The organism is Curtobacterium sp. NPDC089689, assembly GCF_044749145.1.
Classification (GTDB): domain Bacteria; phylum Actinomycetota; class Actinomycetes; order Actinomycetales; family Microbacteriaceae; genus Curtobacterium.
The window spans coordinates 258,783-350,374 of the sequence record NZ_JBIVHJ010000003.1 but is presented as its reverse complement, the minus strand read 5'-3'; the positions used below and the strand labels follow the sequence as shown (position 1 = coordinate 350,374).

The 91,592-nt window shown below is 71.1% G+C and carries 85 protein-coding genes and 1 tRNA gene (1 of these 86 only partly in view); 49 read left to right on the top strand and 37 right to left on the bottom strand.

Going from position 1 to position 91,592, the window contains the following annotated elements:
- Positions 1-155: 155 nt before the first annotated feature.
- The 6 genes from pgl to tkt all read right to left on the bottom strand — a co-directional run bounded on the left by pgl (position 156) and on the right by tkt (position 8,459).
- A complete protein-coding gene (gene pgl, locus ACIPYW_RS13300; protein WP_400414276.1) occupies positions 156-926 on the bottom strand; it encodes a 6-phosphogluconolactonase in 771 nt (256 codons plus the stop codon).
- A 97-nt stretch (positions 927-1,023) separates the two neighbouring features.
- Positions 1,024-1,968: a glucose-6-phosphate dehydrogenase assembly protein OpcA gene (locus ACIPYW_RS13295; RefSeq protein WP_290131667.1), complete on the bottom strand. Its 945-nt coding sequence runs from the start codon at positions 1,966-1,968 to the stop codon at positions 1,024-1,026.
- The gene (zwf, locus tag ACIPYW_RS13290) at positions 1,965-3,503 is read right to left on the bottom strand and encodes a glucose-6-phosphate dehydrogenase (RefSeq protein ID WP_290131668.1); all 1,539 of its coding nucleotides are present in this window, start codon (positions 3,501-3,503) and stop codon (positions 1,965-1,967) included. Before zwf ends, ACIPYW_RS13295 begins: the two co-directional genes overlap by 4 nt.
- A gap of 22 nt (positions 3,504-3,525) precedes the next feature.
- A complete protein-coding gene (locus ACIPYW_RS13285; RefSeq protein WP_400414273.1) occupies positions 3,526-5,124 on the bottom strand; it encodes a glucose-6-phosphate isomerase in 1,599 nt (532 codons plus the stop codon).
- 1 nt (position 5,125) lies between these two features.
- The gene (gene tal, locus ACIPYW_RS13280; RefSeq protein WP_400414270.1) at positions 5,126-6,238 is read right to left on the bottom strand and encodes a transaldolase; all 1,113 of its coding nucleotides are present in this window, start codon (positions 6,236-6,238) and stop codon (positions 5,126-5,128) included.
- A 127-nt stretch (positions 6,239-6,365) separates the two neighbouring features.
- Positions 6,366-8,459, bottom strand: a complete 2,094-nt coding sequence (gene tkt, locus ACIPYW_RS13275; RefSeq protein WP_400414268.1) for a transketolase — start codon at positions 8,457-8,459, stop codon at positions 6,366-6,368.
- Positions 8,460-8,960: 501 nt separating this feature from the next.
- Between tkt and ACIPYW_RS13270 the strand changes: the two genes are divergently transcribed.
- Entirely contained in the window at positions 8,961-9,887 is a 927-nt protein-coding gene (locus ACIPYW_RS13270) for a heme o synthase (RefSeq protein ID WP_400414810.1), read from the top strand.
- 500 nt (positions 9,888-10,387) lie between these two features.
- Here the strand turns inward: ACIPYW_RS13270 and ACIPYW_RS13265 are convergent, their stop codons facing one another.
- Positions 10,388-11,359, bottom strand: a complete 972-nt coding sequence (locus ACIPYW_RS13265) for a heme A synthase (RefSeq protein ID WP_400414266.1) — start codon at positions 11,357-11,359, stop codon at positions 10,388-10,390.
- 251 nt (positions 11,360-11,610) lie between these two features.
- On the opposite strand from ACIPYW_RS13265, the gene sufB reads away from it, so the two are divergent.
- From sufB to ACIPYW_RS13240, 5 genes are all read left to right on the top strand, one after another.
- Complete coding sequence (gene sufB, locus ACIPYW_RS13260; RefSeq protein WP_400414265.1) at positions 11,611-13,029, top strand: Fe-S cluster assembly protein SufB; 1,419 nt, start codon at positions 11,611-11,613, stop codon at positions 13,027-13,029.
- Positions 13,030-14,301, top strand: a complete 1,272-nt coding sequence (gene sufD, locus ACIPYW_RS13255; RefSeq protein ID WP_400414263.1) for a Fe-S cluster assembly protein SufD — start codon at positions 13,030-13,032, stop codon at positions 14,299-14,301.
- Positions 14,301-14,627: a non-heme iron oxygenase ferredoxin subunit gene (locus ACIPYW_RS13250; protein ID WP_400414261.1), complete on the top strand. Its 327-nt coding sequence runs from the start codon at positions 14,301-14,303 to the stop codon at positions 14,625-14,627. Before sufD ends, ACIPYW_RS13250 begins: the two co-directional genes overlap by 1 nt.
- Positions 14,628-14,689: 62 nt before the next feature.
- Positions 14,690-15,463: a Fe-S cluster assembly ATPase SufC gene (sufC, locus tag ACIPYW_RS13245; RefSeq protein ID WP_400414259.1), complete on the top strand. Its 774-nt coding sequence runs from the start codon at positions 14,690-14,692 to the stop codon at positions 15,461-15,463.
- Positions 15,463-15,792 carry a metal-sulfur cluster assembly factor gene (locus ACIPYW_RS13240; protein ID WP_022902786.1) on the top strand — a complete coding sequence of 110 codons (330 nt, stop codon included), beginning with the start codon at positions 15,463-15,465 and terminating at the stop codon, positions 15,790-15,792. Before sufC ends, ACIPYW_RS13240 begins: the two co-directional genes overlap by 1 nt.
- A 330-nt stretch (positions 15,793-16,122) precedes the next feature.
- On the opposite strand, the gene ACIPYW_RS13235 is transcribed toward ACIPYW_RS13240, so the two are convergent.
- On the bottom strand, positions 16,123-16,722 hold the full coding sequence (locus ACIPYW_RS13235; RefSeq protein WP_400414256.1) for a biotin transporter BioY: 600 nt from the start codon (positions 16,720-16,722) through the stop codon (positions 16,123-16,125).
- 116 nt (positions 16,723-16,838) lie between these two features.
- On the opposite strand from ACIPYW_RS13235, the gene ACIPYW_RS13230 reads away from it, so the two are divergent.
- Positions 16,839-18,437: an ABC-F family ATP-binding cassette domain-containing protein gene (locus ACIPYW_RS13230; protein WP_400414254.1), complete on the top strand. Its 1,599-nt coding sequence runs from the start codon at positions 16,839-16,841 to the stop codon at positions 18,435-18,437.
- 91 nt (positions 18,438-18,528) lie between these two features.
- Here ACIPYW_RS13230 and ACIPYW_RS13225 read toward each other — a convergent pair whose 3' ends face one another.
- Genes ACIPYW_RS13225 through ACIPYW_RS13215 form a run of 3 tightly spaced genes read right to left on the bottom strand, consistent with a single transcriptional unit; the run spans position 18,529 to position 20,233 of the window.
- On the bottom strand, positions 18,529-19,494 hold the full coding sequence (locus tag ACIPYW_RS13225) for an SURF1 family protein (protein WP_400414251.1): 966 nt from the start codon (positions 19,492-19,494) through the stop codon (positions 18,529-18,531).
- Complete coding sequence (locus tag ACIPYW_RS13220) at positions 19,491-19,799, bottom strand: hypothetical protein (RefSeq protein ID WP_354670479.1); 309 nt, start codon at positions 19,797-19,799, stop codon at positions 19,491-19,493. Before ACIPYW_RS13220 ends, ACIPYW_RS13225 begins: the two co-directional genes overlap by 4 nt.
- Complete coding sequence (locus ACIPYW_RS13215; protein ID WP_400414249.1) at positions 19,799-20,233, bottom strand: DUF3099 domain-containing protein; 435 nt, start codon at positions 20,231-20,233, stop codon at positions 19,799-19,801. The genes ACIPYW_RS13220 and ACIPYW_RS13215 overlap by 1 nt, the downstream gene beginning before the upstream one ends.
- 150 nt (positions 20,234-20,383) lie before the next feature.
- On the opposite strand from ACIPYW_RS13215, the gene fabG reads away from it, so the two are divergent.
- Entirely contained in the window at positions 20,384-21,097 is a 714-nt protein-coding gene (fabG, locus tag ACIPYW_RS13210; RefSeq protein ID WP_290131681.1) for a 3-oxoacyl-ACP reductase FabG, read from the top strand.
- Positions 21,098-21,121: 24 nt separating this feature from the next.
- Here fabG and serB read toward each other — a convergent pair whose 3' ends face one another.
- Both serB and ACIPYW_RS13200 read right to left on the bottom strand, forming a co-directional pair.
- On the bottom strand, positions 21,122-21,760 hold the full coding sequence (gene serB / locus ACIPYW_RS13205) for a phosphoserine phosphatase SerB (RefSeq protein ID WP_400414247.1): 639 nt from the start codon (positions 21,758-21,760) through the stop codon (positions 21,122-21,124).
- Positions 21,761-21,833: 73 nt separating this feature from the next.
- The gene (locus ACIPYW_RS13200) at positions 21,834-23,075 is read right to left on the bottom strand and encodes a glucose-1-phosphate adenylyltransferase (RefSeq protein WP_400414246.1); all 1,242 of its coding nucleotides are present in this window, start codon (positions 23,073-23,075) and stop codon (positions 21,834-21,836) included.
- Between the two features lie 47 nt (positions 23,076-23,122).
- Between ACIPYW_RS13200 and glgA the strand changes: the two genes are divergently transcribed.
- The 3 genes from glgA (at position 23,123) to ACIPYW_RS13185 (ending at position 25,552) form a co-directional block, all read left to right on the top strand.
- A complete protein-coding gene (gene glgA / locus ACIPYW_RS13195) occupies positions 23,123-24,319 on the top strand; it encodes a glycogen synthase (protein WP_400414243.1) in 1,197 nt (398 codons plus the stop codon).
- A 90-nt stretch (positions 24,320-24,409) separates the two neighbouring features.
- Positions 24,410-25,192, top strand: coding sequence for an ABC transporter ATP-binding protein (locus tag ACIPYW_RS13190; RefSeq protein ID WP_290131685.1), 783 nt, complete (start codon positions 24,410-24,412; stop codon positions 25,190-25,192).
- Between the two features lie 111 nt (positions 25,193-25,303).
- Complete coding sequence (locus ACIPYW_RS13185; RefSeq protein WP_022905175.1) at positions 25,304-25,552, top strand: type B 50S ribosomal protein L31; 249 nt, start codon at positions 25,304-25,306, stop codon at positions 25,550-25,552.
- A 596-nt stretch (positions 25,553-26,148) separates the two neighbouring features.
- Here the strand turns inward: ACIPYW_RS13185 and ACIPYW_RS13180 are convergent.
- On the bottom strand, positions 26,149-26,856 hold the full coding sequence (locus ACIPYW_RS13180; RefSeq protein ID WP_290134239.1) for an exonuclease domain-containing protein: 708 nt from the start codon (positions 26,854-26,856) through the stop codon (positions 26,149-26,151).
- A 310-nt stretch (positions 26,857-27,166) separates the two neighbouring features.
- Positions 27,167-28,921 (bottom strand): maltose alpha-D-glucosyltransferase, encoded by a 1,755-nt coding sequence (gene treS / locus ACIPYW_RS13175; RefSeq protein WP_400414240.1) that lies wholly within the window; start codon positions 28,919-28,921, stop codon positions 27,167-27,169.
- Positions 28,922-29,074: 153 nt separating this feature from the next.
- Between treS and ACIPYW_RS13170 the strand changes: the two genes are divergently transcribed.
- Positions 29,075-30,112 (top strand): alpha/beta fold hydrolase, encoded by a 1,038-nt coding sequence (locus ACIPYW_RS13170; protein WP_400414238.1) that lies wholly within the window; start codon positions 29,075-29,077, stop codon positions 30,110-30,112.
- Positions 30,109-31,191, top strand: a complete 1,083-nt coding sequence (locus ACIPYW_RS13165; protein WP_400414236.1) for a glycosyltransferase family 4 protein — start codon at positions 30,109-30,111, stop codon at positions 31,189-31,191. The genes ACIPYW_RS13170 and ACIPYW_RS13165 overlap by 4 nt, the downstream gene beginning before the upstream one ends.
- Before the next feature lie 41 nt (positions 31,192-31,232).
- Here ACIPYW_RS13165 and ACIPYW_RS13160 read toward each other — a convergent pair whose 3' ends face one another.
- The 3 genes from ACIPYW_RS13160 to ACIPYW_RS13150 form a co-directional block, all read right to left on the bottom strand.
- On the bottom strand, positions 31,233-31,958 hold the full coding sequence (locus ACIPYW_RS13160) for a hypothetical protein (protein ID WP_400414234.1): 726 nt from the start codon (positions 31,956-31,958) through the stop codon (positions 31,233-31,235).
- Between the two features lie 327 nt (positions 31,959-32,285).
- Positions 32,286-32,924, bottom strand: a complete 639-nt coding sequence (locus ACIPYW_RS13155; RefSeq protein WP_290131690.1) for a histidine phosphatase family protein — start codon at positions 32,922-32,924, stop codon at positions 32,286-32,288.
- Complete coding sequence (locus ACIPYW_RS13150) at positions 32,921-33,805, bottom strand: Sir2 family NAD-dependent protein deacetylase (RefSeq protein ID WP_400414231.1); 885 nt, start codon at positions 33,803-33,805, stop codon at positions 32,921-32,923. Before ACIPYW_RS13150 ends, ACIPYW_RS13155 begins: the two co-directional genes overlap by 4 nt.
- A 62-nt stretch (positions 33,806-33,867) precedes the next feature.
- On the opposite strand from ACIPYW_RS13150, the gene ACIPYW_RS13145 reads away from it, so the two are divergent.
- Entirely contained in the window at positions 33,868-34,689 is an 822-nt protein-coding gene (locus tag ACIPYW_RS13145; protein WP_400414228.1) for a TrmH family RNA methyltransferase, read from the top strand.
- Between the two features lie 183 nt (positions 34,690-34,872).
- Positions 34,873-36,060 carry a D-alanyl-D-alanine carboxypeptidase family protein gene (locus ACIPYW_RS13140; RefSeq protein WP_400414225.1) on the top strand — a complete coding sequence of 396 codons (1,188 nt, stop codon included), beginning with the start codon at positions 34,873-34,875 and terminating at the stop codon, positions 36,058-36,060.
- A 39-nt stretch (positions 36,061-36,099) separates the two neighbouring features.
- Here the strand turns inward: ACIPYW_RS13140 and ACIPYW_RS13135 are convergent, their stop codons facing one another.
- Positions 36,100-36,567, bottom strand: a complete 468-nt coding sequence (locus tag ACIPYW_RS13135) for a hypothetical protein (protein WP_400414223.1) — start codon at positions 36,565-36,567, stop codon at positions 36,100-36,102.
- A 23-nt stretch (positions 36,568-36,590) separates the two neighbouring features.
- Between ACIPYW_RS13135 and ACIPYW_RS13130 the strand changes: the two genes are divergently transcribed.
- Positions 36,591-37,934, top strand: coding sequence for a serine hydrolase domain-containing protein (locus ACIPYW_RS13130; protein ID WP_400414221.1), 1,344 nt, complete (start codon positions 36,591-36,593; stop codon positions 37,932-37,934).
- Between the two features lie 29 nt (positions 37,935-37,963).
- On the opposite strand, the gene ACIPYW_RS13125 is transcribed toward ACIPYW_RS13130, so the two are convergent.
- Complete coding sequence (locus ACIPYW_RS13125) at positions 37,964-38,773, bottom strand: SGNH/GDSL hydrolase family protein (RefSeq protein WP_400414218.1); 810 nt, start codon at positions 38,771-38,773, stop codon at positions 37,964-37,966.
- 23 nt (positions 38,774-38,796) lie between these two features.
- Between ACIPYW_RS13125 and ACIPYW_RS13120 the strand changes: the two genes are divergently transcribed.
- From ACIPYW_RS13120 to ACIPYW_RS13105, 4 genes are all read left to right on the top strand, one after another.
- Positions 38,797-39,942 carry an acyl-CoA dehydrogenase family protein gene (locus tag ACIPYW_RS13120; protein ID WP_400414215.1) on the top strand — a complete coding sequence of 382 codons (1,146 nt, stop codon included), beginning with the start codon at positions 38,797-38,799 and terminating at the stop codon, positions 39,940-39,942.
- A 66-nt stretch (positions 39,943-40,008) separates the two neighbouring features.
- Positions 40,009-41,259, top strand: a complete 1,251-nt coding sequence (gene dinB, locus ACIPYW_RS13115) for a DNA polymerase IV (RefSeq protein WP_400414213.1) — start codon at positions 40,009-40,011, stop codon at positions 41,257-41,259.
- Between the two features lie 98 nt (positions 41,260-41,357).
- Complete coding sequence (locus ACIPYW_RS13110) at positions 41,358-43,226, top strand: DEAD/DEAH box helicase (protein WP_400414806.1); 1,869 nt, start codon at positions 41,358-41,360, stop codon at positions 43,224-43,226.
- A gap of 7 nt (positions 43,227-43,233) precedes the next feature.
- Complete coding sequence (locus ACIPYW_RS13105) at positions 43,234-43,452, top strand: hypothetical protein (protein WP_400414210.1); 219 nt, start codon at positions 43,234-43,236, stop codon at positions 43,450-43,452.
- A gap of 59 nt (positions 43,453-43,511) precedes the next feature.
- On the opposite strand, the gene ACIPYW_RS13100 is transcribed toward ACIPYW_RS13105, so the two are convergent.
- Entirely contained in the window at positions 43,512-44,003 is a 492-nt protein-coding gene (locus tag ACIPYW_RS13100) for a GNAT family N-acetyltransferase (protein ID WP_400414208.1), read from the bottom strand.
- A gap of 92 nt (positions 44,004-44,095) precedes the next feature.
- Between ACIPYW_RS13100 and ACIPYW_RS13095 the strand changes: the two genes are divergently transcribed.
- From ACIPYW_RS13095 to ACIPYW_RS13085, 3 genes are all read left to right on the top strand, one after another.
- Entirely contained in the window at positions 44,096-45,424 is a 1,329-nt protein-coding gene (locus tag ACIPYW_RS13095; protein WP_400414205.1) for an NAD(P)/FAD-dependent oxidoreductase, read from the top strand.
- Between the two features lie 226 nt (positions 45,425-45,650).
- Entirely contained in the window at positions 45,651-46,790 is a 1,140-nt protein-coding gene (locus ACIPYW_RS13090; RefSeq protein WP_400414203.1) for a zinc-dependent alcohol dehydrogenase, read from the top strand.
- Positions 46,787-47,389 carry a hypothetical protein gene (locus ACIPYW_RS13085; protein ID WP_400414201.1) on the top strand — a complete coding sequence of 201 codons (603 nt, stop codon included), beginning with the start codon at positions 46,787-46,789 and terminating at the stop codon, positions 47,387-47,389. Before ACIPYW_RS13090 ends, ACIPYW_RS13085 begins: the two co-directional genes overlap by 4 nt.
- 276 nt (positions 47,390-47,665) lie before the next feature.
- Here the strand turns inward: ACIPYW_RS13085 and ACIPYW_RS13080 are convergent.
- Positions 47,666-47,751 (bottom strand) — tRNA-Leu (locus tag ACIPYW_RS13080).
- Between the two features lie 174 nt (positions 47,752-47,925).
- Here ACIPYW_RS13080 and ACIPYW_RS13075 point away from each other — a divergent pair.
- From ACIPYW_RS13075 to mshC, 3 genes are all read left to right on the top strand, one after another.
- Complete coding sequence (locus tag ACIPYW_RS13075; RefSeq protein WP_400414199.1) at positions 47,926-49,251, top strand: M20/M25/M40 family metallo-hydrolase; 1,326 nt, start codon at positions 47,926-47,928, stop codon at positions 49,249-49,251.
- An 87-nt stretch (positions 49,252-49,338) separates the two neighbouring features.
- On the top strand, positions 49,339-50,169 hold the full coding sequence (locus ACIPYW_RS13070) for an undecaprenyl-diphosphate phosphatase (RefSeq protein WP_400414804.1): 831 nt from the start codon (positions 49,339-49,341) through the stop codon (positions 50,167-50,169).
- Positions 50,166-51,407, top strand: coding sequence for a cysteine--1-D-myo-inosityl 2-amino-2-deoxy-alpha-D-glucopyranoside ligase (gene mshC, locus ACIPYW_RS13065; RefSeq protein ID WP_400414196.1), 1,242 nt, complete (start codon positions 50,166-50,168; stop codon positions 51,405-51,407). Before ACIPYW_RS13070 ends, mshC begins: the two co-directional genes overlap by 4 nt.
- Before the next feature lie 374 nt (positions 51,408-51,781).
- On the opposite strand, the gene ACIPYW_RS13060 is transcribed toward mshC, so the two are convergent.
- Positions 51,782-52,711 (bottom strand): proteasome assembly chaperone family protein, encoded by a 930-nt coding sequence (locus ACIPYW_RS13060; protein WP_290131708.1) that lies wholly within the window; start codon positions 52,709-52,711, stop codon positions 51,782-51,784.
- Between the two features lie 228 nt (positions 52,712-52,939).
- On the opposite strand from ACIPYW_RS13060, the gene ACIPYW_RS13055 reads away from it, so the two are divergent.
- The 9 genes from ACIPYW_RS13055 to ACIPYW_RS13015 all read left to right on the top strand — a co-directional run bounded on the left by ACIPYW_RS13055 (position 52,940) and on the right by ACIPYW_RS13015 (position 63,770).
- Entirely contained in the window at positions 52,940-53,770 is an 831-nt protein-coding gene (locus ACIPYW_RS13055; RefSeq protein WP_400414194.1) for an HAD family hydrolase, read from the top strand.
- A 71-nt stretch (positions 53,771-53,841) separates the two neighbouring features.
- The gene (locus ACIPYW_RS13050; protein WP_400414802.1) at positions 53,842-54,963 is read left to right on the top strand and encodes a tRNA (adenine-N1)-methyltransferase; all 1,122 of its coding nucleotides are present in this window, start codon (positions 53,842-53,844) and stop codon (positions 54,961-54,963) included.
- 10 nt (positions 54,964-54,973) lie between these two features.
- Positions 54,974-55,906, top strand: coding sequence for a hypothetical protein (locus ACIPYW_RS13045; RefSeq protein WP_400414192.1), 933 nt, complete (start codon positions 54,974-54,976; stop codon positions 55,904-55,906).
- A 71-nt stretch (positions 55,907-55,977) separates the two neighbouring features.
- A complete protein-coding gene (locus ACIPYW_RS13040; protein ID WP_290131711.1) occupies positions 55,978-57,000 on the top strand; it encodes a YafY family protein in 1,023 nt (340 codons plus the stop codon).
- Positions 56,993-57,964, top strand: coding sequence for a YafY family protein (locus ACIPYW_RS13035; RefSeq protein WP_290131712.1), 972 nt, complete (start codon positions 56,993-56,995; stop codon positions 57,962-57,964). Before ACIPYW_RS13040 ends, ACIPYW_RS13035 begins: the two co-directional genes overlap by 8 nt.
- A 229-nt stretch (positions 57,965-58,193) precedes the next feature.
- Positions 58,194-58,946, top strand: a complete 753-nt coding sequence (tatC, locus tag ACIPYW_RS13030) for a twin-arginine translocase subunit TatC (RefSeq protein WP_290134243.1) — start codon at positions 58,194-58,196, stop codon at positions 58,944-58,946.
- Positions 58,943-61,393, top strand: a complete 2,451-nt coding sequence (locus ACIPYW_RS13025; RefSeq protein ID WP_400414190.1) for a DEAD/DEAH box helicase — start codon at positions 58,943-58,945, stop codon at positions 61,391-61,393. The genes tatC and ACIPYW_RS13025 overlap by 4 nt, the downstream gene beginning before the upstream one ends.
- Positions 61,394-61,404: 11 nt before the next feature.
- Positions 61,405-63,105: an apolipoprotein N-acyltransferase gene (gene lnt, locus ACIPYW_RS13020; protein ID WP_400414187.1), complete on the top strand. Its 1,701-nt coding sequence runs from the start codon at positions 61,405-61,407 to the stop codon at positions 63,103-63,105.
- 314 nt (positions 63,106-63,419) lie between these two features.
- A complete protein-coding gene (locus tag ACIPYW_RS13015; protein ID WP_290131715.1) occupies positions 63,420-63,770 on the top strand; it encodes an RNA polymerase-binding protein RbpA in 351 nt (116 codons plus the stop codon).
- A 78-nt stretch (positions 63,771-63,848) separates the two neighbouring features.
- Here the strand turns inward: ACIPYW_RS13015 and ACIPYW_RS13010 are convergent, their stop codons facing one another.
- A complete protein-coding gene (locus ACIPYW_RS13010) occupies positions 63,849-65,000 on the bottom strand; it encodes an SPFH domain-containing protein (RefSeq protein WP_290131716.1) in 1,152 nt (383 codons plus the stop codon).
- Positions 64,997-65,470, bottom strand: coding sequence for an NfeD family protein (locus ACIPYW_RS13005; protein WP_290131717.1), 474 nt, complete (start codon positions 65,468-65,470; stop codon positions 64,997-64,999). Before ACIPYW_RS13005 ends, ACIPYW_RS13010 begins: the two co-directional genes overlap by 4 nt.
- 151 nt (positions 65,471-65,621) lie before the next feature.
- Between ACIPYW_RS13005 and ACIPYW_RS13000 the strand changes: the two genes are divergently transcribed.
- From ACIPYW_RS13000 to ACIPYW_RS12985, 4 genes are all read left to right on the top strand, one after another.
- Positions 65,622-66,383 carry an SDR family oxidoreductase gene (locus tag ACIPYW_RS13000; protein ID WP_400414183.1) on the top strand — a complete coding sequence of 254 codons (762 nt, stop codon included), beginning with the start codon at positions 65,622-65,624 and terminating at the stop codon, positions 66,381-66,383.
- A 10-nt stretch (positions 66,384-66,393) separates the two neighbouring features.
- Positions 66,394-66,855, top strand: a complete 462-nt coding sequence (locus ACIPYW_RS12995) for an NUDIX hydrolase (RefSeq protein WP_400414181.1) — start codon at positions 66,394-66,396, stop codon at positions 66,853-66,855.
- Positions 66,856-66,954: 99 nt separating this feature from the next.
- Positions 66,955-69,321 (top strand): ATP-binding cassette domain-containing protein, encoded by a 2,367-nt coding sequence (locus tag ACIPYW_RS12990; protein ID WP_400414180.1) that lies wholly within the window; start codon positions 66,955-66,957, stop codon positions 69,319-69,321.
- A 100-nt stretch (positions 69,322-69,421) separates the two neighbouring features.
- A complete protein-coding gene (locus tag ACIPYW_RS12985) occupies positions 69,422-69,601 on the top strand; it encodes a hypothetical protein (protein WP_400414177.1) in 180 nt (59 codons plus the stop codon).
- A 24-nt stretch (positions 69,602-69,625) separates the two neighbouring features.
- Here the strand turns inward: ACIPYW_RS12985 and ACIPYW_RS12980 are convergent, their stop codons facing one another.
- Positions 69,626-70,072 (bottom strand): MarR family winged helix-turn-helix transcriptional regulator, encoded by a 447-nt coding sequence (locus ACIPYW_RS12980; RefSeq protein ID WP_400414174.1) that lies wholly within the window; start codon positions 70,070-70,072, stop codon positions 69,626-69,628.
- A 61-nt stretch (positions 70,073-70,133) separates the two neighbouring features.
- On the opposite strand from ACIPYW_RS12980, the gene ACIPYW_RS12975 reads away from it, so the two are divergent.
- Positions 70,134-70,502: a VOC family protein gene (locus ACIPYW_RS12975; RefSeq protein WP_400414171.1), complete on the top strand. Its 369-nt coding sequence runs from the start codon at positions 70,134-70,136 to the stop codon at positions 70,500-70,502.
- 12 nt (positions 70,503-70,514) lie between these two features.
- Here ACIPYW_RS12975 and ACIPYW_RS12970 read toward each other — a convergent pair whose 3' ends face one another.
- Both ACIPYW_RS12970 and ACIPYW_RS12965 read right to left on the bottom strand, forming a co-directional pair.
- Positions 70,515-71,507: a lipid II:glycine glycyltransferase FemX gene (locus tag ACIPYW_RS12970; RefSeq protein WP_400414168.1), complete on the bottom strand. Its 993-nt coding sequence runs from the start codon at positions 71,505-71,507 to the stop codon at positions 70,515-70,517.
- Between the two features lie 138 nt (positions 71,508-71,645).
- Entirely contained in the window at positions 71,646-72,677 is a 1,032-nt protein-coding gene (locus ACIPYW_RS12965; protein ID WP_400414167.1) for an alcohol dehydrogenase catalytic domain-containing protein, read from the bottom strand.
- Between the two features lie 78 nt (positions 72,678-72,755).
- Between ACIPYW_RS12965 and ACIPYW_RS12960 the strand changes: the two genes are divergently transcribed.
- Positions 72,756-73,388, top strand: a complete 633-nt coding sequence (locus ACIPYW_RS12960; protein ID WP_400414165.1) for a copper resistance protein CopC — start codon at positions 72,756-72,758, stop codon at positions 73,386-73,388.
- A gap of 84 nt (positions 73,389-73,472) precedes the next feature.
- Here ACIPYW_RS12960 and ACIPYW_RS12955 read toward each other — a convergent pair whose 3' ends face one another.
- On the bottom strand, positions 73,473-74,693 hold the full coding sequence (locus ACIPYW_RS12955) for a beta-ketoacyl-[acyl-carrier-protein] synthase family protein (protein ID WP_400414162.1): 1,221 nt from the start codon (positions 74,691-74,693) through the stop codon (positions 73,473-73,475).
- Positions 74,694-74,750: 57 nt separating this feature from the next.
- Between ACIPYW_RS12955 and ACIPYW_RS12950 the strand changes: the two genes are divergently transcribed.
- The gene (locus tag ACIPYW_RS12950; RefSeq protein ID WP_400414159.1) at positions 74,751-75,332 is read left to right on the top strand and encodes a TetR/AcrR family transcriptional regulator C-terminal domain-containing protein; all 582 of its coding nucleotides are present in this window, start codon (positions 74,751-74,753) and stop codon (positions 75,330-75,332) included.
- Between the two features lie 6 nt (positions 75,333-75,338).
- On the opposite strand, the gene dhaM is transcribed toward ACIPYW_RS12950, so the two are convergent.
- From dhaM to dhaK, 3 genes are read right to left on the bottom strand one after another with little or no spacing between them, the layout of a single operon-like run.
- On the bottom strand, positions 75,339-76,061 hold the full coding sequence (gene dhaM / locus ACIPYW_RS12945) for a dihydroxyacetone kinase phosphoryl donor subunit DhaM (protein WP_400414158.1): 723 nt from the start codon (positions 76,059-76,061) through the stop codon (positions 75,339-75,341).
- Complete coding sequence (gene dhaL, locus ACIPYW_RS12940; RefSeq protein WP_400414155.1) at positions 76,058-76,684, bottom strand: dihydroxyacetone kinase subunit DhaL; 627 nt, start codon at positions 76,682-76,684, stop codon at positions 76,058-76,060. Before dhaL ends, dhaM begins: the two co-directional genes overlap by 4 nt.
- A 57-nt stretch (positions 76,685-76,741) precedes the next feature.
- Positions 76,742-77,743, bottom strand: coding sequence for a dihydroxyacetone kinase subunit DhaK (dhaK, locus tag ACIPYW_RS12935; protein WP_400414152.1), 1,002 nt, complete (start codon positions 77,741-77,743; stop codon positions 76,742-76,744).
- Between the two features lie 293 nt (positions 77,744-78,036).
- On the opposite strand from dhaK, the gene ACIPYW_RS12930 reads away from it, so the two are divergent.
- Positions 78,037-78,762 (top strand): MIP/aquaporin family protein, encoded by a 726-nt coding sequence (locus ACIPYW_RS12930; RefSeq protein WP_290131731.1) that lies wholly within the window; start codon positions 78,037-78,039, stop codon positions 78,760-78,762.
- A gap of 235 nt (positions 78,763-78,997) precedes the next feature.
- Positions 78,998-80,509 carry a glycerol kinase GlpK gene (glpK, locus tag ACIPYW_RS12925; protein ID WP_400414148.1) on the top strand — a complete coding sequence of 504 codons (1,512 nt, stop codon included), beginning with the start codon at positions 78,998-79,000 and terminating at the stop codon, positions 80,507-80,509.
- Between the two features lie 191 nt (positions 80,510-80,700).
- On the opposite strand, the gene trpD is transcribed toward glpK, so the two are convergent.
- Positions 80,701-81,756 carry an anthranilate phosphoribosyltransferase gene (gene trpD, locus ACIPYW_RS12920; protein WP_400414146.1) on the bottom strand — a complete coding sequence of 352 codons (1,056 nt, stop codon included), beginning with the start codon at positions 81,754-81,756 and terminating at the stop codon, positions 80,701-80,703.
- A 70-nt stretch (positions 81,757-81,826) separates the two neighbouring features.
- Between trpD and ACIPYW_RS12915 the strand changes: the two genes are divergently transcribed.
- From ACIPYW_RS12915 to ACIPYW_RS12895, 5 genes are all read left to right on the top strand, one after another.
- Positions 81,827-82,465 (top strand): heme-copper oxidase subunit III, encoded by a 639-nt coding sequence (locus ACIPYW_RS12915; RefSeq protein WP_058724425.1) that lies wholly within the window; start codon positions 81,827-81,829, stop codon positions 82,463-82,465.
- Positions 82,466-82,486: 21 nt separating this feature from the next.
- On the top strand, positions 82,487-83,296 hold the full coding sequence (locus ACIPYW_RS12910; RefSeq protein WP_290131734.1) for a cytochrome c: 810 nt from the start codon (positions 82,487-82,489) through the stop codon (positions 83,294-83,296).
- A 33-nt stretch (positions 83,297-83,329) separates the two neighbouring features.
- Positions 83,330-84,406: a ubiquinol-cytochrome c reductase iron-sulfur subunit gene (locus ACIPYW_RS12905; protein ID WP_290131735.1), complete on the top strand. Its 1,077-nt coding sequence runs from the start codon at positions 83,330-83,332 to the stop codon at positions 84,404-84,406.
- Positions 84,406-86,094 carry a ubiquinol-cytochrome c reductase cytochrome b subunit gene (locus ACIPYW_RS12900; protein WP_290131736.1) on the top strand — a complete coding sequence of 563 codons (1,689 nt, stop codon included), beginning with the start codon at positions 84,406-84,408 and terminating at the stop codon, positions 86,092-86,094. The genes ACIPYW_RS12905 and ACIPYW_RS12900 overlap by 1 nt, the downstream gene beginning before the upstream one ends.
- A gap of 169 nt (positions 86,095-86,263) precedes the next feature.
- The gene (locus tag ACIPYW_RS12895; RefSeq protein WP_400414143.1) at positions 86,264-87,223 is read left to right on the top strand and encodes a phosphodiesterase; all 960 of its coding nucleotides are present in this window, start codon (positions 86,264-86,266) and stop codon (positions 87,221-87,223) included.
- Positions 87,224-87,443: 220 nt separating this feature from the next.
- Here ACIPYW_RS12895 and ACIPYW_RS12890 read toward each other — a convergent pair whose 3' ends face one another.
- The 4 genes from ACIPYW_RS12890 to ACIPYW_RS12875 all read right to left on the bottom strand — a co-directional run.
- Positions 87,444-88,997, bottom strand: coding sequence for a stealth conserved region 3 domain-containing protein (locus tag ACIPYW_RS12890; RefSeq protein ID WP_400414140.1), 1,554 nt, complete (start codon positions 88,995-88,997; stop codon positions 87,444-87,446).
- 169 nt (positions 88,998-89,166) lie between these two features.
- Positions 89,167-89,604 (bottom strand): DUF6804 family protein, encoded by a 438-nt coding sequence (locus tag ACIPYW_RS12885; RefSeq protein ID WP_400414138.1) that lies wholly within the window; start codon positions 89,602-89,604, stop codon positions 89,167-89,169.
- Entirely contained in the window at positions 89,604-90,188 is a 585-nt protein-coding gene (locus ACIPYW_RS12880; RefSeq protein WP_400414135.1) for a GDSL-type esterase/lipase family protein, read from the bottom strand. Before ACIPYW_RS12880 ends, ACIPYW_RS12885 begins: the two co-directional genes overlap by 1 nt.
- Positions 90,185-91,592: the 3' portion of an SDR family oxidoreductase gene (locus ACIPYW_RS12875; protein ID WP_400414133.1), read on the bottom strand. Its footprint extends 125 nt past the window's final position; 1,408 of the gene's 1,533 nt are visible here — the last part of the coding sequence; its start codon lies beyond the right edge, outside the window — the gene reads right to left on this strand; the stop codon is at positions 90,185-90,187. The genes ACIPYW_RS12880 and ACIPYW_RS12875 overlap by 4 nt, the downstream gene beginning before the upstream one ends.

Below are 91,592 nucleotides of genomic sequence, written 5' to 3'. Positions count from 1 at the left end.
GGTGGGGGTGGGGGCGCCCCCCGCCCCCCCCGGGGGGGGGGGGCCCCGGGGGGGGGGGGGGGGGGGGGCCGCCCCCCCCCCCCCCCCCCCCCCCCGGGGGGGGGGGGGGGGGGCCCCCCCCCCCCCCCCCCCCCCCGTCCGTCAGGGGGTCGCGTCTAGTACGTCGACGCGATGAGGTTCTCGGGGACGTCACGCGCGGCGTCCTGGTCCACGAAGAACACGGTGCGCTTGCGGCCCTGCACGCCACCCACGGGGACCTCGTCCACGGCGGCGCCGGCCAGGGCGAGCCCGAGCACGGACGCCTTCTCGGCACCCGACAGGATGACCCACACCCGCTGCGACGCGTTGATGACCGGGAAGGTCAGCGTGAGGCGCTGCGACGGCGGCTTGGGGGAGTCGTCGACCGGGAGCACGGCGCGGTCGGTGACGGCGAGCTGCGGGAACTCGGGGAACAGCGACGCAGTGTGACCGTCGGGGCCGACACCGAGCAGCGTGATGTCGAACCGGGGCGCGACGGCACCCTCGGGAGCGGCGTCCTGGAGTTCACGCTCGTACTGGAGCGCGGCGTCGTCGATCGAGAGCCCGGCGTCCGACGTCGCGATCCGGTGGATGTTCGCCTCGGGGATGTCGACGTGGTCGAAGAAGTCTGCCTTCGTGCCGGTGTCGTTGCGGTCTGCGTCACCCGCGGGCACCCAGCGCTCGTCCACCCACCACACGTGCACCTTCGACCAGTCCACGCTCTCGCGCGCCTGCGATTGGCCGATCGCCGCGAGGACGAGCGTGGACACGGAGCCGCCGCTGATGGCGATGTCCGCGCGCTCCTGCTCGTCGAGCACGTCGATGATCTTGGTGATGAAGCGTGCGGCGACCGACGCGCCGAGGGCCTGCTTGTCGGGGTGTACGAGCACCCGTCGTTCGTTGGTCACGTGACTCCCGTGTTCGAGGTCGGCGGCCCGGCGTGCGGACCGCCTTCGGTCCGACCGGTCCGCCCGCGGGTGCGGACGGACCGGTCGAGTGGGTGGCTCAGCCCGCGATCGACTCGCGCAGCTGGGGCACCCCGTGCTTGACGACGTCCCCGAAGAGGACGTCCGGGTCGAGTCTACGGAGTTCCTCGGCCAGGCAGTCGCGCAGGTTGCGGCGCGGCAGCGAGAGGTCGTGCGTCGGCTGCCCGGGCATGGACAGCGTCGCGACGTCGACCAGGGAGCGCTCGAGCTCGATCGCCCCGCTCTCGCGGACGAGCTTCACGCCGTGGATGCCGCTCGACCCCGTAGCACGCGGCGACGTGACGACCGACACCGGCACCTCGAGCTGCAGCTGCAGCCAGGCCGCGAGCAGGATCGTCGACGGACTGTCGAACGCACCGGAGACCTCGACGGCGGTGACCGGCTCGTACGGCGGCTGGTCGAGCGCCGCGGCGAGCTGGTTGCGCCAGAGGGTCAGGCGGGTCCACGCGAAGTCGGTGTCGCCGGGCACGTAGGACTCGCCGAGTGCCGCGATGGCCTCGTTCGGGTCCTTCTGCGCCGCGGCGTCCGTGATCCGACGCTGGGCGATGCGACCCAGGGCGGACTCGGACGGCTGCGACGGCGCGGCGTCGGGCCACCACGCGACGACGGGCGCGTCCGGCAGCAGGAGGCCCGTGACCAGGCTCTCCTCGTCGGTGGCCGTCTCGCCGTAGGCGCGGAGGACGATGACCTCGCTCGCGCCCGCATCGCTCCCGACGCGGATCTGCGCGTCGAGACGACCGGGGGACTTCGTGTCGCCCTCGTTCTTCGACACGATGATGACGCGCATCGGGTGCTCGCGGGACGCCTCGTTCGCGGCGTTGATCGCCTCTTCCTCGTGGCCGAGCGCCGTCGAGATGATCAGCGTGAGGACGCGGCCGAGTGCGACCGCTCCGCCCTCCTCGCGGATGTGGACGAGTTTCTTCTGGATCTTCGAGACCGTGGTGTTCGGCATGTCGATCTTCATGGACGCCTCCAGGTCCGGCCGTCGCGGGCGAGCAGGGCATCGGCGGACGCCGGACCCCACGTGCCGGGACGGTACTGCTCGGGCTGGCCCTGTCCGCGCCAGAACTCCTCGATCGGGTCGAGGATCTTCCAGGAGAGCTCGACCTCCTGGTGCCGCGGGAACAGGGGCGGGTCGCCGAGGAGCACGTCGAGGATGAGTCGTTCGTACGCCTCCGGCGACGCCTCGGTGAACGCGTGGCCGTAGCCGAAGTCCATCGTCACGTCGCGCACCTGGGTGCCGACGCCGGGGACCTTCGAGCCGAACCGGAGCGTCACGCCCTCGTCCGGCTGCACACGGATGACGAGCGCGTTCTGCCCGAGGGGCGACTGCGGGATGCCGAAGACGTCCTCGGGGACGCGCTTGAACACGATCGCGATCTCGGTGACGCGGCGGCCGAGACGCTTGCCGGCGCGCAGGTAGAACGGCACACCCTGCCAACGTCGGGTCGCGATGTCGAGCTTGATGGCCGCGTAGGTCTCGGTCGTGGACTCGGGGTTCATGCCCGCTTCCTCGAGGAACCCGAGGACCTTCTCGCCGCCCTGCCACCCGCCGGCGTACTGTCCCCGGGCCGTCGCCGTCGCGAGGTCCTCGGGGAGCCGCACCGCGGAGAGCACCTTCTCCTTCTCGGCGCGGAGGTCCGCCGCCTTGAACGAGACCGGTTCCTCCATCGCCGTGAGGGCGAGGAGCTGCAGCAGGTGGTTCTGGATGACGTCCCGCGCCGCACCGATGCCGTCGTAGTACGCGGCACGTCCGGCGACGCCGATGTCCTCGGCCATCGTGATCTGCACGTGGTCGACGTAGTTCGAGTTCCAGATGGGTTCGTACATCTGGTTCGCGAACCGGAGCGTCAGGAGGTTCTGGACGGTCTCCTTGCCGAGGTAGTGGTCGATGCGGAACACGTCATCCGGAGCGAACACGCTCTCGACGATCGCGTTGAGTTCGCGCGCGGTCCGGAGGTCCGAACCGAACGGCTTCTCGACCACGACACGGCTCCACGAGCCGTCGCGCTTCTCGGTGAGGCCGGAGACCTTGAGCTGCTCGGTCACGACCGGGAACATCTTCGGCGGGATCGAGAGGTAGAACGCGTGGTTGCCGAGGGTGCCGCGCTGGGCGTCGAGCTCGTCGACGGTGCGCTTCAGCTCGGTGAACGCCTCCGGGTCGTCGAACGAGCCCTGCACGAAGCGGATGCCCTGTTCGAGCTGCTTCCAGACGGCCTCGTCGAAGGGGGTGCGGGAGTGGTCCCGGACCGCGTCGTGCACGAGCTGGGAGAAGTCCTGGTCCTCCCAGTCGCGCCGGGCGAACCCGACGAGCGCGAACCCGGGCGGCAGCAGCCCCCGGTTCGCGAGGTCGTAGACCGCGGGCATCAGCTTCTTGCGCGACAGGTCACCCGTCACGCCGAAGATGATGAGGGTGCTGGGTCCCGCGATCCGGTTCAGACGTCGGTCGGTCGGCAACCGGAGCGGGTTGTGCTCCGGGGTGATCGCCACCGGTGACATGAGTCGGTGAACTCCTTACGAGTCAGAGGGAGACGGCGGCGCGCAACGCTGCGGTGGCAGCGGCGACGTCCGACGTCGTGAGGGTCAGGACCGGCCGGCCGTGCGCCGCGAGCACGCTCGCGTCGCCGGCAGCCTGGGCCTGGATGAGCTGGCCGAACGTGAACGAGCGCCCCGGGATGCCGAGGTCGTCCGTCTCGTCGGCCACGATCTGCAGGAAGACGCCGTTCGCAGGTCCGCCCTTGTGGTACTGCCCGGTGGAGTGCAGGAAGCGGGGACCGTACCCGAGGGTGACGGGGCGACCACTGCGCGCCGCGAGCGCGTCGCGGAGCGGTCGGAGGCCGCGGTCCGCGGTGCGGTCCACGTACGCCTGCACGGCCAGGTAGCCGGTCGCGTCGAGTTCGGCCAGGAGGCTCGCCACGGCTTCCGCGATCGTCGTCCCGACCGACAGACCCGCCGTCGCGCGGACGGCGGTGCCCCCCTCCGTGAACGCGGGCTCGGAGGGGGCAGGGCGGTCGTCGAGCAGCGCACGGGTCGCGACCTTGGCGGCCTCGACGTCGGGCTGGTCGAACGGGTTGATGCCGATCAGGCGGCCGGCGATCGCGACGGCGTACTCCCACACGAGGAACTGCCCACCGAGGGTGCCGTCGATCTCGACCTCGCCCTCGGCGACGTGGCGTTCGTCCTCGCGGGAGCCCACGATGCGGATGACCTGCAGGTCGGCGAGTCGCGCGGAGACCTCGGGGGAGTCGGGGGTGAGGACGACGGGCAGCAGCCCCTTGCCGTCCTTGCCGGTGCTCTCCGCGAGGAGCTGCTCGACCCAGTCGCCGAACCCGACGATGTGCGTGCCGTCGGGCACGATGCCGATCTTCGCGACCGCCGGGTCGAGGGTCGCGAGGGCGGCGCCGAGCACGAGGCCCGGGTTCTCGTCGGTGTCCACGGCGAGGAGCACCGAGATGGCGTCCGCCTCGTCGAGGAGCTCGTCGATGTCGGCTCCGGCGAGCCCGGACGGCACGAGGCCGAACGCGGTCAGCGCCGAGAACCGCCCGCCGACGTTCGGATCGGCGGTGAACACGCGGTACCCGGCGTCGTGTGCGAGCTGCTCGAGCGACGAGCCGGGGTCGGTGACGACGACGATCCGTGACGCGGGGTCGATCCCCGCGTCACGGAACGCCTGCTCGTACACACGACGCTGCGAGTCCGTCTCCAGGGTGGAGCCGGACTTCGACGAGACCACGAGCACGGTGCGCTCGAGGTCGTGTCCCATCGCCGCCCGGACCTGAACCGGGTCGGTCGAGTCGAGCACCGTCAGCGGGACGCCGTACGTCCGCGTGATCACCTCGGGCGCGAGCGAGGAGCCGCCCATGCCGGCGAGGACGACGTGGTCGACCCCGTCGGCGGCGAGCTGCTCGCGCAGCGCCGTGATCTCCGCGACGAGCGGACGGGAGACCGCGACGGCCTCCGTCCACCCGAGACGCTCCGACGCCTCGGACTCGGCGGCGGGACCCCAGAGCCCGGGGTCCTGCGCCGTGATGCCCGACGCGACCAGGTCGGCGACGAGCTGCGGGACCACCGTGTCGATGGCCCGCGCAGCCGCGCCCCTGGCGGCGATGGAGACGGTCACGCTACTTCGCGCCCTCGAGGGCCGTCTTCACGGTGTCGACGAGCTCGCCCCAGGAGACGTTGAACTTGTCCACGCCCTCCTTCTCGAGCAGCGCGACGACCTCGTCGTAGCTGATGCCCTGCGCCGCGATCTGGTCGAGGACCTCCTGCGCGGCGTCGTACGACCCGGCGATCGCGTCGCCGTGGATCTCGGCGTGGTCGAACGTCGCATCGAGCGTCTTGCCCGGCATGGTGTTGACGGTGTTCGGGGCGGCGAGCTCGGTCACGTAGAGCGTGTCGGGCAGCGACGGGTCCTTGACACCGGTCGAGGCCCACAGCGGACGCTGCGTGTTCGCGCCGGCCTCGAGCAGGCCCAGGGCGCGCTCGGTGGCGAACGCCTCGGTCCAGACCTGGTAGGCGAGCTGCGCGTTGGCGATGCCGGCCTTCGACTTGAGGGCCTTCGCCTCGTCGGTGCCGACGGCGTCGAGGCGCTTGTCGATCTCGGAGTCGACGCGCGACACGAAGAACGAGGCGACCGAGTGGATCTTCGAGAGGTCGTGGCCCGCGGCCTTGGCCTTCTCGAGCCCACCGAGGTACGCGTCGATGACGGCGCGGTAGCGCTCGAGCGAGAAGATCAGCGTGACGTTGACCGAGATGCCCGCGGCGATGACCTCGGTGATGGCCTCGAGGCCCTCGAGCGTCGCCGGGATCTTGATCAGGACGTTCTCGCGACCGACCTTGTCGAACAGGAACTCGGCCTGCTCGATGGTCTTCTGGGTCTCGTGCGCGAAGCCCGGCTCGACCTCGATCGAGACGCGGCCGTCGAAGCCCTTGGTCTCGTCGTAGATCGGCTTGAACACGTCGGACGCGTTCGCGACGTCCTGCGTGGTGATCTCGAAGATCGCGCTCGTCACGTCGGTGCCCGCCGCGGCGAGCTCCTTGACCTGGGCGTCGTAGCGCTCACCCTTGGCGAGGGCCGACGCGAAGATCGTCGGGTTCGTGGTGACGCCGACGACGTTCTTCTCGGCGATGAGCTGCTCGAGCTTGCCGGTCTCGAGGAGCTCGCGCGAGAGGTCGTCGAGCCAGATGCTGACGCCGACCTCGGAGAGGGCGGCGGTGGGGGTGGTCTCAGCCATGTGTGTGTCTTCTTCCTTCATCGGCCGTCTGGCCGTGGTCTGTGGGCCGGGAGGCGTGGTGGCGGGGCCGAGCCGCGCCTCCCGGCAGAAGGGCCGGATCCGGGTGACCGGACCCGGCCCCGGTGGGTCAGGAAGCCGCGATCGATTCCTTCGCGGCGGCGACGACGTGCTCCGTCGTGAAGCCGAACTCCTTGAAGAGCGTCTGGTAGTCGGCCGAGGCACCGAAGTGCTCGATCGAGACGCTGCGGCCCTTGTCGCCGACGATGTCGCGCCAGCTCATGGCGATGCCCGCCTCGACGGACACGCGAGCGGTGACGGCCTTCGGGAGGACCTGGTCGCGGTAGTTCTCCGACTGCTCGAAGAACCACTCGAGGGACGGGGCGCTCACGACGCGGGCGTTGATGCCCTCGCCCTTGAGCTGCTCGCGCGCCTCGACGGCGATCTGGACCTCGGAGCCGGTCGCGATGAGGATCACGTCCGGGGTACCGTTCGGCGCCTCGGCGAGGATGTACGCACCCTTGCCGACGTTCTTCGCCGACGCGAAGGTCTCGCCCGACGCCTCGCCCTCGCCACGCTCGAAGACGGGGAGGTTCTGGCGGCTCAGCGCGATGCCGGCCGGACGGTCCTTGTGCTTGAGCATCTCGAGCCACGCGTACGCGACCTCGTTGGCGTCGGCCGGGCGGACGACGTCGAGACCCGGGATCGCACGGAGGGCGGTGAGCTGCTCGATCGGCTGGTGCGTCGGGCCGTCCTCGCCGAGGGCGACCGAGTCGTGCGTCCAGACGTAGATCGCCGGCGCCTTCATGAGCGCGGCGAGACGGACGGCCGGGCGCATGTAGTCGCTGAAGATGAGGAACGTGCCGCCGAACGGACGGGTGTTCCCGTGCAGGACGATGCCGGACAGGATCGAACCCATCGCGTGCTCGCGGATGCCGAAGTGGAGGACACGGCCGTACGGGTCGGTGCTCCAGGTCTTGGTCGAGGCCTCGGCCGGACCGAAGGACTTGGCGCCCTCGATCGTGGTGAGGTTCGACTCGGCGAGGTCGGCCGAGCCGCCCCAGAACTCGGGCATCAGCGGCGCGATGGCGTTGATGACCTTGCCGGACGCGGCACGGGTCGAGACGGCCTTCTCGGTCGGGAAGACCGGCAGGGCCTCCTCGAGGCCCTCGGGGAGCTCGCCGGCGTTGATGCGGTCGAGCATCGCCTTCTTCTCCGGGTTGGCCGAGGCCCAGGCGTCGAAGGTCTTCTGCCACTCGGCGTGCTCCGCCTGGCCCTTGGCGACGGCGCCGCGGGTGTACTCGAGCACCTCGGGGTCGACGTGGAAGGTCTGCTCGGGGTCGAAGCCGAGGACCTCCTTGAGGCCCTTGAGCTCCTCGCCACCGAGGGCGGAGCCGTGGATCTTGCCGGAGTTCTGCTTGGTCGGCGACGGCCAACCGATGATGGTCTTGAGGACGATGAGCGACGGCTTGGTCGTCTCGGCCTTCGCGGCCTCGACGGCGCGGTACAGCTCCTCGACGTCCTCGGAGTACTCGCCGGTCTTCTTCCAGTCGACGTGCTGGACGTGCCAGCCGAGCGCCTCGTAGCGGGCGGCGACGTCCTCGGAGAACGCGATGTCGGTGTCGTCCTCGATCGAGATCTGGTTCGAGTCGTAGAAGACGACCAGGCGACCGAGCTGCTGGCGGCCAGCGAGGCTCGCTGCCTCGTTGGTCACGCCCTCCTGCATGTCGCCGTCACCGGCGATCACGTAGGTGAAGTGGTCGAAGGGGGACTCGCCGTCGGCGGTCTCCGGGTCGAACAGGCCACGCTCGAAGCGCTGCGCGTAGCCAAAGCCCACGGCGGAAGCGAGGCCCTGGCCGAGCGGGCCGGTCGTGATCTCGACACCGTCGGTGTGGCCGTACTCCGGGTGACCGGGGGTCTTCGAGCCCCACTTGCGGAGGTGCTGGAGGTCCTCGAGCTCGAGACCGTAGCCGTGCAGGTAGAACTGCACGTACTGCAGGATCGAGGCGTGGCCCGCCGAGAGGATGAAGCGGTCGCGGCCGATCCAGGTGGAGTCGCTGGGGTCGCGACGCATCACCTTCTGGAAGAGCAGGTGGGCGACCGGCGCGAGGCTCATCGCGGTGCCGGGGTGACCGTTGCCGGCGGCCTCGACCGAGTCGGCGGCGAGTACGCGGGCCGTGTCGACGGCCTTCCTGTCGATGGCGTCCCAGGTGAATTCAGCCACTTGGATGTTGACCCTTCTTGAATGCGACATGTGCGAGGGCTCGTGCCATCGCACGGACATGATCGCCATCCCGGGGGCCGGGGTTCGGGTCGCCGTCTGGCGGCGGCCGACCGGCTCGTCGTGACCGACGTCTTCGGGGCACGCACTGCGGGAGGGCGACTCCAGCATAGTGACCATGCACTCAGTGAGGGTTCAGGTGACGTGTTCTGTTCACCGTGTACGCACGCTGGGTGCAGCGCTCCAACGCCGACCGTCCGGACGGCCCGGGCGTGTCCGCGCCGTGTGATGGAGCGACCGCCCGTCGACCTACCGGCTCGTCCGCCTGCCGACGTCGATCGGTCCGGATGGCGGGGCGGGGCATCGTCGCAGCGCCTCGATGGCCTAAACTGATGACGGCCCGTGTGCATTCCGGGCCGACGCACGCCCGGACGACGACGGAGCCGTCCACCGAGTGTGCGAGCTGACGCGAAACAGACTGAGGTTCCCTTGCCCACTGCCACCGTGACCCGGCCGGACACCGATCGACCCCGATCGACGCTCGCGCGCAAGGTCCGGGCGTACGTCTCGCTGACGAAGCCCCGGGTCATGGAGCTGCTGCTGGTCACCACGGCGCCGACGATGTTCCTCGCCGCCCGCGGGGTGCCGGACCTGTGGCTCGTGTTCTGGACGATGCTCGGTGGTGCGATGTCCGCGGGCTCCGCGTCCGCGTTCAACTGCTACATCGACCGCGACATCGACCGGCTGATGAAGCGCACGAGCACCCGGCCGCTCGTCACCGGCGAGCTCTCCGACCGTGAAGCCCTCGTGTTCTCGTGGGTCCTCGGCATCGCGTCGACCGGAGTGCTGCTCGTCTTCGTGAACTGGCTCGCCGCGGCGCTGAGCGTCGTCGCGATCCTCATCTACGTGTTCCTGTACACGCTGTGGCTCAAGCGCCGCACCCCGCAGAACATCGTCTGGGGCGGGTCGGCCGGCTGCATGCCCGTCCTCATCGGCTGGGCGGGTGTGACCGGGTCGCTGACCTGGACGCCGATCATCCTCTTCATGGTGATCTTCCTCTGGACGCCGCCGCACTACTGGCCGCTGTCGATGAAGTACCGCGACGACTACGACGCCGCCGAGGTCCCGATGCTCGCGGTGGTCCGGGGTCGCACGGTCGTCGGCCTGCAGGTCGTGCTCTACGCCTGGGCGACGCTGGTCTGCTCGCTCCTGCTCATCCCGGTGGCGCACATGGGGCCGCTGTACACGGTCGTGGCACTCGCCGGCGGCGTCTGGTTCGTCGTCGAGTCGCACCGGCTGTACTCGCGGGCGATCCAGCACGTCGAGCAGGTGCAGCCGATGCGCGTGTTCCACAGCTCGATCACGTACCTGACGCTGTTGTTCATCGCGGTGGGCATCGACCCGCTGCTCCCGCAGGTCTTCACCTTCTAGCACTCGTCGGACCGGGGAGGTCCGCGGGCGCCGGCCGCTGTCGGACGACGGGGCCGCTGTCGTACGACAGCGGCCCCGTCGTCCGTTGCGCGCGCCGGGTGTTGCAGGCGCAACGTACGACTCCGTCGCTGTCGTGCGACAGCGACGGAGTCGTTCCACGACGACGGCCGGGAGGCGCGTGGCGGGCTGGTGCCGCGCCTCCCGTCCGGCGGGTGACGCGTTCGGCCCGCGAAACGCGCGCGTTCCGACGTTGGGCACGACGATCGACGCGTGTTCCGTCGAAGACGGCGTGCGTGACGGCCGGGAGGCGCGGGGCGGGCCGGTGCCGCGCCTCCCGTCCGGTGGGTGGTCGCGACCGGCCAACGAAACGCGCGCGTTCCGAGGTCCCACGCGTCGATCACGTGCTGCGTCGTCGGACCGGGCGTGTGTGGCCGCGGGATGCCCGTGCGACGACGGAGCGCGCGTCGATCGACGCGCGCTTCGTCGTTCCGAGGACGCCGTCAGGCGTCGAGCGGCTCGCGCACGGCGTCCCGGCCCGCGCTCTTCCGCGTCGAGAGCACCACGGCGGTGGTCGCGGCGACCAGTAGGCCCGCGAGCACCATGTGCGTGCCGACGAGCCCGACGGGGAGGCCCGTGCGTGCCTGGGTGAGCCCGACCGCGATCTGGACGAACTCGACGATGAGGAGCGCCAGCGCCCAGCGGCTCGAGAGCCGCAGGCGCACCGCGCCGACGACGAGCACCAGGGTCAGGGCGAAGAGGACGTAGGCGGGGACCGCGTGGACGTGCTCCATGATCGCCGGGTCGAAGCCGGTGCGGTGGAGGCGGCCGCCGTCGACGGCCTCGTCGGCGCCGGCGTGCGGCCCGCTGCCGGTGGTCAGGATGCCCACGAGGACGGTGACCGCGACGGCAGCGACGGTCCCTCGGACGACGTTCGTGTACCAGGCGGGGACGAGCCGGACGTCGGTGCGCGGGCCGTTCATCGCCCGGTAGACGAGCGCTGCGGTGACCATCGTGAGCAGCGCCGAGACGACGAAGTGCAAGCCGACGACGAAGGGGTTGAGGTTCGTCCAGACGCTGATGCCGCCGATGACCGCCTGCACGGGGATCGCGGCGCCCTGCGCGAACGCGAGCCAGAAGAGCTCCGGGCGGGTGCGGCGCATGCGGACGACGGCGAGGAACGTGGCGACGGCGACGACGACCAGCACGAAGGTGAGCAGGCGGTTCCCGAACTCGATGATGCCGTGGACGCCCATCTCCGGCGTGGACACGAGCGAGTCGGCGGTGCACTTCGGCCAGGTCGGGCAGCCGAGCCCCGACGCGGTCAACCGCACGAGGCCGCCGGTGCCGATCAGGACCACCTCGACGACGAACGACGCCCATGCCAGCCAGATCACGCGAACGTCGACGGTGCGGGGGAGGGACCACCACCGGGTGCGGACGTCCAGCTCGACGGGGGATCCGACGCGAGTCACGAGGGTGGTGCCTTCCTGTTGTTCCGTGCACCGAACCTGTAGGATTCGAGGGTTCAGCGGCAGTCAAGTCTAGGCAGGCGCCGGCTCCGAATGGGCCGTGATCGTCACTACGGCCCGCGACTGCGTGGAACCATTGACGTTGCGAGGTAGCAGCACCCTGGTCGCCCGTGTCGGTGGCTCGGGGTGGAATGGCGTCCAGCCGTACCGGGTTGGCCCTGGTGACGCTGCCGCGAGAAGGAAACGAGGAGACCATGTCCGACGTGCTCATCGACCGTCCCGAGCTCGAAGGGCTCGGCCAATACGAGTTCGGCTGGTCCGACTCCGACTCCGCCGGCGCGTCCGCGCGACGTGGTCTGTCGGAGGAGGTCGTGACCGACATCTCGAACCTCAAGTCCGAGCCCGAGTGGATGCTCAAGAACCGACTCAAGGGTCTGCAGCTGTTCGGCCGCAAGCCGATGCCGACGTGGGGTGCCGACCTGACGGGCATCGACTTCGACAACATCAAGTACTTCGTGCGCTCCACCGAGAAGCAGGCGCAGTCGTGGGAAGACCTCCCCGAGGACATCCGCGCGACCTACGAGAAGCTCGGCATCCCCGAGGCCGAACGCCAGCGCCTCGTGGCCGGCGTCGCCGCGCAGTACGAGTCCGAGGTCGTCTACCACCAGATCCGCGAGGACCTGGAGCAGCAGGGCGTCATCTTCATGGACACCGACACCGCGCTCCGCGAGCACCCCGACATCTTCGAGGAGTACTTCGGCACGGTGATCCCGGCCGGCGACAACAAGTTCGCCGCGCTGAACACGGCCGTGTGGTCCGGCGGCTCGTTCGTGTACGTCCCGAAGGGCGTGCACGTCGAGATCCCGCTGCAGGCGTACTTCCGCATCAACACCGAGAACATGGGCCAGTTCGAGCGGACGCTGATCATCGCTGACGAGGACTCCTACGTCCACTACATCGAGGGCTGCACGGCGCCGATCTACAAGTCGGACTCGCTGCACTCCGCGGTCGTCGAGATCATCGTGAAGAAGAACGCCCGCGTGCGCTACACGACGATCCAGAACTGGTCGAGCAACGTCTACAACCTCGTGACCAAGCGTGCGATCGCGCACGAGGGCGCGACGATGGAGTGGATCGACGGCAACATCGGGTCGAAGGTCACGATGAAGTACCCGTCGATCTACCTCGCCGGTGAGCACGCCAAGGGCGAGACCCTCTCGGTCGCCTTCGCGGGTCCGGGCCAGCACCAGGACGCCGGCGCGAAGATGATCCACATGGCGCCGTACACGACGTCGTCGATCGTCTCGAAGTCGATCGCCCGTGGCGGCGGCCGCGCGGGGTACCGCGGTGAGGTCCGGGTCGACCCGAACGCGCACCACGCGGCAAACACCGTCCGGTGCGACGCACTCCTCGTCGACACGGTGAGCCGCTCGGACACCTACCCGGCGATCGACATCCGCGTCGACGACGTCCAGCTCGGCCACGAGGCCACCGTCTCCCGCGTGAGCGAGGAGCAGCTGTTCTACCTCATGTCCCGCGGTCTGCCCGAGGACGAGGCGATGGCGATGATCGTCCGCGGCTTCATCGAGCCGATCGCCCGCGAGCTCCCGATGGAGTACGCGCTCGAACTCAACAAGCTCATCGAGATGAGCATGGAAGGATCCGTCGGCTAGATGTCCAGCACCACCGAACAGCCCAGCGCCGCCGCAGCCGGCGGCACCGAGCAGCACGGCGCTCGTGCGCACTCCGACGGCGGGTGGGACGCGGCCGAGAAGCAGGTCCCCGTCCAGACCCGGTCGGAGCGGTTCCAGTCCGCTGACCTCGACGCCTTCCCGACGGTCACGGGCCGCGAGGTCAACTGGAAGTTCGCGCCGCTCGCGAAGCTCCAGCCGCTGCTCGACGGCGTACTCGACGGCGCGCCGTACCCGTACCTCGCGCGCCAGTCCGACGGTGCCGACGTCGAGTGGGGCCGCAGCGACGACCCGCGGGTCGGTTCCGCCGGGCTCCCCGAGGACCGCGCCTCCGCGGCGGCCTGGACGGCGCGCGACGCCGTGCTCGCGGTCACGATCAAGGCGACCGAAGAGCACGAGTTCATCACCATCACGCGCTCCGACTTCGGCTCGCAGCCCCGAGCGGCGCACACGGTCGTCACGGCCGAGGCGAACGCGCAGGGCATCGTCGTGATCGACAACCGCGGCTCCGCACTCCTCAGCGAGAACATCGAGATCGTGGTCCGCGACAACGCCCGGCTCACCGTCGTCAGCCTGCAGGACTGGGACGACGAGGCCGTGCACGTGTCGACGCACTTCGCCGAGGTCGGCCGCGACGCCTTCCTCAAGCACGTGGTCGTCTCCCTCGGCGGTGACGTCATCCGGGTCAACCCGTCCACGCACCTCGGTGCGCAGGGCGCCGACACCGAGATGTACGGCGTGTACTTCGCCGACGCGGGGCAGTACATCGAGCAGCAGGTCTACGTGAACCACGACGCGCCCAACACGCGCGGCCGGGTCAACTACAAGGGCGCGCTGCAGGGCGAGGGTGCGCACACGGTGTGGATCGGCGACGTGCTCATCAGCCGTCCGGCCGACGGCACCGACTCGTACGAGCAGAACCGCAACCTCGTCCTCACCGACGGCACGCGCGCGGACAGCATCCCGAACCTCGAGATCGAGACCGGCAACATCGAGGGTGCCGGCCACGCCAGCGCCACCGGTCGGTTCGACGACGAGCAGCTGTTCTACCTGCAGGCCCGCGGCATCCCCAAGGAAGAGGCACGTCGTCTGGTCGTGCTCGGCTTCCTCGTCGAGGTGATCCAGAAGATCGGTGCGCCCGAGCTCGAGGAGCGTCTCATCGCGGCGGTCGAGGAGGAGCTGGCGGCAGGCCGTTCGGTCATCGCCGAGGCCGACCCGGAGACCGACCCCGAGGCTGCGCAGGCGGACGCCTGATGGCCGAGAAGGTCTGCGCCGAGGGGGACATCGCGGTCGACAGCCCGATGCGGGTCGTCGTGGACGGCACCGCGGTCGCGATCGTGAAGGACTCCGCTGGAGTCGTGCACGCCATCGGGGACACCTGCACGCACGGCGACATCTCGCTGGCGGAGGGCTTCGTCGAGGGGGACGCACTCGAGTGCTGGGCACACGGGTCGAAGTTCTCCCTGACGACCGGCAAGCCGCAGAACTTCCCGGCGTACGAGCCGGTGCCGGTCTTCCGGGTCGAGGTCCGTGACGGCGACGTCTACGTCGACGTCCACGACCCGGTCCCCGTCGACTGAGCGACACCACCACTCTTCCCGCGCGGCTGACGCCGCACACCAGCTGCAACCGAAGGAACGCAATGTCCACTCTCGAAATCCGCGACCTCCAGGTCTCGATCGACACCGATCAGGGCACCAAGGAGATCCTCAAGGGCGTCGACCTCACCATCAACGAGGGCGAGATCCACGCGATCATGGGACCGAACGGCTCCGGCAAGTCGACCCTCGCGTACACGATCGCCGGGCACCCGCGCTACAACGTCGTCGGCGGCTCGATCACGCTCGACGGCGAGGACGTCCTCTCCATGAGCGTCGACGAGCGCGCCCGCGCCGGCATGTTCCTCGCCATGCAGTACCCGGTGGAGATCCCCGGCGTCACGGTGTCGAACTTCCTCCGCACCGCGAAGACCGCGATCGACGGAGAGGCCCCCGCGCTGCGCGGCTGGGTCAAGGACCTCCGCCAGTCGATGGCCGACCTCAAGATGGACTCCGCCTTCGCCGAGCGCAACGTCAACGAGGGCTTCTCCGGCGGCGAGAAGAAGCGCCACGAGATCATGCAGCTCGAGCTCCTCAAGCCGAAGTTCGCGGTCCTCGACGAGACCGACTCCGGCCTCGACGTCGACGCGCTGAAGATCGTCTCCGAGGGCGTCAACCGCGCCAAGGCGGCGACCGGCCTCGGCGTGCTCCTCATCACGCACTACACGCGCATCCTCCGCTACATCAAGCCGGACTTCGTGCACGTGTTCGTCGCGGGCAAGGTGGCGGAGCAGGGTGGCCCCGAGCTCGCCGAGCGCCTGGAGAACGAGGGCTACGACCGCTACGTGCAGGCCGCTGCCGCCGAGGCGCAGTCCTGATGATCACCGCACTCTCCCCGGAGAAGTTCGACGAGGTCGTCGAGGGCCTCAAGGAGGTCCAGGACCCGGAGCTCGGCGTGAACATCGTCGACCTCGGCCTGATCTACGACCTCGCGATGGACGACGAGGCGAACGCACTCGTCATCAGCATGACGCTGACGAGCGCGGGCTGCCCGCTGACGGACGTCATCGAGGGCGACACGGCGAACGCGCTCGACGGGATCGTCGACGCGTTCCGGATCAACTGGGTCTGGATGCCGCCGTGGGGCCCGGAGCGGATCACGGACGACGGGCGCGAGATGATGCGCGCGCTCGGCTTCTCGATCTAGTCGCGACCGACCAGCAGACGGGAGGCGCGGTGCCAGCTGGTACCGCGCCTCCCGTCCGTCGTGGGGTCGCGTCCGGCGCGCGCGACGCGCCCGGGGCGCGTCGCCGTGGTCGCACGATGTGTCGCGTGCGGCGCCCTCAGGCGACTGTTCGTGCGACCAACCCGCTCGGCGCGCGGCGTGTCGCGCGACCACCGCGGCTCACCGCGGCTCGCGATGCCCGAGGTTCCACGACTCGCCGGGCGCATCCCACCGAGGTTCCACGGAGGAACGACGAGAGCGGCCGAGGTTCCGACATCCCGGAACCTCGGCCGCTCTCGCAACGTGCAGCGATCAGCGCCGGCCGAGCGCCTTCCACGCCAGGGGCAGGACGCCCGCCGCGATGAGGGCCTTCGCCACGCCGCCGATCACGAACGGGTAGAGGCCCGCCGCGAGCACGGACTGCAGGTCGTTCGGCGCACCGAGCTGCCCGAGGGAGGCCGCGAGCCACGGCAGACCGGTCACGAACGGGACCGCGCTCGCGAGGAGCATCGCCACGGTGGCGCGACCGACGTGCCGGTCCCAGTTGCGTCGGGCGAACCAGCCCACGAGCCCCGCGGCCGGGACGAACCCGATCACGTAGCCGAAGCTCGGCGAGGCCAGCGCGGACAGGCCACCGGAGAAGCCGGCGAAGAACGGCGCACCAGCGAGCCCGGCGACCGCGTAGACGAGCAGCGAGAGCATGCCACGACGGGCGCCGAGCGTGGCGCCGACGAGGACGACGGCCAGGGTCTGCCCGGTGATCGGTACGGGCCACATCGGCACCTCGACCTGCGCCATGGCGGCGGTGAAGAGCGCGCCGCCGGCGACGAGGGCGGCGTCGGTGGCCAGGCCGTGGGTGCGCAGACGGTCGGCGAGGACTGCGCGGCGAGCGAACCCGGTGGCGTTCGTCATGGATTCTCCTAGAATGGACTGCTGGTCCCGTTCTGGAACCATCGGTCCCGTCAGCGTAGCGGTGCACCTCCCGCACACGTCGTTGTGCAAAACCACCAACTGATTGGACGTCCACTGTGCTTGCCGTGCACGATCTCGAGATCCGCGTCGGGGCCCGCCTCCTCATGGAGAACGTCTCCTTCCGTGTCGAGAAGGGCGACAAGATCGGTCTCGTCGGGCGCAACGGTGCCGGCAAGACCACGATGACGAAGGCGCTGGCGGGGGAGACGCAGCCCACCGCCGGCAAGATCGAGCGCGGTGGCGAGATCGGCTACCTGCCGCAGGACCCCCGCTCGGGCAACCCGGAGGACACTGCCCGGAAGCGCATCCTCGACGCCCGCGGTCTCGGGGAGCTCGTCGAGGGCATCCGGCTCGCGACCCTCGACATGGCGAGTGACGACGCCGCCGTCGCCGAGAAGGCGATGCGCCGGTACAGCCGCCTCGACGACCAGTTCAACGCGCTCGGCGGGTACGCGGCCGAGGCCGAGGCAGCGTCGATCGCGTCGAACCTCAAGTTGCCGGACCGCATCCTCGACCAGCCGCTGAAGACGCTCTCCGGCGGTCAGCGTCGGCGCATCGAGCTCGCGCGCATCCTGTTCTCGGACGCCGAGACGATGATCCTCGACGAGCCGACGAACCACCTCGACGCCGACTCGATCGTCTGGCTCCGCGAACACCTGAAGACCTACCCGGGCGGCGTCATCGTCATCTCGCACGACGTCGAGCTCGTGGACGAGGTCGTCAACCGCGTGTTCTACCTCGACGCCAACCGCCAGTCGATCGACGTGTACAACATGGGCTGGAAGCTCTACCAGCGGCAGCGCGCCGCCGACGAGGAGCGCCGCCGCAAGGAGCGCGCGAACGCCGAGAAGAAGGCGGCGACGCTGAAGGACCAGGCCGCACGCTTCGGTGCGAAGGCCACGAAGGCCGCCGCGGCGCACCAGATGGTCGCGCGTGCCGAGAAGCTCCTCGCAGGCCTCGAGGACGAGCGCGCCGTGGACCGCGTCGCGAAGCTGCGGTTCCCGACGCCGACCCCGTGCGGCCGGACGCCGCTCATGGCCGAGGGGCTGTCGAAGTCCTACGGCTCGCTGGAGATCTTCGCGGGCGTCGACCTCGCGATCGACCGCGGCTCGCGCGTCGTCATCCTCGGGTTCAACGGCGCCGGCAAGACGACGCTGCTCCGGATCCTCGCGGGCGCCGACCAGCCGGACACGGGCGAGATCCTGCCCGGCCACGGCCTGCGCATCGGCTACTACGCGCAGGAGCACGAGAACATCGACGTCAACCGCACCGTGATCGAGAACATGGTGTCGGCGTCGAACGACCTCAACGAGACCGAGGCGCGTCGTGTGCTCGGCTCGTTCCTGTTCACGGGCGACGACGGCTACAAGAAGGCCGGTGTGCTCTCCGGTGGTGAGAAGACCCGTCTGTCGCTGGCGATGATCGTCGTCTCGGGCGCGAACGTGCTGTTGCTCGACGAGCCGACGAACAACCTCGACCCGGCCTCGCGCGAGGAGATCCTCGGCGCCCTCGCCGGCTACGAGGGTGCTGTCGTGCTCGTCTCGCACGACGCCGGCGCGGTCGAGGCCCTCAACCCCGAGCGGGTCCTCCTGCTGCCGGACGGCACCGAGGACCACTGGAACAAGGAGTATGCGGAGCTCATCGAGCTCGCCTGACCGGCTTGCGCGCGGTACGCGCTGTGCGCACGATCGGACGGGAGGCCCGTGGCGACACCGCCACGGGCCTCCCGTCCGGAACCGGTCGCGTTCAGCGACCGGCGTTCAGCAGCTCGTCCTCGACCTCGGCGTCGGACTTCGGCTTCGCGTCCTTCCGGCGACGACGCTCCTCGGCGCGCTCGCGCTCGTCGGGATCGTCCTGGTTGAGGTTCCGGTACTCCTGCACCATCACGTACGCGAGGAAGCCGAAGCCCCCGGCGGCGAACAGGAACCACTGGATGAAGTAGCTGAGGTGCAGACCGGTGTCCGCCGATGGGCGGTCCCAGCCGAGAGGCGCGGTCTGTGTCGGAGCGGGGTCCTCGGAGGCGAGCTGTCCGTAGGCGCCGGTCCAGATCGGCATCCCGACCTTGTCACGGACGTCGGCGAGGGTGACCGACTGCACCTGGTCGGTGTGCGACGGGTCGGAACGGCCGGGGATCCGCGGCTCGCTCTGCTGCAGGCGGACGACGACGGTGACCTCGCCGCTCGGCGGCGCCGGGACGTGGTCGGGCGCGTCCTGCCGGTTGCCCGTCGGGACCCACCCGCGGTCGACGATGAACGCGCGGCCGTCGGCGGTGACGAGCGGGGTGAGGACCTCGAAGCCGGGCTGCCCGTTGTGCACGCGGTTCCGGACGAGGAGCTGCGCATCGGTGTCGTACCGCCCGGTGGCGGTCACCCGGAGCCAGGTCTGGTCGTCGTCCCAGCTCGTGGCGCGGGGGAGCGCCTGGTCGAGCGGGACCGGGGTGTGGTCGTAGTTCTGCGCGATCTGCTCGTTCTGGCGGACGGCCTCGTTCCGGCGGTCCCACTGCCACATGCCGAACAGGGCGCAGACGATCGCGAAGGCCACGGCGATCGCGAAGTACCCGAGCCAGCGGCGGCTCCGGACGAAGCGCCACCCGACGAACGGCTCGTCGGGGTCGTGCTCGTGCGGGGCATCAGACGTCGAGGCCACCTCGCGCTGCAACTTGGCGGCGTGTCGTCGGCCGTACCGGGAGCTCGGGTCGAAGCCGTCGGTCATCGATCGGTGCCGGTGGCGCGCACCCCGACGTCGTTCTTCGGCCCGGCGTTCGGATCTCGGAGGTCGTCGAGGCGGTCGACGTCCTCGTGCATGCCGGTCACGCGGACGGGGAAGCTGCGCGAGCGGAGGTAGTCGGCCAGGAAGTCACGGTGGTCCTCGCACGCCGCCCAGATCTTCACCCGGTCAGTGGCGTGGATGCGCGGGTTCCGCCAGTTGATGCGCCACTCGGCGGTCTCGGTGCAGCCGGCGCGCGAGCACACCGGGGTGGAGCCGGGCTCGGTGAAGAGGTCGAACGTCGCCCCCATCAGCGCCGCCCGCCGGTCTTCGGGGGCCAGACGTTCGTGTGGTCGCCGTGTCGCTGCCACTCGTCCTGCGCGTGCTGCGCCTGGCCGCGGAGGCGGTCCTGCTCGTCGCGGTAGGCCTGCGCACGGGCGGCTTCCTGCTCCTCACGGATGCGGACGTCGTCGGCGTCGTAGAGCTGGACCGCTCCGGCGGGGGCGACGACGTCGTTCTCGGCGCGGTTGCCGGCGTTGGCGAGGATGACCGCGACCCAGGGGATCACCCCGGCGAGGATGATCGGGATCACCACGAGCCACGTGTGCCAGGCGGTCCAGACGAGGACGGCGGCGACGAAGCAGACGACGCGGACGGCCATTTGCCAGACGTAGCGGGAGAGCCGGTGCGCACGGTCCTGTTCCGGCGACTCGGGGAGTGCCGTGATGCTGTGCGTGGTCTTCATTCGGATGTCCATCGTCTCCCGGGGACAAGCCTAAGCCTCCGTCGGACATTCCGGTTCCGCCGCGCGCGATCGGAGTGCGCGGATCGGCTCGGGTACGCTCGTCCGGGCGTGTCCGGCGGCACGCCGTCCGACACACCCCGAGGAGCGACCATGAGCACCCCCCGTACCGTCCTGATCACCGGCGGCAACCGCAGCATCGGCTACGCCCTCGCGGAGCGCTTCGTCGCCGAGGGACACCGCGTCGCGGTCACGTCGCGCAGCGGGACGGGCGGCCCCGAGGGAGCGCTCACGGTGCAGGCGGACATCACCGACACGGCGTCCGTCGACGCGGCCTTCACACAGGTCGAGGCGGAGCTCGGTCCGGTCGAGGTGCTCGTCGCCAACGCCGGCATCACGAACGACCAGCTGCTGCTCCGCATGTCGGAGGAGGACTTCACGAGCGTCGTCGACACGAACCTCACCGGCACGTTCCGGGTGGTCAAGCGCGCCACGAAGGGCATGATGAAGGCGAAGTTCGGCCGCATCGTGCTCATGGGCAGCGTCGTCGGCACGTTCGGTCAGGTCGGGCAGGTGAACTACGCGTCGTCGAAGGCCGCCCTCATCGGCATGGCCCGGTCGATCACGCGCGAGCTCGGCTCCCGCGGCATCACCGCCAACGTCGTCACGCCCGGGTTCATCCAGACGGACATGACGGCGTCGCTGCCGGACGAGCTCGTCGCCGAGTTCAAGAAGCAGATCCCCGCCTCCCGCTACGGCACGGTGGACGACGTCGCGGACGCCACGCTGTTCCTCGCGGGCGACGGCGCCGGGTACATCTCCGGCGCGGTCATCCCGGTCGACGGCGGCCTCGGGATGGGCCACTGACGCGCGACTGACGGCCTGCGCGGTTCAGCCGCGCAGGCCCATCGTCACGAGGACCGCCGACAGGTCGCGGTCGACCACGGACAGGTCCGCCTCGGCGCGGACCCGGGGCTTGGCGTCGAACGCCACGGACAGGCCCGCGACGCGCATCATCTCGAGGTCGTTCGCGCCGTCGCCGACGGCGACCGTCTGCAGTCGGTCGACGCCGTCCGCCGCCGCCCACTCCCGGAGCGCGGTCGCCTTCGCCTGCGCGTCCACGACGTTCCCGAGGACGCGCCCGGACAGCACGCCGTCGACCACCTCGAGCCGGTTCGCTCGGCAGTGGTCGAGGCCGAGCTCGGCGGCGAACGGGTCGAGGACCTCGTGGAAGCCGCCGGACACGACCCCGGCGGTGCCGCCCGCGGCGTGCACGCCGCGAACCAGTTCGGCAGCGCCCCGCGTGACGCGGACCGCCTGCTGCGCACTGCGGAAGACGTCGTCCTGGAGGCCCGCGAGGGTCGCGACACGCTCCCAGAGGCTCTCCGCGAAGTCGATCTCTCCGCGCATGGCGCGCTCCGTGATCGCCGCGACCTGTGGCCGGGTCCCGGCCGCGTCGGCGAGGAGTTCGATCACCTCGTCTTCGAGCAGCGTGGAATCGGCATCGAGGACGACGAGGAAGCGGGGCACGGACCAACGCTACCGACTGACGGAGGCACGGCCGCGTCCGTGACGCGAGCCGTGCCTCCCGGCCGTTGCGTTGCTACGCGTCGACCCGCACGCCCTTGCCGACCACGGTGATCCCCGATTCGGTGACCGTGAAGCCACGGGCCTCGTCGGCCTCGCGGTCGACGCCGACCCGCGCACCCGGTGCGATGACCACGTCCTTGTCGAGGATCGCGCGGTTGACGACGGCGCCCGCACCGATCGAGGCGCGCTCGAACACGATGGAGTCGAGGACCTTCGCGCCGGAGTCGATGCCGCACCAGGGGCCGATCATGCTGCGTTCGACCTGCGCGCCGGACACCAGGCAGCCGAGGGAGACGAGCGAGTCCACCGTGGAACCGGTGTTGCCGTTCGCGTCGCGGACGAACTTCGCCGGCGGCAGGTTGGTCTGCTGGTTGAAGATCGGCCAGTCCTGGTTGTACAGGTTGAAGACGGGCACCGGGGCGATGAGGTCCATGTGCGCGTCGAAGAACGAGTCGATCGTCCCCACGTCGCGCCAGTAGTACCGGTCTCGTTCGTTCGAGCCGGGCACGTCGTTGCGCTTGAGGTCGTACACGCCGGCGTCACCCCGCGCCACGAAGTCCGGCACGATGTCACCGCCCATGTCGTGGTTCGACGTCTCGATCTGGCCGTCGCGGAGCACGGCGTCCACGAGCGCGTCGGCGTCGAAGACGTAGTTGCCCATCGACGCGAGGATCTCGCCGGGGGAGTCGGCCAGACCGACCGCGTCCTTCGGCTTCTCGAGGAACGCGTCGATCATCGTCGGGTCGTCCTCGGCGACCTGGATGACGCCGAACTGGTCCGCGAGGCCGATCGGCTGGCGGATCGCGGCGACCGTGGCACTCCGGCCGGACGCGATGTGCGCCTCGACCATCTGGTGGAAGTCCATCCGGTAGACGTGGTCGGCACCCACCACGACGACGATGTCGGGGCGCTCGTCACGGAGGAGGTTGAGCGACTGCAGGATCGCGTCGGCCGACCCGGCGAACCAGCGCTTGCCGAGTCGCTGCTGCGCGGGCACGGACGCGACGTAGGAGCCGAGCAGCCCCTCCATGCGCCAGGTCTCCGCGACGTGGCGGTCGAGGCTGTGCGACTTGTACTGGGTCAGGACGACGATCTTCTGCAGCCCGGAGTTCACGAGGTTCGACAGCGCGAAGTCGATGAGCCGGAAGTTGCCGCCGAACGGGACAGCGGGTTTCGCACGGTCCGCCGTGAGCGGCATGAGGCGCTTGCCCTCTCCGCCGGCGAGGACGATGCCGAAGACCTTCTTTGGTGCCATACCGCTCACAGTATGCGTCCGGACCGGGGAACGGTTACGTTGAACGCGTGCGAGTCGATCTGTTGACCAGGGAATACCCACCAGAGGTGTACGGCGGGGCGGGTGTCCACGTCGCCGAGCTCACCGCAGCGCTGCGGTCGGGTACGGACACCGAGGTGCGGGTCCGCGCCTTCGGGGCCTTCCGGGACGAGGCCGACGTCTGGGCCTACCGGACGCCGAACGGCCTCGAGCAGGCCAACGGCGCACTGCAGGCGCTCGGCACCGACGTGGCGATCGCCGCCGACGTCGAGGGCGCCGACGTCGTGCACTCGCACACCTGGTACGCGAACGCCGCGGGCCGGATCGCGCAGTTGACCTACGACATCCCCCACGTCGTCACCGCCCACAGCCTCGAGCCGCTGCGGCCGTGGAAGGCCGAGCAGCTCGGCGGCGGCTACCGGCTGTCGAGCTGGATGGAGCGCGAGGCGTTCGAACGTGCCGACGCGGTCGTCGCGGTGTCGAAGGCCATGCGGGCCGACATCCTCCGGTCGTACCCGTCGATCGACCCCGAGCGGGTGCAGGTCGTCTACAACGGGATCGACATCGACGAGTGGCAGCCGAACGTCGACGAGGACGCGGTGCGCGCACTCGGGATCGACCCCTCGCGTCGCAGCGTCGTGTTCGTCGGACGGATCACGCGCCAGAAGGGCTTGCCCTACCTGCTCCGCGCGGTGGCGTCGCTGCCGTCGGACGTGCAGATCGTGCTCTGCGCCGGGGCGCCGGACACCCCGGAGATCATGGCCGAGGTGACCGGGCTGGTCGACTCCCTGCGTTCGGAACGAGACGGCGTGGTCTGGATCGACCGCATGCTCTCCCACGGTGAGATCGTCAACGTGCTGTCCTCCGGGACGGTGTTCGTCTGCCCGTCGATCTACGAACCCCTCGGCATCGTGAACCTCGAAGCCATGGCGTGCGGCATCCCCGTCGTCGGCACCGGCACCGGAGGCATCCCCGAGGTCGTCGCCGACGGTCTCACCGGACGAATCGTGCCGATCGATCAGGCGCAGGACGGCACCGGCACGCCGACCGACCCCGACCGGTACGTCGCCGACCTCGGGGCGACCCTGAACGAGGTCCTCGAGGACGAGGGGCTCGCGAAGCTCATGGGCCGCGCCGGACGACTCCGTGTCGAGAGCGAGTTCACGTGGGACGCGATCGCCCGCCGGACCCGCGCCGTGTACGACCAGGTCCTCGCGGGTCGCTGACGCACGCCGTCCGTGGCGCGAGCCGACCAGGTTCCGCGCCACGGGCCTCCCGGGCCGCTCCCGGCCGTCCCGACCCCGTAGGCTGGGGGCATGCCCTCGGTCGTGCGCTTGTCAGACGTCTCCGTGGTCCGCAACGGGGCCACCATCCTCGACTCCGTCTCGTGGGAGGTGCAGGACGACGAGCGCTGGGTCGTGCTCGGGGCGAACGGTGCCGGCAAGACCACGCTGCTGCAGGTCGCGGGCGCGCAGACGTTCCCGACCTCGGGCGCCGTGCACGTCCTCGACGTCGAGCTCGGGACGGCCGACCTGGCCGAGCTCCGTCCCCGGATCGGGTTCGCGTCGACCGCCCTCGCGCGACGCATCCCGTTCACCGAGACCGTGCTCGACGTCGTGCTGACGGCGGCCTACTCGGTCACCGGTCGGTGGAACGAGGAGTACGAGGAACTCGACGTCCGGCGTGCGCAGCGCGTGCTCGACGAGTGGGGCCTCGGTGCGTTCACCGAGCGGACCTTCGGCGAGCTGAGCGACGGCGAGCAGAAGCGCGTGCAGATCGCCCGTGCGGTGATGACCGACCCCGAGGTGCTGTTCCTCGACGAGCCGGCGGCGTCGCTCGACCTCGGCGCCCGCGAGAGCCTCGTCCGGACCCTCGGCGGCTACGCGCAGAGTCCCGACGCCCCCGCGATCGTCATCGTGACGCACCACGTCGAGGAGATCCCCGTGGGCTTCACGCACGCGCTCGTCCTCGCCGACGGACGGGTCCAGGCCGCCGGGCCGATCGACGAGGTCCTGACGGACGAGACGCTCTCGCAGGCGTTCGGCGTCGGCCTCGCCGTGACCAAGGACGACGGGCGCTGGACCGCCCGCGCGTCGTAGCGGCTCGCCGAGCCGATCTGGTAACGTAGACGGCTGGCGCACGCCGAAGACTTCCCGCACGGCGTCCTTTCGGACCCGCGCATCCCGACCGCATCCAACCGAGGAATCTCCATGAAGACCGACACCCACCCCGAGTACAACGCCATCGTCTTCCGCGACCTGGCCTCCGGTGAGACGTTCCTGACGCGCTCGACCGCGACCAGCGACAAGACCATCGAGCTCGACGGTGCGACCTACCCGGTCATCGACGTCGAGATCTCGTCCGCGTCGCACCCGTTCTACACGGGCAAGCAGCGCATCCTCGACTCGGCCGGTCGCGTCGAGAAGTTCAACCAGCGCTTCAAGGGCTTTTCCAAGTAAGCAGCCTCGCGTTCCGCAACGGGCGGTCCTCCTTCGGGAGGGCCGCCCGTTCGCCGTTGCGGGGCGGTGGGGCGGGCGGCGTGCGAGGCGTGGCGCCGGCGGTGCGGGCGGCACCGACGGCTGCGCGCGGCGGTGCCGATCGGCGGCGCGCGAGGCGCGGCGGTGCCGATCGGCGGCGCGCGAGGCGCGGCGGTGCCGATCGGCGGCGCACAACCAAAGTCCATCGGAACCACGCCGATCCGCGGTGCGGGTCGACTTTGGTTGTGCGGCGCGGCCGGCGCGTGCGCGCGGCCCGGCCGGCTCGCGCCGCGCGGCCGGCTCGCGTCGCGCGCGGGCCGCGGCACGGGCGGCGCGCGAGGCACGGCGCCGGCGGTGCCGACAGCTGCGCGAGGCGCGGCGCCGGCGGTGCCGACGGCATGCGCGCGGCGGGGCCGATCGGCGGCGCACAACCAAAGTCCATCGGAACCACGCCCTTGCGCGGTGCGGGCTGACTTTGGTTGTGCGGCGGCTGGCGCTCGGCGGCGTGCGGCAGGCGGGGCGCCGCGGCGCGCGCAGCGGCGCGGCGCGTGCAGCGGCGCGCGGGGGAGCGCGTCGCGCTACGAGCCGTTGCGGTGCGGCCAGCGCCCGTCGGCCGTGAACGCCGGGTCGCGCTTCGTGCGCATGTACTCCTGGAAGGACGCGGCCTGGTCGGCGCACCAGCCGACCTGCTTGCGGTGGAGTTCCTCGGCGGAGACCCCGAGGTCGTCCGGGTACTTCGCCGCGATGGCCTGCGCCACCCGTCCGGCGGCGATCGCGTCCGCACCGGCGTCGTGGGCGTCGGACAGCGTCACGCCGTACAGCTCGGATGCTGCCTCGAGCGTGCGCTTGCCCTTGCGGTAGGTGTCGAGGGCCTTGTCGATGACGAGCGGGTCGACGACGTTGCCGATGACGGGGGAGGCGAGGCCGTGACGCCGTGCCTCGCGGTCGAGGACGGTGAGGTCGTACGGGGCGTTGTAGATGACGAGCGGGATGCCGCGGGCGAACACGGCCTCGACCGCGGCGATGACTTCGGCCACGACCTCACCGGCGGGACGGCCCTCGGCCTGGGCACGCTCGGTGGTGTACCCGTGCACGGCTGCAGCGCCCTCGGGGATGGCGATGCCCGGGTCGGCGACCCAGGCGCCCTCGACGATGGAGCGACCGGTCATGTCGATGAGGCCGACGTGGGCGGTGACGATCCGGGCGGTCTCGACGTCGACGCCGGTGGTCTCGAGGTCGAAGACGCCGAGTGCGTGCCACCACGGGCGGCCGGAGAGGTCCTGCACCGCGGGGGTCGGTGCGGCTGCTGTCGCGGAGTACGTCACGCGGCCAGGCTAACGGGACGCACCGACACGGACGGCACCGACACGGACGGCACCGACACGGACGGCCCCGGCACGGACGGCACCGGCACGGACGGCACCGACTCGGACGGCCCCGGCACGGACGGCCCCGACACGGACGGCCCCGACACGGACGGCCCCGACACGGACGGCACGGACGGCACCGACACGGGCCGCACCGAGCTGGCCCGCGCGACGCGCCGACACGGACGACGTGACCCGCCTGGCGGAGCCGCGCCGTGCCTCCAGGCCGCTACGCGGTCGTCGTGGCGGAGGCGGGCGCGACCGCTGCGGGGGCGACCGCCTGTGCCGCGCCCACGTGCAGCCAGTAGAACGACTGCGTCCCGAGCGTCAGCGTGACGGACCCGTGCTCGTCGAACGACGGGAACACGCTGCCCCCGAAGAGGTCGTACAGCGGCCGCCCGGCGTACTCCGGCACCGAGATCGTCACGGACGTCGGGTTCGTGGCGAACGAGAAGACGCAGAGGACGTCCTCCGCCGAGGGTCCGAACTGCTGCCCCGACCCCTCCCACGAGCGCACGAACGCGAGCACGGAGTCGTTCGACGTGTCCTTGACGTCGAGCGTCCCGAGGCCGAACACCGGATGCGCCTTGCGGACGTGGATGACGTTCCGGACCCAGTGCAGGAGCGATCGGGACTGCGCGAGCTGCGCCTCGACGTTGACCTGCTGGTAGTTGTAGACGAGCGACTGGACGACGGGCAGGTACAGCTTGCCCGGGTCCGCCGTGGAGAACCCGGCGTTGCGGTCGGGCGTCCACTGCATCGGGGTGCGCGACGAGTCACGGTCCGGGAGCCAGATGTTGTCGCCCATGCCGATCTCGTCGCCGTAGTACAGGAACGGCGACCCCGGCAGCGAGAACAGCAGCGCGTGGATGAGTTCGAGCTCGGCGCGGGAGTTGTCGAGCAGGGGGGCGAGACGGCGCCGGATGCCGATGTTGGAGCGCATCCGCGGGTCGTAGCCGTACCAGCCGTACATCGCCTGGCGGTACTCCTCGCTGACCATCTCGAGGGTGAGCTCGTCGTGGTTGCGGAGGAACACGCCCCACGCGGCCGACTCGGGGACGTCGAGCGTCTCGGAGAGGATCGCCTTGAGCTCCGAGGCGTGCTGCGCGCGGAGCGAGTAGAAGATGCGCGGCATGACGGGGAAGTCGAACGCCATGTGGCACTCGGGCTCCTCGTCGGTGCCGAAGAACGCGGCGGTCTCGCGCGGCCACTGGTTCGCCTCGGCGAGGAGGACCCGCCCGGGGTACTCGTCGTCGACCATCGCGCGGAGCTTCTTGATGAACTCGTGGGTCTCCGGCTCGCCCTCGCCGTTGCCGTCCTCGGACTCGAAGAGGTACGGGATCGCGTCGAGCCGCAGCCCGTCGACGCCCATGTCGAGCCAGTGCCGCACGACGTCGTACACGGCCTCGACGACCGCGGGGTTCTCGAAGTTCAGGTCGGGCTGGTGCGAGAAGAACCGGTGGAAGAAGAACTGCCGTCGGACCGGGTCGAACGTCCAGTTCGACTCCTCGGTGTCGACGAAGATGATCCGGATGTTCTCGTACTCCTCGTCGGTGTCGCGCCAGACGTAGAAGTCGCCGTACGGGCCGTCCGGGTCCTCGCGGGACTGCTGGAACCACTCGTGCTGGTCGCTCGTGTGGTTGATCACCATGTCGATGACGATGCGCATGTTGCGCTCGTGCGACTTCGTGACGAGCTCGCGGAAGTCGTCGAGGGTGCCGAACTCGGGCAGGATCGCCTTGTAGTCGGCGATGTCGTACCCTCCGTCGCGCATCGGCGACTGGAAGAACGGTGGCAGCCAGATGGCATCGACGCCGAGCCACTGGAGGTAGTCGAGCTTGCCGATCACGCCCTGGATGTCACCGATGCCGTCGCCGTTGGAATCGACGAACGAGCGGATCATGCACTCGTAGAAGACGGAGCGCTTGTACCACTGCGGGTCCAGGGTCAGGCCTGGGAGCTGGATCGGGGCCGTGAACGTCACCCTGGACACGCTAGGCCGCGCGGCTGGCGCTGTCCGCAGGAAGACCGGACGGGAGGCACGGCTCGCCTCCGCGGACGCGTCCCGTCTGCGAGTTCTCCACATCCGGTCGGTGGTGCGGTGGGCGCGCGGGTCGCCTTCCCTAGACTGGCCGGGATGCGCCCGCCCCTGCTCTCCCCGTACCAGTCCCTCATGGCCGCGACCCCGGTCGCGCACCGCGCGGTGCGGATCGACGGGCGGACGACGCACTACTGGGTCTACGGCCCCGAGGACGCCACCCGTACCGTGCTCGCGGTGCACGGGTTCCGGGGCGACCACCACGGCCTCGAGACCGTCGCCGCGCACCTGCGGGGCGTCCGCGTGGTCGTGCCGGACCTGCCGGGGTTCGGCGTGTCGGACCCGCTGCCCTCCTCCGACATCGACTCCTACGTCGCGTGGTTGACCGGGTTCCACGCGGCGCTCGGTATGGACGAGCAGACGGTCGTCCTCGGGCACTCGTTCGGCTCGATCGTCGTCGCCGCCACCGTCGCCGCGGGCTTGCGCACCCGACTGCTCGTGCTCGTCAACCCGATCGCCGCGCCGGCCCTGCAGGGACCGCGGGCGATCGCGACGGGCGTCGCCATCGGCTACTACAAGGCCGGCGCCGTGCTCCCGAAGCCGGTCGGTCTCGCGCTGCTCCGCAACCCCGCGATCGTCCGCGTGATGAGCATCGCCATGCTCAAGTCGCACGACCGCGACCTCCGGCGCTGGGTGCACGACCAGCACGACCGCTACTTCTCGGCGTTCTCCGACCGCACGAGTGTGCTCGAGGCGTTCCGCACCTCGGTGACCCACGACGTCTCCGAGTACGCCGACCGCATCGACGTCCCGGTGCTGATGATCGCGGCCGAACACGACGACATCACGGCCGTCCCCGAGCAGCAGGCGCTGGCCGCGCGGCTGGCGGACGCCGAGCTCGTCGTCGTCCCCGGTGTCGGGCACCTCGTGCACTACGAGACCCCCGGGGCGGCTGCCTCCGCCGTGCTCCGACGGATGGAAGACTCCACGGGTGCGGCGCGCGACGGCGGCCGGCGTCGTCCGCAGCCGCGCCGCGGACGTCGGGGCGGCGGCGCGACCGACGCGACGGCGGTGACGGACGGGGCGGAGCCGACCCGGGCCTCCCGTCCGGACCGACGTGGGGAGCACGCGTCGTGAGTCGCCTCCGCATCGGCATCGACTGCCGGTACGTCCGCCTCGGGCGGCACGACGGCATCTCGCGGTTCACCGCCGGGGTCGTCGCACACCTGCCCGACCGGCACGACTACGTCCTCCTGGTGCACGACGTCCGTCAGCTCGAGTCGCTGCCCGACGGACTGCCACACGAACTCCTGCCGGCCCCGACCGACGCCGGCGAGCCGTTCGTCGCGCGGCGGGTCAACAGGCTCGGCCTCGACGCGGTGTTCTCGCCGATGCAGACCATGGGGTCCCGTGGTCGGGACTACGCCCTCGTGCTCACCCTGCACGACCTGATCTACTACCGGAACCGGACGCCCCCGCGGGAGTTCTCGTGGCCGATCCGACTCGGGTGGCGGGCCTTCCACCTGTCCTGGGCTCCACAGCGGTTCCTGCTGAACGGCGCCGACGGCGTGGTGACCGTCTCCGAGACGACCGCCGGCCTCATCCGTGAGCACCGGTTGACGAAGCGACCCGTGACCGTGGCGTACAACGCGGCAGACCCGGCCGAGCGTCGTCCCGCGGACGGGGAGCGGCGCCGGGACCTCGTGTACATGGGGTCCTTCATGCCGTACAAGAACGTGGAGACGCTGGCGGCCGCGCTGCCGCTCCTCGGCGTCGGATGGCGCCTGCACTGCATGTCGCGGGTCTCGGACGCCGATCGTGCCCGTCTGACCCGGATCGCACCCGGCGGATCGCTCGTGTTCCACGACGGCGCCTCCGACGAGACCTACCTGGACGTGCTGCGCACCGCGACCGCGCTCGTGACGGCGTCGTACGACGAGGGCTTCGGCATCCCGCTCGTCGAGGCGATGGGCGTCGGGACCCCGGTCGCGGTGAGCGACATCCCGATCTTCCGGGAGATCGGCGGCAGCGCGGCGGAGTACTTCGACCCGTCCTCGCCGTCGGCGGTCGCGGCTGCGGTGCGTCGGCTCGAGGACCGGTGGGTCGACGCCTCCGAGCAGTCCGTGGAGCAGGCGGCACGGTTCCGGTGGGCCGACTCCGCCGAGCACGTCGTCGCTGCGGTCGAGCGGGCTGTGGTGGACCGGGCGGTTCGGTAGCGCTGTCCTGCGTGGCTGTCCAACGGTGCACCGACGACCGATCAGGTCGGCGGACGCTCGCTCGTGACCTCCGCACCCGGGAAGACCGCCTGGGTCTCCTGCCGTGCCTTCGCCAGGACCGCGCCGAGCGCCGCCCCACGGCCCGTCGTCTGCACGGTCACGAGCTGGACCGTCGGCTCGTCGGACGGCGTCTCCGGTACCCACCCGCACCGCACGGCCTGGACGCCGCCGATCGCGTCGACACGGCGTGCCAGGTCGAGTCGTCGCCCGCTCACCGCGGCGTCGGCGGAGACGCCGACGCGCATCGTGTCGATTGCGATGACGGCGAACACGCGGACGCCGTTGCCGCCGGTCGTGGCCGCGGCTCCACTGAGCGCCGCGACGAGCCGGTCCTGCGCGGTCTCGTCCAGGCCCTGCTCGGCGGTCGCGACCGAGACGACGTCGTAGCTCGCGAAACCGGTCTTCGTGGTGCGGATGCCCTCGACCGTGGTGACGCCGTCGACGGCACGGGCGGCGGTCTCGAAGCGGGTCAGTGCCGCCTCGGGTTGTGGGAACACGCCACCGACGCCGTTCTGCACGCTGCCGATGATGGTCACGAGCGCAGCCGCGAGGACTCCGGCGGCGAGGACGACACCGCCGGCGACCAGGGCGCTGCGTCGCACACGCTGCGGGGTGGTCCGGGTGGGCACCGAGGCCGTGTCGGGTCCGAACGCGCGGTCGAGGTCGTCGTCGGGCTCGGCGGGCCACCCGGGTCGTTCGGTGCTCATGCGGTCCCCCTCTCAGGACCTCCCGACCGGGTCGGCGGTTCGAGCGCTCGGCTCGGCCCGGAGTGTCCCGGAGCATAGTCCGGCGGCGGGGAGCGGGTCAGCGGGAGGCTCGTGGTGTCGGGCGCCGAGTTCCGTGGGGTGCGACGCCGAGTCACGTGGGGTCGCGCACCGAGTCTCGTGCTGAGTGACGCTTCTCGTGTTCGCGATCGCGAGAAGTGTCGCTGCGCACGAGACTCGGGCTGCCCGCTCGCCCCGGTCCGCTCGCCCCGGTCCGCTCGCCCCGGCCGGCTCGCGCCGGCCCGCGGGCTCGCCCGGCCCGCACGACCGTCAGCTGCGGCGCTCGAGGGGGTTCTGGTACTCGAAGGCGTAGCCGCCCGGACCGTCCGACGCGTCGTCGATCGGGTCGTCGAACCGCACGAGCTCGGCGTGGAAGCGCTCCGGGTCCCACCGGAACGAGTGGATCGAGCCGTTCCGGATCGGCGTGCTGTGCCGGTCGGCGGTCCCCGGTGCGGCGGCGTTCACCACGCTCCGGATGACCGCGCCGTGCGTGGCGACGACGACCGACGCACCGTCGTACCGGATCGCGATCTCACCGAGCTGCTCGGTCACGCGTGCGAGGAGGGCCGACCGCGACTCACGCCCGGGGACGTCGTCGTGCGGCCACCGCGCGCGGATCTCGACGTCCGTCAGCCCTTCGGCCGCACCGTAGGACCGCTCCGCCAACCCGGAGTAGGTGTCTGGCGCGGCGAGACCGAGCCGGGCGGCGATGATCGAGCCGGTCTCTCGCGCGCGGGACAGCGGCGACGCCACGACGGCGTCGAATGCCCGGCGGGCGAGGAGTTCGGCGGCCCCGGCTGCCTGGTCGCGCCCGACGTCGTTGAGCGGGATGTCGGTCGATCCCTGGATGCGGCGCTGCCGGTTCCAGTCGGTCTCGCCGTGGCGGACGAGGGAGAGGTGGGTCGTCACCCGACGATCATCCCAGGCTCTGCGGAACCGGCGCCCGAGGCCACCGTGCTGAGGCGCGAGGCGAGCGCGACGAGGGTCTCGGTGGTGCCGGCGTCGAGCTTCACCGCAGCACGGCGGTCGCTCCGCGTCGTGCCGCGGTTCACGATCACCACCGGGTGCTTCCGCCGGACCGCGTGGTCGACGAGACGCACGCCGGAGTTCACCGTGAGGGACGACCCGACGACGAGCAGCGCGTCCGCGTCGGCGACGATCGACACGGACTCGCGGAACTTCTCGGCGGGGACGAACTCGCCGAAGAACACCACGTCGGGCTTCAGCACCCCACCGCACACCGAGCAGTCGGGCACGACGAAGCGCTCGACGTCGGTGATCTCGACGTCGCCGTCGGGCTGGAGCTGCACGGACCCGGGCTCGTCGATCCACGGGTTCGCCCGGTCGAGCGTGGCCGCGAGGTCCGAGCGCGAGAACACCTGGCCGCACGTCAGGCAGACGGCACGGTCCATCGAGCCGTGGATCTCGACCACCCGCCGCGAACCGGACCGGAGGTGCAGCCCGTCGACGTTCTGGGTGATGACCCCGGTGACGATCCCCGCTCGTTCGAGTCCGGCGAGCGCGCGGTGCCCGTCGTTCGGCGCAGCAGCCGCGAAGGTCCGCCAGCCGAGGTGCGAGCCGGCCCAGTAGCGCTGCCGCTTCGCCGGGTCGGACCGGAACTCCTGGAAGGTCATCGGCTTCCGCACGACGCGGCCCTCGCCCCGGTAGTCGGGGATCCCCGAGTCGGTGCTGAGTCCGGCGCCGGAGAGGACCGCGATGCGCTTGCCGGCGAGCAGCTCGACGGCGCGGTCGAGGTCGGCCGCGGTGCTGTGCTCGTCGCTCGGGGGCATCATCTCCACGGTACCCTCAACAGCCGACCGTCCCACGTCCTTCCCTCCCAGAACGGAACCCCGTGCAGCCCGTCCGCATCGACTCGCTCGACGACCCCCGCCTCGACGACTTCGCACGACTCACCGACGTGGCACTCCGACGTGTGACCGAGCCGGAGGGCGGGCTCTACATCGCCGAGTCCAACACCGTGATCGAGCGTGCGATCCGGGCCGGACACGTCCCGCGGAGCGTGCTCGTGCAGGAGAAGTGGCTCGACGACGTCCTGCCCCTCGTCGCAGGGCACGACGGTCCGGTCTTCGTGGGTCCGGACGCACTGCTCGAGGAACTCACCGGGTTCCGGATGCACCGTGGTGCCATCGCCGCGATGCACCGGCCCGAGCTGCCGACGGTCGCCGAGGTCGTCCGTGGCGCGAAGCTCGTCGTCGTCCTCGAGGACGTCGTCGACCACACGAACGTCGGCGCGGTGTTCCGGAGCGTCGCAGGCCTCGGCGCGGACGCCGTGCTCGTCAGCCCCCGCTGCGCCGACCCGCTGTACCGCCGCAGCGTCCGGGTCAGCATGGGCACCGTGCTGCAGGTGCCGTGGACGCGCATCGGCGAGTGGCCCGCCGCCGGGGAGGAACTCCGCGACCAGGGCTTCCACCTGGCCGCGATGGCGCTCACGGACCGCTCGGTCGACCTCGACCGGTTCGTCGCCGACGTCCCGGAGCGGGTCGCCCTCGTGATGGGCACGGAGGGCCAGGGGCTCACCGACCGGGCGATCGCGGCCGCGGACACGACGGTGCGGATCCCGATGTCGCACGGCGTCGACTCGCTCAACGTGGCCGCGGCGAGCGCCGTCGGCCTGTGGGCCGTCGCGCACGCGCAGCGCGCGCTGACCCGCTGACGAGCGCGGGCGCGTGACCAGCGCGGGCGCGTGACGAGCGCCGCTCGGCTGACTCGGCCTGGAGGCACGACTCGCGTTCTCCACAGCCGGTGCGTCCTCGCAGGGCCGGTCCGCGCCTGGCGGCTAGGCTCCTTGGCTGTGCCACGAGTCGTCCGCCGCCCCCGCTCCACCGTCCGGCGGCCCGTGACGATCAGCGTGGTCGCGGTGCTCGTCCTCGCCGTCGGGTACCTCGTGGCCGCGGCCGTCGTGCCGTTCGCCCCGGCGAGCGCGGCGACGACGACCTACTCGGCGCCGACGTCCACGGTCCCCGACCTCACCTTCCCGGGCTACGGCGCCACCGCCGTCGAGGCGACGGACTTCCCGGAGAGCCTGCGCACGAGCGGCGACCGCGAGCAACGGTCGATCGCGAGCATCACGAAGGTGGTGACCGCGCTCGTCGTGCTCGAGGAGAAGCCCCTGGAGCCGGGTGAGCGCGGACCGACGATCCGCTTCACCAAGCAGATGCAGGGGCTGTACGCGACGTACCTCGCGAAGAACGGCGAGGTCGCGCCGATGCCCGACGGCCTCCGGTTGTCCGAGTACCAGACGTTCCAGGTCATGCTCATGAAGTCGGCGAACAACTACGCGGGGTCGCTCGCGCTGTGGGCGTTCGGGTCGATGGACGCCTACGAGAAGGCTGCGGGCACGTGGCTCGACGAGCACGGCCTCGACGACACGGTGATCCACGAACCGACGGGCCTCGACCCGCGGAACCGTTCGACGGCGACGGACCTGGTCGACCTCGGGCAGCTCGCCCTCGCGAACCCGGTGGTCAAGGAGATCGTCGGCACGAAGCAGGTCACCGTCCCGGGCGCCGGCGAGATCGAGAACTCGAACAAGCTGCTGGGTCTGGACGGGGTAGAGGGCATCAAGACCGGCACCCTCGACGAGGCCGGGGCGTGCCTCCTGTTCGCGGCGACCTACGAGCGGGGTGGCCGACAGGTCACGGTCGTCGGGGCGATGCTCGGCGGCGTCGACCACGACTCGCTGGACGACGACGTGCAACGCCTGCTGCGGTCGGTGGCCGACAACTTCCAGCTCGTGACGCTCACGCACGAGGGGCAGACCTTCGGTACCTACAGCACGCCGTGGCAGGACGGGGCGGACGCGGTCGCGGCGAAGGCGTCCGAGGTGCTGGTGTGGGGGAAGACCACGGTCACGGCGAAGACCCACCTCGACCCGGTGACGGTCGGCGACCGCGGGGAGCGGGTGGGGCGGGTGCGGTTCACGATCTCGGACCACGCCGCGGTGACCGTGCCGCTCGAGCTCGACCGGTCGATCACCGACCCCGGTGTCTGGTGGCGCTGGACGAACCCGTTCCAGGGCACCTGACCTCCGTCGGACGCCGACGCCGGTCACGACCCCGGCCGGTCACGACCCCAGGTCGGTCCGGACGTGGAGCGTCCACGCGGTCTCCCGGGTGCTGTGGAACCCGGCGAAGCCGATCATCTCGACGCCCGACCGCTCCGACGTCGAGAGGTCGAACCGGTACCGGCCGTCCGCGCAGGAGACCGGCGACGGCAGGCCGACCGAACGCGTGGTCGAGCCCGCGCGGATCGTGAGCACGCCCTCGATCCGCGCGTCGCCGAAGCATGCCAGTTCCACCGACCGGACACGGGTGGGCGACGGGAAGGTGGTCGAGACCTGTGGCTTCGCGATGTTCGTCGGCGCGTCACCACCGGCGTCGACGCGGGCGAAGAGCAGCGTGTCCTCGTCCGACGCCCGCTCGCGCACCTCCCACCGGTGCAGTGCCGCCTCGTCGATCGGGGCTGGGCCACTGCACCCGGCGAGGACTCCTGCCAGGAGCACGACGGCGAGGGCGGGGAAGACGGGACGCACCCGATGAGGCTAGCGTCGACTGCGTGACGACGACGTTCCCGCGCAGCTCCCCGTCCGCCCTCGGCATCGACGCACTCGGGGTCTCCGCGTTCCTCGACGCCCTCGGATCGACGCCCGACGTCGAGCCGCACTCGTTCCTGCTGCTCCGGCACGGCCAGGTCGCCGCCGAGGGCACCTGGGACCCGTACCGACCCGAGTCCGTGCACCTGCTGTACTCGTTGAGCAAGAGCTTCACCGCCGCCGGGGTCGGCATCGCCGTCCGCGCGGGCCTGATCGACCTCGACGCGACCGTGCTGTCGTACTTCCCGGAGCTCGACGCCGAGGTCACGGACGAGCGAAGCCGTCGGATCCTGGTGCGGCACGTCCTGGCGATGGCGAGCGGTCACCGCGAGGAGACGCTCGAGCGTGCGCGGGCGATCGACCCGACGAACATCGTGCGGGGCTTCCTGCTGCTGCCGCCCGACGAGGAGCCCGGCTCGGTGTTCGCGTACAACCAGCCGTGCACCTACACGCTCGCGGAGATCGTCCGCCGCGTCTCGGGTGGCTCGCTCGTGGACTGGTTGCGGCCGCGGCTCCTGGACCCCCTCGGCATCACCGACTTCGCCTGGAAGCGGGACGAGCAGGGCAACGAGCTCGGTTTCAGCGGCTGCTACGCACCGGTCGAGGCCGTCGCGAAGCTCGGTCAGCTGTACCTCCAGCGCGGCGTGTGGGACGGGCAGCGCCTCCTCGCCGAGGACTGGGTCGACGCCGCCACGCGCGTCCAGGTCGAGAACCCGCAGGAGGAGAACCCCGACTGGAGCCAGGGGTACGGGTTCCAGTTCTGGATGGCTCGGCACGGGTTCCGCGGCGACGGCGCCTACGGACAGTTCTGCGTCGTCCTGCCGGAGCAGGACGTCGTGCTCGCGCTGACCGGGCAGAGCCTCGACATGCAGGCGGTCCTCGACGCGGCATGGCAGCACCTGCTGCCCGCCGTCGACGGTGCGTCGGTGGACGTGGGCGCGGACACCGGCCTGGAGGCACGGATCGCCTCGCTCGCTCTGCCACCGGTCGCGGGTGGGCGGCTCCCGGACGCCGCTGCCCACGGTCCGCTGCACCGCGACGGTGCCGCGTGGCGCCTCGAGCTCGACGTCGAGGGCGGCCACCTGTCCGTCCCGGTCGGCGAGGGCGCGTGGGCGGTCGAGGGGCCGCTCGCCGGCAGCGCCGCACTGGTCGACGACGGCGCAGCGGTGCTCGTCGCCGTGCGGTTCGTCGAGACCCCGCACGCGGCGCACGTCCGCGTCGCGACCGACTCGGGCGACGCGACGTTCGACTGGGTGACGCAGCCGCTGCACGACGGTCCGACGACGCTCCGGCGGCCCGCAGCCTGACGCGCGGTCGACCGACCGACCGACCGAGGCTACGGCGTGTCGGAGCGGTGCTCCACGACGTCCTGGAGCTCGGGCCGCTTCGGGGAGACGCCGTCGCCCGAGGACGTGTGCTTGATGCGCCGGACCACCCAGGGGACGAGGTACTCCTTCGCCCACCCGAGGTCCTCGACGCGGGCTTCGCGCCAGGGTCGGGACTGGAGCGGCTCCGGGGCGAACGGCGCGAGCCCGTGGTCGACGCCGAGCGTGTCGAGGACGGCGGCGGCGACGGTGGCGTGACCGGTCGGGGAGTGGTGCAACCGGTCCGGTGCCCACATCCTCGGGTCGCGGAGCACCCGGATCGCCCACATGTCGGCGACGAGTGCGCCGTGCTTCAGGGCGATCGCGTGCAGGTTCTCGTTGTAGATCGCCGTCTTGCCTCGGACCATGCCGAGCACCGGCGTCATCCCGACGTCCGGCCCGGTGAAGAGCACCACCGTCGCGCCGTCACTGCGGAGCCGCTCGACCATGCCGTCGACCTTCGCCGCGAGGTCGTCCGGGTCCGTGCCGGGGCGGATGATGTCGTTGCCGCCGGCCGACACCGTGACGAGGTCGGGTCGGAGCGCGAGCGCCGGCTCGACCTGCTCGTCGATGATCTGCTGGAGCAGGCGACCGCGGATCGCGAGGTTGGCGTAGGCGAAGTCACCGGCACCGGTCGCGTCCGCCTGGTGCGCGAGGACCTCGGCCACCCGGTCCGCCCAGCCCCGGTTGCCTCCGGGCACGGTGGGGTCCGGGTCACCGATCCCCTCGGTGAACGAGTCACCGATCGCGACGTACCTGGACCAGGGATGACGTTCTGACACGCATCGGACCCTAGTCTCGTGGCATGAGCACGGCCAACCCGATCCCCGCGGACCTCCTCGAGCGCATCGCCGCCCGGGCCCCTGGGTACGACGCCGCGAACGCCTTCTGCGCCGAGGACCTCGACGAGCTGCGCGCGGCCGGGTACCTGCGGCTCGGCGTCCCCGTCGAGCAGGGCGGCCAGGACCTCGGGTTGCGCGCCACGGCAGCGGTCCAGCGGACCCTCGCGACGGCTGCGCCGGCGACGGCGCTCGGGCTGGGCATGCACCAGGTGTGGGTGCAGGCGGCCCGCAGCGTGCGCGCACGGGGCGGGTCGTTCCTCCAGGTCGTCACCGACCACGCGGCGGACGACCACCTGCTCGCGTTCGGGGTGAGCGAGCCGGGCAACGACGCCGTGCTCTTCGACTCGCTGACGGCGGCGGAGCCGGACGGCGACGGCGGCTACCGGTTCACGGGGACGAAGGTCTCCACCTCGCTCGCGCCGGCGTGGGACGTCCTGAGCGTCTTCGGGAAGGACACCTCCGGCGCGGAGCCGGTGCTCGTGCACGGCTTCACGGTCCGTGCGGACGGCGGTGTGACGCACCGGGACGACTGGGACACGCTCGGCATGCGGGCGACGCAGAGCCGCACGACCCTCTTCGACGGCGTGCACGTGCCGGCGGAGCGGATCGTGCGGGTCCTGCCGGTCGGACCGAACCAGGACCCCCTGGTCTTCGGGGTGTTCGCCGCCTTCGAACTGCTCGTGGCGTCGGTGTACGTGGGGATCGCCGAGCGCGCGGTCGAGCTGGCGGTCGCGGCCGTCCGCGGCCGGACCGCCCTCGACGGCACGCCCAGGTCGAGCGACCCGGACGTCCGCCGCGCCCTGGCCGATGCGCAGGGAGCGGTCGACGCGGTCGCCCTGCAGGTCGACGCGCTCGCTCGTGACGTCGACGAACTGGTCGACCACGGACCCCGGTGGTTCCCGCTGCTCGTCGGGACGAAGGCGCGCACGGCGGACACGGCGCAGCACGTCGTGGACGAGGCGATGCGCGTGGTCGGTGGTTCCGCCTACCGTGCGGGGAGCGAGCTCGCACGACTCGCGCGCGACGTCCGCGCCGGGCAGTACCACCCGTCGTCGCGCGACTCGGCGGCCCGGACGATCGCGGCGGTGCTGCTCGGTCCGGCGCGCTGAGGGGTCCGCTGCGGCGGTGCGTCCTGATGGGACGTCGATGTCGGTGGCGGGTGGCATCATCGCCCTGTGAGCAAGCAGGACGGACGCAACCGGCTCGTCTCCGACGTACCCGTCGACGACGTCACCGCCACCGTGCTGCACGTCGACATGGACGCCTTCTTCGCGTCCGTCGAGCTGCTCGACCGGCCCGACCTCGTCGGCCTCCCGGTCATCGTCGGGCACGACTCGGACCGCTCCGTCGTGACCGCCGCCACGTACGAGGCCCGTCGCTACGGCGTGAACTCCGCGATGCCGATGGCCGTCGCCAAGCGCCGGTGCCCGAACGCCGTGATCGTCGAGCCGCACTTCGAGAAGTACCGCGAGCAGTCCGCCGCCGTGATGAGCGTGTTCGACCGCTTCACCCCGCGCGTCGAGCGACTCGGCATCGACGAGGCGTTCCTCGACGTCGCCGGGGCGCTCCGGCTCTACGGCACGCCCTGGCAGATCGGCGCGGCCATCCGCCGTGCGGTGTTCGAGCAGACCGGGCTGCACTGCTCGGTGGGCGCCGCGTCGACCAAGTTCGTGGCGAAGCTCGCATCGAGCCGCGCCAAGCCGGACGGCCTGCTCGTCGTTCCCGCTGCCGAGACCGTCGCGTTCCTCCACCCGCAGCCGGTGTCCGCGCTCTGGGGCGTGGGCGGCAAGACGCAGGAGACCCTCGAACGTCGGGGCATCCGGACCGTGGGCGACCTCGCGACGACCCCGCTGCCGTCGCTCGTCGCCGCGCTCGGGCCCGCCGGCGGTCAGCGCCTCCACGACCTCTCCTGGGGGCGTGACCCGCGGACGGTCGAGTCCGGCGTCGGTGAGAAGTCGATCGGGCACGAGGTCACGTTCGGCCGCGACCTCACGGAGCGCGACGACGTCGCCCGCGAGCTCCTCCGACTGGCCGACAAGGTGGCCGTGCGACTCCGCCGCGCCGACGTCCAGGCGCGGACGGTCGCGCTCAAGGTCCGCTACACCGACTTCACCACGCTCACTCGGTCCCGCACCCTGGCCGAACCGACCGACGTCGCGAAACGCATCCACCGCGAAGCCGTCGAGCTGTACGACGTCCTGCACCGACCGGGCAACCGGATCCGGCTCATCGGCGTCCGTGGTGAGAACCTCGTGCCGGCGGCCGCGAGCAACGCCCTCTGGGACGACGACGCGCCGTGGCGAGAGACCGAGACGACCGTCGACGCGGTCGCCGCACGGTTCGGAGCGGGCGTGCTGCGACCGGCTTCGCTGGTGCGGAACGCGCCCGAGCAGCGCGCCCCGCACGCTCGGCAGGACCCTGCGTGACGGTAGAATCACCTGCAGTGAGCGCAGCGGAGTACGACAACCAGCAGCAGCCCGCCACGCTGTGGGGCGACGCGTCGGCAACGCCGGACGCGCACGTCGTGAGCGACCTCGGCGCCGCATCGGCCACCCCGCCCGAGGGTGCTCCGGCCCGCCCGCACGACGAGGCAGCCGCGCAGGCGGAAGCCGCCGGCAACGCCGCAGCCGAACACCTCTCGCCCGCGTTCCCGGACCGCGCCGCCTGGGGCACGGCGTCCAAGCTCCGTGCCTGGCAGGTCGAGGCGCTCACGAAGTACTTCGAGACCGAGCCGCGCGACTTCCTCGCCGCGGCGACCCCCGGCGCCGGCAAGACGACGTTCGCGCTCCGGCTCGCCACCGAGCTGCTCGCCCGCGGGACGGTCGACCGGATCGTCGTGGTCGCCCCCACCGAGCACCTCAAGCGGCAGTGGGCGGACTCCGCCGACCGCGTCGGCATCCGCATCGACCCGATGTTCAAGAACGGCGACGGGATGTTCGGCCGTCACTACCAGGGCGTGGCGATCACCTACGCCCAGGTCGGCATGAACCCCGAGGTCCACCAGCGCATCACCGCCGGCGGCAAGACGCTCGTGATCCTCGACGAGGTCCACCACGGCGGGGACGCCCTCACCTGGGGCGACGGCATCCGGGAGGCCTTCACCAAGGCCACGCGTCGACTCTCGCTCTCTGGCACGCCGTTCCGGTCGGACACCGCACCGATCCCGTTCGTGCAGTACGCCCCCGACGAGCAGGGCATCCGGACGTCGATCTCCGACTACAACTACGGCTACGGCCGGGCGCTCAAGGACGGCGTCGTCCGCCCCGTCCTCTTCATGGCGTACGCCGGACAGATGCGCTGGAAGACCCGCATGGGCGACGAGATGTCGGCGTCGCTCGGCGAGCAGGTGACCAAGGACATCACCGCGCAGGCGTGGCGGACCGCGCTCTCACCCGAGGGCGAGTGGATGCCCGCGGTGCTCACCGCCGCCGACAAGCGCCTGACCGAGGTCCGGCGCGGTGTCCCGGACGCGGGAGGTCTGGTGATCGCGACCGACACCACCACGGCGCGGGCGTACGCGCGGATGCTCACGCAGATCACGGGGGAGCGGCCGACCGTCGTGCTCTCCGACGAGGCCGCGGCGTCCGAACGCATCGGCGCGTTCGCCGAGGGCGATTCACGCTGGATGGTCGCCGTCCGCATGGTCTCCGAGGGCGTGGACGTGCCCCGGCTCTGCGTCGGCGTGTACGCCACGAGTGCGAGCACGCCGCTCTTCTTCGCGCAGGTGATCGGCCGTTTCGTGCGCGCCCGACGCCGTGGCGAGACCGCCTCGGTGTTCCTGCCCAGCGTCCCCGGGCTGATGGCCCTCGCGGCGTCCCTCGAACTCGAACGCGACCACGCCCTCGACCGCCCGAAGGACGCCGACGACGGGATGTACAACCCCGAGGACGCGATGGTCGCGGAGGCCAACCGCGAGGACCGCGCCTCGGAGAGCCTGCTCGAGGTGCAGCCGTTCGAAGCCCTCGACTCGCAGGCCTCCTTCGACCGGGTGCTCTACGACGGTGGCGAGTTCGGCTCCGGGGGCGAGGTCGGTTCCCTCGAGGAGCTCGACTTCATCGGCATCCCCGGGCTGCTCGAACCGGACCAGGTGCGCGACCTCCTCCGGGCGCGGCAGGCGTCGCAGGCGAAGCGGTCCAAGAGCCGCACCGTCAAGGACGGATCGCCGAAGCCGAAGCCGGACGAGAACCGCCCGATGTACCTGACCCTCAAGGAGCAGCGCACCGAGCTCGCACGACTCGTGTCGATCTGGTCGCGCCACTCCAACGAGCCGCACGGCGCGATCCACGCCGAACTGCGGCGGATCAGCGGCGGCCCGGCCGTGGCGCAGGCGAGCGTCGAGCAGATCCAGAAGCGCATCGACGTGTTGCGCTCCCGGATCGGCGGACGACGGTGAACGACCGGTGATCGAGCCCGTCGACGACCGGACGTGGCTCGTCAAGCGTGACGCGGAGTCCTCGCCCGAGGCCATCATCGACCGCTTCGGTGGGGGCTACCGGCTGCGTCGCTTCTCGCTCACGGAGTCCCGGCGGACGCAGCACGGAGTCTTCACGGGGCCCGAACTCGCCGAGACCGCATGGTGGCGGCTCCGCGACCGTCGCCGCGACCACCGTCACGACTGAGCGGGGCAACGAGCTGTACGGCGCGAAGATCCGTCGGGTCCGCCGCTCGGCACCTGGCCTCAGCGGACCATCCGGACCGACCGCTCGATCGGTCCGAACGACGACGTCGCGCCGTCCGCGGTGAACCCGTTGCGCCGGTAGAACGCCTGCGCCCGCGGGTTGTCCTCGGCCACCCAGAGCGAGGCCGGCCGGTCGCCGAGCACCGCGTCGAGCAGCTCCTGCCCGACACCGGTGCCGTGCGCCCGGGCGAGGACGTACAGCATGGTGAGTTCCTCCGGGCGCACCGGGTCGCGATCGTCAGAGGTCGGCGTCTCCTGCGCGGCCCCGAAGCCCACGAGGTCGTCCCCGTCGAACCCCACCACGGTCGACAACGTGCCCTCCGTCAGGTTCGCCCGCCACATCCCGACACGGCGGTCCACCGAGAACCAGGGGCTCGAGTCCGGGTCGTCGACGAAGCGCCCGTACGTCTCCCGCCACGAGGTCGCGTGCACGAACGCGATCCGTTCGGCGTCCTCGAGCGCGGCGGGCCGGACGGTGATCGAGGAGGTCATGCCTCGACCGTACCGATCCGCCGAGCGACGACCCCGCGGACCGACGGCGCGGCTTGGTGACGCCACCAGGGAAACTCCGGTAGACCGGACTCATGGCAGATTCGATCCCGCACGTCCTGGTCCTCGGTGGCGGCTCCGCCGGCTACACGACCGTCAAGCAGCTGCAGAAGCACGCCGCGACGGTCCCGATGCGCATCACGCTCGTCGACCAGAACACCTACTACACGTACCTGCCGTTCCTGCCGGAGGTCGCCGGCGGCCACATCGCGCCGAAGGACGTCACCTTCGAGCTCCGTCGTGCGCTCAAGCGGACGCGCGTCATCCAGGGCAAGGTCACCGGGATCTCGTCGAAGGACAAGACCGTGTCGATCTCGACGGCCGGCGGCGACGACCGCACCCTCGGCTACGACCAGCTCGTCGTCGCGCTCGGCTCGGTGACGCGGACGTTCCCGACCCCGGGTCTCGAGGAGTACGGCGTCGGCTTCAAGACCGTGGAGGAGGCGGCGTACGTCCGTGCGAAGCTCCTCGACAACATCGCGAAGGCCGCTGCAACCCGTGACGAGGACGAGCGTCGCCGCCTGCTCACGAGCATCTTCGTCGGCGGAGGCTACACCGGTGTCGAGGCCATCGGCGAGCTGTTCGACGTGTCGCAGGCCGCGATCAAGACCTACCCGTCGCTGGCCGGCGAGCACCCCCGCTGGGTGCTCATCGACGCCCTCGACCGCGTGGCGCCCGAGGTCGGCCCCGAGCTGTCGAAGTGGACCCTCGAGTCGCTCCGTGCCCGCGGCATCGACGTCCGGCTGAAGACCACGATGCCGAGCGCCGAGGGCGGCGTCATCAAGCTCTCGGATGGCGACGAGTTCGCCGCCGGTCTGCTCGTGTGGACGGCTGGCGTCAAGCCGAACCCGCTCCTCGACGCCACCGACCTGCCGCGCGGACCGAAGGGGCACCTCGCCGCCAACGCGAAGCTCCAGGTCGAGGCCGAGGACACCCACGAGGTCGTCCCTGGTGTCTGGGGCCTCGGCGACGTCGCACAGGTCCCCGACCTGACGGCCGAGAAGCAGCCGGCGTACTACCCGCCGAACGCGCAGAACGCCGTCCGTCAGGCCGTCGTCGCTGCCGACAACGTCGTCGCGACGATCACCGGCAAGCCCCTCGAGGAGTACCGACACCCGTCGATCGGCACCGTGGCGTCGTACGGCGTCGGCAAGGGCGCGGCGAACATCAAGGGCGTCAAGATGACGAACCTGCTCGCCTGGCTCGCGCACCGGTCGTACCACGTGTACGCGATGCCGACGCTGAACCGGAAGGCACGCATCGTGATCGGCTGGATCACGGGCGCGGTCTCCGGTCGCGACGCGACCTCCCTCATCAAGGAGACGGACCCGCGTCGCAACTTCGTCGAGGCGTCGAAGAGCTAGGAGACGGAACGCGGCATCGAGCCGCAACGTCGTCGAGGCGTCGAAGAGCTAGAGCGCGACCACCTGACGGACGGGAGGCGCGGTGCCGGCTGGCACCGCGCCTCCCGTCCGTCTGTGGGCGCGCATGCCGTCACCACCCGGGCTGCGTCTGGACACGGGGCGCGGAACTGGGACGGCTCGGACGTCCCGGCGGTGAGCGTGGATGCTCCGAGCGAGAGGAGCGCCCATGCGCGCCATGACGTACCGCGGGCCCTACCGGATCCGCGTCGAGGAGAAGCCGGACCCGCGCATCGAGCACGAGAACGACGCCGTGGTCCGCGTCGAGCGTGCCGCGATCTGCGGTTCCGACCTGCACCTGTACCACGGGATGATGCCCGACACCCGCGTCGGTCACACGTTCGGGCACGAGTTCATCGGCGTCGTGGAGCAGGTCGGCCCGTCGGTCGAGCACCTCGACGTGGGAGACCGCGTGATGGTGCCGTTCCACATCTCGTGCGGGTCGTGCTGGTTCTGCGCACGCGGCCTGTTCACGAACTGCCACAACGTGAACCCGAACGCGACCGCAGTGGGTGGCATCTTCGGCTACTCGCACACCACGGGCGGCTACGACGGCGGCCAGGCGGAGCGGGTGCGGGTGCCGTTCGCGGACGTCGGACCCGAGGTCATCCCGCCGTGGCTCGACGACGAGGACGCCCTCATGATGACCGACGCCCTCGGGACGGGCTACTTCGGTGCGCAGCTGGCGTCGATCCGCGAGGGCGACACGGTCGTGGTGCTCGGAGCCGGCCCGGTCGGGCTGTTCGCGGCACGGTCGGCGTGGCTGATGGGCGCGGGGCGGGTGATCGTCGTCGACCAGTTCGAGTACCGGCTCGAGAAGGCGCGGACGTTCGCGTACGCCGAGACGATCAACTTCGCCGAGGTCGACGACGTCGTGCTGGAGATGAAGAAGCAGACCGACTTCCTGGGCGCCGACAGCGTGATCGACGCCGTCGGTGCCGAGGCGGACGGCAACCTCACCCAGCAGGTCACGAGCGCGAAGCTCAAGCTGCAGGGTGGGTCGCCGACGGCGCTGAACTGGGCCATCGACGGCGTCCGGAAGGGCGGCACGGTGTCGGCGATGGGCGCTTATGGGCCGATCCCGAGCGCGGTGAAGTTCGGGGACGCGATGAACAAGGGGGTCACGATCCACATGAACCAGGCACCGGTGAAGCGCCAGTGGCCGCGGCTGCTCGAGCACGTCCAGGCCGGTCACCTCACGCCGAGCGACGTCATCACGCACCGGATCCCGCTCGAGCACATCGCGGACGGCTACCACCTCTTCTCGAACAAGCTCGACGACTGCATCAAGACGGTGGTGATCCCGTGAGCGCCTCGTCGGACCACACGCCCTACGTCGCCGACCCGCCCCGTCGCGTCCCGACCGCCGACGAACTGCGGGCGCGGATCCCGGGGTGGGGGAGCGACCTCGACCTCGCAGACCGTCCGTCGGTGCCGAAGCTCTCGCGGTCGGCGGGGGCGGCGACCGGTGCGCACTGGGAACTGCCTCCGCGACAGCCCGGTGCGGACGCCCGCGAGCGGTCGGTCGAGCACGCGCACGTGACGCCGGTGTTCGGGACGGCGCAGCCGCTGCAGGGGCTCGCCGGGCTCGTGAAGCGGTACGCCTACCGTCGGTTCAGCGAGGGCCGGCTGGCGCACTGGATGCTGCTCGTCGTCGGGGACCGGATCGACGTGGTGACGCACCGGGTGACGGATGCGCTGCGGGGTCGTCCGGACCGCGTGGTGCACGAGACGGGGGTGCGCGCCGAGCTGGTCGGGCACCCGGTGTCGTCCCGCCTCGGCTCGTCGCGGCGGGACTGGCGGCACGGCCTGCTCGACCCGCTCGTCGCGAACTGGGGGTGGCTCGCCGCCGTCGGCGGCGTGGTCCTGGTGGTGCGTCGGATCGCACGCGCGCGTCGCGCTCGGTGATCGCCCGCCGGACGGGAGGCACGGTGCGGGCCCGTACCGCGCCTCCCGTCCGTCCCACGCTCGCGATGAGCCGGTGCCAGGTCCAGTGCGCCGTGCCCGGTGCGCCGGGAGCCGACCGCGCCCCGGCGCGCCGGACCCGAGCACTCGGACGCCACGAGCGCAGCGAGTCGGCGGCCACGAGGCGGCGTCGCCCTGAGCGCAGCGATGGCGATGCTCGCCGGGAAGCACGAACAAGAAATGCCCCGGGCCGACAGGCCAGGGGCATCTCATTTCTCGTGTCCGAGGGGGGACTTGAACCCCCACGCCCTAATACGGGCACTAGCACCTCAAGCTAGCGCGTCTACCAATTCCGCCACCCGGACAGGTGTTGTTCTGTTGTGCTGGCCGGTCATCCGGGGCGTTTTCCCCGGCGTTCCTGCCGAGAGAAGACACTAGCACGGGTCTGAACGCCCGATGAACACGGCCGCGCATCCCGGGCGCGTCCCTCGGAGTCACGCGGATCGGCGGTGTCGGGACCGGCCGGTAGCGTGGTGCGCATGACAGACGTCCACGGGAACACGACGGCCGGCATCGAGCTCGAGGAGACTGCGTCGATCGCCCGTGACCTCATCCGGATCGACACCACGAACTGGGGCGAGGGGAAGTCCCGCGGTGAGACCGAAGCGGCGCACTACGTCGAGGCCAAGCTCCGCGACCTCGGGCTCGAGCCGCAGCTGTTCGAGTCGGAGCCCGACCGGGTGAGCGTCGTGGCCCGGGTCCGGGGGCGCGACCCGCAGAAGTCGGCGCTCGTCGTGCACGGACACCTCGACGTCGTGCCGGCCGATCCGGCGAACTGGTCGGTGGACCCGTTCGGGGGCGAGGTCAAGGACGGCATGCTGTGGGGCCGCGGCGCGGTCGACATGAAGAACATGGACGCGATGATGCTGACGTCGTTGTCGGACGTCATCGCCGCACAGGGCGCCCCGGAGCGTGACCTCGTGATCGCGTACTTCGCCGACGAAGAAGCCGGCGGCGTACTGGGCTCCCACCACGTGGTCGAGCAGCACCCGGAGGTCTTCGCGGGCGCCGACGCCGCGATCAGCGAGGTCGGCGGGTACTCGATCACGCTGGGCGCCCGCCGCGCGTACCTGCTGCAGACCGGCGAGAAGGCCCTGATGTGGATCAAGCTCGTCTCCCGGGGCACGGCTGCGCACGGCTCGCACGTGATCCGCGACAACGCCGTGACGAAGCTCGCGGCGGCGGTCGCGCGGATCGGGAGCGAGGAGTGGCCGGTCCGGCTCTCGGCGACCACGGACGCGATGGTGGCGGAGGTCGCCCGGTTCCTCGGGGTGGACCCGGCGGTGACCGGGCCGGACGAGGTCGCCCTCGCCACGGGCTCGGCGTCGCGGTTCATCCACGCCGCGCTGCACACCACGACGAACCCGACGGTGCTGCAGGCCGGGTACAAGCACAACGTGATCCCGGACGCGGCTGAGGCGCTCATCGACATCCGGTGCCTGCCCGGCGACGAGGAGTCCGTGCTCGAGCGGGTCCGCGAGCTGGCGGGCGACGACGTCGAGGTGGTGATGTCGTTCCGCGACATCGGGCTCGAGCAGGACTTCGGCGGTCCGCTGGTCGACGCCGTGCGGGACGTCCTCGGTCGGCACGACCCCGGTGCTCCGGTGCTGCCGTACCTGCTCTCCGGCGGGACGGACAACAAGGCGCTGTCCACCCTGGGGATCGCGGGCTACGGCTTCGTACCGTTGCAGCTGCCGGCCGGCGTGGACTTCCCGGCGATGTTCCACGGCGTCGACGAGCGCGTCCCGCTCGATGCGCTGGCGTTCGGGCGGCGCGTCCTCGGTGACCTCTTCGCGTCCTACTGATACATTGCCGGGTCGCCGTCGTGGTGGTGCCTGGGCGCCACCCTCGTGGCGGTGTCCAGACAGACCTCCCTCCGGAAGGCCGGTGCCATGCACATCCTCGAGGCGATCTTCCTCGGCTTCGTCCAGGGACTCACCGAGTTCCTCCCCGTGTCGTCGAGCGCCCACCTGCGCATCGTCGGGCTGTTCCTGCCCGACGCGCAGGACCCGGGTGCGGCGTTCACCGCCGTGACGCAACTCGGCACCGAGACCGCGGTGCTCATCTACTTCTGGAAGGACATCACCCGGATCATCGGGCGGTGGTTCCGGTCGCTGTCCGGCCGGACGGTGCCGCGGAACGATCCCGACGCGCGGCTCGGCTGGTTGGTCATCCTCGGCACGATCCCGATCGGTGTCGCCGGGCTCCTGCTCAAGGACTCGATCGAGACGACGTTCCGCTCGCTCTGGATCGTCGCGGTCGTCCTCATCGTCTTCGGCGTCGTCCTGGGTGTCCTCGACGTCGTCGGCAAGAAGGTCCGACGGATCGAGCACATGACGTTCGGCGGCGGCATCCTGATCGGGCTGGCGCAGATGCTGGCCCTCGTGCCCGGCGTCTCCCGCTCCGGCGCGACCGTGTCGATGGGGCTCGCGCTCGGGTACACCCGGCCTGCGGCCGCCCGCTTCGCGTTCCTGCTGGCCGTGCCCGCCGTGTTCCTCTCCGGGTTGTACGAGGCCGCGACGAGCCTCGGCGACACCGGCGCGCCGTTCGGGCTGGTCGACACGCTCGTCGCGACGGTCGTCGCGTTCGTCGTGGGCTTCGTCGTGATCGCCGCGTTCATGAACTACATCAGCAAGCGCAGCTTCATGCCCTTCGTGGTCTACCGGATCGCACTCGGTATCGTTCTCATCGTGTTGCTGTCGCTTGGTGTGATCCAGCCGTGAGGGCCTGGGAGGCCCCGTCCGTCCCGTCCGTCCCGGGTTCCGGGCCCCGCCCCGTCGTGCACGACACGGCCACGGGCAAGCCGGTCGATCCGACCCGCGGCGACGAGCGCGCCGCGCTGTACGTGTGCGGCATCACGCCCTACGACGCGACCCACCTGGGGCACGCGGCGACGTACCTGGCCTTCGACTCCCTGCTGCGCTCCTGGCGTGACGCGGGACTCGACACCGAGTACGCGCAGAACACGACCGACGTGGACGACCCGCTCCTCGAGCGCGCCGCACGCGACGGCGTGGACTGGCAGGAGCTGGCCGCGTCGCAGATCGACCTGTTCCGTCGGGACATGGAGGCGCTCCGGATCCTCCCGCCCGACGACTACGTGGCGGTCACCGACGAGGTCGACCGCGTCGCCGAGGCCGTCGCGTTCCTGCAGGAGACCGGGTACGCGTACGACGTGCCGACCGACGACTCCGAGGGTGACGACGTCTACTTCGACGTGAACCGCCCGACGGAGGCCTGGGCGCTGGGCGACGAGAGCCGTCTCGACCGCGAGACGATGCTCACCCTCTCCGCCGAGCGCGGGGGCGATCCCGACCGACCCGGCAAGCGCGACCCCCTCGACCCGCTGCTCTGGCGAGCCGCACGCGACGGCGAACCGAGCTGGGACACCGTCCTCGGGCCGGGGCGTCCCGGGTGGCACATCGAGTGCAGCGTCATCGCCGGTGACAAGCTCGGCCTGCCGATCAGCGTCCAGGGCGGCGGCAGCGACCTCGTCTTCCCGCACCACGAGATGAGCGCGGGGCACGCAGCGGCGCTGGCGCACCAGCCGCTCGCGAACGCGTACGTGCACACGGGGATGATCGCCTACCAGGGCGAGAAGATCTCGAAGTCGCTCGGCAACCTCGTCACCGTCCGGGGGCTCCTCGACGACGGGGCCGACCCCCGTGCGGTCCGGCTCGCGCTGCTCTCGCACAAGTACTCGGACGACTGGGAGTGGTTCCCCGCGGAGCTCGAGTCCGCCACGACGCGGTTGGCGTCGTGGGACGCCTGGGCAGCGGGTGCGCCGTCGCACGCCGACGACGCCGCCGACGTGATCGCGCGCATCCGTGCCCGCGTCGCGGACGACCTCGACACTCCGGGTGCGGTGGCGGCGGTCGACACCGCGCTCGCGGGCGGCACGGCGGCGACGCCGGAGCTCGTCGACCTCGTCGACGCGCTGCTCGGCATCCGCCTGGGCTGACCGCACCGCGCTGGCGCGTCGGTCGCGCGACCCGCCGCGTCGCGCCGTCGGAGCCGACACCTCCTGCGACCAGCCTGTTCCGGCCGCGCGACGCGCGTGTCCGCCGACCGGGAGGCCCGTGGCGGGCCCGCACCGTGCCTCCCGTCCGGTAGGTGCCCGCGCTGGTCGCACGCCACGTCGCCTCGCTGCTCCGGAGCCGACCGTTCTCGCGACCAACGGTCACGACACGCCGCGGTCCGCCCGGCGGGCGGTCACGGACGGTCGGTCTCCGGCCAGCAGAGCGACCGTTCGTGACCCTCGGGCGCTCGTGAGCGGGGAGTCGTGACCGTCGCCGCGGCGGGCCGAGCGCACCCGACCAGCCCCGCGCGCGACCGCTACTGCGGCGGCTGCGGCGGGCGGAAGCCCTCGCCGCCAGCGGTCCCGCCGTCCTTGCCGTCCTTGCGTTCCCGGCGCCGCAGGTACTGCTCGAACTCCTGGGCGATCGCGTCCCCGGAGGCCTCGGGCGAGTCGACCGTGTCCCGCGCCTGTTCGAGCTGCCCGATGTACGTCGCCATGTCCTCGTCGTCCGCGGCGAGGGCGTCGATGCCCTCCTCCCACTCGGTCGCGTCGTCCAGGAGCGAGCCCCGGGGGACCGTGACGTCCGTGAGCTCCTCGATCTTGTCGAGCAGCGAGAGCGTGGCCTTGGGCGAGGGGGAGTTGTGCACGTAGTGCGGGACCGAGGCCCAGAGGGACAGCGTCGTCAGACCGGCCTTGTCCACGGCGTCGGCGAGGACCCCGAGGATGCCGGTCGGCCCCTCGTAGGAGGACTTGTCGACGTCGAAGGCCGCGCGGACCCCGGCGTTCTCGCTCGACACGAACACCGAGATCGGTCGGGTGTGCGGGACGTCGGCGAGCATCGCGCCGACGAACACCACCGCGTCGATCGAGTACACGTCGATGAGGTCGATCACCTCGGCGCAGAAACCGCGCCACGTCCGTGAGGGCTCCGGGCCGACGAGCACGAACACCTCGCGGTCGGACTCGGAGCCGGTCGCACCGATCACCGGGGGGCCGTCGGAGCCCGGGCCGTGCAGCACGATGCGGGGCCACTGGATGCCGCGGTCGCCGTCGTCGCTGGTGCCCACGGTGGGGCGGTTGAACTGGTAGTCGACGTACCGTTCCCCGTCGATCTCGCGGAGCTCGTCGAGCTCGAGCGCGTCGACGATCCGTCGGGCGAGCCCGCTGGCCGCCTCGCCGGCGTCGTTCCAGCCCTCGAAGGCGACGACGAGCAGTCGGCCCTCGCTGAAGGGGGAGTGCTGTGGCACGGAGCGGACCTCCTGGAAGGGGCGTGGACCGCTCGTGCGGACCGCGCGCGTGGGACGTTGACCAGGCACCCACTGTAGGCCCGCGGCAGGGTGCGACGGGCGGCAGTCCGCCTCCAGCGGAACGTGCGCGCGACGCCGGCGCGACGCGTGCGCGACGAGCGGGCGGGACCGAGACGACCACGACCGCACGCCGGGGCGGCGCCCGGTCGACCGGTAGACTCGTCGCCCGTGACCGCCCAGCGCCCCGACCGAGTCCTGCCCGCAGCCGTGCTGTGGGACATGGACGGCACGATCATCGACACCGAACCGATCTGGCAGCAGTCCCAGGTCGAGTTGACCGAGCGCTACGGCGCCACCTGGACGCACGAGGACGGCCTGTCGCTCGTCGGCTCCGGGCTCGAGCGCTCCGGTGAGATCCTCCGCGACCGCGGGGTCGACATGGAGGTCGAGGAGATCGTCCTCTGGATGACCGAGTACGTCTCCGACCGCCTCCGGCACGACGACCTGCCGTGGCGTCCGGGCGCGCGCGAGCTCGTCGAGGAGCTGCACGACCGCGGCATCCCGACCGCCCTCGTGACGATGTCCCGCCGGTCGATGGCACTCGTCGCCGCCGAGGCCCTCGGGGACCGCGGCTTCCGGGTCGTCGTCGCCGGTGACGACGTCGAGCGGCCGAAGCCGTTCCCGGACGCCTACCTCGCCGCCGCCGCGCAGCTGGGCATCGAGCCGACCGCGTGCGTCGCGATCGAGGACTCCGCGACGGGCGTCGCCTCCGCCGTCGCGTCCGGGGCCGTGACGATCGCGGTCGAGCACATCGTGCCGCTCACCGACATCGCCGGCGGCGACGTCCACCTCACCACGCTCGCCGGCGTGGACGTCGACCGACTGGTCGAGTTGACGAGCCCGGCCCTCGCCGCGCGCGCGGCCGTGTCCGACGAACGGCCTGGGCCCACGCCGCCGGTTCCTGACCGACGCGCCAGCGGCGGGCAGGCCGTGCCGGTGGGGAGAGGCACGGATCGCGTGTCCGCCGACGATGCGGTGACCGAGGGCGGTGCCCGGTGAGCGACCTCGAGCACGCCGGCGACGAGGCGGCGGTGACCCGCGCCTCCCGTCCGGACGACGCCACCGCGTCGCTGCCGCACACCGCGGGCGGTGCGCCGCACACGCCGCCCCGCGGACCGTTCCGGTCCGGCGACCGCGTGCAGCTGACCGGTCCGAAGGGCAAGCTGACGACGCTGTCGCTCGAGTCCGGCGGCGAGTACCACACGCACCGCGGCGTGCTGCGCCACGACGACGTCATCGGGCAGCCCGACGGCTCCGTGATCCGTGCGACGACCGGCGACGAGTACCTCGCGCTCCGGCCGCTGCTCAACGACTACGTGATGTCGATGCCGCGCGGCGCCGCGATCGTCTACCCGAAGGACGCCGCGCAGATCGTCGCGTTCGCCGACGTCTTCCCCGGCGCCCGCGTCGTCGAGGCCGGGGTCGGCTCCGGTGCGCTCTCGCTCTTCCTGCTCCGGGCGATCGGGCCGACCGGCCAGCTGCAGTCGTTCGAGCGCCGTGAGGAGTTCGCGGCCATCGCCCGCGGCAACGTCGGCACCTTCCTCGGCGCCGTGCCGGACAACTGGTCCGTGACCGTCGGCGACCTCGTCGAGGAGCTGCCCGGGGCCACCGAGCCGCAGAGCGTCGACCGCGTCGTGCTCGACATGCTCGCGCCCTGGGAGTGCGTCGACGCCGCGGCGGACGCCCTCGTGCCGGGCGGCCTCATCGTCTGCTACGTCGCGACGGTCACGCAGCTGTCCCGCACCGCCGAGGCCCTCCGCGACACCGGCCGCTTCACCGACCCGATGCCGAGCGAGACCCTCGTCCGGACCTGGCACGTCGAGGGGCTCGCCGTCCGCCCGGACCACCGCATGGTCGGGCACACCGGGTTCCTCGTGACCGCCCGGCGGCTCGCCGACGGCGTGGTGCTGCCGAACCTCAAGCGTCGTGCCGGCAAGGCCGAGTTCTCCGACGAGGACGTCGAGGCATGGACGCCCGGTGCCGTGGGGGAGCGGAGCGCGAGCGACAAGAAGCTCCGGAAGGTCGCACGGCAGGCGGCGGCGCAGGCACGCCGGGTGGCCGCTGCCGAGGCGGGGTCGGCTGAGGCGGAGTCCGCGTCCGACGCGGCTGCGTCCGACGCGGCTGCGCCCGACGCGGCTGTGCCCGACGCGGCTGTGCCCGACGCGTCCGGGGCCCATGGGGACGACCGGTAGAGTACCGACCGTGCCCGTCCTGCATCGAACCATCCCCGCGCTCCTGGTCACCCTCGGACTCGCCGCCACGCTGACGGCCTGCTCCGCGAGCGGAGCCGGAACGACCCCGTCGAGCTGCGCCCGCCCCGGTGCCGCGTCCGAGGCCGTCACCGCGACGGGCACGTTCGGCAAGGAGCCGAAGATCTCCGTCCCCTCGGGGCTCACCACCAAGGGCACGCAGGTCTCGGTCGTGGAGCAGGGCACCGGGCGCGAGGTCGAGGACGGTACCCCCGTGCTCATCGAGTACACCCTCGTCGACGGTGCGACCGGGCAGGTCGCCCAGACGAGCGGCTACTCCGGCCAGACCGCGCCGATCACCGCGGGTGCGTCGAACTACGGCGCGCTCGGCGAGGCCGTCGAGTGCGCCCACGTCGGTGACCGCCTCGCCGTCGCCCTCCCGAAGAGCGCGCTGAGCTCCACGTCCGGCACCGCCGGGTCCTCGTCGAGCGGCAAGACCGAGGACGCCGTCATCGCCGTGATCGACGTCAAGCGGGCCTTCGACGCCCGTGCCACCGGTACGCCGCAGCTCGCCGGCGACCGCATGCCCGCCGTGGTGCTCGCCCCGTCCGGCGCCCCCGGGATCACGATCCCGTCGTGGGACGCGCCGAAGTCCGACGAGACGCACCTGCTCCGCAAGGGCGACGGGACGGAGCTCACCGCGAAGGACACCGCGGTCATCAAGTACACGGCCGTGACCTGGAGCGCCGACCCGTCCGTCACGGGCTCGAACTGGACCGACGGCTCCGGCGCCGCGACCGTGCCGCTCGCCAAGGGCCAGATCGTCGACGGCGTCCGCGAGGCGATCCTCGGACACCACGTCGGCGACCAGGTGCTGGCGATCGTGCACAACCAGGGCGCGACGGACGCCTACGTGATCGACGTGCTCGGAGTGATGCCGCGCTGACGTCTCGGCACCGTCCACCGACCGCCGCGCGGGTGCACTCCGGTGCACCCGCGCTGCCGTAGGATCGGCCTGTGCCAGCCTCTCGTACCCCCCGTGTGCCTGCCGAGGAGCGGCTCTTCAGCCTCGTGCTCGCGCTGCTCTCGACGGAGTCGGGGCTGACGAAGGCCGAGATCCTGGCCAACGTGCAGGGGTACCGGCAGCGCTGGACGCCCGGTGGCGACAACGCCTCCCTGGAGCGCCAATTCGAGCGTGACAAGGACGACGTGCGCGACCTCGGGATCCCGCTCGAGACCATCGAGACGCCCGGCGCCGCCGGCAACAACCAGACGCTGCGCTACCGCATCCCGAAGGGCGAGTACGATCTGCCCCTCGACGTCCGCTTCACACCGGACGAGTCCGCGCTGCTGTCCCTCGCCGCGATGGCCTGGCGTGAGGGAGCGCTCTCCGCCGACTCGCGACGCGCCCTGCTCAAGGTGCGGTCCGCCGGCGCCGAGGACGACGTCGCCTCGGGTGTGCTCGGGGTCGACGCCTACGCCCCGCGGCTCCGAGCCCGCGACGCCGCGTTCGAACCGCTGCGCTCCGCCCTCGACCGCGCGGCCGCCGTGCGCTTCGACTACATCACGCCCGGGCAGCACGAGGCCCGTCGACGCGAGCTCGCACCGCTCGCGCTCGTCCAGCACGCCGGCCGGTGGATGCTCGCCGCGCACGAGTTCTCGACAGGCGCCACGAAGAACTACCTGCTGTCGCGGATCGTCGGCCCGGTGACCCAGTACGAGGTCGGCCGGCACCCGGCGCCGGCGGGAGCTGGGGAGCGCGCCCTCGCCGAACTCGACCGCATCTGGGCGACCCGGACCGCGCGCATCCACGTGGTGCCCGGCTCGGACGCCGAGCGTCGGCTCTCCCGTCGACGCGACACGGCCGCCGAGCCGGACGGCACCCTCGTGCTCCACCACGTCGATCCGCAGATCCTCGCCGAGGAACTCGCGGCGTTCGGCCCCGAGGTCCGCGTGCTCGAACCCGACGACCTCCGCGACCGGGTGACGGCCCGGCTCCGCGGCCTCGTCGCCGACCACGAAGGAGACGCCCGTGGTTGAGCAGCAGCCCCTCCAGGCACAGGACAAGCTCGCGTTCCTGCTCGCCCTCGTGCCGTACCTCATCGACCGCGAGCGGGTCTCGGTGGCCGAGGCCGCGCGTCACTTCGGCGTGCCGGAGTCCCGCATCCGCCGGGCCGTCGAGCTCATCGCGGTGTCCGGCGTCCCCGGCGAGACGATGCAGTACCAGCACGGCGACCTGTTCGACATCGCCTGGGACGACTTCGAGCAGAACGACATGATCGTCCTGACGAACCTCGTCGCGATCGACGACGCGCCCCGGCTCTCCGCTCGCGAGGCCTCGGCGCTCATCGCGGGCCTGCAGTACCTGTCGGCGCTGCCCGAGGCCGCGGACCGTGACGCCATCCGTGCCCTCATGGCGAAGCTCTCGCGCGGTGCGGGCGGCGCCGCGTCGAACGTCGCCGTCGGACAGGACCTCCACGACGCGACGCTCGCGACGATCCGGCAGGCGATGGCCGACGGGCGCGGGCTCGCCTTCGACTACGCCGGGCCGCGGAGCCGCGGCGGGACACGCAGCGTCGACCCGTTGCGCGTCGAATCGATCGACACCGACTGGTACCTGCGCGCCTGGGACCTCGACCGGGGTGCGCTGCGCACCTTCCGCCTCGACCGGATGTCCGGCGTCCGAGTCGAGGAACGCGCGGCGACCACGAGTGCAGCCGACGTGGTGATCCCGGACACGCTGTTCCAGCAGGCCCGCGAGGACGTCATCGTCACCGTGGAGCTCGACTCGTCGTCGCTGCCGCTCGTCGCGGACTTCCTCGCCGACACGGCCGACGCGCCCGACGACGACGGTCGCGTCCGCATCCGGCTCGCCGCGTCGAACGGGTTCGACGGCGTCGTGCGGCTCGTCGCCGGGCTGCCCGGTCGCGCCGTGGTGCTCGACCCGCCGGCGGCGCGCACGGCGATCCGGGACTTCGCGGCCGCGGCCCTCGCCGAGGCCTGATCGCGTCGCGGCCGGTCCGCGTCGGCCGACGCACGCTGCGTCTCGGGTGTGCGCCCACCGGCCGGGAGGCGCGGTGCCGGCCCGCACCGTGCCTCCCGGCCGCCTGTGCGAACGCACGCAGCCGCAGCGCGGTGTCGGACAGGTCCCGTAGGATCGGCGCATGGCTTCGACGACCGCAAGCGGGCGAGCGAAGCGGCCCGGGCGCCCGAAGAAGGACGCCGAAGGCCGCATGTCGCTCGGGCAGCACCTCATCGAGCTGCGCAACCGTCTCTTCCGCGCGGTCATCGCGGTGGTGGTGTGCGCGATCGGTGGGTGGTTCCTCACCCCGTTCGTGCTCGACGCCCTGCGGCAGCCCGTCTCGAAGCTCGCGGAGATCGGCGGGCACACGGCCGAGCTGAACTTCCCGATGATCACCGGGGCGTTCGACCTCAAGCTGCAGATCGCGATCACGATCGGCATCGTCATCTCGAGCCCCGTCTGGCTGTACCAGGTCTGGGCGTTCATCGTGCCGGCCCTCGTGCGGCGCGAGAAGCAGTACGTGTTCGGCTTCCTCGGCACCGCGATCCCGCTGTTCTTCGCGGGATGCTGGTTCGGGTGGTACATCCTGCCGCACGTGGTCCAGATCCTCGGCAGCTTCGTGTCCACCCAGGACACCTCGATCGTCGACGCGAAGGCCTACTACAACTTCGTCATCAAGCTCATCGTGGCGGTCGGCATCGCCTTCGTCCTGCCGGTGTTCCTCGTGCTGCTGAACTTCGTCGGGGTGCTCTCCGCGTCCGCGATCATCAAGTCCTGGCGCATCGCGATCCTCTGCATCCTCGTGTTCTGCGCGATGGTGACGCCCTCGGCCGACGTCATCTCGATGTTCCTCCTCGCGATCCCGATGACCGTGCTCTACATCGCCGCGTGCGCCGTCACGTGGTTGCACGACCGCCGTGCAGCGAAGCGGCAGGCCAAGCTCGACGAAGAGTACGGCCTGTGACCGACACGGACCTCAGCCCCGCCGAACGCTACGCGGCGGCGAAGGTCCGGAACCGCTCGCGCAACCTCGAGCTGTTCCGGTCCGACCTCCGCTTCGACCTCGACCCGTTCCAGTTCGCGGCGTGCGACGCCATCGACCAGGGCCGGAGCGTCCTCGTCGCGGCACCGACCGGTGCGGGCAAGACGATCGTCGCCGAGTTCGCGATCTGGCTGGCGATGCGGCAGCCCACGGCGAAGGTGTTCTACACGACGCCGATGAAGGCCCTGAGCAACCAGAAGTACGCCGAACTGGTCCAGGCCTACGGCGAGACCGAGGTGGGGCTCCTCACCGGTGACACCAACGTGAACCCGCGGGCGCGCGTGGTCGTGATGACGACCGAGGTCCTCCGCAACATGATCTACGCGGACTCCGACCTGCTCGACGACCTCGCGTGGGTGGTCCTCGACGAGGTCCACTACCTCGCCGACCGGTTCCGTGGTGCCGTGTGGGAAGAGGTGATCCTGCACCTCCCGACCGAGGTCCGGCTCGTCTCGCTCAGCGCCACCGTGTCGAACGCCGAGGAGTTCGGCGACTGGCTGCAGACCGTCCGCGGCGACACCGACGTCATCGTCTCCGAGGATCGCCCGGTCCCGCTCGAACAGCACGTGCTCGTCGGCTCGAAGATGGTCGACCTCTTCGACTCGAGCGGTGCTGCGGCGACGAACCGCGTGAACCCGGAGCTGCTCCGCCTGGTCGGGGGAGCCTCCCGGAGCGAGCGGCACGGCGGCGGACACCGCGGCGGACGCGGTCGGGGCGGGTACCACGACCGCCGCGGCCCGCGCACCGAGAAGCTGTACCGCGAGCAGATCGCGCGGATGCTCGACGACCGGATGCTCCTGCCGGCGATCTTCTTCGTGTTCAGCCGGGCGGGCTGCGACCAGGGCGTGCGGAACGTCCTGCGGTCGGGCTTGTCGCTCACCACCGCGGACGAGCGTCGCGAGATCCGCGAGTCGGCCGAGTACCACTGCCGGACGCTCCTCGACGAGGACCTCGCCGTCCTCGGGTACTGGGAGTGGCTCGAGGGCCTCGAGCGCGGTGTGGCCGCGCACCACGCCGGTCTGCTGCCCGCGTTCAAGGAGGTCGTCGAGGACCTCTTCCAGCGCAAGCTCCTCAAGGTCGTCTTCGCGACCGAGACGCTCGCGCTCGGGGTGAACATGCCGGCACGGACGGTCGTGCTCGAGAAGCTCGAGAAGTTCAACGGTGAGGCCCGTGTGCCGATCACGCCGGGGGAGTACACGCAGCTCACCGGTCGCGCCGGCCGCCGGGGCATCGACGTCGAGGGCCACTCGGTCATCCAGTGGACCGACGGCCTCGACCCGCAGGCCGTGGCGTCCCTGGCGAGCCGACGCACGTACCCGCTCAACTCGTCGTTCAAGCCGACGTACAACATGGCCGTCAACCTCATCGAGCAGTTCGGCCGCCGCCGCACGCGCGAGGTCCTCGAGACGTCGTTCGCGCAGTTCCAGGCGGACCGTTCCGTCGTCGACCTCGCGCGGAAGGTGCGGTCGCAGCAGGAGTCGCTCGAGGGGTACCAGCAGGCGATGACCTGCCACCTCGGCGACTTCACCGAGTACGCGGCGCTCCGGCGTGAGCTGTCCGACCTCGAGCGGACCAACGTCCCGGGTGGCCGCGAAGCATCGCACGGTGCCCGCAAGGAGCGCCAAGCCGCGATCACCGACGTCCGGCGGCGGATGCAGCGGCACCCCTGCCACGCCTGCCCCGACCGTGAGGCGCACGCACGGTGGGCAGAGCGCTGGTACAAGCTCAAGCGCGCCAACGACAAGCTCGTGCAGCAGATCCGTTCCCGCACCGGCGCCGTCGCGACGACCTTCGACCGGGTGACCGACGTGCTCCTGCAGCTCGGCTACCTCGTCGACTCGGGTGACGGCTCCGGCGAGGCCACCGTCGCCGCCGGCGGCCGCCGCCTCCAGCGCATCTACGGCGACCGCGACCTCCTCGTCGCGGAGTGCCTCGAGGCCGGCGTCTGGAAGGAACTCACCCCGGCACAGCTCGCCGCCATGGCCGCGACGATCGTGTACCAGCCCCGCCGCGAGGACGCGCCCGGCACCGAGCACGCCCTGCCGCGCGGTGCGTTCCGTCCGGCCCTCGACGAGACCCTGACGATCTGGGCTCGACTCGACGACATCGAGCGCGACGCCCGGCTCGCCGGTTCGCAGCCGCCCACCCCGGCGATGGCGGTCGGCATGTTCCGGTGGGCGTCGGGCTCGGCGCTCGACGACGTCCTCCGGACGCTCGACATGCCCGCCGGTGACTTCGTCCGGTGGTGCAAGCAGGTGATCGACCTCCTCGACCAGGTCCGGAACGCCGGCGACGACGACCTCGCGCAGACCGCGCGGCGCGCGACCGACGCGGTGCGCCGCGGCATCGTCGCCTACGCGACGGTCTGACGGGAGGCCCGGTGCACGCTCCCGAGTCCGACCTGCGTCCGCACGACGCCGACTCCACGACGGCGCTGCCGTCCGGCGCGCACGAGCGGTCGCGAGGGTCCGCACGCGGTCGGTCGCTCGGCCGGTTGCGCGGTTCCTCCGTCGCGGTCGGTGTCCGCGGGGTCGGCCCAGACCAGGTGGAGGCAGTGAACCCGTTCCGAGCGCTCCCGCTCCGCGCCGCCCTGCCGCTCGCGGTCATCGGCGGCATCCTGCTGGCCCTGTCCTTCCCGTCCCCGGGGTGGTGGTTCCTCGCCTACCCGTCCGTGGCGTGCCTCCTCGTCGCCGTCATGGGACAGCGGGCCGGCCGCGCAGCGTGCCTCGGCTACCTCGCCGGGGCCGCGTTCTGGATCCCGGCCATCTCCTGGGCGGGCCGCTACCTCGGCCCCGTCCCGTGGTTCGCGCTCGCGCTCCTCGAGGCCGCGTACCTCGCCCTCGGCAGCGTCGCGATCGCGCTCGCGTACCGCTGGGTCGCCCGGGTGATGCCGTCGACCGCCGGGCGGGTGTGGGGCCTCCCGGCCGTCGTCGCCGCACTCTGGACCGGACGCGAGTGGTTCTCGGGCAGCTGGCCGTACGGCGGCTTCGCGTGGGGCCGCATCGGGCTCTCGCAGTCGCAGGGGCCCTTCACCCACCTGGCCGCCTACGTCGGGGTCCTCGGGCTGACGTTCGTCGTCGTGTACTGCGTGGCCGTCGTCGTGTCCCTGGCGCTCGTCCGGCCGACCCAGTCCGGCGCAGTCCTCCGACTGCCGGTGCGGGTCGCGACCGCCGGCCTCCTCGTGGCCGCGGTGCTCGCCGTACCCGCCTGGCCGACGGCCGTGGACGGCACGATCCGCATCGAGTCGGTCCAGGGGAACGGGCCCGCGGGGTACTTCGACGGGGCGCAGCCGGGTGAGGTCCTCGCCGCGCAGGTCGCCGCCACCGACGTCGAGGCGAAGGGCGTCGACCTCGTGGTGTGGCCCGAGGCGTCCGCCGAGTACGACCCGCGCCAGCAGCCCGTCGTGGCGTCGGCGCTCGACTCGGTCGTCCGGTCCGTCGGTGCACCGATCGTCGCCGGCGCGATCACCCAGACACGGTCCGGGGTGCTCCACAACACGTCGTTCGTCTGGACATCCCAGGGGTGGCAGTCGTCCTACGACAAGAAGCGTCCCGTGCCGTTCGGCGAGTACGTGCCCGACCGCTGGTTCTTCTCGAAGCTCGCGCCGTCGCTCATCGGCCTGCTGCAGCGCGACTACACCCCCGGGACGAAGCCGAACGTGCTGCCCGTCGCCGGGATCAAGGCGGGCATCTCGATCTGCTTCGACATCGTCGACGACGGCCTGACGACGGACATGGCGCGTGGGGGAGCGCAGGTGATCCTGGCGCAGACGAACAACGCCGACTTCGACGGCACCGACGAGAACCTCCAGCAGCTCGAGATCGCTCGGATGCGAGCCATCGAGACGGGGCGCTCCCTCGTGAACATCTCCACCGTCGGGGCGTCCCAGGTGATCGACCCGAGCGGACGCACGATCGACCGCGTGCCGGCGTACACCGCGACCTCGATGGTGACGGACGTGCCGCTCGGGACCTCCACGACGCCGGCGACGCTGATGTCGGGTTCCCTGACACTCCTGCTGTCGCTCGGCGGTCTGCTCGTCCTGCTCGCCTGCGCCCCCTGGTCTCGTCGGCGCCGCTGATCTCGGCTCGGTGCGGGCGGGGGTCCACGGAACGCGCGCGCTCCGACGAAGCACCGCGTGATCGACGCGTGGTTCGTCGCGTTCGGTGTGCGTAGCACGCTGCGCCGACACCGTACGGGGCACGTCGACGCGGCGCGGTGGAACGCGACGTCGTACGACTCCGCCGACGTCGTACGACGACGGCGGACGCCAGATCACGCGGTCCCGAGTCCCCGCGGCCGCCCACTGGGAACGCACTGTGAATGCGCCGGTCGGGGAACGAACCCCCGTGGGACAGTGTTCTGGAGGGCAGGACGAGCGGAAGGAGCACACCGATGGCTGATCGAAGTCTTCGCGGCATGCGGCTCGGGAGTCAGAGTCTCCAGAGCGAAGAGGGCGTCGAGCTCTCGGACCGCAAGCGCGCGGTCTACCAGTCCGACTCCGGCGAGACGTTCGACGTGATCTTCTCGGCCGATGCCGAGGTCCCGTCGACCTGGTCGGACCCCCGATCTGGACGCGAGGGTCGACTCCTCGGCGACGACGGCGTTCCGGTCGAGGTCGCGGAAGAGGACGTCAAGGCACCCCGGACCCACTGGGACATGCTGCTCGAGCGTCGCTCGCGTGAAGAGCTCGAGGAGCTCCTGCAGGAACGCCTGCAGTTCCTTCGAGCACGCCGCGGCGCCTGAACCACCCGCAGACGCGACGAAGCCCGCCCCGGATCCCCGGGGCGGGCTTCTTCGTGCGCGTCCTGTTGCGTGCGCGTCCTACTTGGTGTCGCCGAGCTCGTCGCTCGTGGCCTCGTCGGCTGCGGCCAGCCGCGCATCGACGCTCTTGTCGGACTCGGCCAGACGCTGGTCGAGGTCGGACTCCGGCACGATGTCGGCCGCGGTGGCGTCCGGGCGGGGCGTCGACGACGCCGCGGCGTTCGCCGCAGCCGTGTTCGCGAGGCTCTCGTTCGCCAGCTTGGAGATCCGCTCGAGGAAGTCGCCGCCGGCTGCACCACCGGAACCCGGCGCACCGCCACTCCGGCCGGCCGTGAAGCCCTCGGCGATGCCGGACAGCGCCTTGGTGAACTCGCTCGGGATCATCCAGAGCTTGTTCGCGGTGCCCTCGGCCAGCTTCGGCAGCGTCTGCAGGTACTGGTAGGAAAGGAGCTTCTCGTCCGGGTCTCCGGTGTGGATCGCGTCGAACACGGTCGCGATCGCCTGTGCCTCACCCTCGGCCCGGAGGACCTGCGCCTTCGCGTCACCCTCTGCCTGGAGGATCGCGGCCTGACGCTGTCCTTCGGCCTCGAGGATCTGCGACTGCTTGGTCCCCTCGGCCTGCAGGATCGCCGCGCGACGGTTCCGCTCGGCACGCAGCTGCTGCTCCATGGCGTCCTGGATCGACACCGGCGGCTCGATCGCCTTGAGCTCGACACGACCGACGCGGATGCCCCACTTGCCCGTGGCCTCGTCGAGCACGACACGGAGCTGACCGTTGATGTTGTCGCGGCTGGTCAGGGCCTCCTCGAGGTTCAGGCCACCCACGACGTTGCGGAGCGTGGTCGTGGTGAGCTGCTCGACCGCGCCGAGGTAGTTGGCGATCTCGTAGGTCGCCGCCCGTGCGTCGGTGACCTGGAAGTACACGACGGTGTCGATCGAGACGACCAGGTTGTCCTCGGTGATCACCGGCTGCGGCGGGAACGAGACGACCTGCTCGCGCATGTCGATCAGGGGACGCAGCCGGTCGATGAACGGCACGAGCAGGTTCAGACCCGGGCTGAGCGTCTTGTGGTACTTGCCGAGCCGTTCCACGATGCCGGCGGTCGCCTGCGGCACGATCCGGATCGCTCGGGCGAGCACGACGATCACGAAGATGACGACGACGAGGATGAGCAGGAGGAGCAGGATCGTCCCCGTTGAGAGGGAGGTCATGAGGCGTCTTTCTGATCGATGCGGACGACGGCGGTGGAGCCCTCGATGGACTCGACGACGACGGGGGTGCCCAGGGCGGGCAGACGGTCGGTGGGCATGCCCGCGAGCCGGGCGCTCCAGGTCTCACCGTTGGCGAGCCGGACCTGCCCGGGAGAGGACGAGGTGAAGGCGACCGCGACGGTGCCGGACAGGCCGACGAGTCCGTCGATGCCGGTGCGGTGCGGGTCGGCACCCCGGTTGAGCGCGTGCAGGAGGCGCGGGCGCACCAGGAGCAGCAGGAGGAGGGCGAGGGCGGCCGCGACGAGCGCGGACAGCCACCACGGCGCACCGAGCAGGGCTGCGATCAACCCCCCGGCGGCTCCCGCCGCGAGCATGATGAAGATGAAGTCGAGCGTGAAGATCTCGACCACCCCCAGGATCAGCACGAGGCCGATCCACACGATGGTCTGGATCCAGTCAGGTCCGGACACGCGATCTCCCTCCCTCGGTCGCGCACGGCGTTCGCTGCGTCGCGACGGCCGGTCAAACTCCGTTCAACATATCAACTGCGACCGACAGCCGCGCCCCGGACGGTAGGCTCGTTGCGGCAACGAGACCTCCGACCCCACCTGGAGCACGACTGTGAGCAACCCCCTCGCCCCCGGATCCCTCGCCGACAAGCGCGCCCTCGTGACGGGTTCGTCGCGCGGCATCGGCGCCGACACCGTCGGGTACCTGGCGGAAGCCGGCGCGAAGGTCGTCGTGAACTACCGGAACAAGGCGAAGCGTGCCGAGCAGATCGCGGAGAAGATCGTCGCCGACGGCGGCGCAGCGCTCGCCGTCGGCGCGGACCTGACGGACCACGACTCGGTCCAGGCGATGGTCGACCAGGTCGTCGCGGCCTGGGGCGGCATCGACCTCCTCGTGCTCAACGCGTCCGGCGGCATGGAGTCCGGACTCGGCGAGGACTACGCGCTCCGCCTGAACCGCGACGCACAGGTCGACATGCTCCGCACCGCGGTCCCGCACATGCCGGCCGGCTCCCGCGTCGTGTTCGTCACCAGTCACCAGGCCCACTTCGTCGAGACCGCGGAGACGATGGACGAGTACGTCCCCGTCGCCAAGAGCAAGCGTGCCGGCGAGCTCGCACTCCGCGAGCTCATCCCGCAGCTCGAGGCCGCAGGCATCGAGTTCGTCGTCGTCTCCGGTGACATGATCGAGGGCACCATCACGGCGACCCTCCTCAACCGCCTCAACCCGGGTGCGATCGAGGGGCGCCGCCAGGAGGTGGGCAAGCTCTACAGCGTGTCCGAGTTCGCCGCGGAGATCGCGCTCGTAGCGATCGAGCCGATCCCGGCCGACCACACCAAGCTCGTCGGCGACGTCAGCGGCTTCGGCGCGTAGCGTCGACCGGGTGACCGCGAAGCCCGGACTGCGCCGCACCTCCCGCATCCTCCTGTTGGACCCGGACGGCCGGGTGTTCCTGATGGACACCCGTGCCCCGTCCTCCGACGGCTTCCACCGCTGGATCACACCGGGCGGTGGCGTGGACCCGGGGGAGTCACACCGTGACGCGGCCGTCCGCGAGCTCCGCGAGGAGACCGGCATCGTCATCGCCGACCCCGGCGAGAGCGTGTGGTCGCAGGACTTCGACGTGACCTGGGACGAGGCCGACCACGATCGCGGCCACGCCGAGTTCTACGTCGTGCACACCGACGGCTTCCGACTCGACGACAGCGGCTGGACCGACGACGAACGCGTCGACATCACGGCGTCGCGCTGGTGGACCGTCGACGAGCTCGCGGTGACCGAGGAGCCGTTCGAACCGGCGGAGCTCCCCGACCTGGTCCGTCGAGCAGCGCGGTCGCGCGGCTGACCGGCTCCGCAGCGGCCTGGAGGCGCGACTCGCGTCCGCCACGACCGTCCCGTCCACAGGGGTGTCGGTCCCGAATCCCCGCGCGGTACGGTGATGTACATGCATACCGGTTCCGGACACGCTGCCGACCAGCACGACCGCATCCGCGTCCGCGGGGCGCGTGAGCACAACCTGCAGGACATCGACGTGGACCTGCCGAAGCGCCGGCTGACGGTGTTCACCGGTGTGTCCGGATCGGGCAAGAGCTCGCTCGTCTTCGGCACGGTCGCAGCCGAGTCGCAGCGGATGATCAACGAGACGTACAGCGCGTTCGTACAAGGCTTCATGCCGTCGCTCGGTCGCCCCGACGTCGACGTGCTCGACGGGCTGACGACCGCGATCGTCGTCGACCAGGAGCGCATCGGGGCGGACCCGCGCTCCACCGTCGGGACGGTCACGGACGCGAACGCGATGCTGCGGGTGCTCTTCAGTCGCCTCGGCCGACCTCACGTCGGCGGCCCGAACGCGTTCTCCTTCAACCTCGCGACGGTGTCGGCCGGGGGAGCGATCACCGTCCAGAAGGGCACGAACGTCAAGGCCGAGCGCGTCACCTACAACCGGCTCGGTGGCATGTGCGCCGACTGCGAGGGCCGCGGACTGGTGACCTCCATCGACCTCGCGAAGCTCTTCGACGACACGAAGTCCCTCGCGGACGGCGCGATCACGATCCCCGGCTACGGCACCGACGGGTGGAACGTCCGCATGTTCGCCGAGTCCGGGTACGTCGACAAGACGAAGCCCATCCGCGACTTCACCGAGCAGGAACGGCAGGACTTCCTGTACCGCGAGCCGACGAAGCGGAAGATCGCCGGCATCAACATGACGTACGAGGGGCTGGTGCCGCGAGTCCGCCGCTCCTTCCTGCAGAAGGACCGCGAGGCGATGCAGCCGCACATCCGCGCCTTCGTCGACCGGGCCGTGACGTTCACGACTTGTCCCGCGTGTGACGGGACCCGACTCAACGACACCGCCCGGTCCTCCCGGATCGACGGGAAGAACATCGCCGACGTCTGCGCCATGCAGATCAGCGACCTCGCGGCCTGGCTCCGAGCGCTCGATGCGCCGAGTGTCGGCCCGTTGCTCGACGGACTCCGGGACGCCGTCGACTCGTTCGTCGAGATCGGGCTCGGCTACCTGTCGCTCGACCGTCCGACCGGCACGCTCTCCGGGGGAGAGGGGCAGCGGGTGAAGATGGTGAAGCACCTCGGTTCGGCGCTGAGCGACGTCACGTACGTGTTCGACGAGCCGAGCACGGGGCTGCACCCGCACGACGTCGAGCGGATGAACGACCTCCTCCTGCGCCTCCGCGACAAGGGCAACACGGTGCTGGTGGTCGAACACAAGCCGGAGGTCATCCGGATCGCGGACCACGTGGTCGACCTCGGGCCCGGTGCCGGATCCGACGGAGGCCGGGTCTGCTTCGAGGGCACGGTCGACGAACTGCGTGCGAGCGACACGGTGACCGGCCGGCACCTCGGCGACCGGCAGGCGCTCCGCACCGACGTCCGGACACGCACCGGCGCCCTCGAGATCCGGGGCGCGTCGGCGCACAACCTGCAGGACGTCGACGTCGACGTCCCCACCGGCGTCCTGACCGTCGTGACGGGCGTCGCGGGATCCGGCAAGAGCTCGCTGATCCACGGCGCCCTGTCGCACCGGGACGGCGTCGTCACCATCGACCAGACCGCCATCCGTGGTTCCCGACGGAGCAACCCCGCGACGTACACGGGGCTCCTCGAGCCGATCCGGAAGGCCTTCGCGAAGGCGAACGGCGTGAAGCCCGCGCTGTTCAGCGCCAACTCGGAGGGCGCCTGTCCGGCGTGCAACGGTGCCGGGGTCGTCTACACGGACCTCGGCATGATGGCCGGCGTCTCGAGTACGTGCGCCGAGTGTGGCGGCAAGCGCTTCGACCAGTCGGTGCTGTCCTACCACCTCGGCGGCAAGGACATCAGCGAGGTGCTGGCGATGTCGGTGTCCGAGGCCGAGCGGTTCTTCGCGGAGGGCGACGCACGCATCACGGCGGCGCACGCAGTCCTCGGGCGACTCGTGGACGTCGGACTCGGCTACCTCGCGATCGGGCAGCCGCTCACGACCCTGTCGGGCGGGGAACGCCAGCGGCTCAAGCTCGCCGTGCACCTCGGAGAACCCGGCAACGTGATCGTGCTCGACGAGCCGACCACGGGGCTGCACCTCGCCGACGTCGCGGGGCTGCTCGGCCTCCTCGACCGGATGGTGGACGCCGGGCGCACGGTGGTCGTCATCGAACACCACCAGGCCGTCATGGCGCACGCCGACTGGATCATCGACCTCGGGCCCGGTGCGGGACACGACGGCGGGCGCGTGGTGTTCGAGGGCACGCCGGAGCAGCTCGTGTCCGGTCGCTCGACGTTGACGGCGCAGCACCTGGCGGACTTCGTCGGCACCTGACGGGCGGCGCGGCCGACGGGGAGCCGCGCCGCTCGGACCGCTACCAGACTGCGGCGCAGTCGGCCGTCGCACTCAGCGACGCGCGGGTACGGTCCAGCGCATGACGTACAGCCAGCCTGACCCCGCTGAAGAGACCACCGCAGCCGCGTCCCCCGAGCAGCCCGACACCGACGAGCAGTTCCTCGAGGAGTCCGGCCGCGAGGACGCCGCGCTCGAGATCGACGCCGATGACGTCCCGACCGAGGGCGCCGCGGACGACAGCGCACCGACGGGGGAGTGACCGCAGCGCGCTCGGTCGGACCGCTCAGCCCGTCCGCAGCGCGGTGACCATCGACCGCAGCGCCCGCCGCGCCGCCGCGCGCTCGGAGTCGTCCATGCCCGTGAGCATCCGGTCCTCGACACCGCGGACGGCCGCCGTGGCACGGGCGAGGTCGGCTCGCCCCGCCGCGGTGAGCGTGACCGGCACCACCCGCCCGGCGGCAGCGTCCGGCGTCCGCGCGACGGCACCGTCCCGTTCGAGCGACTGGAGCAGGACGTTCATGGTCTGCCGGGTGACGAACGCCCCACGAGCGAGGTCCGAGTTCGACATGCCCGGCCGCTGCGCGAGCAGTTCGAGACACGAGTAGTGGGTCACGTTCATGCCCAGGGGCCGGAGCACGTCCTCCATCGCGGTCCGCAACGCACTCGACGCCTCCTTGAGGAGGTACCCGAGCGACGTCTCGAGGTCGATGCCGGGGGAGTCTTGACTCATGTCAGTAGTCTGACATAGAGTCAGTGTCAGGAAACTGACACGCTGAGCAGAGGACACCACCATGGCCGTGACGGGCCCCGACTTCATCTCCTTCCAGGTCCGCGACCTCGACGCTGCGCGGGCGTTCTACGAGCAGTACCTCGGACTCGTCCGATCGCCGGCGGGTCCGCCCCACGCGGTGGTCTTCACGACGACACCCATCCCGTTCGCACTGCGCGACGTCGTCCCGGGTACCGACCTGGATGCCGTTCCGCAGCCAGGCACCGGCATCGCCGCCTGGTTCCACGCCGACGGCGTGCAGGACATCCACGACGCACTCGTCGCGGACGGGCACCGCATCGTGACGTCGCCGTTCGACGGCCCCTTCGGTCGGACGTTCACCTTCGCCGACCCGGACGGCTACCAGGTCACGCTGCACGACCGCGCGTGATGCCGGTCCAGATCAGCCGCGGACCGTGACGCGCCGACGGAGAGCGAGTGCTCCCGTCCGGACGCTCGGCGGCAGGGGAGACGACACGACCGTCGTGAACGGCCGCTCGACCGCACCGAGGGACATCTTGAAGCGGCTGATCCCCTCGTCGACCTCCCCGACGAGGTCGACCGCGGTGTGCCCGGTGTCGAGCGCGTGCTGCAGCACGTCGTGGTAGAGCGCGGTGCTCGGGTTGACCGCGCGGAACGCCCGCAGGGTCCCGCCGGCCCAGCCGGTCACGACGGGGTGCCCGGTGAAGACCACGATCACACCGGCGATCGTCCCGTCGACGAGTGCCGTGGCGGTGTACACGTCATCGCGAGCGGCGGCGTAGCGCTCGACTCGGGCGCCGATGTCCTCCGGGTACGGCGACGGGACCCCGCGACTCGAGTACGACTCGCTGAGGACGCGGGGGAGGAACTCGGTCACCTCACCGGGCTCCGACGGTCGGACCACGACGCCCTTGCGCTCGGCTCGCCGGAGCGATTGACGAGCGCCGTTCTTCATGGCGAGCACGAGTCGCTCGGGCGAGGAGCCGACGAGGTCCACCACGAACGTCCGGTCCGGGAGCCCGGTGACCCCGGCGCGGGCGATCGCGGCGCCGGGATCGGTCGCCGCGCCCGGCCCGAGGTCGTACCGCGCCACGAGGACGCCGTGCCGGAGCTGCCACCGCCGGAAGGCCCGCATGACGGCCACCAACACGTGTTCGGGCACCAGTGGGCCGACGAACGGGAACGGCGGCAACACGGCTCGCGCGGGCACACCGCGGTGCAGCAGGACCGGGAACACGCCGACCGGTACGCCGTCGGACGTCACCACCAGCGGCTCGAAGCGCCAGTCGAAGCACTCGGCCTGCAGCGTGAGCCAGGCCCAGTCGTGGAAGCCGGTCGCTCCGGAGTGCGCCGAGACGAGCGCATCCCACTCGAGTGCATCACGAGCTGACCGGAACCACATCGTCGTACCCACGCCAGGAGCCTAGGCACCTCGAGGCGGCGGGATCGGCGAGTGCGAGAACTCTGCGGCAAGCCGCCGTCACGCAGTTCCGGACCCCTGCCCCAAGCGCCGATAATGCATATTATGTCAGCTCACGTGGCGGCGGCGCCGTCACCACGTGGCCACGACCATCCCCGATCCCGCGGCCGGACGGTCCATCGCCAGGATCGCCCCGGGCAGTTCCTCGAACGCGATCGTGCGTCCGATCGAGTCTGCGGGACGCAGCCGGCCGGCAACGACGTCCTCGAGCATCGCTGCGTACTCGGACACTGCGATGCCGTGGCTCCCGAGCAGCTCGAGCTCGTCGCCGATCACCCGGCCCATCGGGATCGCCGGGGTCGCCTCGTCCCCGAGCAGCAGCCCGACCTGGACGTGCCGGCCCCGAGGGCGCAGGGTCTCGACGGCGGCCACCGACGTCGGACGGCTCCCGAACGCGTCGACGGAGACGTGCGCGCCGCCACCGGTCAGCTCGCGGATCCGGTCGACCGCGTCGTCGTCCATGAGGACGGTCTCGGCGCCGAGCTCCGCAGCACGCCCGAGCGCCTCCGCTGATATGTCGGACGCCACGACCCGTGCACCGGCGGCCACCGCCACCTGCACCGTGGAGAGACCGACGCCTCCGCAGCCGAACACCGACACCCACTCCCCTGCCGTCACCCGCCCTCGGGTGTGCAGGGCGTGGTAGGCGGTACCGAACCGGCACCCCAGGCTCGCGGCCTCGGCGAACCCGACCGCGTCCGGCAGCGTCACGACGTTGAGGTCGGCGTGCGGCACCATGACGAGTTCCGCGTACGACCCCGGCAGGTCGAACCCGGGCTGCTGCTGCGCCGTGCACACCTGCGTGGCCCCGGCGAGGCACTCCTCGCACTCGCCGCACGCGAAGACGAACGGCGCGGTGACGCGGTCCCCCACGGCCGTCCGACGCACGTCGGCGCCGACCGCCGCGACCTCGCCGGCGAACTCGTGGCCGGGGACGTGCGGCAACGACACCGAGTCGTCGTGGCCGGTCCAGGCGTGCCAGTCGCTCCGACAGACCCCGGTGGCCCGGACCCGGACGAGGACACCGTGCGGCGGCAGCGCGGGCTCCGGGAGTTCGACGACGGTCGGCACGGAACGGAAGTCGGAGTACTGCACAGCTCGCACCCGATCATCCTGGCAGACGAGCGACGCCGCGGGCTGACCCGTCAGCGGCCGTCGGTGCACGCCCGTAGGCTCCTGTGCATGCGTTCATGGTCGGCCTTCGCGCTCGTGCTGCTCCTGGCGGCGTCCTTCACTGCAGGAGCGGCCCCGGCGTCGGCGCACTCCGCCCTGGTCTCGAGCGACCCCGCGGCGGACACGACGTTGACCGTTCCGCTCGACCGCGTCACCCTGACCTTCTCCGAGGCGCCGCTCGCCGGCCTCGACGCCGGTCTGCGGATCGAGGTTCGCGACGGATCGGACCGTGACGTGTCCTCGGGCTCCGTCGGGGTGTCCGGTACCGCGATGTCGAAGGCCGTGACGCTGGCCGACGGGCCCTACCGGGTCGTCTGGCGGTACGTGTCACCCGATGGTCACCCGATCGCGGGCGAGTACGGGTTCACTGCCGCGGGTGTCGCCGGGACGACCCCGAGCGCCGCCCCGACCGGGTCGCCCGCACCGTCCACGTCCGCGACTGCCGGACCGATCGCGACGGCCACGGCCGGACCCGCCAGTGCGACGACCCACGCCGGGCACTCGTCGGTCGCCGTCTGGGTGATCGGTGCGCTCGCGCTCCTGGCGGCAGCAGCTGCGGTGGTCGCCGCCGTCGTCCGGCGTCGTCCCGCTCGCCCGGCCGCGCGGGACGACGACACCCCGGCCGGCGGCGCGGCGGCCTGAGCGGGTACCAGCGGCGCCGGCACGCCGGCTCCCCACCCGGCCTGGAGGCACGGATCGCCGCCGCCTCGTCGGTCGCGCGGGCGGTCACGCAGCCGTGAAGACGAGTGACGCGTTCTGACCGCCGAACCCGAACGAGTTGTTGAGCGCCGCGCGCACCGGGGTGCGCCGCGCCGCGCCCGACACCACGTCGAGGTCGATCGCGGGGTCGAGCCGGTCGAGGTTCAGGGTCGGCGGGACGACACCGGTCTCGACGGCGCGGAGGGCGAGGATCGACTCGACGGCTCCAGCAGCGCCGAAGAGGTGCCCGATCGCGCTCTTCGGGGCCGACACCGCCGCGCCCGTGCCGACCGCCCGGGCGATGGCAGCGGCCTCCCCCACATCCCCGACCGGCGTGCTCGTCGCGTGGGCGTTGACGTGGTCGATGTCACGCGGCGCGACACCGGCCATCCGGATCGCCGAACGCATGGCACGCTCCTGCTCGCTGCCGTCGGCGAGCGGCGCCGTGATGTGGTGCGCGTCCGAGGTGATCGCCCATCCGGCCAGGCGTCCCCGTACGTGCGCGGCTCGTGCCCGGGCGTGGTCGGCACGTTCGAGCACGACGATGCCCGCTCCCTCGCCGAGCACGAAGCCGCGGCGGTTCGCGTCGAACGGGCGGGAGAGCGTCGCGGGGTCGTCCTCGCCCGGCTTCGCGAGGGCCTGCGACTGCGCGAACGACGCCATCGTCACCGGGGTGACCGCCGCCTCGGTACCGCCGGCCACGACGACGTCGGCCTCTCCGGTGGCGATGAGCCGGGCCGCCGTGACGAGCGCCTCGGCCCCGGAGGCGCACGCGGACACCGTCGTGTACGCGCCGGCTCGCGCGCCGAGTTCGATGCTGATCTGTGCGGCGGCTCCGTTCGCCATGAGCATCGGGACCGCGCGCGGCGACACCCGTCGGGCACCGGCGCCCGCGAGCACGTCGTGGGCGTCGAGGAGCGTCTCCACTCCCCCGATGCCCGTCCCGACGACCACCGCGAGCCGGTCGCCTTCGACGCCTGGCGCTCCGGCGTCCGCCCAGGCCTCGTGTGCTGCGACGAGTGCGAGCTGCTGGCTGCGGTCGAGCCGGGCGGCACGCACGCGACCGAGGGCGGTGTCGGCGTCGAGTGCCGCTTCCGCCCCGACCCGGATCGGTGCCCGGTCCCACAGGTCGCCGCTCCGGCCGAGGACGTGCACCCCGGAGCGACCGGCGACGAGCGCGTCCCAGAGCACGTCGACGCCGTGGCCGAACGGGGTGACGCTGCCGTACCCGGTGATGACGATGTCCACGCGGAACCTCCTGCTTGTACGTTGAACAAGTCGAGTTGTACCACGTACAATTCCGGCATGGCAACCGAGGGTGACGGCACGACCGCGCGAGGGTCTGCGACCCGTGCACGGATCATCGCTGCGACGGCCGGGCTCCTCGCCGCGGGAGGGTCGACCGACGTGACGGTGAGCGGCATCGCCCGCGCGGCAGGCGTCTACCCCAACCAGATCACGCACCACTTCGGGTCGAAGGACCGCCTCGTCCTCGACGCCGCGTTCACCCTCTTCCTCCGCGACACGAGCCGGATGCAGGCAGCGGGACGGCGGGTCGGCTCCCCCGGTCCGTTCCGGACCCTCCTGGCGCGCACGACGCTGGCGATGCCGTCGCTCCCCCTCGTCGTGGCCGCACTCGGGGTCGGCGGGCGGGAGCGCAGCGCGCACCTGCTCGGTCTGCTCTTCCGACAGTCCGAGCGCTACCTTGCACGGGTCGCCGCCGACCGCGGGTGGGCCAGCGGCTCGCTCCACCGCGACGTCAGGACGTTCTGGAGCGCGGCGTTCGGAGCGGCCCTCCTCCGCGCGGCCGGTGGCACGGGTGGCCCCGAGGACGTCGACCTCGCCGCGACGCTGTCGATCAGCGCGGGGCCGGCCGACGCTCCCTGAGCTCCGTCACTCCCCGAAGCCGGACTGCACGAGCCCGACCAGTGCGTCGACGGCGTCCTGTGCGTCGTCCCCCGAGGCCTCGATGCCGATCGTCGCGCCCTTCGGCAGCGCGAGCGCCATGATCGCGAGGAGGCTCTTCGCGTCGACGCCGTTCACACGCACCCGTGCGTCGAACCGCGCGGCGGTCTTCACGAACTCCGCCGCCGGGCGGGCGTGGAGTCCGCTCTCGTTGCGGAGCTCGACCGAGGCCGACGCGACGGCGGCGTCCTCGGGGCTGGAGCCGACCGACCCGTCGACGGGTGCCGACGCGCTGTCGGGTGTCGTGCCTCCAGGCAGATCCGTCGTGCTCGGTCCGACGGCGCTGGCGGCTGCGGCGAGGACCGCCGCGACGTCGCCGCCGGTCTGCGCGGCGACGGCCGCTGCGACCGTGCCCTCGACGAGCGGCGCCTGCGAGACGTGGACCCGTGCTCGGTCGTCGTCGTCGAGGAAGTCGAGCGCCGTGTCGGTCGTCAGGTAGGCCGAGCCGAGGTCGCACAGCACGACGATCCCGTCGGTGTCCCGGAGCTCCTCGAGCCCCGCGGTGATGGCCTCGAACGAGGTGCCGATGCCGCCGTCGTCGGTGCCGCCTGCGGCCACGAGCCGGACGTCCGCCGCCATCTGCCGGGCCAGCTCGACGGTGCCGGAAGCCACGGCGGCGCTGTGCGAGACGACGAGGATGCCGACGGTCACGCGGCGTCCACCGCGGCGCGCAGGAGGTAGACCGTCGACTGCGCCCCGGGGTCGCGGTGACCCACGGCGCGCTCCCCGAGGTAGCTCGCGCGTCCCTTGCGGGCGACGAGGGCGTCCGTCGACTCGGCACCGGTCGCGGCGGCGTCCGCAGCGGCGGCGAGCACCTGCTCCGGGGCCGCTCCGGCCTCGGCGGCCGATGCGGCGGCGTCCACTGCCGGCGTCCACGCGTCCACCATCGTCTTGTCGCCCACTTCGGCCTTGCCCCGCGAGACGACACCGTCACGCGCCGCGGTCAGCACGGCCACGAGCGCCGACGCGTCGAGCACCTCCGCGTCACCGGCGGCCTGTGCGGCCTTGAGGTACGCCGTGCCGAACAGGGGACCGGCGGCGCCGCCGACGGTGGAGATGAGCTTGGTCGCGACCGTCTTGAAGACCGAACCCGGGGTGTCGAACGACCCGGCGTCGATCGCCTCGACGACGGCGCGGAACCCGCGGTCGAGGTTCTCGCCGTGGTCCCCGTCGCCGATCTCGCGGTCGAGCGTCACGAGCTCGGCGCGGTGGTCGTCGATCGTCGCTGCCGAGCGACGCACCCAGTCGATGGCCCATGCGGTGTCGAGCGCCAATGCGGTGTCCCTTCTGCGGCCGGCCCGTGGTCCGGGCCGGGATCGTGGTCCGGTGGGTCAGCGACCCCAGCGCAGGGCCGGGGTCTCCACCGGGGCGTCCCAGAGCGCGGTGAGTTCGTCGTCGAGCACGGTGACGGTCAACGAGAAGCCCTGCATCTCGAGGGACGTGACGTAGTTGCCGACCAAACTACGCGTGACCTCGTAGCCGCGGTCGGAGAGGACCTCCTCGGCGCGTCGGTAGGCGATGTAGAGCTCCGACTGCGGCGTGCCGCCCATGCCGTTCACGAGGAGGAGCAGCTTCGCCCCCGAAGGAGCCTCGAGGTCGGTGAGGATCGGTTCGAGGACACGGTCGACGAGCTCGTCTACCGGGGCCATCGCGATCCGCTCCCGCCCGGGCTCGCCGTGGATGCCGATGCCGAGTTCGACCTCGTCGTCGGCCAGGGTGAAGGAGGGCTCGCCGGCGTGTGGCACCGTGCCCGACGAGAGCGCGAGGCCCATCGACCGGGTGACCTCGTTCACGTGGCGAGCGACCGCGGCGACGGCGTCGAGGTCGTCCCCGCGCTCGGCCGCCGCGCCCGCGCACTTCTCGACGACCACCGTGCCCGCGACGCCCCGACGGCCGGCGGTGTACAGCGAGTCCTGCACGGCGACGTCGTCGTCGACCACGACCGACTCGACGCGGACGTCGTCCATCGCCGCGAGTTCGGCGGCGGTCTCGAAGTTGAGGACGTCCCCGGTGTAGTTCTTCACGATGTGGAGCACCCCTGCTCCCCCGTCGACGGCCTTCGTCGCCGCGACGATCGGGTCCGGTGTCGGGCTCGTGAACACCGGACCCGGGACGGCGGCGTCGAGCATGCCGTACCCGACGAAGCCGGCGTGCAGCGGTTCGTGACCGCTGCCGCCGCCGCTGACGATCCCGACCTTGCCCGACACCGGCGCATCGGCTCGGTGCAGGTGGATCGGGTCCTCGACCAGGACCACGTGCCCGGCGTGCGCACGGGCGAACCCGCGGACGGTCTCGTCGACCACGGCGTGCGGGTCGTTGATGAGCTTCTTCATGCGCGGAACTCCTTCGTCGACGGTGACGGGCGCACCTGGACGGTGACGGGTTCACCCTACAGCGGCCGCCCGTTCGCGCTCCGTGCACGTTCGTGCACCAGGATCGCGGCGGGCAAGCCGCTCCGAACGCGCGATCTCGCACCCCCGATGCACGTTCGTGCACTTTCTCGCGGATCGCTCGCGATTCCGTCGCGGAGCCGCGATCCGCGTCAGTATGCTCGCCCCAATCACTCAACGGGGAGTGCCGGACCCGCACCACCGGACCCCCAACCCTCACGCACTGGAGGTCACCGATGGACGGCATCGGCGTCAATTTCCTCTCCGAGCTCGTCGGCACGGCGATGCTCATCATCCTCGGTGGCGGTGTCGTCGCCGCCGTGTCCCTCACGAAGTCCAAGGGCTTCGGCGCGGGCTTCCTCATGGTCACGATCGGTTGGGGCTTCGCGGTCTTCGCCGGCGTCACCGTGTCGTACAGCTCGGGCGGCCAGCTCAACCCCGCGGTGAGCCTCGGTCTCGCCCTGCTCGGCAAGATCACTGTCGGCGAGATGTTCCTCTACTGGCTCGCGCAGCTCATCGGCGCCATCATCGGTGCGGTCATCGTCTGGCTCGCCTACAAGCAGCACTTCGACGAGGAGCCGGACCCGGCCGCCAAGCTCGGCGTCTTCTCGACCGGCCCGGCGATCCGCAGCTACGCCTGGAACGTCGTCACCGAGATCATCGGCACGTTCGTCCTCGTGTTCGTCGTCCTCGCGTTCACCAACGGTGGCACCCCCAAGGAGCTCGGCGCGGTCCCCGTCGCCTTCCTCGTGATCGCGATCGGCGTCTCGCTCGGTGGCCCGACCGGCTACGCCATCAACCCGGCCCGTGACCTCGGCCCGCGCATCGCGCACGCCTTCCTCCCGATCAAGGGCAAGGGCTCGTCCGACTGGTCCTACGCGTGGGTGCCGGTCGTCGGCCCGCTCATCGGTGGCGCTCTCGCTGCCGGCGCATCGACGTTCCTGCTCCCGATCGTCTCCTAGACCCCTCGGCCGCGGTCGACGCCGACACCGTCGTCGACCGCGGCACCCCGCTCGACCGGCACAGCAGCCGGTCCGGCACCCCGCTCGACCGGCACAGCAGCCGGTCCGGCACCCCGCTCGACCGGCACAGCAGCCGGTCCAGCACCCCGCCCGACCGGCACAGCAGCCGGTCCGGCGCCCGAAGCCCGGTCGGCACCGCAGCCGACCGTGACACCGACACCCGTAAGGAGCACCAATGGCCGACTACATCGTCGCCATCGACCAGGGCACCACCTCGACCCGAGCGATCGTGTTCGACCACTCCGGTTCCATCGTGTCCGTCGGACAGAAGGAGCACGAGCAGATCTTCCCGCGCGCCGGATGGGTCGAGCACGACCCGGCCGAGATCTGGGACAACACCCGCGAGGTCATCGGCCAGGCGCTCTCCCGCGCCGACATCACGCGACACGACGTCGCTGCCGTCGGCATCACCAACCAGCGCGAGACCGCGGTGGTCTGGGACAAGAACACCGGCAAGCCGGTCTACAACGCGATCGTCTGGCAGGACACCCGCACGCAGGCCATCGTCGACAAGCTCGCCGACGGTGACACCGACCGCTACAAGTCGGTCGTCGGCCTCCCCCTCGCCACCTACTTCGCCGGCACGAAGATCGTGTGGATCCTCGACAACGTCGACGGCGCCCGCGAGAAGGCCGAGGCGGGCGACCTGCTCTTCGGCACGACCGACACCTGGGTCCTCTGGAACCTCACCGGTGGCGTCGACGGCGGCGTGCACAAGACGGACGTCACGAACGCCTCGCGCACCCTCTTCATGGACCTCGAGACGCTCGAGTGGCGCGACGACATCCTGGCCGACTTCGGCGTGCCGAAGTCGATGCTCCCCGAGATCGTCAGCTCCTCCGAGGTCTACGGTCACGTCGAGTCGTCGAACCTCCTCCGCGAGGTCCCGATCGCCGGCATCCTCGGCGACCAGCAGGCCGCAACGTTCGGCCAGGCGGCGTTCGACCAGGGCGAGTCGAAGAACACCTACGGCACCGGCAACTTCCTCATCTTCAACACCGGTACCGAGATCGTCCGGTCGGAGAACGGCCTCCTCACCACCGTCGGCTACAAGCTCGGCGACCAGGAGACCCACTACGCCCTCGAGGGTTCGATCGCCGTCACCGGATCGCTCATCCAGTGGCTCCGCGACAACCTCGGACTCATCGGCAGCGCCCCGGAGGTCGAGGCCCTCGCCAAGACCGTCGAGGACAACGGCGGCGTCTACTTCGTCCCGGCGTTCTCCGGCCTCTTCGCGCCGTACTGGCGTCCGGACGCCCGCGGCGCGATCGTCGGCCTCACGCGCTACGTCAACAAGGGCCACATCGCCCGTGCCGCCCTCGAAGCGACGGCGCTGCAGACCCGCGAGGTCCTCGACGCGGTGAACGCCGACTCCGGCGTGGACCTCACCGAGCTCAAGGTCGACGGCGGCATGACCGCGAACAACGAGCTCATGCAGTTCCAGGCCGACATCCTCAACGTGCCGGTCGTCCGACCGGTCGTCGCGGAGACCACGGCGCTCGGTGCGGCCTACGCCGCCGGTCTCGCCGTCGGCTTCTGGGCGAACCTCGACGAGCTCCGCGCCAACTGGCAGGAAGACCAGCGCTGGGAGCCGCAGCTCGACGACGCCGAGCGCGACCGCCAGCTCCGCCTCTGGAAGAAGGCCGTCACGAAGACCTTCGACTGGGTCGACGAGGACGTCCAGTAGTCCGCTGCTGACGTGACCGCCTGGAGGCGCGGTGCGGGTCCGACGGACCGGCACCGCGCCTCCAGGCCGTTGCGGTGGGCGCGGAGCGCAGCGCCGGTGTCCGACCCGCTCTCGCCTCCCCTCGCACCACGGCCCCGACGTGGAACCAGGCACCACGCCTGGTTCCACGTCGGTTCCGTGGTTCGTCGCCGTCAGGCGGCGGGTGCGACGCCGACCCAGTCGGCGAGCTTGCGGGCCGCGGCGCCCGAGTCGATCGCCTCGGCCGCGACGGCGAGTTGCTCGCGGAAGCGCTGGAGGATCGCACGGTCGGCCTGCGCCGGGTCCTCCGCGAGCCGGAAGGACACGAGTCCCGCCGCCGCGTTGAGCAGCACGATGTCGCGGACGGGTCCGGTCTCCCCCGCGAGGACACGGTGCACCACGGCCGCGTTGTGCTCCGGGTCGCCGCCGAGCAGGTCCTCGGTCCGGGCGCGGGCGATGCCGAGGTCGCGCGGGTCGAGGTCGTGCTCGATGATCCGGCCGCCGGTGACCTCCCAGATGTGGCTGTGCCCGGTGGTGGTGAGCTCGTCGAGTCCGTCGTCGCCGCGGAACACGAGCGCCGTCGCGCCGCGGGTCTGGAACACGCCCGTGATGATCGGGACGAGTTCGAGCTGCGCCACGCCCACCGCGTTGGCCTCGCAGCGTGCGGGGTTGACGAGCGGCCCGAGGAAGTTGAAGACGGTCGGCACGCCGATCTCGCGGCGGACCGGACCGGCGTGCGCGAACCCGGGGTGGAAGGCGCTCGCGAAGGCGAAGGTGAGTCCGACACGCTGGAAGGTGTCCGCAACACGCGCGGCGTCCATCGTGAGGTCGAGTCCGAGGGCGGCGAGCACGTCGCTGGACCCCGACTTCGAGGAGCTCGCGCGGTTGCCGTGCTTGACCACGGGCACGCCGGCCGCGGCGATCACGATCGCGGCCATCGTGGAGACGTTGACCGTCCCGACGACGTCCCCACCGGTCCCGACGATGTCGAGCGCCATCGGGTCGACGTCCAGCGGGACAGCGGCGTCGAGGATCGCGTCACGGAAGCCGACCACCTCGTCCACGGTCTCGCCCTTGGCGCGGAGCGCCACGGCGAATGCCGCGATCTGGGCGGACGTCGCACGTCCCTGGACGATCTCCTCCATGGCCCATGTGGACTGTCTGATCGACAGGTCCTGGCGCGCCATGAGCGCGCTGATCACCGAGGGCCACGTGAGTTGGTCGTGCATGCTCCGATCGTAGTGAATTCGAGCGACCCACCAGTTGGCTGCGAAAACACTGTCGGTGGTTTCGGCCATAATGGAGTCTGTGACTAGCACCCCTCTCTCCAGATCTGCCACCGCACCGGTCCTCAACAGGCCGAACGCCGTGGCCGTGGGGACGATCGTGTGGCTGGGCAGCGAGGTCATGTTCTTCGCCGGCCTGTTCGCGATCTACTTCACGCTCCGCAGCACCTCGCCCGAGCTCTGGGCCACCGAGACCGCCAAGCTCGAGGTGCCGTTCGCGTCGGTGAACACGATCATCCTGGTGCTGTCGAGCTTCGCCTGCCAGTTCGCGGTCTTCGCCGCCGAGCGCTTCCAGGTGCACCGCACGAGCTGGAACCCGCGCCACTGGGGCATGACCGAGTGGTTCTTCGTCACCTACTGCATGGGCGCGATCTTCGTCTGCGGTCAGATCTTCGAGTACGCCAACCTCTGGCACGAGGGCGTCACGCTCTCCTCCAGCGCCTACGGCTCGGCCTTCTACATGACGACCGGCTTCCACGGCCTCCACGTCACGGGTGGCCTCATCGCGTTCCTGCTGACCCTCGGTCGCGGGTTCGCCGCCAAGAACTTCGGTCACAAGGAAGCGACCACCGCGATCGTCGTGTCGTACTACTGGCACTTCGTCGACGTCGTCTGGATCGGCCTCTTCGCCGTCATCTACCTTCTCAAGTAGGAACTGGATAGCCCCCACAGCATGTTCAACAGAACCAAGTCCAAGAAGGGCCGCCGGTCTCCCCTGGCGACCGTCTCGCTCATCGTCGTCGGCCTGATGACGACCGGCGGTGCGTACGCGCTGTTCAGCTCCACGGCGAACGCCGACGACAGCACGAGCACCGTCTCGGCCGCGTCCACCCAGTCGAAGGTCAACGAGGGCGAGAAGCTCTTCGCCTCGAACTGTGCCACCTGCCACGGCCTGAACGCCCAGGGCACCGGCGAGGGTCCGTCCCTCATCGGTGTCGGTGCTGCCTCCGTCGACTTCCAGGTCGGCACCGGCCGGATGCCGATGGCCGCCTCCGGTCCCCAGGCCGAGGAGAAGCCGGCGCAGTTCACCGACGAGCAGGTCGACGCGCTCGCGCAGTACGTCGCGTCCCTCGCACCCGGACCCGCCGTCCCGTCGAGCGACCTCACGGACGGCAAGGGCGACGCCGCCGAGGGCGCAGAGCTCTTCCGCATCAACTGCGCCATGTGCCACAACGTGGCCGGTGCCGGCGGTGCGCTGACCGAGGGCAAGTACGCCCCGAACCTGCAGGACGTCTCCGGCAAGCACATCTACGAGGCCATGCTCACCGGCCCGCAGAACATGCCGGTCTTCAACGACCTGAACCTGACCCCGCAGCAGAAGGCCGACGTCATCTCGTACCTCAAGTACGTGCAGGACAACAAGTCGCCCGGCGGTTTCGCGCTCGGCTCCATCGGGCCGGTGGCAGAGGGTCTGTTCATCTGGATCTTCGGACTCGGCGCCGTCGTCGCGATGACGGTCTGGCTGACCGCGAAGTCCAACTGATCGTCCGTGTCGAACGACACTGAAGGGAACACCATGGCAGAGCACGACGACGAGGCACTGAACTCGTCCTCGGCTGTCGAGAAGCACGGCACGACACACGGCACCACCGCCTCGGCCGGCACCGCGGTCGTGCCCGCGGACCCGTTCGAGAACCCGGGCGAGCCGCCGCACCGCGCGCGTCGCACCGACGTCGACCCGAAGAAGCAGCGGTTGGCCGAGCGCCAGGTCGCGACGTTCTTCTACCTCTCGATCGTGGGCAGTGTCCTCGCGATCGCGGCGTACGTCGCCTTCCCGATCAAGGAAGACGACTTCAGCACGGTCCGGCTGGCCAACCTCTGGCTCGGTCTGTCGATCACCCTCGCGCTCCTCGCACTCGGCCTCGGTGCCGTGTACTGGTCGAAGTCCCTCGTGGTCGACCGCGAGATCACCGAGATGCGCCACAGCACCCGCGGTACCGACGCGACCCGTGCCAAGGCGGTCGAGGCCTTCCAGCTCGCCGACAAGGAGTCCGGGTTCAGCCGTCGCAAGCTGATCCGCAACTCGATGATCGGCGCGCTGGCCGCCTTCCCGCTCCCGGGCATCGTCCTCGTGCGTGACCTCGCGCCCGCGGCCGACCCCAACGAACTCCTCCGCCACACCATGTGGGCGAAGGGCACGCGCCTGACGAAGGACCCCACGGGTCTCCCGATCAAGGCGTCCGACGTGACCATCGGTTCGGTGTTCCACGTCATCCCGGACGGCATGCTCGACAAGGAGGACATGCTGGAGGAGAAGGCCAAGGCCGCCGTCCTCCTCATGCGCCTCGACCCCAACGACCTCAACCCCGCCAAGGGCCAGGAGAACTGGGGCTACGACGGCATCGTCGCGTACTCGAAGATCTGCACCCACGTCGGGTGCCCGGTCGCCCTGTACGAACAGCAGACGCACCACCTGCTCTGCCCGTGCCACCAGTCGACCTTCGACGTCGCGAACAACTGCGAGGTCATCTTCGGACCGGCTGCACGTCCCCTCCCCCAACTTCCGATCGCGATCGACGACGACGGCTACCTGGTGGCGCAGAGCGACTTCCACGAGCCCGTCGGACCGTCCTTCTGGGAGCGTGAGCGCTGATGAGCACAACCACCCGTCCCGCGACGACGTCGGCCACCAAGCCGGCGCCGGAGCGCGGTTCCCGCATCATCGGGGCCGCTGCCAACTACATCGACGAGCGCACGAGCATCTCGGGCCTGGTGAAGGAGGTCGGTCGCAAGATCTTCCCCGACCACTGGAGCTTCATGCTCGGCGAGGTCGCGCTGTACAGCTTCGTCGTCATCCTGCTCTCGGGGACGTTCCTGACGTTCTTCTTCCAGGCATCGATGGCCGAGGTCGTGTACCACGGCGCGTACGTCCCGCTGAAGGGCGTCGAGATGTCGACCGCGCTGCAGTCGACGCTGAACATCTCGTTCGACATCCGCGGTGGTCTGTTCGTCCGACAGATCCACCACTGGGCTGCCCTGCTGTTCATCGCCTCGGTGATGCTGCACATGGCCCGCGTCTTCTTCACCGGCGCGTTCCGCAAGCCGCGTGAGCTCAACTGGGTCTTCGGCTTCGTCCTCTGGGTGCTCGCCATGGCCGAGGGCTTCACCGGCTACTCGCTCCCCGACGACCTGCTCTCCGGCAACGGTCTCCGCATCATCGTCGGCATGATCGAGGGCGTCCCGGTGATCGGCGTCTGGATCGCCTACCTGCTGTTCGGTGGCGAGTTCCCCGGCACCGACATCGTTGGTCGTCTGTACACGCTGCACATCCTGCTGCTCCCCGCGATCCTCGTCGCGGTGCTCGGTGTCCACCTCGTGCTCGTCGTCATCAACAAGCACACGCAGTTCGCCGGCCCGGGCAAGACCAACGACAACGTCGTGGGCGTCCCGATCCTCCCGGCGTTCGCCGCGAAGGCCGGTGGGTTCTTCTTCATCGTCGCGGGCATCCTCGCCCTCATCGCGTCGCTGTTCACGATCAACCCGATCTGGAACTACGGCCCGTACGACCCGTCCCCGGTGTCTGCCGGTACCCAGCCCGACTGGTACATCGGCTTCGCCGACGGTGCACTCCGTCTGGTTCCGCCGCACTGGGAGGTCGTCTGGTTCGGCTACACGGTGTCGTTCAACATCCTCGTGCCGATCGCCGTGCTCATGGCGCTCATCGTGGCGATGTTCATCTACCCGTTCGTCGAAGCGTGGGTCACGGGCGACAAGCGCGAGCACCACATCCTCGACCGTCCGCGCAACGCCCCGACCCGCACGGGTCTCGGTGCGGCCGGCATCACGCTCTACGCGAGCCTCTGGGCCGCTGCGTCGTCGGACATCATCGCGACCCACTTCCTGGTGTCGATCGACCACGTGATCCACGTGATCCAGGCCATGACGGTCCTCGGCCCGTTCGTCGCCTTCTGGATCACGAAGCGCGTGTGCCTCGCCCTCCAGAAGAAGGACCGCGAGATCGTCCTCCACGGGTACGAGTCCGGACGCATCGTCCGTCTCCCCCACGGCGAGTACATCGAGGTGCACGAGCCCCTCGACGAGTACGAGCGCTGGCGCCTGCTGCAGTTCAACGAGTACAAGCCGCTCATGGTCCGCCCGGACGCCCGGGGTCGCATCACGGGGCTGCAGAAGGCCCGCGCGAGCGTGTCGCGGTTCTTCTTCGAGGACCGCATCGCCCCGGTGTCGAAGGCCGAGCTCGAGGCCGCGCACGCCGCGCACCACGGCCCGGAGCTGACCGAGGGCGAGCACCCCGCTGCTGCCGTCGGTGCCGGGAACCACTAGCAGGAGCAAGAACACTCCTCGGCAAGAACGAACGAGCCCCTCGTCCACTTCGTGGTCGGGGGGCTCGTTCGTTCCTCTGGATTCGAAAACACCGTCTCGGGTTCACCGACGGTTCAGAATGGTGTGGCAGCGTGTTGCACCACGCACCCGTCAACGGAACGAGAAACCGATGGACAGCCGGACGGCCGAACACCCCAGGCCGAACCACTTCCTCCTCCACCTCAGTGACACACACCTCGTCGGCGGCGACGGCCCGCTCTACGGGGATGTCGACCCCGCCGCGCGGCTGGCCGAGATCATCGCCGACATCGAAGCCTCGGGTGCTCAGCCCGAGGCGATCGTCGTGACCGGCGACGTCGCCGACAAGGGCGAGCCCGGTGCCTACGCCCGCGTGCGCGAACTCCTCGAGCCCGCCGCCGCCCGCATCGACGCGCAGGTCATCTGGGCGATGGGCAACCACGACGAACGCGGCGCCTTCCGCCAGGAACTCTTCGGCATCCAGCCGACCGACCGTCCCGTGGACTTCGTCTACGACGTCAACGGCCTCCGCGTCATCACCCTCGACACGAGCGTGCCCGGGCACCACCACGGCGAGGTCTCCCCCGAACAGCTCGACTGGCTCGCCGAGGTCCTGTCCGAGGCCGCACCGCACGGCACCATCCTCGCCATGCACCACCCGCCCGTCCCGAGCGTCCAAGACCTCGCCGTGCTCGTGGAACTCCGCGACCAGGCGTCACTCGCCGAGGTCGTCGAGGGCAGCGACGTGATCGGCATCATCGCCGGGCACCTGCACTACTCCACCAGCGCGGTCTTCGCGGGGATCCCCGTCTCGGTGGCGAGCGCGACCTGCTACACGCAGGACCTCATGGAGTACCAGGCCGGTACCCGGGGTCGCGACGGCGCGCAGTCGTTCAACCTCGTCCACGTGTACGGCCGGAACGTCGTGCACTCGGTCGTGCCGATCGGGCACTACTCGACCGTCGGCGAGCCGGTGTCCGCGGTCGAGACGGAGGCCCGACTCGCCGCCGCGGGTGTCCGCATCGCTCCTGCCGTCGAGCCGGCACCGGTGACGTCGAGCATCCCCGTGTTCACGCTCGACTCGGTGCCGCTCTCCCCCGTCCACCCGTAGACCCACGGGGCGCGCGCGTTCCGACGTCCCGCGTGTCGATCGACACGTGCGGCGTCGGGACGGGCGCGTTTCGTGACGCAGGCCCGGGAGCGCGACGCCCGGGAGCGCGACGCCCGGGAGCGCGACGCCCGGGAGCGCGACGCCCGGAGCGCACGTGGCCGACTCTCGGCGCCGGGCTCGCAGGCTCGCCCGGAGCGCACCGGCAGGACGCTGGCGCGTCCTAAGCGCCGGCGCGCTCCCACGGCGCCGGGAACGGGAAGTACTTCTCGAGGAAGTCCGTGACGCGCTCGGTCCGCTCCTCGTCACTGACCTCCGGGAAGCTGCCGTCGTTGAGGCAGAAGAAGTCGACGTTCCGCTTCTTGAGCAGGTCGTCCAGCATCTTCAACCCGGACTGCATCGTCGTGTCGACGTAGCGCACCGACGCGTTCTCCTGGATGATCGCCCGTCCCGTGAGCAGCGCGTAGTAGTGGTACAACGAGTTCGTCACGGAGATGTTGTCCGCCGCACGGAACCGCGACGCCGCAGTGGCGCGGAACTCGTCCGCGAACTCGTGCTCCATCTCGGTCATGATCGACGACCGGAGCGGGGTCGGCGCGTGCTCGAGGTGCCGGGTCGTCACCGCGCCGAACCGTTGCTGCAGCAGGCGTCGGTTGACCCGGGCGGAGTTCTCGAACCCGCTCCGAGCAGGGTTGTTCGAGCCGAGGCCGATGCGGGTGTCCGCGACGATGAACTTCGTCACGGAGCCCGGGCTGAAGAACACCGACGGGTCCGCGAGGCGCCCGAAGAACATGTCATCGTTCGAGTAGATGAAGTGCTCGCTGATGCCGGGGATGTGGTGCAGCTGCGACTCGACGGCCTGGGAGTTGTGCGTGGGCAGCACCGACGGGTCGGCGAAGAACTCCTCGCTGCGGACGATCCGGACCTTCGGGTGGTCGGCGAGCCACTTCGGCGCCGGCGAGTCCGTCGCGATGTAGATCTGCCGGATCCACGGCGCGAACGTGTGCACCGACCGGAGTGCGTACTTCAGCTCGTCGATCTGCCGGAACCGGGCGGGAGCGTCGTCGCCCTCCCCCAGGACCGCGTTCGCCTGCGCGGCCTGCCGTGCGCGCTGGTACTCGACTGCGTTGCCGTCGACCCACGAGAACACGATGTCGATCGGGAAGCGGATGTCCGACACGTGGTCGTCGAACATGTGCTCGACGGTGCGCCACGTGCGGCCGTACCGGTCGATGTCGACGAGCACGAACTCCTCGATCGGCAGGCTGCGACGCATCAGGGCGTTCTCGACGGGGGCGAGGACCTCGGTGTCGGTGACGCGCCAGAACTCGAGCTGCACGCTCGTCTCGGCGCCGTAGCGCAGCCGCCCGATCGGCTCGACCCGCGGGCGGAACAGGCGCAGGACGGGTTCGTGCGGTGCCCCGAGACCGTCGTCGAGGACGAGCACGGCGGGGCGCTTCGGCGGCTTCGCGTAGAACGGTTCGTTCGCGGCGGCCGCCATGACCGCGCTCTCGGCACGCTGCCGGTCGCGCTCGTCGACGGCGATCACCGGCCGCTGGTCGTTGCCACGGATGAGCAGGTGGTCGACGTCGCCGGCGGTGAGGGCGTCGTCGAGGAACAGCAGGTCCTCGATCATGGACTGCTGGGGCGTCAGGTGGCCGTTGACGAGCGTCAGACGACCCTTCCGCACGACGACGTCGGGCCGGTCGAGACCGCCGGACGACGGGCGAGGGGTCAGCAGTGGACTCTCGGTCACCGGCTCGGTCTCGTCGCTCATCCATGCCCTTCGGGTCGATCGGTCGGGTCCTGCACCCGACTGACTGATCCTACCGTCCACGCGGGCACGGGGTTCGCGCGTCACCCCCGACGCCGGCTGGCGTCGCGACCGGCCGGGAGGCACGACGCACGCCCGTCACGTCGCGCACGGCACGCGCGGTGCGGTCGGGTCAGCTCCCGGCTGCGTCCGTCTCGCGCGGCACCTTCACGGCGAGCCCGACCACGACGAAGAGCGCCGCGGCGACGATCTGGAGCGCAGCCCACACCTGCCCGGGGATCGGCACGACGACCAGCGGGTTCCAGCACACCGCGACCGCGGCCATGAGGGCCGCTGCCCACCAGGAGCGCCCACGCACGGCGAACACGAGGATGATCAGGGCGAGGACCGTGACGCCCCACCGGGCGAACACGAACGCCGAGGCGTCGATGATCGCGACGCACGCGAGCAGCACGACGGCGGCGAGCAACGACGGGGCGAGCGCGGGACGGGTGTAGGGCGGCAGCTGGCGGCCTCCCCCGGCGGCGCGCTGCGGTGCCCGCGGCGTCGGCCTCGCGGGCACACCCTGCTGGGACGACCCGATCGCGGGTCGTCCCCTCCGCGAGGCCATCAGGCGGACGCGCCGTCGAGGTCGATCGCCCGGAACGGACGCGACATCGGCGGGAGGTCCCGGACGCGCTCGAGTGCCGGCTCGAGCTCGTCGAGGTACGCCTGGTAGCCCTCGTCGTTGAGGTGCAGGCCGTCGTCGGAGTAACGGTCGGCGAGGTGGTCGTCGTCCGCCAATGCGGGCCAGGCGTCCAGGTACTGCGCGTGGCAGGTCGCGACGAACTGGCGGAGGTGCCGGTTGGCCTCCTCGATCTTCGCGCGGTACTCGGCCTGCCGGGGCAGCACCGACACGAGGAGCAGCCGGACACCGGGCAGCTCGCGGCGCAGGGTGACGAGGATCGTCTCGACGTTGCGGACGACGTGCTCGACACTCGCGCGGTGGTTGCCGAAGTCGTTCGTGCCGATGAGCAGGACGATGACCTCGGGCTCGGCGGCCACCACTTCGTCGAGCCGCGCGAGCACCCCGTCGGTGGTGTCGCCGCCGACGCCGAGGTTCAGCGTGCGCTCCGACGGCAGCCGGTTCTCCCAGTCCCCTGCCTCGGTGATGCTGTCCCCCAGGAACAGGACGGTGGGTCGGTCCTCGGTCATGCTGCCTCCTCGTGCGACGTGTCAGCACTGCCATTCTGGTGGGTGCGGTTGCGGGAGGTCGAGTCGGTGTTGTGCGACTCCCGCTCGGCTGCGGCGGTGATCCGCTCGACCATGCCGGGGAAGATCACCCCGTGGAACGGCAGGATCGAGTACCAGTACAGGCGTCCGGACAGTCCCTGGGGGAAGTAGATCGCACGTTGTCGGTAGTCGCTGCCGCCGGAGGGCGACGGCGTCACGGTCATCTCCAACCAGGCCCGGCCGGGCGACTTGAACTCGGCGCGGAGTCGGAGGTAGCGCCCGCGCTCGAGCCGTTCGACGCGCCACCAGTCCAGCGCGTCGCCCTGCTCGAGCCGTTGTGGGTCACGTCGACCGCGGCTCAGTCCGACCCCGCCGGCGATCTTGTCCATCCACCCCCGGGCGACCCAGGCGAGCGGGAACGAGTACCAGCCGTTCTCCCCGCCGATCGACTCGACCACGCGCCAGACGTCGGCGGCCGACGCGTCGGTGTGCCGCTCCCGGTCGTCGACGTACACGGTGTGCCCGGCCCAGTCCGGGTCGCTCGGCAGTGGGTCGGCCGGGGTCGCGGCGAGTGTCGCGTTCCGCCAGCTCGTCTCGACCTCGCCGGTGCGCATGCGGGTCAGGGCCAGCCGGACCGCCCGCCGGTAGGGGGTCAGTCCGCCGGAGGGGTGCGGGACGTACTCGTCGATGTCGTGCTCGCGTTGCACGCACTCGAACTGGAGCGACTCGATGATCGGACGCGCGAGCTTCCGTGGGATCGGCGTCACGATGTTGAACCAGTGCGCGGCGAGCCCGGGGGTGAGCACCGGCAGCGAGGCGATCGCGCGCTGTGGCAGCTTGGCCTCCACCGCGTACCCGTTGAGCATCTGGCCGTAACGGAGCACGTCCGGGCCGCCGATGTCGAACGTGCGGTTGACTTCGGCGGGGATCTCGAGCGCCTTGACGAGGTAGTAGAGGACGTCGCGGATCGCGATCGGCTGGATGTGGTTCCGGACCCACTTCGGCGCGGGCATCCACGGCAGCACGTCGGTCACGTGGCGGATCATCTCGAACGACGTGCTCCCCGACCCGATCACGACGCCCGCCTGGTACGCGATCGTCGGGACGCCCGAACGGAGCAGGACGTCGCCGACCTCCTTCCGGCTCCGGAGGTGCTTCGACAGCTCACCGTCGGGGTGCAGGCCGCCGAGGTAGACGAAGCGCCGGACCCCGGCCACGCGAGCCTCGTGCGCCATCGTGCCGGCCGCCTGCGTCTCGGCGCGCTCGAAGTCGCCGTCGGCTCCCATCGCGTGTGCGAGGTAGTAGACCGCCTCGATGCCATCGACGGCGAACCGGACCGCACGGGCGTCCGCGAGGTCGCCCTCCACGATCTCGACGTCGTCGTGC

Coding starts and splice junctions, on each gene's coding strand:
- ACIPYW_RS13295 (WP_290131667.1), bottom strand. CDS start 1,968: ATGAAGATCGACATGCCGAACACCACGGTCTCGAAGATCCAGAAGAAA.
- zwf (WP_290131668.1), bottom strand. CDS start 3,503: ATGTCACCGGTGGCGATCACCCCGGAGCACAACCCGCTCCGGTTGCCG.
- tal (WP_400414270.1), bottom strand. CDS start 6,238: ATGGCTGAGACCACCCCCACCGCCGCCCTCTCCGAGGTCGGCGTCAGC.
- sufB (WP_400414265.1), top strand. CDS start 11,611: ATGTCCGACGTGCTCATCGACCGTCCCGAGCTCGAAGGGCTCGGCCAA.
- sufD (WP_400414263.1), top strand. CDS start 13,030: ATGTCCAGCACCACCGAACAGCCCAGCGCCGCCGCAGCCGGCGGCACC.
- ACIPYW_RS13250 (WP_400414261.1), top strand. CDS start 14,301: ATGGCCGAGAAGGTCTGCGCCGAGGGGGACATCGCGGTCGACAGCCCG.
- sufC (WP_400414259.1), top strand. CDS start 14,690: ATGTCCACTCTCGAAATCCGCGACCTCCAGGTCTCGATCGACACCGAT.
- ACIPYW_RS13240 (WP_022902786.1), top strand. CDS start 15,463: ATGATCACCGCACTCTCCCCGGAGAAGTTCGACGAGGTCGTCGAGGGC.
- ACIPYW_RS13235 (WP_400414256.1), bottom strand. CDS start 16,722: ATGACGAACGCCACCGGGTTCGCTCGCCGCGCAGTCCTCGCCGACCGT.
- ACIPYW_RS13225 (WP_400414251.1), bottom strand. CDS start 19,494: ATGACCGACGGCTTCGACCCGAGCTCCCGGTACGGCCGACGACACGCC.
- ACIPYW_RS13220 (WP_354670479.1), bottom strand. CDS start 19,799: ATGGGGGCGACGTTCGACCTCTTCACCGAGCCCGGCTCCACCCCGGTG.
- ACIPYW_RS13215 (WP_400414249.1), bottom strand. CDS start 20,233: ATGAAGACCACGCACAGCATCACGGCACTCCCCGAGTCGCCGGAACAG.
- fabG (WP_290131681.1), top strand. CDS start 20,384: ATGAGCACCCCCCGTACCGTCCTGATCACCGGCGGCAACCGCAGCATC.
- ACIPYW_RS13200 (WP_400414246.1), bottom strand. CDS start 23,075: ATGGCACCAAAGAAGGTCTTCGGCATCGTCCTCGCCGGCGGAGAGGGC.
- ACIPYW_RS13190 (WP_290131685.1), top strand. CDS start 24,410: ATGCCCTCGGTCGTGCGCTTGTCAGACGTCTCCGTGGTCCGCAACGGG.
- ACIPYW_RS13185 (WP_022905175.1), top strand. CDS start 25,304: ATGAAGACCGACACCCACCCCGAGTACAACGCCATCGTCTTCCGCGAC.
- ACIPYW_RS13170 (WP_400414238.1), top strand. CDS start 29,075: ATGCGCCCGCCCCTGCTCTCCCCGTACCAGTCCCTCATGGCCGCGACC.
- ACIPYW_RS13160 (WP_400414234.1), bottom strand. CDS start 31,958: ATGAGCACCGAACGACCCGGGTGGCCCGCCGAGCCCGACGACGACCTC.
- ACIPYW_RS13150 (WP_400414231.1), bottom strand. CDS start 33,805: ATGCCCCCGAGCGACGAGCACAGCACCGCGGCCGACCTCGACCGCGCC.
- ACIPYW_RS13120 (WP_400414215.1), top strand. CDS start 38,797: ATGAGCACGGCCAACCCGATCCCCGCGGACCTCCTCGAGCGCATCGCC.
- ACIPYW_RS13100 (WP_400414208.1), bottom strand. CDS start 44,003: ATGACCTCCTCGATCACCGTCCGGCCCGCCGCGCTCGAGGACGCCGAA.
- ACIPYW_RS13095 (WP_400414205.1), top strand. CDS start 44,096: ATGGCAGATTCGATCCCGCACGTCCTGGTCCTCGGTGGCGGCTCCGCC.
- ACIPYW_RS13090 (WP_400414203.1), top strand. CDS start 45,651: ATGCGCGCCATGACGTACCGCGGGCCCTACCGGATCCGCGTCGAGGAG.
- ACIPYW_RS13075 (WP_400414199.1), top strand. CDS start 47,926: ATGACAGACGTCCACGGGAACACGACGGCCGGCATCGAGCTCGAGGAG.
- ACIPYW_RS13070 (WP_400414804.1), top strand. CDS start 49,339: ATGCACATCCTCGAGGCGATCTTCCTCGGCTTCGTCCAGGGACTCACC.
- tatC (WP_290134243.1), top strand. CDS start 58,194: ATGTCGCTCGGGCAGCACCTCATCGAGCTGCGCAACCGTCTCTTCCGC.
- ACIPYW_RS13015 (WP_290131715.1), top strand. CDS start 63,420: ATGGCTGATCGAAGTCTTCGCGGCATGCGGCTCGGGAGTCAGAGTCTC.
- ACIPYW_RS13010 (WP_290131716.1), bottom strand. CDS start 65,000: ATGACCTCCCTCTCAACGGGGACGATCCTGCTCCTCCTGCTCATCCTC.
- ACIPYW_RS12990 (WP_400414180.1), top strand. CDS start 66,955: ATGCATACCGGTTCCGGACACGCTGCCGACCAGCACGACCGCATCCGC.
- ACIPYW_RS12985 (WP_400414177.1), top strand. CDS start 69,422: ATGACGTACAGCCAGCCTGACCCCGCTGAAGAGACCACCGCAGCCGCG.
- ACIPYW_RS12980 (WP_400414174.1), bottom strand. CDS start 70,072: ATGAGTCAAGACTCCCCCGGCATCGACCTCGAGACGTCGCTCGGGTAC.
- ACIPYW_RS12975 (WP_400414171.1), top strand. CDS start 70,134: ATGGCCGTGACGGGCCCCGACTTCATCTCCTTCCAGGTCCGCGACCTC.
- ACIPYW_RS12960 (WP_400414165.1), top strand. CDS start 72,756: ATGCGTTCATGGTCGGCCTTCGCGCTCGTGCTGCTCCTGGCGGCGTCC.
- ACIPYW_RS12950 (WP_400414159.1), top strand. CDS start 74,751: ATGGCAACCGAGGGTGACGGCACGACCGCGCGAGGGTCTGCGACCCGT.
- dhaK (WP_400414152.1), bottom strand. CDS start 77,743: ATGAAGAAGCTCATCAACGACCCGCACGCCGTGGTCGACGAGACCGTC.
- ACIPYW_RS12930 (WP_290131731.1), top strand. CDS start 78,037: ATGGACGGCATCGGCGTCAATTTCCTCTCCGAGCTCGTCGGCACGGCG.
- glpK (WP_400414148.1), top strand. CDS start 78,998: ATGGCCGACTACATCGTCGCCATCGACCAGGGCACCACCTCGACCCGA.
- trpD (WP_400414146.1), bottom strand. CDS start 81,756: ATGCACGACCAACTCACGTGGCCCTCGGTGATCAGCGCGCTCATGGCG.
- ACIPYW_RS12915 (WP_058724425.1), top strand. CDS start 81,827: ATGGAGTCTGTGACTAGCACCCCTCTCTCCAGATCTGCCACCGCACCG.
- ACIPYW_RS12910 (WP_290131734.1), top strand. CDS start 82,487: ATGTTCAACAGAACCAAGTCCAAGAAGGGCCGCCGGTCTCCCCTGGCG.
- ACIPYW_RS12905 (WP_290131735.1), top strand. CDS start 83,330: ATGGCAGAGCACGACGACGAGGCACTGAACTCGTCCTCGGCTGTCGAG.
- ACIPYW_RS12900 (WP_290131736.1), top strand. CDS start 84,406: ATGAGCACAACCACCCGTCCCGCGACGACGTCGGCCACCAAGCCGGCG.
- ACIPYW_RS12895 (WP_400414143.1), top strand. CDS start 86,264: ATGGACAGCCGGACGGCCGAACACCCCAGGCCGAACCACTTCCTCCTC.
- ACIPYW_RS12890 (WP_400414140.1), bottom strand. CDS start 88,997: ATGAGCGACGAGACCGAGCCGGTGACCGAGAGTCCACTGCTGACCCCT.
- ACIPYW_RS12885 (WP_400414138.1), bottom strand. CDS start 89,604: ATGGCCTCGCGGAGGGGACGACCCGCGATCGGGTCGTCCCAGCAGGGT.
- ACIPYW_RS12880 (WP_400414135.1), bottom strand. CDS start 90,188: ATGACCGAGGACCGACCCACCGTCCTGTTCCTGGGGGACAGCATCACC.